94 protein-coding genes, 1 tRNA gene and 1 pseudogene (1 of these 96 running past the window's edge) are annotated in these 115,343 nt (G+C 65.4%); 47 read left to right on the top strand and 49 right to left on the bottom strand.

Annotated features, from left to right (window positions below):
- Positions 1-132 (bottom strand): annotated as a pseudogene (locus ACIBG0_RS24585) (transcription termination factor Rho, short form) (its annotated part extends 975 nt beyond the left edge of the window); the annotation flags it as partial.
- Positions 133-548: 416 nt separating this feature from the next.
- Here ACIBG0_RS24585 and ACIBG0_RS24580 point away from each other — a divergent pair.
- On the top strand, positions 549-1,406 hold the full coding sequence (locus tag ACIBG0_RS24580; RefSeq protein ID WP_397035309.1) for a cyclopropane mycolic acid synthase family methyltransferase: 858 nt from the start codon (positions 549-551) through the stop codon (positions 1,404-1,406).
- Between the two features lie 67 nt (positions 1,407-1,473).
- Here the strand turns inward: ACIBG0_RS24580 and ACIBG0_RS24575 are convergent, their stop codons facing one another.
- The 4 genes from ACIBG0_RS24575 to ACIBG0_RS24560 form a co-directional block, all read right to left on the bottom strand.
- Positions 1,474-1,875, bottom strand: coding sequence for a PaaI family thioesterase (locus ACIBG0_RS24575; protein ID WP_397035308.1), 402 nt, complete (start codon positions 1,873-1,875; stop codon positions 1,474-1,476).
- 4 nt (positions 1,876-1,879) lie between these two features.
- A complete protein-coding gene (locus tag ACIBG0_RS24570) occupies positions 1,880-3,079 on the bottom strand; it encodes an MFS transporter (RefSeq protein WP_397035307.1) in 1,200 nt (399 codons plus the stop codon).
- 145 nt (positions 3,080-3,224) lie between these two features.
- On the bottom strand, positions 3,225-3,974 hold the full coding sequence (locus ACIBG0_RS24565) for an SDR family oxidoreductase (RefSeq protein ID WP_397035306.1): 750 nt from the start codon (positions 3,972-3,974) through the stop codon (positions 3,225-3,227).
- A 55-nt stretch (positions 3,975-4,029) separates the two neighbouring features.
- Complete coding sequence (locus tag ACIBG0_RS24560; protein WP_397035305.1) at positions 4,030-4,395, bottom strand: hypothetical protein; 366 nt, start codon at positions 4,393-4,395, stop codon at positions 4,030-4,032.
- 223 nt (positions 4,396-4,618) lie between these two features.
- Here ACIBG0_RS24560 and ACIBG0_RS24555 point away from each other — a divergent pair, with 223 nt between their 5' ends.
- The 4 genes from ACIBG0_RS24555 (at position 4,619) to ACIBG0_RS24540 (ending at position 8,456) form a co-directional block, all read left to right on the top strand.
- Positions 4,619-5,140, top strand: coding sequence for a sigma-70 family RNA polymerase sigma factor (locus ACIBG0_RS24555; protein ID WP_397035304.1), 522 nt, complete (start codon positions 4,619-4,621; stop codon positions 5,138-5,140).
- A 207-nt stretch (positions 5,141-5,347) separates the two neighbouring features.
- Positions 5,348-6,742, top strand: a complete 1,395-nt coding sequence (locus ACIBG0_RS24550; RefSeq protein ID WP_397035303.1) for an N-acetylmuramoyl-L-alanine amidase — start codon at positions 5,348-5,350, stop codon at positions 6,740-6,742.
- 258 nt (positions 6,743-7,000) lie between these two features.
- Positions 7,001-8,071, top strand: coding sequence for a CobW family GTP-binding protein (locus tag ACIBG0_RS24545; protein ID WP_397035302.1), 1,071 nt, complete (start codon positions 7,001-7,003; stop codon positions 8,069-8,071).
- Between the two features lie 193 nt (positions 8,072-8,264).
- The gene (locus ACIBG0_RS24540) at positions 8,265-8,456 is read left to right on the top strand and encodes a hypothetical protein (RefSeq protein WP_397035301.1); all 192 of its coding nucleotides are present in this window, start codon (positions 8,265-8,267) and stop codon (positions 8,454-8,456) included.
- 49 nt (positions 8,457-8,505) lie between these two features.
- Here ACIBG0_RS24540 and ACIBG0_RS24535 read toward each other — a convergent pair whose 3' ends face one another.
- The 4 genes from ACIBG0_RS24535 to glp form a co-directional block, all read right to left on the bottom strand.
- Positions 8,506-9,516 carry an AraC family transcriptional regulator ligand-binding domain-containing protein gene (locus ACIBG0_RS24535; RefSeq protein ID WP_397035300.1) on the bottom strand — a complete coding sequence of 337 codons (1,011 nt, stop codon included), beginning with the start codon at positions 9,514-9,516 and terminating at the stop codon, positions 8,506-8,508.
- A 146-nt stretch (positions 9,517-9,662) separates the two neighbouring features.
- Complete coding sequence (locus ACIBG0_RS24530) at positions 9,663-10,100, bottom strand: molybdenum cofactor biosynthesis protein MoaE (protein ID WP_397035299.1); 438 nt, start codon at positions 10,098-10,100, stop codon at positions 9,663-9,665.
- On the bottom strand, positions 10,087-11,127 hold the full coding sequence (gene moaCB / locus ACIBG0_RS24525; RefSeq protein ID WP_397035298.1) for a bifunctional molybdenum cofactor biosynthesis protein MoaC/MoaB: 1,041 nt from the start codon (positions 11,125-11,127) through the stop codon (positions 10,087-10,089). The genes ACIBG0_RS24530 and moaCB overlap by 14 nt, the downstream gene beginning before the upstream one ends.
- On the bottom strand, positions 11,124-12,392 hold the full coding sequence (glp, locus tag ACIBG0_RS24520; protein WP_397035297.1) for a gephyrin-like molybdotransferase Glp: 1,269 nt from the start codon (positions 12,390-12,392) through the stop codon (positions 11,124-11,126). Before glp ends, moaCB begins: the two co-directional genes overlap by 4 nt.
- A gap of 139 nt (positions 12,393-12,531) precedes the next feature.
- On the opposite strand from glp, the gene moaA reads away from it, so the two are divergent.
- The 3 genes from moaA (at position 12,532) to ACIBG0_RS24505 (ending at position 14,107) form a co-directional block, all read left to right on the top strand.
- Positions 12,532-13,590, top strand: coding sequence for a GTP 3',8-cyclase MoaA (gene moaA, locus ACIBG0_RS24515; RefSeq protein WP_397035296.1), 1,059 nt, complete (start codon positions 12,532-12,534; stop codon positions 13,588-13,590).
- Entirely contained in the window at positions 13,583-13,825 is a 243-nt protein-coding gene (locus ACIBG0_RS24510; protein WP_397035295.1) for a MoaD/ThiS family protein, read from the top strand. The genes moaA and ACIBG0_RS24510 overlap by 8 nt, the downstream gene beginning before the upstream one ends.
- Before the next feature lie 108 nt (positions 13,826-13,933).
- Positions 13,934-14,107: a hypothetical protein gene (locus ACIBG0_RS24505; RefSeq protein WP_397035294.1), complete on the top strand. Its 174-nt coding sequence runs from the start codon at positions 13,934-13,936 to the stop codon at positions 14,105-14,107.
- A 25-nt stretch (positions 14,108-14,132) separates the two neighbouring features.
- On the opposite strand, the gene nadE is transcribed toward ACIBG0_RS24505, so the two are convergent.
- Both nadE and ACIBG0_RS24495 read right to left on the bottom strand, forming a co-directional pair.
- The gene (nadE, locus tag ACIBG0_RS24500; RefSeq protein WP_397035293.1) at positions 14,133-14,957 is read right to left on the bottom strand and encodes an ammonia-dependent NAD(+) synthetase; all 825 of its coding nucleotides are present in this window, start codon (positions 14,955-14,957) and stop codon (positions 14,133-14,135) included.
- A gap of 6 nt (positions 14,958-14,963) precedes the next feature.
- Positions 14,964-15,605 carry a TetR/AcrR family transcriptional regulator gene (locus ACIBG0_RS24495; RefSeq protein WP_397035292.1) on the bottom strand — a complete coding sequence of 214 codons (642 nt, stop codon included), beginning with the start codon at positions 15,603-15,605 and terminating at the stop codon, positions 14,964-14,966.
- Between the two features lie 116 nt (positions 15,606-15,721).
- Between ACIBG0_RS24495 and ACIBG0_RS24490 the strand changes: the two genes are divergently transcribed.
- The 4 genes from ACIBG0_RS24490 to nrdE all read left to right on the top strand — a co-directional run bounded on the left by ACIBG0_RS24490 (position 15,722) and on the right by nrdE (position 19,616).
- Entirely contained in the window at positions 15,722-16,336 is a 615-nt protein-coding gene (locus tag ACIBG0_RS24490; protein WP_397035291.1) for an NAD(P)H-dependent oxidoreductase, read from the top strand.
- A 392-nt stretch (positions 16,337-16,728) separates the two neighbouring features.
- Complete coding sequence (locus tag ACIBG0_RS24485; RefSeq protein ID WP_040693941.1) at positions 16,729-16,962, top strand: redoxin NrdH; 234 nt, start codon at positions 16,729-16,731, stop codon at positions 16,960-16,962.
- Between the two features lie 48 nt (positions 16,963-17,010).
- On the top strand, positions 17,011-17,472 hold the full coding sequence (gene nrdI / locus ACIBG0_RS24480; protein ID WP_397035290.1) for a class Ib ribonucleoside-diphosphate reductase assembly flavoprotein NrdI: 462 nt from the start codon (positions 17,011-17,013) through the stop codon (positions 17,470-17,472).
- A 38-nt stretch (positions 17,473-17,510) separates the two neighbouring features.
- Positions 17,511-19,616 carry a class 1b ribonucleoside-diphosphate reductase subunit alpha gene (nrdE, locus tag ACIBG0_RS24475; RefSeq protein WP_397035492.1) on the top strand — a complete coding sequence of 702 codons (2,106 nt, stop codon included), beginning with the start codon at positions 17,511-17,513 and terminating at the stop codon, positions 19,614-19,616.
- A 95-nt stretch (positions 19,617-19,711) separates the two neighbouring features.
- Here the strand turns inward: nrdE and ACIBG0_RS24470 are convergent, their stop codons facing one another.
- Together ACIBG0_RS24470 and ACIBG0_RS24465 are read right to left on the bottom strand one after the other, a co-directional pair.
- Entirely contained in the window at positions 19,712-20,080 is a 369-nt protein-coding gene (locus ACIBG0_RS24470; RefSeq protein WP_397035289.1) for an RDD family protein, read from the bottom strand.
- A 252-nt stretch (positions 20,081-20,332) separates the two neighbouring features.
- Positions 20,333-21,325: an LLM class F420-dependent oxidoreductase gene (locus ACIBG0_RS24465; protein WP_397035288.1), complete on the bottom strand. Its 993-nt coding sequence runs from the start codon at positions 21,323-21,325 to the stop codon at positions 20,333-20,335.
- A 521-nt stretch (positions 21,326-21,846) separates the two neighbouring features.
- On the opposite strand from ACIBG0_RS24465, the gene mgtE reads away from it, so the two are divergent.
- Both mgtE and ACIBG0_RS24455 read left to right on the top strand, forming a co-directional pair.
- Positions 21,847-23,211 carry a magnesium transporter gene (mgtE, locus tag ACIBG0_RS24460; protein WP_397035287.1) on the top strand — a complete coding sequence of 455 codons (1,365 nt, stop codon included), beginning with the start codon at positions 21,847-21,849 and terminating at the stop codon, positions 23,209-23,211.
- A 165-nt stretch (positions 23,212-23,376) separates the two neighbouring features.
- Entirely contained in the window at positions 23,377-23,778 is a 402-nt protein-coding gene (locus tag ACIBG0_RS24455) for a hypothetical protein (RefSeq protein ID WP_397035286.1), read from the top strand.
- A 61-nt stretch (positions 23,779-23,839) separates the two neighbouring features.
- Here the strand turns inward: ACIBG0_RS24455 and nrdF are convergent, their stop codons facing one another.
- Positions 23,840-24,802 (bottom strand): class 1b ribonucleoside-diphosphate reductase subunit beta, encoded by a 963-nt coding sequence (gene nrdF, locus ACIBG0_RS24450; RefSeq protein WP_387289513.1) that lies wholly within the window; start codon positions 24,800-24,802, stop codon positions 23,840-23,842.
- Positions 24,803-25,229: 427 nt separating this feature from the next.
- Between nrdF and ACIBG0_RS24445 the strand changes: the two genes are divergently transcribed.
- Both ACIBG0_RS24445 and ACIBG0_RS24440 read left to right on the top strand, forming a co-directional pair.
- On the top strand, positions 25,230-27,350 hold the full coding sequence (locus ACIBG0_RS24445) for an MMPL family transporter (RefSeq protein ID WP_397035285.1): 2,121 nt from the start codon (positions 25,230-25,232) through the stop codon (positions 27,348-27,350).
- An 89-nt stretch (positions 27,351-27,439) separates the two neighbouring features.
- A complete protein-coding gene (locus ACIBG0_RS24440) occupies positions 27,440-27,853 on the top strand; it encodes a hypothetical protein (protein ID WP_397035284.1) in 414 nt (137 codons plus the stop codon).
- A gap of 57 nt (positions 27,854-27,910) precedes the next feature.
- Here ACIBG0_RS24440 and ACIBG0_RS24435 read toward each other — a convergent pair whose 3' ends face one another.
- The 3 genes from ACIBG0_RS24435 to ACIBG0_RS24425 all read right to left on the bottom strand — a co-directional run bounded on the left by ACIBG0_RS24435 (position 27,911) and on the right by ACIBG0_RS24425 (position 43,145).
- The gene (locus ACIBG0_RS24435) at positions 27,911-28,861 is read right to left on the bottom strand and encodes a dioxygenase (RefSeq protein WP_397035283.1); all 951 of its coding nucleotides are present in this window, start codon (positions 28,859-28,861) and stop codon (positions 27,911-27,913) included.
- Positions 28,862-29,082: 221 nt separating this feature from the next.
- A complete protein-coding gene (locus ACIBG0_RS24430; RefSeq protein ID WP_397035282.1) occupies positions 29,083-42,456 on the bottom strand; it encodes an amino acid adenylation domain-containing protein in 13,374 nt (4,457 codons plus the stop codon).
- Positions 42,457-42,686: 230 nt separating this feature from the next.
- Positions 42,687-43,145: a hypothetical protein gene (locus ACIBG0_RS24425; RefSeq protein WP_397035281.1), complete on the bottom strand. Its 459-nt coding sequence runs from the start codon at positions 43,143-43,145 to the stop codon at positions 42,687-42,689.
- A 545-nt stretch (positions 43,146-43,690) separates the two neighbouring features.
- On the opposite strand from ACIBG0_RS24425, the gene ACIBG0_RS24420 reads away from it, so the two are divergent.
- The 5 genes from ACIBG0_RS24420 (at position 43,691) to ACIBG0_RS24400 (ending at position 49,774) form a co-directional block, all read left to right on the top strand.
- A complete protein-coding gene (locus tag ACIBG0_RS24420) occupies positions 43,691-44,542 on the top strand; it encodes a TIGR02569 family protein (protein ID WP_397035280.1) in 852 nt (283 codons plus the stop codon).
- A gap of 296 nt (positions 44,543-44,838) precedes the next feature.
- Positions 44,839-46,683: an SCO2524 family protein gene (locus ACIBG0_RS24415; protein WP_397035279.1), complete on the top strand. Its 1,845-nt coding sequence runs from the start codon at positions 44,839-44,841 to the stop codon at positions 46,681-46,683.
- A gap of 3 nt (positions 46,684-46,686) precedes the next feature.
- Positions 46,687-47,601 (top strand): SCO2523 family variant P-loop protein, encoded by a 915-nt coding sequence (locus ACIBG0_RS24410; RefSeq protein WP_397035278.1) that lies wholly within the window; start codon positions 46,687-46,689, stop codon positions 47,599-47,601.
- Positions 47,602-47,628: 27 nt separating this feature from the next.
- Positions 47,629-48,666: an SCO2522 family protein gene (locus ACIBG0_RS24405; protein WP_397035277.1), complete on the top strand. Its 1,038-nt coding sequence runs from the start codon at positions 47,629-47,631 to the stop codon at positions 48,664-48,666.
- A 1-nt stretch (position 48,667) separates the two neighbouring features.
- The gene (locus ACIBG0_RS24400; RefSeq protein ID WP_397035276.1) at positions 48,668-49,774 is read left to right on the top strand and encodes an SCO2521 family protein; all 1,107 of its coding nucleotides are present in this window, start codon (positions 48,668-48,670) and stop codon (positions 49,772-49,774) included.
- Between the two features lie 14 nt (positions 49,775-49,788).
- Here ACIBG0_RS24400 and ACIBG0_RS24395 read toward each other — a convergent pair whose 3' ends face one another.
- The 4 genes from ACIBG0_RS24395 to ACIBG0_RS24380 all read right to left on the bottom strand — a co-directional run bounded on the left by ACIBG0_RS24395 (position 49,789) and on the right by ACIBG0_RS24380 (position 53,830).
- Entirely contained in the window at positions 49,789-50,631 is an 843-nt protein-coding gene (locus ACIBG0_RS24395) for a hypothetical protein (protein WP_397035275.1), read from the bottom strand.
- Positions 50,632-50,698: 67 nt separating this feature from the next.
- Complete coding sequence (locus ACIBG0_RS24390) at positions 50,699-51,208, bottom strand: GNAT family N-acetyltransferase (RefSeq protein WP_397035274.1); 510 nt, start codon at positions 51,206-51,208, stop codon at positions 50,699-50,701.
- Positions 51,209-51,484: 276 nt separating this feature from the next.
- Entirely contained in the window at positions 51,485-52,969 is a 1,485-nt protein-coding gene (locus tag ACIBG0_RS24385; RefSeq protein WP_397035273.1) for an MFS transporter, read from the bottom strand.
- A 189-nt stretch (positions 52,970-53,158) separates the two neighbouring features.
- Positions 53,159-53,830, bottom strand: a complete 672-nt coding sequence (locus ACIBG0_RS24380; protein ID WP_397035272.1) for a FadR/GntR family transcriptional regulator — start codon at positions 53,828-53,830, stop codon at positions 53,159-53,161.
- 65 nt (positions 53,831-53,895) lie between these two features.
- Between ACIBG0_RS24380 and ACIBG0_RS24375 the strand changes: the two genes are divergently transcribed.
- The 6 genes from ACIBG0_RS24375 (at position 53,896) to ACIBG0_RS24350 (ending at position 62,292) form a co-directional block, all read left to right on the top strand.
- Positions 53,896-55,155: an MFS transporter gene (locus ACIBG0_RS24375; protein WP_397035271.1), complete on the top strand. Its 1,260-nt coding sequence runs from the start codon at positions 53,896-53,898 to the stop codon at positions 55,153-55,155.
- A gap of 547 nt (positions 55,156-55,702) precedes the next feature.
- Entirely contained in the window at positions 55,703-57,166 is a 1,464-nt protein-coding gene (locus ACIBG0_RS24370; protein WP_397035491.1) for a nitrate/nitrite transporter, read from the top strand.
- Positions 57,167-57,192: 26 nt separating this feature from the next.
- Complete coding sequence (gene nirB, locus ACIBG0_RS24365) at positions 57,193-59,742, top strand: nitrite reductase large subunit NirB (RefSeq protein ID WP_397035270.1); 2,550 nt, start codon at positions 57,193-57,195, stop codon at positions 59,740-59,742.
- Positions 59,743-59,806: 64 nt separating this feature from the next.
- Positions 59,807-60,238, top strand: a complete 432-nt coding sequence (nirD, locus tag ACIBG0_RS24360; RefSeq protein WP_397035269.1) for a nitrite reductase small subunit NirD — start codon at positions 59,807-59,809, stop codon at positions 60,236-60,238.
- A 3-nt stretch (positions 60,239-60,241) separates the two neighbouring features.
- The gene (locus tag ACIBG0_RS24355; protein WP_397035268.1) at positions 60,242-61,483 is read left to right on the top strand and encodes a uroporphyrinogen-III synthase; all 1,242 of its coding nucleotides are present in this window, start codon (positions 60,242-60,244) and stop codon (positions 61,481-61,483) included.
- Complete coding sequence (locus tag ACIBG0_RS24350; protein WP_397035267.1) at positions 61,480-62,292, top strand: sirohydrochlorin chelatase; 813 nt, start codon at positions 61,480-61,482, stop codon at positions 62,290-62,292. The genes ACIBG0_RS24355 and ACIBG0_RS24350 overlap by 4 nt, the downstream gene beginning before the upstream one ends.
- Positions 62,293-62,551: 259 nt before the next feature.
- Here ACIBG0_RS24350 and ACIBG0_RS24345 read toward each other — a convergent pair whose 3' ends face one another.
- A complete protein-coding gene (locus ACIBG0_RS24345; RefSeq protein WP_397035266.1) occupies positions 62,552-62,968 on the bottom strand; it encodes a hypothetical protein in 417 nt (138 codons plus the stop codon).
- Between the two features lie 168 nt (positions 62,969-63,136).
- On the opposite strand from ACIBG0_RS24345, the gene ACIBG0_RS24340 reads away from it, so the two are divergent.
- The 4 genes from ACIBG0_RS24340 (at position 63,137) to ACIBG0_RS24325 (ending at position 64,466) form a co-directional block, all read left to right on the top strand.
- Positions 63,137-63,652, top strand: a complete 516-nt coding sequence (locus ACIBG0_RS24340) for a DUF5753 domain-containing protein (RefSeq protein ID WP_397035265.1) — start codon at positions 63,137-63,139, stop codon at positions 63,650-63,652.
- The gene (locus ACIBG0_RS24335) at positions 63,649-63,855 is read left to right on the top strand and encodes a DUF397 domain-containing protein (protein WP_397035264.1); all 207 of its coding nucleotides are present in this window, start codon (positions 63,649-63,651) and stop codon (positions 63,853-63,855) included. The genes ACIBG0_RS24340 and ACIBG0_RS24335 overlap by 4 nt, the downstream gene beginning before the upstream one ends.
- Positions 63,856-63,874: 19 nt before the next feature.
- Positions 63,875-64,081, top strand: a complete 207-nt coding sequence (locus ACIBG0_RS24330; protein WP_397035263.1) for a DUF397 domain-containing protein — start codon at positions 63,875-63,877, stop codon at positions 64,079-64,081.
- 136 nt (positions 64,082-64,217) lie between these two features.
- Positions 64,218-64,466 (top strand): type II toxin-antitoxin system Phd/YefM family antitoxin, encoded by a 249-nt coding sequence (locus ACIBG0_RS24325; RefSeq protein WP_397035262.1) that lies wholly within the window; start codon positions 64,218-64,220, stop codon positions 64,464-64,466.
- Here the strand turns inward: ACIBG0_RS24325 and ACIBG0_RS24320 are convergent.
- Positions 64,424-65,383, bottom strand: coding sequence for a GlxA family transcriptional regulator (locus ACIBG0_RS24320; RefSeq protein ID WP_397035261.1), 960 nt, complete (start codon positions 65,381-65,383; stop codon positions 64,424-64,426). The genes ACIBG0_RS24325 and ACIBG0_RS24320 overlap by 43 nt on opposite strands.
- Positions 65,384-65,512: 129 nt before the next feature.
- Here ACIBG0_RS24320 and ACIBG0_RS24315 point away from each other — a divergent pair, with 129 nt between their 5' ends.
- Complete coding sequence (locus ACIBG0_RS24315) at positions 65,513-66,424, top strand: NAD-dependent epimerase/dehydratase family protein (RefSeq protein WP_397035260.1); 912 nt, start codon at positions 65,513-65,515, stop codon at positions 66,422-66,424.
- A gap of 71 nt (positions 66,425-66,495) precedes the next feature.
- On the opposite strand, the gene ACIBG0_RS24310 is transcribed toward ACIBG0_RS24315, so the two are convergent.
- The 4 genes from ACIBG0_RS24310 to ACIBG0_RS24295 all read right to left on the bottom strand — a co-directional run bounded on the left by ACIBG0_RS24310 (position 66,496) and on the right by ACIBG0_RS24295 (position 68,306).
- Positions 66,496-66,765 carry a Txe/YoeB family addiction module toxin gene (locus ACIBG0_RS24310; protein ID WP_397035259.1) on the bottom strand — a complete coding sequence of 90 codons (270 nt, stop codon included), beginning with the start codon at positions 66,763-66,765 and terminating at the stop codon, positions 66,496-66,498.
- Positions 66,766-66,769: 4 nt separating this feature from the next.
- Positions 66,770-67,033, bottom strand: coding sequence for a type II toxin-antitoxin system Phd/YefM family antitoxin (locus tag ACIBG0_RS24305; RefSeq protein ID WP_397035258.1), 264 nt, complete (start codon positions 67,031-67,033; stop codon positions 66,770-66,772).
- A gap of 293 nt (positions 67,034-67,326) precedes the next feature.
- Positions 67,327-67,779 carry a VOC family protein gene (locus tag ACIBG0_RS24300; RefSeq protein ID WP_397035257.1) on the bottom strand — a complete coding sequence of 151 codons (453 nt, stop codon included), beginning with the start codon at positions 67,777-67,779 and terminating at the stop codon, positions 67,327-67,329.
- A gap of 107 nt (positions 67,780-67,886) precedes the next feature.
- Entirely contained in the window at positions 67,887-68,306 is a 420-nt protein-coding gene (locus ACIBG0_RS24295) for a pyridoxamine 5'-phosphate oxidase family protein (protein ID WP_397035256.1), read from the bottom strand.
- A 235-nt stretch (positions 68,307-68,541) separates the two neighbouring features.
- On the opposite strand from ACIBG0_RS24295, the gene ACIBG0_RS24290 reads away from it, so the two are divergent.
- The gene (locus ACIBG0_RS24290) at positions 68,542-68,676 is read left to right on the top strand and encodes a hypothetical protein (RefSeq protein ID WP_397035255.1); all 135 of its coding nucleotides are present in this window, start codon (positions 68,542-68,544) and stop codon (positions 68,674-68,676) included.
- A 43-nt stretch (positions 68,677-68,719) separates the two neighbouring features.
- On the opposite strand, the gene ACIBG0_RS24285 is transcribed toward ACIBG0_RS24290, so the two are convergent.
- Complete coding sequence (locus tag ACIBG0_RS24285) at positions 68,720-69,166, bottom strand: cupin domain-containing protein (protein ID WP_397035254.1); 447 nt, start codon at positions 69,164-69,166, stop codon at positions 68,720-68,722.
- Positions 69,167-69,449: 283 nt separating this feature from the next.
- Between ACIBG0_RS24285 and ACIBG0_RS24280 the strand changes: the two genes are divergently transcribed.
- Positions 69,450-71,150 carry a metallophosphoesterase gene (locus tag ACIBG0_RS24280; protein ID WP_397035253.1) on the top strand — a complete coding sequence of 567 codons (1,701 nt, stop codon included), beginning with the start codon at positions 69,450-69,452 and terminating at the stop codon, positions 71,148-71,150.
- A 4-nt stretch (positions 71,151-71,154) separates the two neighbouring features.
- Here the strand turns inward: ACIBG0_RS24280 and ACIBG0_RS24275 are convergent, their stop codons facing one another.
- The 6 genes from ACIBG0_RS24275 to ACIBG0_RS24250 all read right to left on the bottom strand — a co-directional run bounded on the left by ACIBG0_RS24275 (position 71,155) and on the right by ACIBG0_RS24250 (position 79,683).
- Positions 71,155-71,493, bottom strand: coding sequence for a TfoX/Sxy family protein (locus ACIBG0_RS24275; protein ID WP_397035252.1), 339 nt, complete (start codon positions 71,491-71,493; stop codon positions 71,155-71,157).
- Between the two features lie 47 nt (positions 71,494-71,540).
- On the bottom strand, positions 71,541-72,527 hold the full coding sequence (locus tag ACIBG0_RS24270; protein WP_397035251.1) for an alpha/beta hydrolase: 987 nt from the start codon (positions 72,525-72,527) through the stop codon (positions 71,541-71,543).
- 186 nt (positions 72,528-72,713) lie between these two features.
- Positions 72,714-73,454: a respiratory nitrate reductase subunit gamma gene (gene narI / locus ACIBG0_RS24265; protein WP_397035250.1), complete on the bottom strand. Its 741-nt coding sequence runs from the start codon at positions 73,452-73,454 to the stop codon at positions 72,714-72,716.
- Positions 73,451-74,131, bottom strand: a complete 681-nt coding sequence (narJ, locus tag ACIBG0_RS24260) for a nitrate reductase molybdenum cofactor assembly chaperone (protein WP_397035249.1) — start codon at positions 74,129-74,131, stop codon at positions 73,451-73,453. The genes narI and narJ overlap by 4 nt, the downstream gene beginning before the upstream one ends.
- 25 nt (positions 74,132-74,156) lie before the next feature.
- Positions 74,157-75,902: a nitrate reductase subunit beta gene (gene narH / locus ACIBG0_RS24255; RefSeq protein WP_397035248.1), complete on the bottom strand. Its 1,746-nt coding sequence runs from the start codon at positions 75,900-75,902 to the stop codon at positions 74,157-74,159.
- A gap of 1 nt (position 75,903) precedes the next feature.
- Positions 75,904-79,683 carry a nitrate reductase subunit alpha gene (locus ACIBG0_RS24250; RefSeq protein WP_397035247.1) on the bottom strand — a complete coding sequence of 1,260 codons (3,780 nt, stop codon included), beginning with the start codon at positions 79,681-79,683 and terminating at the stop codon, positions 75,904-75,906.
- 980 nt (positions 79,684-80,663) lie between these two features.
- Here ACIBG0_RS24250 and ACIBG0_RS24245 point away from each other — a divergent pair.
- Positions 80,664-81,419: a helix-turn-helix transcriptional regulator gene (locus ACIBG0_RS24245; protein ID WP_397035246.1), complete on the top strand. Its 756-nt coding sequence runs from the start codon at positions 80,664-80,666 to the stop codon at positions 81,417-81,419.
- A gap of 55 nt (positions 81,420-81,474) precedes the next feature.
- Here ACIBG0_RS24245 and mtnC read toward each other — a convergent pair whose 3' ends face one another.
- The 8 genes from mtnC to ACIBG0_RS24205 form a co-directional block, all read right to left on the bottom strand.
- Positions 81,475-82,158, bottom strand: a complete 684-nt coding sequence (gene mtnC, locus ACIBG0_RS24240; RefSeq protein ID WP_397035245.1) for an acireductone synthase — start codon at positions 82,156-82,158, stop codon at positions 81,475-81,477.
- Positions 82,155-82,730, bottom strand: coding sequence for a 1,2-dihydroxy-3-keto-5-methylthiopentene dioxygenase (locus ACIBG0_RS24235; protein WP_397035244.1), 576 nt, complete (start codon positions 82,728-82,730; stop codon positions 82,155-82,157). The genes mtnC and ACIBG0_RS24235 overlap by 4 nt, the downstream gene beginning before the upstream one ends.
- Positions 82,727-84,394: an S-methyl-5-thioribose-1-phosphate isomerase gene (gene mtnA, locus ACIBG0_RS24230; protein ID WP_397035243.1), complete on the bottom strand. Its 1,668-nt coding sequence runs from the start codon at positions 84,392-84,394 to the stop codon at positions 82,727-82,729. Before mtnA ends, ACIBG0_RS24235 begins: the two co-directional genes overlap by 4 nt.
- Before the next feature lie 691 nt (positions 84,395-85,085).
- Complete coding sequence (locus ACIBG0_RS24225) at positions 85,086-85,277, bottom strand: hypothetical protein (protein ID WP_397035242.1); 192 nt, start codon at positions 85,275-85,277, stop codon at positions 85,086-85,088.
- Between the two features lie 92 nt (positions 85,278-85,369).
- Positions 85,370-87,145 (bottom strand): NTP transferase domain-containing protein, encoded by a 1,776-nt coding sequence (locus tag ACIBG0_RS24220; protein ID WP_397035241.1) that lies wholly within the window; start codon positions 87,143-87,145, stop codon positions 85,370-85,372.
- 96 nt (positions 87,146-87,241) lie between these two features.
- On the bottom strand, positions 87,242-87,985 hold the full coding sequence (locus ACIBG0_RS24215) for a VOC family protein (protein ID WP_397035240.1): 744 nt from the start codon (positions 87,983-87,985) through the stop codon (positions 87,242-87,244).
- Between the two features lie 39 nt (positions 87,986-88,024).
- Entirely contained in the window at positions 88,025-88,321 is a 297-nt protein-coding gene (locus tag ACIBG0_RS24210) for an MGMT family protein (RefSeq protein WP_397035239.1), read from the bottom strand.
- Positions 88,321-89,106, bottom strand: a complete 786-nt coding sequence (locus ACIBG0_RS24205; protein WP_397035238.1) for an alpha/beta fold hydrolase — start codon at positions 89,104-89,106, stop codon at positions 88,321-88,323. The genes ACIBG0_RS24210 and ACIBG0_RS24205 overlap by 1 nt, the downstream gene beginning before the upstream one ends.
- A gap of 85 nt (positions 89,107-89,191) precedes the next feature.
- Between ACIBG0_RS24205 and ACIBG0_RS24200 the strand changes: the two genes are divergently transcribed.
- The 4 genes from ACIBG0_RS24200 to nudC all read left to right on the top strand — a co-directional run bounded on the left by ACIBG0_RS24200 (position 89,192) and on the right by nudC (position 99,671).
- A complete protein-coding gene (locus ACIBG0_RS24200; RefSeq protein ID WP_397035237.1) occupies positions 89,192-93,313 on the top strand; it encodes a PD-(D/E)XK nuclease family protein in 4,122 nt (1,373 codons plus the stop codon).
- Positions 93,310-97,554 (top strand): UvrD-helicase domain-containing protein, encoded by a 4,245-nt coding sequence (locus tag ACIBG0_RS24195; RefSeq protein WP_397035236.1) that lies wholly within the window; start codon positions 93,310-93,312, stop codon positions 97,552-97,554. The genes ACIBG0_RS24200 and ACIBG0_RS24195 overlap by 4 nt, the downstream gene beginning before the upstream one ends.
- Before the next feature lie 135 nt (positions 97,555-97,689).
- Positions 97,690-98,745 (top strand): potassium channel family protein, encoded by a 1,056-nt coding sequence (locus ACIBG0_RS24190; protein ID WP_397035235.1) that lies wholly within the window; start codon positions 97,690-97,692, stop codon positions 98,743-98,745.
- 23 nt (positions 98,746-98,768) lie between these two features.
- Positions 98,769-99,671: an NAD(+) diphosphatase gene (gene nudC, locus ACIBG0_RS24185; RefSeq protein ID WP_397035234.1), complete on the top strand. Its 903-nt coding sequence runs from the start codon at positions 98,769-98,771 to the stop codon at positions 99,669-99,671.
- Between the two features lie 61 nt (positions 99,672-99,732).
- Here nudC and ACIBG0_RS24180 read toward each other — a convergent pair whose 3' ends face one another.
- On the bottom strand, positions 99,733-99,963 hold the full coding sequence (locus tag ACIBG0_RS24180; protein ID WP_364356912.1) for a mycoredoxin: 231 nt from the start codon (positions 99,961-99,963) through the stop codon (positions 99,733-99,735).
- Positions 99,964-100,080: 117 nt separating this feature from the next.
- Between ACIBG0_RS24180 and ACIBG0_RS24175 the strand changes: the two genes are divergently transcribed.
- The 5 genes from ACIBG0_RS24175 to ACIBG0_RS24155 all read left to right on the top strand — a co-directional run bounded on the left by ACIBG0_RS24175 (position 100,081) and on the right by ACIBG0_RS24155 (position 104,569).
- Positions 100,081-100,503 (top strand): hypothetical protein, encoded by a 423-nt coding sequence (locus ACIBG0_RS24175; protein ID WP_397035233.1) that lies wholly within the window; start codon positions 100,081-100,083, stop codon positions 100,501-100,503.
- Positions 100,500-100,946 carry an EVE domain-containing protein gene (locus tag ACIBG0_RS24170; protein WP_397035232.1) on the top strand — a complete coding sequence of 149 codons (447 nt, stop codon included), beginning with the start codon at positions 100,500-100,502 and terminating at the stop codon, positions 100,944-100,946. Before ACIBG0_RS24175 ends, ACIBG0_RS24170 begins: the two co-directional genes overlap by 4 nt.
- Positions 100,939-101,397, top strand: coding sequence for a MarR family winged helix-turn-helix transcriptional regulator (locus ACIBG0_RS24165; RefSeq protein ID WP_397035231.1), 459 nt, complete (start codon positions 100,939-100,941; stop codon positions 101,395-101,397). The genes ACIBG0_RS24170 and ACIBG0_RS24165 overlap by 8 nt, the downstream gene beginning before the upstream one ends.
- A gap of 83 nt (positions 101,398-101,480) precedes the next feature.
- On the top strand, positions 101,481-103,655 hold the full coding sequence (locus ACIBG0_RS24160) for an ATP-dependent DNA helicase UvrD2 (RefSeq protein ID WP_397035490.1): 2,175 nt from the start codon (positions 101,481-101,483) through the stop codon (positions 103,653-103,655).
- Between the two features lie 593 nt (positions 103,656-104,248).
- Positions 104,249-104,569: a WhiB family transcriptional regulator gene (locus ACIBG0_RS24155; protein ID WP_396958728.1), complete on the top strand. Its 321-nt coding sequence runs from the start codon at positions 104,249-104,251 to the stop codon at positions 104,567-104,569.
- Between the two features lie 154 nt (positions 104,570-104,723).
- Here ACIBG0_RS24155 and ACIBG0_RS24150 read toward each other — a convergent pair whose 3' ends face one another.
- The 3 genes from ACIBG0_RS24150 to ACIBG0_RS24140 form a co-directional block, all read right to left on the bottom strand.
- Positions 104,724-106,079 (bottom strand): ABC1 kinase family protein, encoded by a 1,356-nt coding sequence (locus tag ACIBG0_RS24150; RefSeq protein ID WP_397035230.1) that lies wholly within the window; start codon positions 106,077-106,079, stop codon positions 104,724-104,726.
- 72 nt (positions 106,080-106,151) lie between these two features.
- Positions 106,152-107,015 carry a hypothetical protein gene (locus ACIBG0_RS24145; protein WP_397035229.1) on the bottom strand — a complete coding sequence of 288 codons (864 nt, stop codon included), beginning with the start codon at positions 107,013-107,015 and terminating at the stop codon, positions 106,152-106,154.
- 88 nt (positions 107,016-107,103) lie between these two features.
- The gene (locus ACIBG0_RS24140) at positions 107,104-108,513 is read right to left on the bottom strand and encodes a zinc-dependent metalloprotease (protein WP_397035228.1); all 1,410 of its coding nucleotides are present in this window, start codon (positions 108,511-108,513) and stop codon (positions 107,104-107,106) included.
- Positions 108,514-108,640: 127 nt separating this feature from the next.
- Between ACIBG0_RS24140 and ACIBG0_RS24135 the strand changes: the two genes are divergently transcribed.
- Positions 108,641-109,666, top strand: a complete 1,026-nt coding sequence (locus tag ACIBG0_RS24135; RefSeq protein ID WP_397035227.1) for a PDZ domain-containing protein — start codon at positions 108,641-108,643, stop codon at positions 109,664-109,666.
- Here the strand turns inward: ACIBG0_RS24135 and ACIBG0_RS24130 are convergent, their stop codons facing one another.
- On the bottom strand, positions 109,667-110,248 hold the full coding sequence (locus tag ACIBG0_RS24130) for a PPA1309 family protein (protein WP_397035226.1): 582 nt from the start codon (positions 110,246-110,248) through the stop codon (positions 109,667-109,669).
- A gap of 200 nt (positions 110,249-110,448) precedes the next feature.
- Here ACIBG0_RS24130 and ACIBG0_RS24125 point away from each other — a divergent pair, with 200 nt between their 5' ends.
- Positions 110,449-113,451 (top strand): UPF0182 family protein, encoded by a 3,003-nt coding sequence (locus ACIBG0_RS24125; RefSeq protein ID WP_397035225.1) that lies wholly within the window; start codon positions 110,449-110,451, stop codon positions 113,449-113,451.
- Between the two features lie 112 nt (positions 113,452-113,563).
- Here the strand turns inward: ACIBG0_RS24125 and ACIBG0_RS24120 are convergent, their stop codons facing one another.
- Entirely contained in the window at positions 113,564-114,115 is a 552-nt protein-coding gene (locus ACIBG0_RS24120; protein WP_397035224.1) for a transglycosylase family protein, read from the bottom strand.
- A 563-nt stretch (positions 114,116-114,678) separates the two neighbouring features.
- On the opposite strand from ACIBG0_RS24120, the gene ACIBG0_RS24115 reads away from it, so the two are divergent.
- Positions 114,679-114,752, top strand: a tRNA-Met gene (locus ACIBG0_RS24115).
- Between the two features lie 41 nt (positions 114,753-114,793).
- On the opposite strand, the gene ACIBG0_RS24110 is transcribed toward ACIBG0_RS24115, so the two are convergent.
- On the bottom strand, positions 114,794-115,243 hold the full coding sequence (locus ACIBG0_RS24110) for a DUF6545 domain-containing protein (protein ID WP_397035223.1): 450 nt from the start codon (positions 115,241-115,243) through the stop codon (positions 114,794-114,796).
- Positions 115,244-115,343 lie beyond the last annotated feature (100 nt).

The following is a 115,343-nucleotide window of genomic DNA, read 5'->3' as shown; positions in this document are numbered from 1 at the left end:
ACGGCGCAAACCGAATTCGCGAATGAGTCGAGGTGGCACGTGCACGTCGTGCGGGCTGGGGAGGTAGCCGTCGACCCGGAGGGTTGCGGCGCGGTTGTCGGTGATATCGAGGATGCCACTGACGGATCGGACGGGGTGTGCAGCGGTCTCGGCCGCCGTATCCCCGTCTTGTGGTACGGGAAATGCGTTGTCTTTCATGGTTTTCCTTTGCGTGGGTACGGCGAGCGGCCGTATGAGGCAGCGGCGATCATGGTCGCTGCGGTGAAATGCCCTCTAGGCTCCGGGAACGAGGTGGACTACCATCGTGATCGGGGAGTTGAGAGATCTTGTGGGGGTCCGGCGCTGATCGGCCGGGATACCAACATCCACAAGGACAAGGACAAGGCCGAGGGTACATCGTCGAACGGCTGTTGCGCAACGGTCACAGCCCGACTATGTCAACCGGAACAGGCCACATTTTCGTATCGGTAGCCGACCATGCGAACGGCTCGGCGGTGTGTCTCGTATCAGTCCATATCCGGCCAGACCGACGGAAGGTAGGAGCTGCAATGGCCGAGTTCGAACCGTTCTACCGGCAAGTTCAATCGCACTACGACGTGTCCGACGACTTCTACCGGCTGTTCCTCGACTCGTCGATGACCTACAGTTGCGCCTACTTCGAGCGTGACGATATGACGCTGGAACAGGCTCAACTCGCCAAGATCGATCTCGCGCTCGGCAAATTGGATCTGCGGCCGGGGATGACCCTGCTCGATATCGGATGTGGTTGGGGCGCAACCATGTTCCGCGCGGTCGAGCATTATGGGGTGAAGGTTGTCGGTCTGACCTTGAGTCGAAATCAGTATGAGCACGTCCGCTCGCAGATCGATCGGCGCGGCGTGGCGGGCGTCGAGATTCGGCTGCAGGGTTGGGAGGAGTTCAACGGGAGCGCCGACCGTATCGTCAGCATCGGTGCGTTCGAACATTTCCGGCGCGAGCGGTACCCGGCATTTTTCGAGCGCTGCCACCGCATGCTCCCGCTCGACGGCCGAATGTTGCTGCATACGATCATCGGCCACACTCTCAACGACCTGCGTCGCATGAATATTCCGGTGACCAGAGAGGCGGCGCTTTTCCACATTTTCATCAAGCGCGAAATCTTCCCGGGCGGACAGCTGCCCCAACCCGCCGAGATCACCCGTCTGGCCGGGCAGGCCGAATTGGGCACCGAGCAGATCCAGCCGCTGCGCCTGCATTACGCACGCACACTGGACCAGTGGGCCCACGCGCTGGTGGACCATCACGATGAGGCGGTGCGGATCGCCTCGGAGGAGGTCTATGCCAGATACCTCGAGTACCTCACCGGATGTGCCCAGTACTTCCGCAGCGGGCACCTCTATGTCATGCAGTTCACAATGGTGAAGTGAGCCTCGAGGCTCCGGCGGTGAAGTGAGCCTCGGGGCTCGGCGGTGAAGTGAGCCTCGGGGCTCGGCGTCAGAGGACGGCCTGGGTCTGAGTCACCTTGGCGACGAGTTTGTCTGCGTCATCGTAGATTTCGGTTTCCACCACGATGAACGACCGTCCCGAGTGCAGCGGTCGCGCCGTCGCGGTCGCATAGCCGGAGCGCACGGCCCGCAGGAAATTCGTCTTGGACTCCACGGTCGTGGTGCCCTGCTTGCCTTCGGGCAGATTCAGGAACGCACACACCGCGGCGGTCCCATCGGCGAGCGACATCAGCACCCCACCGTGCATTACTCCACCCAGCGTGCATAGTGATTCGTCCCATGCGATCCGACTGCGCACCAATGCGGCACCGTGTTCGAGCACCTCGACTCCGAGGCGCTCGGTAAACGGCATGGACTGGTGAAAGAGCTTGGTGCCCACCTCATCGATCATGGAGTCAGCCTGCCCGATCGACCCGCCGCGCGTCGACTACTCCGGAGGTAATGAGCAGTACGAGCAGCACCGTCGCGCCGCCGCAGACCAGTACCGTCCCGGATGAGGTCCGATCCACGATCAGTCCGCCGACCAGCGCACCGACACAGAAGGTCGCCTGGAACGAGGCGGTGAACAGCACCGACGCCACCTGGGGGGCATCGGGCTGCGCTACGGCGAACCAGGTCTGCAGTACCACCGGCACACCGCCGTATCCGATACCCCAGACGATGAGCAGTGCCACGGCACTGAACTCCCAGCGACCCAGCGTCGGCAGCAGTAGCATCGCGGCCGCCATCGCACTCGCCGCGAAGCCGAGCGCGAGGCGGGGACGACCGAGCAGAGTGCCGCCGAGGAAGTTCCCGGCAATGCCCGCCACACCGTAGATCAGCAGCAGCACCGTGATCGTGCCCGCGCTCACCTCGGTGACCTGCTCCAGGAACGGCGTGACGTAGGTGTAGGTGCCGAACTGCGCGATCACCACGAAAAACGTTGCGAGCAAAGCAGTTTGGACTTCCGCGCGGCCTAGACTGACGCGGAGTGTAGTCAGGCGAAGAACCCGCTCGGCGGGCAGCGCGGGCAATGCGACCGCGAGCAGCACCAGCACCGCCCCGGACAGCACGCCCAAAACCACGAACGCGGCCCGCCAGCCCGCGATATTCCCGATGAAGGTGCCCGCGGGCACGCCGAGCACCGAGCCGAGTGGGACGGAGGAGAAAATCACCGCCGTCGCCCGGTGCACCGACTCCGGCGGCACCAATCGTGCGGCGAGTCCGGCCGCGATCGACCAGTAGCCGCCGATGGTGATCCCGATCAGCACGCGCGAAGCCAGCACCACCCAGAACTCAGGTGCGCTCGCGGCCACCGCATTGGCGATCACCAGCAATAGCGTGCAGCCGCACAGCAGCAATCGGCGATCGATTCCGGCGACCACGACGGTCACCATGGGCGCGGCCATCGCGGCCAGCAGCCCGGGCAGGGTCATCATCAGCCCAGCCATGCCATCGGAGATCGTGAAATCGGCTCCAATCGAGGTCAGCAGGCCGATCGGCAGAATCTCGGTGGTCACGATCGAGAAGATGCCGAGCATGACCGCGACGACGGCGAGCCACCGGATCAGCGGCGGCCGGGCGACGGTGGGGGAGGGCGCAAGGACTGTGGACATGTGCTCCAGTCCAGCAATCCCGCGCGCCGAGTTCTGGCGGGTTCCAGCCGCGAATGCCGCTGCGGTGCCAACTATTCGGCGCGAGTGCGATGCCCGGCGTGCGCCAGGAAGTCGACGGAACCGAACGCTGTCGCGTCGACGGGCTTCAGCTCATCCGGGCAACGACCGCGCGCGGCAGATGTGGCAGCACCACATCGATGAGTCGCCACGGCCACCCCGGCACGCAGGCGCGAATCCGCTCCCGCTCGATCGCCCGCACCATCGACGCCACACCCTTCGCCAGTGGCGCGACCATGCGCGCGTCACCGGCCTGCGCCGCCATATCGGTAGCGATGAAACCCGGCAGCAGCGTGGTCACCGCGATCGGTGAAGTCGCGAATTCGACCGTGAGTGCCTCGCCGAGGGCGGCCAGGCCCGCCTTGCTCGCGGAGTAGGCCGCCTTCTTGCCCGGCAGGCCGCGGACCGCGCTCATCGAGGACACCAGCACCAGGTGACCCGACTTCTGAGCGCGAAAGATCTCCAGTGCCGCCTCGATCTGGGCGAGGGCACTCACGAAATTTGTGGTAGCCGTGGCGATATTGGCATCCGCGCGACCGGTACCGAGCCGCGCGCCCTTGCCGATACCCGCATTGACGATCACCCGATCCAATCCGCCGAGTTCATCGCGCAGTTCCGCGAAAACCCGCTGGACGGCCGCATGATCATCGACGTCGAGCGCGCGGACCGCGACGGCAATGCCCGGATGCGCGGCGGTGAGTTCCTCGCGCAGGGCTTCGAGCGCGTCCAGGCGTCGGGCGCACAGGGCCAAGTTCCGGCCCTTTGCGGCGAAATCCCGCGCCATGGCCGCACCGAGTCCGGCGCTCGCGCCGGTGATCAGGATCTTGCTCCGCGTCATGATTGCGAACCATAGCGGTTACTGAACGCGAGTCAATATCGGCGCGGCGTTCGGCTCAGCCGCCGAATGAGCCGGTACTCGGTGGCAGCATGTGCCAAGCGCCGCAGTTCACGGTCTTGAACGCGACATCGGTCGGCGCGATCTCGGCGCGGACCGGACGGTTCCTGGTGAACTCGTTATTGATGATGTAGTGCTGATCGGTGTTATCGCCCTCGACCTTGCGCAGCCGCCGCCAGTCGCAGCCGACGGCCGGGTCAGAGGTGCCTTGGCCCTCCCAAACCCCGGGGAAGATATCGACGCCGACCAGATAGACACCGTCCTCGGTGATGGTGTTGCGGGGCTGGGCGGCCGCGGTGCCGGTGCCCAGCAGTGTCACGGTGGACGCCATCGCCCCCGCGATCACGAGCGTGCTTGCACGCATACTGCTGTCTCCTCGAAATTGTGCTCTGGCCGCCACTGGCGGCTGACCTGCGGAGATCCCCGTATCTCCGGGGCCAAGGTCTACCAGACCCAGTCGCCGATTTCGGTGGAATCGCCAGATTCTGCTCGGGCGTGATTCCACTCGACCGGATTTCGGCGATATCTCTTGTATGAGTGGTATTTGTCCGGTGGTCGATGTCGCGGGCAGGCGGTCGACTTGCGGGGTGGCATGTGCTGGGCTCTGTACCGACGACGGGCTCGCCGCCGTTCTAGCCGCGGATCGCGCGCTACTGCATTGGCGCGCCATGCGTGGACTCGGCGATTCCGGCATCGCCGAACACGCGGTCCAGGAGACGTTGCTGCGAGCCTGGCGCTCGTGCTCAGGGTTCGATGAACGCAAGGGCACGGTGCGCACCTGGCTGCTCGCGATCGAACGCAACGTCATGATCGATATCGCCCGTGCCCGCGCCGCCCGGCCCGCGGATACCGGCTGGGACGAGATCACCGAGCTCAGCGATGTCCGCTTCGCGAATCCGGACTTCGCCGAACGTCTCGTCGACGGTCTGCTCGTCGCCGATCTACTCGCCCGGCTGCCCGACTCGCAACGTGCGGCGGTGGTGGAGGTGATCCTGCGGGACCGGGCCTATCAAGAGGTGGCCGATGACTTCGGCGTTCCGGTCGGCACGGTCAAGACCCGGGTGCACTACGCCCTGCGGTCTTTGCGCCGTTTGCCGATAGGGGCCTGAGCCCGCATCCGGCTGGCAATCTGCTTCTCGGGGCGGGGGGAGCAGCCGTTTGGACGTCTGATCAGGGAGAATACGCGAGAATACATCGATAACATTTCGATAACTGAGCTTGCTTTGCTGATGCTGACGTTGCCAGAGTGAACCACTGGGTTTGGTGTTACTAGTGGGAAGGGAGGGGTGCCCCGTCCCGGGGCGCCGACACCGCACATGAAGCCAAGCATCATCAGTACCGGTATCTGCGGCGCCGTCACGGCCGCCGTGGTGGTCACGCTGTCGGGGCTGACGCCCGCCGCGATTGCCGATCCGGCATCGCCGGATATGTCCACGAAACTCGCGGGCAAGACGATATTCCTCGACCCGGGTCATCAGGGCCCCAACCACGCCGAGAACTTGGCGAAGCAAGTCGGCAACGGTCGTGGCGGCACCAAGGATTGCCAGACCACCGGCATGACCACGATCAACGGCGTGCCCGAGCACACCATCAACTGGAAGGTAGCCGATCTGGTTCGGGCCGCCCTGCAGGATCTAGGCGCCAAGGTGGTGCTCAGCCGTCAGGACGACTCCGGATGGGGCGGCTGCGTCGATGAACGCGCGCAGGCCGCTAATGCCTCCGGCGCCGATGTCGCGGTGAGCATCCACGCCGATAGCGCGCCGGCGCAGGACCGCGGCTTCCATCTGATCGTGCCGCAGCTGCCGATCCCGGATCCGAGGGCCGATCAGGCCCAGTCCGGGCCCGGTCTCACGGCCACCAAGGCGGTGCGTGACGCGTATCTGGAGGCCGGATTCCCGGCCGCGAATTATGCGGGCGTACAGGACGGTTTACAGACCCGCGCGGATGTAGCAGGTCCGGCGATGACCACCGTGCCCGATGTATTCATCGAGATGGGCAATGGCGCCAATGTCGAGGACGCCGCACTGCTGGAGAGTCCGGAGGGTCAAGTCAAGCACGCCCTGGCCATTACTACCGGCCTGGTCGGCTTCCTGCTCGGCGCGCAGCAGGCGATGACGGCACTGGGCACGATTCCGGCACAGACCGGGTCGGGCGATCGGCCGGCCTCGGCTCCACTATCGAATACACCGCAGGCACAGGCGGTTCCGCAGGCTCCCGCCGCAGTTCCTGGTGGAGCACAGGCTTCGGTCGTTCCCGAACCCGCAACGGCGCCGAATACCGCGGGGACGGTGCCGACCGCACCCGCATCGTTGAACCCGCCGCAGGGATATGCACAGGCACCGGGCTACGCAGAACTGCCGAGCTCGCCGGACACGCAGACACCGGGGTCGGCGCACTCCACCAGTGCTCCGCAAGCAGGCGCACCGCGGTCGCAGGGCTACGGGCTCTCGCCCAACGCGCCGCGGTCGCAGGGCTACGGGCTCCCCAACACCCCACAGTCGCCCGGTTCGAGCCAAACACCCGGTTCCCAGTTGTCGCCGGGCCAGACCGTCCCGGGCACGACCGGCACCCTGCCAGCACTCGTCGGCACGATTATCCAAATGATGCTGCCGTTGGCGAGGTCCCTCGGCCTGGACAACACCATGATCACCTCGGAACTGATCAACTTCGCCTACACCTTGGCCAGCACCCTGCTCGGCCCGACCAAGTAGCACGGCAGCCAGACTGTGGACATAGTCGCGAGCGGCCCGCATTCGGGCAACAACTGCGGAGCGAGTCTTACCGGCGACGTTCGCGGCCTGTCTCGCGTCCGAGTCATCGAAGCACATGCGCCGCAGGCGCGAGTCTCGACGGCTCGGACGCGAGGCCCCCGTCGCCCGACCACGACCCCTCATCGAATCGCATGCCATGCCGACATTCATCGGCCGCGAATACGCAGCGTCGCAGGCGCTGCCAATAGACTCGGCCGGGTGGCTCAGCGGATTCCTGTTCTCATAGTCGCCGGGTTCTTGGGCTCCGGGAAGACGACGCTGCTCAACCATCTGCTGCGCAATAACCGGGGCACCCGGATCGGGGTGGTGGTCAACGACTTCGGGGCCGTCAATATCGATTCCATGCTGGTGGCCGGGCAGGTCGACGCGATGGTTTCACTCGGCAACGGTTGCGTCTGCTGCGCGGTAGACGTCGGTGAACTCGATGACTTGTTCACCAGGCTTGCGCAGCCGCGCGCCAAGATCGACGTGATCGTGGTCGAGGCCAGCGGACTTGCCGAACCGCGCAATCTGATCCGGATGGTGGTGGGCAGCGAGAACCCGCGCATCCGCTACGGCGGTTTGGTCGAGGTGGTCGATGCCGAGCAGTTCCCGGACAGTCGTGAGCGTCATCCGGAACTCGCCACCCATCTGCGCTTGGCGGATCTGGTTGTACTCAACAAAGCCGATCGGGTGTCGTCGCAGCGGCTGGACGGGTTGCGGCAGGAGATCACCGAGCTGATCGGGCAGGTGCCGGTTTACGCGACCACCCATGGCCGGATCGAGCCGGGCCTGCTGTTCGACGAGCCGCTGCGGGAAGTTCCGCGGGTCGCCGAGCAATTGAGCTTCGATGAACTGCTCCACGACCACGATCACCACGACCATGCCGATCTTTTCGAACGACCTGCAAGCGGTCGCTACGGGCCGCATCGGCACCTGCACGATGATTACACCAGCGTGTCGTTCACCAGCGACCGGGAATTGGATCCGCGCCGGCTGGTCGAATTCCTCGAGGATCCGCCGCCCGGACTGTTCCGCGCCAAGGGATTCGCCGCCTTCGGGGTCGCGGCCGAACGCCGAAAGTTCGTGCTACACATGGTCGGTCGCCACATCGTCTTCGAACCGGACTCCTGGTCGCGCGGCGAATCGCGCACGACCCGATTGGTGCTGATCGGTGCCGGTCTGCCCGCCGATGCGGCACTCGCGCGGCTGCACGAGACCGTGCACACCGCCGCCGAACCGCTGGATCAGCAAGCCATGCTCGGCGTCTGGCGCTATACCCCGCACTGACCCTCGAAAAGTTGGCGCGTTCTGCTCGAAGCTGGCGTGTTCGGTACTTGGCGCGGCGATCGCACGGACATAGAACTGAATATTGCCCCGCCGCGCGCGGCATGTGCGCAACGGAGCGAACGTGGCGCGTGCGGTGTCGGTTCGAGAACCGTGATCGACCGTATTTTGTCTCTACGACCGATTGGAGAGTTCCGTGTCAGAGACCTGGGAGAGTGCCACCGCGTACGTGGTCGCCGCGTTGGAGGCCAAGGGCACCGCGACTCGCGACGATTTCGATGTGCCCGCCATCGTCGCCGCATCCCGAGATATCGCCGACAGCTGGGATTTTCGCGCCATTGAGGATTCGACCTTCTGGCGGATCGCGGCGACCTTTCTGAAGGTCTGATCGAGCCCGAGTGACCGTGCCCCGGATGCGGCGCGGAGGATGCGGCGGATCAGACCGGTAGTTCCGCTCGGTACCTGAGCTGGGTCATGGATCGACGGCGGGCTGCCCGCCGCATCGAACCCACATCCGAATATCCGAGCAGTTCGGCTTGACGCGATCGACTCAGGGTGACGCCATTCGCGCTCGCTTGCGCGAGGCGAGTATCACGAGCCCGCTCCAATTCCATCCGCCACGTGGTGCCCGCCTCCATCAGCCGACGCTGTAGCGTCCGCGGACTGGTGGCGAGCCGGCGGGCCACCCGATCCAGCGATACCGCACCCTCGGCCATCGCCTCGGCCAGCGCGCTCGCCACTCGATCCGGCCATGCGGTCGGCAAAGTCGGCGGTGGGGGCAGTGCGTCGGCGAGCGGCTGGAGCACGGTCGCCAGCACCGGATCGCTGGTGGTCAGCGGCAGTTCCATATCGGCGGCAAGGAAGGTCATGGCATCGACCGGTGCGTCGAATTCGATGGCGGTCGTTCCGAATACCTCGATGAAGGTATCGAGTTTGTCCGGCGCCTGCTGCCGCAACGTCACCCGCAGCGGAATCAGCGGATCGTGGAGCACGCGTCGCGCGCGGCTGAGTACCGCGGTCAGTCCCCACAGTTGGGTGAGGTCACGGCCGCGGCCATGGCCGTCGATCATGTCCAGATAGAGCGTGACCTCGTGCTCATTCTCGGTGACCAGGTCGAAGCGGTGATTGGTGGTCACCGCGGCCACATACGGGCCGCAGGTGGCCAGGCCCGCACCGAGGGTCGGCGCGGTGGCGAACAGATAGTCGTAGAGGCCGAGGCTGCTGAGTTTGTAGCGGCTGGCCACACGCAATGCGATATTCGGATCGCCGAGCCCGTGTTCGCCCAGTTCCCAGAGTCGGGAGAAGGTGTGGCTCGGCAGGTGTACGTCCTCGCCGACCATGGTCCATTCGGGTAGGCCGGTCTCTCGGATCAGCCGATCTCGATCCAGTCCCGCATCGGTCAGCTGCGAGATGACAAATCTGTGCAGCAGCACCTGATCGGTTCCCAATGCGCCCCTCCTACCGCCGATCGACCTATCTCGTGCGGGAGAACGCTATCCCGCACATATTGAATCGTCAGTGAATTCGCGTCACAGTGCTGTTTCGGGTAACAACAGCAGGTGGTTATACCTTGTTGTGCACACACAATCGGGCTTTACCCGCAGGCGTTGACCCATTCCGAGAGGCCGTCGGCGAAGAGTTGGCGCTTCCAGATCGGCACCTCGTGCTTGATCCGATCCACCAATTCCGCACAGGCGGTGAAGGCTTCGGCCCGGTGTGGGGCGGCGACCGCGACGACGATCGCGAGATCGCCGATAGTCAACTGACCGATTCGGTGGACGGCGGCGACCGGGAGTCCGGAGCGCTCGGCGAGGTCCGCACAGCAATTTCGCAGGAACCGTTCAGCTTCCGGATGCGCCGAATATTCCAAAGCGGAAACCGCTTGTCCGCCATCGTGATTGCGCACTTTGCCGGTGAAAACTACAACGGCGCCGTGTTCGGGTCCGGTCACCGCCGCCTCGACCGCCGCCGGATCGAGAGGTTCTGTGCTGATACCGGCCAGGTTTACGGTCGCGAATTCACTTGTTGTCATGGTTGCCGCCTCCGGCTACTTGCGCGAGCAGATGATCCAGCAGCGGCTCGAGCACCGCCATACCGTCTTTGACACCACCGGGGGAGCCGGGCAGATTCACCACCACCGATCGGCCCGCCAGTCCGGCCACCCCGCGACTGAGCGCGGCAAGTGGGAATTTCGCCGTGCCGCGTTGTCGAATCGCCTCGGCGATACCAGGTAATTCACGATCCAGGACGGCCAGCGTGGCCTCGGGGGTCGCATCGGTGGGGGAGGCGCCGGTGCCGCCGGTGCTGATCACCAGCGACGGTTCGAATCGCAGGGCGTCGGCCAAGCCGATATCGATTTCGGCGTCGGCGTAGATCAGCGGGCCGCGCACCGAGAAGCCGAGTCCGCCGAGCCACTCCGCGAGTACTGGACCGGTGGTGTCCACCCGGGTGCCGCATGCGGCGCCGGTGGATGCGACCAGGACGACCGCGGAGCGCTGATCGGGGTCCGAGATCTCCTCGGGCGCAATGTCTTCCGTTTCGGTCTCTGGTTCGTCGGCGATCGCCGGGATGTCCACGGCTTCCTGCTCGGCGGCCCGCTCCCAATGTCCGTGTTTGCCGCCCTCTTTGCTGAGCAGCCGCACGCCGTTGAGCGTCGCGGCCGGGTCGACCGCCTTGACCATATCGTGCAGCGTGAGTCCGGCCACCGCCACCGCGGTGAGTGCTTCCATCTCGACACCGGTGGGGCCCTTGGTCTTCGCGCTCGCCTCGATCGTGATGGTGTCCTCGGTGAAGCCGAATTCGACCCGCACCGAGGACAAGGCCAGTTGATGGCACAGCGGAATGAGTTCGGAGGTCTTCTTCGCACCGGCGATACCGGCGATTCGCGCGGTCGAGAGCACATCGGCCTTCGGCATATCGTCGGCCCGGACCAGTGCGACCACCTCGGCGGTGGTTTGCAGCTCACCGGCCGCGACGGCGATCCGAGTGGTGTCGGATTTCGCGCTCACATCGACCATGCGGGCGCGGCCTTCCCGGTCGACATGGGACAACTCACTCATAACGACCACACTCGCACAGGCGCGCCGACCGGCAGCGAGGTGACCTCGGCAGGTACGTCGATCAGGACATCCGCCCAGGCCATGCCCGCGATGAGATGCGAACCCGGGCCGGAGACGACCTCGACGGCAGTCGGCCTGCGATGCAATCCGGGCGCCGCATCGTTCTCGCGCACCAGCTGTCCGCGCAGGAATTGGCGTCGTCCCTCGGGGGAGTGCACCGCACTGCGCAGCGGCACCTCGTAGATCTCCACCTCGGGCAGGCCCGCGATGTGACGCAGTATCGGCCGTGCGAACACCTCGAATGACACCATGGTGCTCACCGGATTCCCGGGAAAACTCAGCACCGGCACGCCGTCGACGACGGTAAGTCCTTGCGGCCCACCCGGTTGCACCGCGACCGAGCCGAATTCGCCGCCCAGTGGTCGCAATACGTCCTTGACCACCTCGAAATCGCCCTTGGACACCCCACCGGAGGTGAAGACGATATCGGCGGACTTCGTTGCGGCGGAAAGCAATGCGCGAAACTTCGCGGGATTGTCGGTACTGTGCGCCACCGAGACGACACTGACGCCATTGGCGCTGAGTGCGGCCGCGAGGGCGATGCCATTGGAGTTGTAGATCTGGCCGGGGTGCAATGGTGTTCCGGCAGTGACCAATTCGTCACCGGTGGTGATGACCGCCGCCCGAATCGGCTGGAACACCGGCACATCAGGCAATCCGACCGCTGCCAGTGCGGCAATGTGACGCGGGGCCAGCGTGGTGCCCGCGCGGGCCAGCAGCTCGCCGGTGCGCACATCGGTGCCGGGTTCGCGCACGAACTCACCCGCGGTGCGGCCCCGTTCGACCGTCACCGTCGCGCCATCGCTGTGCGCATCCTCGACCGGCACCACACAATCGGCACCGGGCGGGATCGGCGCACCGGTCATCACCTTCATTGCGACGCCGTGCGGCAACGGAGTCTGCCCGGCCGCGCCCGCCGCGACCACACCGACCAGCGGCAGTGTCACCGGGGTGACCACCACCGATTCGGCACGCACCGCATATCCGTCCATCGCCGAGTTACGGAACACCGGAAGATCGACCGGCGCGTGGATGTCGTCGGCCAGTTGCCGGCCCAACGCCGCAGGCACCGGGACGGATTCGACCAGGCGGGCGGCTAGCGGGCGCAGCAGCGCCTCGATGGTGTCCCGATAGGCGTCGACGGACCGGGCGGTGGCGGGCGGGCTCGGCCGGTGGCCACCGGAGGTGTCGGCACGCGAGGTCATACGGTCAGCCTAATCGCCTACCGCAACGAGTTCTCTTGTCGTATCGCACGAACGCTCACCTGCTGAACTCGGGGTTTGTGAGCTCCAGATGGTGCGGTCCGCCCATGGCCACAGCGTGCGGACCGGTCATAATGGACTGGTGACGCTGGTCGAGATGGGGATTCCCGCCGTGCGGTCCAGGCTGCCCTCACTCGACGGGCGGCCCGACACGCCGTACCTGGTTGATCGATTCGGGCGCACCGCACGCGATCTGCGCGTGTCGATCACCGAGAAGTGTTCGCTGCGATGTACCTACTGCATGCCCGAAGAGGGTCTGCCCGCGATCCCGCAGGATGAACTGCTGACCGTCGAGGAGATTGTGCGACTCGTCACGCTCGCGGTGCGGGAGTTGGGGGTGCGTGAGGTCAGGTTCACCGGCGGTGAACCCCTACTGCGCCGCGATCTGGAGCGGATCATTGCCGGCTGTCATGAGCAGGTGCCCGAGGTCCCGCTGTCCATGACGACCAATGGCGTCGGACTCGCCCATCGGGTCCGCGGTCTCGCGGCCGCGGGGCTGAGCCGGGTGAATGTCTCGCTGGATACCGTGGATCGGCTCGGCTTCGCCCGCCTGACCCGCCGTGATCGGCTCGAGTCCGTTTTCGCGGGCATTCGTGCGGCCAGGGATGCCGGACTGGCGCCGATGAAGATCAACGCCGTCCTGATGCGCGACACTCTCGCCGGTGCGCCGGATCTGCTGCGCTGGTGTCTGGACGAGGGCTGTGAACTGCGGTTCATCGAGGAGATGCCGCTGGACGCCGATCATGAATGGGCCAGGGCGAATATGGTGACCGCGGCCGAGTTGCTCGACGTGCTCGGCACCCGGTTCACGCTGACCGAGGTCGGCCGGTCGGATCCGTCCGCTCCCGCGGAGAAATGGCTCGTCGACGGCGGCCCGGCGACGGTCGGCATCATCGCGACGGTGACCCGCAAATTCTGCGATACCTGTGACCGGACCCGGCTCACCGCCGACGGCATGCTGCGCTCGTGTCTGTTCAGCGATCAAGAATTCGATGTGCGCCAAGCGCTGCGCACGGGTGCCGACGACGATGAGATCGCTGCCATCTGGCGCGGCGCCATGTGGAACAAATGGGCGGGACACGGGATCGATGCCGAGGATTTCGTTCCGCCGGAACGCACGATGGGAGCCATCGGTGGTTGAGATCCGCTACTTCGCCGCGATTGCCGACGTCGTCGGCAAGGACCGGGAAATCCTCGACTTTCCAGCCGACGCCACCGTCGCCGACCTGCGCACCACCCTCGCCGAATCCTACGGTCCGGACCTGGACAAGATGCTCGCCGTCTGCGCCTACCTCGTCGGCGACGAACTCACCCGTGACCCGTCGGTCGCGCTGACACCGCGCGTCGACGTCCTACCCCCGTTCGCTGGCGGCTGACCCCCGCTCCTCAGTGTGGCTCCGCCGCCGACGGTAGTCATTCGGCGACTCCCAACCGCCCTCTCAACCACCATTCGACTACCCGTCGGCGTTGGTCATGCGCCGGTAGTGCGGTGGCGGCTGGCGGGAGCTCTCGGCGCGCAATTCCAGCAGATCAAGGCCGATCACGACTTCACCGAACAGGAGTTACAGCTCAAGAGCGATCTCGAGTTGACGAAGTCCATTCACGAGATGACCAAGGAACTGCACCGCAGGCTGATCGAGGAAGCGGACCGCAAGTAGGCCGTGAGTTCTGCCGGCAAGGGGCTCAGCGCCACCAGGTGTCGAGCGGGGTGACCGGGACGGTGCGCTTGTGCCGGGTATTCACGAAGATCGTTTCGAGCTTCTCGGCGACCTCGGCGGTGACGTCCTTACCCTCCAGATAGTCATCGATCTCGCTGTAGCGCAGGCCGAGCGCCTCCTCGTCCGGCAGGGCGGGGCGGTCGTCCTCGAGATCGGCGGTCGGCACCTTGGACCAGATACTCGACGGTGCGCCGAGTTCCTGCAGTAGCGCCGCGCCCTGGCGCTTGGTGAGGCCGGTGAGCGGGGTGATGTCGACGCCGCCGTCGCCGAATTTGGTGAAGAAACCGGTGACCGCCTCGGCCGCGTGATCGGTGCCGACGACGAGCATATTTTCCTGCCCGGCGATGGCGTACTGGGTCACCATGCGTTCGCGGGCCTTGATATTGCCGCGGACGAAATCGCGCAGCTTGTCGACGCTCATCGCCGAGGCCACTTCGGCGGCAACGGCATTGGCGCCGGGGCGGATATTCACCACCACGCAGCGGTCGGGCTGGATGAACCGCAGCGCGATCCGCGCATCGGCCTCATCGGCCTGCACACCGTAGGGCAGTCGCACCGCGATGAACGCGGCATCCGCGCCCTCGGCACGCAGTTCCTCGACGGCGAGCTGGCACAGTCGTCCGGTCAGCGCGCTGTCCTGACCACCGCTGATGCCGAGTACGAAACCTCGTGCGGGACTTGCGCTCAGATAGTCCTTGAGAAAATCGACCCGGCGGCGCACCTCGAGCTTCGGTTCGATATTCGATTGGACGCCCAACTCGGCGATGATCTGTTCACGCAGGTTCCCCATGACGCATCACTCTACTGGCCGCGCCGAGATCACAACCCGTCGAACGAACGCCTCCCAGTTATCGCCGATCCGACAGCGGTCGTAACCGAGGACATGCATTTGATGCATCACCAAGGCGGCGCCGAGCAGGCCCAGCAGACCATCGGCGACCAGCACCACATCGCCGTCGATGCGCGCCTGCCGCAGCAGCATCGTCACGTGCGCGCGCAGCAGTCCGTAGGGCGGGCCGGTAAATCGGTCGCCCGCCTCGCCGATCTCCGCCGCGCGATGCAGTTCGCCCGCGACCTCGATATCGAGTAGCCGGGCCCGGCCGAAGGCGACCAGTCGCTCCACCGGCGCCGCCCCCGGCCCCAGCGGTGGCGGTCCGAACATGAACTCTTCCTGGAACTTTCGCTCGGCGTGGTCCAACAGTGCGCGCAACAGCCCCGACCTGCTGCCGAACCGTCGGAAGACGGTGCCCTTGCCGACGCCCGCGCGCTTGGCGAGCGCGTCCATGGTCAGGCCGTCCACACCTTGTTCGCGCACGATCTCCTGTGCCGCGTCCAGGAGTAGCTGGCGGTTTCGCGCGGCATCGGCGCGTTCGTGATTTCCGGGCAGGGGCGCACCGATGCCGAGCAACGGGCGCTCGGGCATCGTTCCGTCCGGCATGGATGTGCTGTAGCTCACAGGCCTCTCGCGGTTCTCCCGGGAATGTAATCGGACCATGGTCCGGTTAGTGTAGGCAAAAGACCGGACACCACATTCAGTACACCAGGAGTCATTCCATGAGCGAGCGAATCAACAACACGGCGCCCTTGGCGGACGGCGAAGCCGGGGCACGGACCCGGATCCTTACCCTTGTCGGCAGCCTTCGCGCCGCCTCGATCAACCGCAGGCTCGCCGAGGCCGCGGTGCAGACCGCCCCCGACGGCGTCGAGATCTCCATTTACGAGGGCCTTGGGGATATCCCCTTCTACAACGAGGATCTCGACGTGCCCGGCTCCGTACCCGCCCCCGCGCAGGCGCTGCGTGACGCGGTCGCCGCATCCGATGGCCTGCTCCTGGTGACCCCCGAATACAACGGCAGTATTCCCGCTGTGCTGAAGAATGCCATCGACTGGGCCTCGCGCCCGTACGGCGCCGGGGCGATCAAGGATCGGCCGGTGGCGGTGGTAAGCGGCTCGATCAGCCCAAATGCGGCCAAGTGGGCGCACGGCGACGTGGTCAAGGCGCTCGGTGTCGCGGGCGCCAGGGTTGTCGAGACCGCCCACCTGCACTTCGCCGGTTTCGGTGAGCGGTTCGCCGCATCGCATCCGCGCGAGGATGCCGAGGCGCTGACGCAGCTCGGCGCGACCGTGCACGAACTGGTTCAGGCGACCGGCGAACTGGTGTCCGCCTGACCGTCGAGGTTCCGCCCGCAGGGCCGCCCCCGATTCCACTCCGTGGAGTAGGGGGCGGCCCTTTTTCGTTCGTCGAAAGAAGTTTGCTGGAAGGGCGCTACGGTACGAAATTGTGATCTGCGCCACTGTTGTGTCGGGTTGCGAATCGACCGTCCTGGTACTTACCACTTGGGAATTTCATCGTTGTGACTCGCAACATGTCGTGTTTTATGACTCTGTCGGCCACTAGGTGTAGTGTCTTCCGTACTGGAAGACGGGATGAGATCAGCTTCGGCCGCGAGCGGCTGAGCAGGGGTTTCAGCTACCGATCCAGGAGTTTGCGCAGGTACGTCGGATCAAGCACTGCATACGGATCACAGGCTATGGATCAGGCATAGGAGAGAGGGACATCAATGACCATCACCGTGTACACCAAGCCCGCTTGCGTCCAGTGCAATGCCACCTACAAGGCGCTCGACAAGGCCGGGGTGGACTACGAAGTCATCGACATCTCCGAGAACGACGAGGCGCGTGATTACGTCATGGCGCTGGGTTATCTGCAGGCGCCGGTCGTCGTCGCCGGTGAGGACCACTGGTCCGGCTTCCGGCCCGACCGCATCAAGTCGCTCGCGACCGTGGCCGCCTGATCGTATTCAGCTTTCCGGTGTATCCGTTGGAAGGGGGAGGGGGTAGCCATGTCTACAGGGACAGCGCTGGTCTACTTCTCCAGCGCCTCGGAGAATACGCACCGCTTCGTCGAGAAGCTGGGACTCCCGGCGACTCGCATACCACTGCACACCGCTGACTCGCTGCGCGTAGACGAACCATACGTGCTGGTCGTCCCCACCTACGGGGGCGGTCGGCACGTACTGGGGGGAAATAGATCCGATAAGGATTTCGTGCCGCGGCAGGTCGCCAAGTTCCTCAACGATCCGCACAACCGTGCGCTGCTGTGCGGCGTCGTCGCGGCGGGAAACACGAACTTCGGCGATACCTATTGCTATGCGGGCGAGGTGATCTCGCGCAAGTGCGGGGTGCCTTACCTGTATCGCTTCGAACTCATGGGAACCGCTGAGGACGTCGAGCGCGTCCGCGAGGGATTGGGATTGTTTTGGCAACAGCAACGACAGCACCGACCGGCAAGACAGCCCGCTTAGAGCAGGCCCCGGTCCGTACCGCCGAGACGGGTGAGGTCATGGACTACCACGCCCTCAACGCGATGCTGAACCTGTACGGCCCCGACGGCAAGATCCAGTTCGACAAGGACCGCGAGGCCGCGCACCAGTACTTCCTGCAGCACGTCAACCAGAACACCGTCTTCTTCCACAATCTGGACGAGAAGCTGGACTACCTGGTCGACGAGAACTATTACGAGGCAGAGGTTCTCGAGCAGTACAGCCGCGCGTTCATCAAGTCGCTGTTCCAACAGGCCTACGCCAAGAAGTTCCGGTTCCCGACCTTCCTCGGCGCGTTCAAGTACTACACCTCCTACACGCTCAAGACATTCGACGGTAAGCGCTACCTGGAGCGGTTCGAGGACCGGGTTTGCATGGTGGCGCTGACGTTGGCGGCCGGTGACGAGGTGCTCGCGAGCAAGCTGGTCGACGAGATCATCGACGGGCGCTTTCAGCCAGCCACCCCGACCTTCCTCAACTCGGGTAAGAAGCAGCGCGGTGAGCCGGTGTCCTGCTTCCTGCTGCGCATCGAGGACAATATGGAGTCGATCGGACGCTCCATCAACTCGGCGCTGCAGCTGTCCAAGCGCGGCGGCGGAGTTGCCCTGCTGCTCACCAATATTCGTGAGCACGGTGCGCCGATCAAGAAGATCGAGAACCAGAGCTCGGGTGTCATCCCGATCATGAAGCTGCTCGAGGATTCGTTTTCCTACGCCAACCAGCTGGGCGCTCGCCAGGGGGCGGGCGCGGTGTACTTGCACGCGCACCACCCGGACATCTACCGGTTCTTGGATACCAAGCGGGAGAACGCCGACGAGAAGATCCGGATCAAGACACTGTCTCTGGGTGTGGTGATCCCGGACATCACCTTCGAGCTGGCGAAGAAGAACGAGGATATGTACCTCTTCTCGCCCTACGACGTGGAGCGCATCTACGGCGTGCCATTCGCCGATATCAATGTCACCGAGAAGTACTACGAGATGGTCGACGACAAGCGCATCCGCAAGTCGAAGATCAAGGCGCGCGAGTTCTTCCAGACCATTGCCGAGCTGCAGTTCGAATCCGGCTACCCGTACATCATGTTCGAGGACACGGTGAACCGGGCCAATCCGATCGCGGGCAAGATCACCCACTCGAATCTGTGCTCGGAGATCCTGCAGGTATCGACGCCGTCGCTGTTCAACGACGATCTGTCCTATGCCAAGGTGGGCAAGGACATTTCCTGCAACCTCGGCTCGTTGAACATCGCCAAGACGATGGATTCACCCGATTTCGCGCGGACCATCGAGGTGGCGATCCGGGCGCTGACCGCGGTATCGGATCAGACGCACATCTACTCGGTGCCCTCGATCGAACAGGGCAATAACGAATCCCACGCTATCGGCCTCGGCCAGATGAATCTGCACGGGTACCTGGCTCGCGAGCGAGTACGTTACGGGTCCGAAGAGGGTATCGACTTCACCAATATCTACTTCTATACCGTGGTCTACCACGCGATTCGGGCCTCGAACGTGATCGCGAAGGAGCGCGGCGCCTACTTCGGTGGCTTCCCTGAATCCAAGTACGCCTCCGGTGAGTACTTCGACAAGTACACCGATCAGGTCTGGGAGCCGAAGACCGAACGGGTCGCGCAGCTGTTCGCCGATGCGGGCGTGCACATTCCCACCCAGGACGATTGGCGTGAGCTCAAGGCCTCGGTCATGGAGCACGGCATCTACAACCAGAACCTGCAGGCCGTCCCGCCGACCGGCTCGATCTCCTACATCAACCACTCCACCAGCTCGATCCACCCGGTGGCGTCGAAGATCGAGATCCGTAAGGAAGGCAAGATCGGCCGCGTTTACTACCCGGCCCCCTACCTCACCAACGACAACCTCGAGTACTACGAGGACGCCTACGAAATCGGCTACGAGAAGATCATCGACACCTACGCCGCCGCCACCCAACACGTGGACCAGGGCCTGTCACTGACCCTCTTCTTCAAAGACACCGCCACCACCCGCGACCTCAACCGCGCCCAGATCTACGCCTGGCGCAAGGGCATCAAAACCCTCTACTACATCCGCCTGCGCCAAATGGCTCTGGAGGGCACCGAGGTCGAGGGCTGCGTCTCCTGCATGCTCTGATTTTGCGGCTCTGCGGCAACGGATTCCGTTGCCGCAGGCCTATTTTCAGCTTGAAGCGACCCTGCTGACCCAGTTGCGCCCGGTCATCGTAAGGCTCAGCCGAAGAGTTGGAGGGGAGTTACTACGACGGTGAAGGTGCCTACGCACCAGAGTTTGATCAATTGCCAGAGGGTGGGGAAGGTGTTGTCGGGGTAGCGCAGGCGTAGGCCGAAGAAGGCCTTGCCGAGGGTTGTGCCGGTTATGCGCTGGATGAATGTACGGTGCGCGAAAGATGTTGCGACCGCGGCGGTTACGGCCAGCGGAATGGCCTGCTCGGGGTCTGGGGAGTATTTGGTGATCGTGAGCCAGACAGCACCGCCGATGGCCGCGTGCAGCAGCAGATCGATGGCGAAGGCGATGAGCATCGGCCATCTCGGCTCTTCGATGGTGCCGTCGGGGCGCGGCCGACCGGCGTTCAGCGACATCGAATCGTATTTTTTCGCTTCGGGTTTGCGTACCGGTTCGACAGCGCGCGGTAACCCGTTCGGGTCGTGTTCGAACCGCGACCGCGCAGCCGGAGGCGGCGTCGGCGCGTCGGCATAGCGGCCCGGATTGCCATGCGCCACAGATATCTCCCGAGTCATCGTGTCGTGAGCTGGTCGCCGATCATTGTGTCAGCGGTCCCAGTGGTGGGAAGTCCGAGGTCCGCAGGCGCGGCGGCCTGCGGACCCGGGCAGTTACCGCAGGGCTGGGGCTATTTCGCGTTCGAAGAGGTCGATTCCACTGGTGTCGTAGGCGGCTTCGGGGAAGTTGAAGATGGCGTAGCCGAGGCCGAGGTCACCGACGGCGGACAGGCGCTCGGTGAGCTGTTCCGGGGTGCCTACGGCGGGGGAGGTGCGGAGCATGCCGTCGACGAAGGATTTGGCCTGGTCGTCGCTGATCACCGTGGCCAAGCGAGCCTGCAGGGCCGAAAGGCGTTGCTCTACTTCGGCTTCGGTGGATCCAACGACCGCGTTGAAGTTCGAGGAGCGCACGATGGCATCGAAATCGGTCCCCACCTCGGCGCAGTGCGCGCGCAGGATCTCGGACTTGTGGGTGAATTCCTCGGGTGCGCCACTGAAGTTGGTGTACTGGGCGTACTTTGCCGCGATTCGCAGCGTCTTCTTCTCACCACCGCCCGCGACCCAGATCGGAATACCGCCCTCCTGCAAGGGCAGTGGCCGCACAATCGCACCATCGACCTGGTAGTACTTACCGTCCAGTGTGGCCTTGCCCTCGGTCCAGGCTTGGCGGAAGATCTGCACACCCTCGTCGAGCCGCCCGAGCCGCTCACCCGCCGACGGAAACCCGTAACCGTAAGCGCGCCACTCGTGTTCGTACCAGCCGCCGCCGATGCCCATCTCGACCCGGCCGCCGGAGATCAGATCTGTGGTCGCGGCGACTTTGGCCAGATATGCCGGATTGCGGTAGCTGATCGCGGTACACATCTGCCCCAGCCGAATGCGTGATGTGGTGGCCGCGAACGCTGCCATCAGCGTCCACGCCTCGTGCGTCGCCTCCTCCGTCGGCACCGGCACCGTGTGGAAGTGGTCGTACACCCATAGCGACTCCCAGATCTCTCCGGCATCCGCCCGCTGGGCGAGATCGCGCATCACCCCCCACTGCGCCGCCGGGTCGATATCGACCAAATCCAGCCGCCACCCCTGTGGAATGAAGATGCCGAAGCGCACAGATCTCTCCTTCGTGTTTCTACCCAAACTAACCGCCATGATCCTCGCGGGCTCGCCATGATTGCCGCAGAGTTCGACTCGGTCTGCGTCGAATCTTCCGCTGGCCGGAAGCTTCGCTGGCGGCGCGGTGCGCTCCGGGTCATGCTGATCGAGCAGGGGCTGGCAGTCGGCGCCACCTCGACATCCTGACACCGGATGTGGGTCCGGTCATATTGGAGCCAGTTATCGTCGGTCTTTACGCGATTCGAGTGTGAACACCCGCGTCGCCGCATGTATCCTTCAACCGGAAGCTGTGCGGTCGGTCCGATCCGGCGGCGCATTCGAGTAATCCGCAGTGGTGACGGCCCTGTGGCGGCGTTGAGGAGGTGGGGTTGCGATGCGCAGCGAACCTCCCAGTCGAAGGCCGCGCGGCGCCGCCCCTTCGTAAAACCGTACTGCAGTAGTCGGTCCCGGGGTTGGTGCCCGCGGTGTGACTTCGTTTTCGATTCACTCGCTTACTCGCCGTGTGCTGAGGACCTCCCATGTCGCAGACCGATCTCATCGAAGCACGTCCGACGCTGTCCGCATCCCTGCAGGACATCGTGGACACCCATCGTGTCGACGCCGCGCTCGACTGGCTCGACAATCAGCAGCCGCATGTCATAGCGGACGAACTCGCACGCATGGACGCCGTCCAGGCGGGCATCGCCTTCCGTCTGCTCGACAAGGATCTGGCGCTCGCCGTGTTCGAGGAACTCGAACCCGTTGACCAGCAACAGATTCTGGAGGGCCTGCGCGATCAGAGCTTCCGCGATCTGGTCGAGGCGATGGATCCCGACGACCGTGCCAGGATGCTGCGCGAGGCACCGGCCAAAGTGGCCAAGAAGGTGCTGGCCGGACTGAGTGCGCGCGAACGCCGGATGACCGCTTCGCTGCTCGGCTATCCAGAGGGCTCGGTCGGGCTGTACATGACGCCGGAAGTCGTTGCGCTGCCGCGCAATCTGAGCGTTCCGGACGCTCTGCAGACGGTGCGGATCAAGGGCATCAATGCCGAAACGGTATACACGCTGCCCGTCGTCGACGCCGGCCGCCGACTCACCGGCATTGTCGAATTGCGTGAGCTGGTATTGAGTCGTCCCGATGCGATGGTGTCGGATCTGGTCGTGACCGAGCCGACATTCGTGCGTGCGACCGACTCCGCCGAGAAGGCGGCGCGGCTGATGCGCGAAACCAATGTCATCAATCTGCCGGTCGTCGACAGTGAGGACCGGCTGGTCGGACTGCTCACCATCGATGACGCGGTCGAGGTCATCGAGGCCGCCGACAGTGAGGATGTCGCCAAGCAGGCGGGTTCGGCACCGTGGGAGGGCCACTATATGGCGGCCAAGGTATTCCAGCTGGCCCGCTACCGCGCACTGTGGTTGCTCCTGTTGCTGTTCGCGGCCACCCTGACGGTCAGTGTCACCGACTTCTTCGAGGGCACCCTCCAGCAGGCGGCGCACCTGGCGTTGTTCATACCGCTGCTCATCGGTGCGGGCGGGAATGCCGGTGCCCAGGCGGCAACCGCATGTGTGCGCGCACTCGCCGTCGGCGAGGTGCGCGGCTCCGACCTGTTCAAGGTGATCTGGCGCGAATGCCGCGTCGGCCTGGTCCTTGGCACCATGCTGGCCACGGCGGGTATCGCCATCGGCGCGCTATTCGTCGATCCGGGCACGGCGCTGGTTGTTGGTATCACCCTGGTCATCATCTGCGGCTGGGCCGCGACCATCGGCGGCACAATGCCCTTGCTGGCCAAGCGATTCCGCATCGATCCAGCGGTCGTCTCGGCCCCGATGGTCACCACCCTCGTCGACGCCACCGGCCTCATCATCTACTTCACCACCGCCAAACTGGTCCTCGGCATCTGAGGCGAACATCCTGATGCACAAGGCCTGTCGTCTCTCGAACCGGACGGCCCCGCGTGTCTTCCGTGTGTCGCAATAGCATTCCGATCGAACTCTGGATGTGGTGAGAGCCGAACGCTATTGTCGAACATGTTTTCGACACTGAGTGGCCAAGGGGAGGGTTCGACCATGAGTACCAGCGGGAAGTCTCTCGAGCAACGAGTATGCGAATTAGAACTGTGGCGCGATCACCAGATCACCCGGGATACTGTGACGGTGACGCAAATCCACGAGCAGTTGGCTGCGATCCACACCAGCATGGGCGACATCCGCAGCAGTATCGGTGACATCCACACCAGTATCGGTGACTTGGATGGCCGTTCGGTCGCCTCACGCTTGATTTCGATGAATGTCGACATCGGGAATATGGCGTCGCGTCAAGATGTGATGGATGGACGACTGGCATCGATAGAGGCCGATGTCGGCACGCTCAAGTCCGATGTCGGCACGCTGAAGTCGGACGTCGGCGCGCTCAAGTCGGACGTTGCTCAGATCCTGGAAATTTTGCGGAAGCCCAACGGCGGCAAGTAGTCTCAGGCAAAGAAATCTGGCTCGGTCCCTGGGGATCGAGCCAGATTTCGTTGTGGGTGGTTCAGAACTCCCAGTCTTCGTCTTCGGTGTTGACGGCCTTGCCGATGACGTAGCTGGAGCCGGAGCCGGAGAAGAAGTCGTGGTTCTCGTCGGCGTTTGGGGACAGGGCCGAGAGGATGGCTGGGTTGACGTCGGTTTCGTCCTTGGGGAACAGGCCCTCGTAGCCGAGGTTCATCAGGGCCTTGTTGGCGTTGTAGCGCAGGAACTTCTTGACGTCCTCGGTGAGACCGACCTCGTCGTAGAGGTCCTGGGTGTATTCCACCTCGTTGTCGTAGAGCTCGAACAGCAGCTCGAAGGTGTAGTTCTTGAGGTCGTCGCGTTCGGCCTGGCCGAGCAGTTCCAGACCCTTCTGGTACTTGTAGCCGATGTAGTAGCCGTGCACGGCCTCATCGCGGATGATCAGGCGGATCAGATCGGCGGTGTTGGTGAGCTTGGCCCGCGAGGACCAGTACATCGGCAGGTAGAAGCCGGAGTAGAACAGGAAGCTCTCCAGCAGGGTGGAGGCCACCTTGCGCTTGAGCGGATCGTCGCCGCGGTAGTACTCCAGCACGATCTCGGCCTTGCGCTGCAGGTTTCGGTTCTCCTCCGACCAGCGGAACGCGTCATCGATCTCGCGGGTGGAGCACAGTGTGGAGAAGATCGAGCTGTAGCTCTTGGCGTGCACCGACTCCATGAACGCGATATTGGTGAGCACCGCCTCCTCGTGCGGAGTCGCGGCGTCCGGGATGAGGCTTACCGCACCGACCGTGCCCTGGATGGTGTCCAGCAGCGTCAGGCCGGTGAAGACCCGCATCGTCAGTTGCTTCTCGTCGGCGGTGAGGGTGTTCCAGGACGGAATGTCATTGGACACCGGCACCTTCTCGGGCAGCCAGAAGTTGCCGGTCAGGCGATCCCAGACCTCGGCATCCTTCTCGTCGGGCACCCGATTCCAGTTGATGGCCGACACCCGATCGATAAGTTTCATCCTGCCTCCACACCCTTCCCGAGCACGCTGCCGTCACGGAATTGCTTCACTCAGAACACTACTCCTGGGGGATGACAGGTCCGTGCAGCACAACACCTTGTGTCGCAGCGGTGTCTTTTGTGATGGTGCAGATGCGCCGGTGACCACCGCGTGCGGCACCTATTGTGCGGCACGCAGCGCGAAATCCGTGCATCGATGCCGGGGCCGTCATCGCGGTCGCCCGCGGTTTGCGGACCGGTCGGTCGCAGGCTCGTGGCGTGGTGCTGGTGTCGCTGCCTAGATTGCTGCGATTGCCGGGCGACCACCGATGGTGCGCCGGGCCCGGTTGGCCGCATCGAAGTGGGCGCAGCGTCACATTTTCACTCACGGATGTCGGGGCTCGACAGTAACATCGGTCCGACCGAGTTGCGGCAACCGAGGGGGCCCGATGTCCGCACCGACCGATCCGGATATGTCCGGTCTGCTCGGCCGACTCGCGCGTGTGCCGAGCGGCCGCCGGAGCAAATGGGTGGTGCTCGGCGTCTGGATCATCGCCCTGCTGGCACTGGGTGCCTTCGCCGGAAAGCTCACCGGCGCACAGAAGAACGACAATGTCACCTGGCTGCCCGACAGCGCCGAATCCACCCAGGCCTTCAAGCTGGCCGAGAAATTCGGCAATAGCGACGATGTTCCTGTGGTGCTGGTCTACGAGCGACGCGACGGAATCACGGCCGCCGATCGATTGGCCGTCGGGGTCGATGCCAATCGGTTCCGGCAGGTCGAGCATGTGGTGCCCGATAAGGTGCTCGGCCCGATTCAGTCCGGCGACGGTCAGGCGCTGGAAATTCTGGTGCCGATCTCGATGGGATCGGAGGGCTGGAACCGCCTGACGAATGTGGTCGGCGCGGTCGATGACGCGGCGGGGGAGCGGCCCGACGGATTGTCCTTCTATGCCACCGGGCCCGCCGGGTACGCGGCCGAATTCGGCGAGGTATTCAAGGAGATCGACGGTCTGCTGCTCTATTCGGCCGCTGCGGTCGTCATCGCCATCCTGCTGCTCACCTATGGTCCGATGCTGTGGGTGTTTCCGCTGCTCACCGTGGGAATCGCGCTGGTGATATCACAGGCCGCGGTATTCGGCGCGACCAAGGTCGGCCTGACCGTCAACGCGCAGAGCCAGGCCATTCTCACCGTCCTTGTCTTCGGTGCGGGCACCGACTATGCGCTGCTGCTGGTCGCGCGCTATCGCGAGGAACTGCGCCGCCATCGCGACAAACATGATGCGATGGCGGTGGCACTGCACCGTGCCGGCCCGGCGGTGCTGGCCAGCGGTTGCACCGTGATCGTGTCGATGTTGGCCCTGCTGCTGGCGGAAATGAACTCCACCAAGGGCATCGGGCCGGTCTGTGCCATCGGAATCACGGTGGCGCTGCTGGCGATGTTGACGTTGCTGCCCGCGCTGCTGGTGATCGTCGGCCGGTGGATCTTCTGGCCGCGGCATCCGAATTTCGGCACCGTCAACGAGACCGAATCCGGGCTCTGGGCGCGGGTCGGATTCGCCATCGCCCGGCGGCCGCGCGCCGTCTGGATCGGCACCGCCCTGGCACTGGGCGCATTCGCACTCGGCGCCAGCGGGCTGGAGGCCGAGGGCATCGCGAATAAGGACGCCTTCGTCGGCTCCTCCGCCGCGGTCACCGGAACCGAGGTGCTGGAACGGCATTTCGAGGCAGGTACCGGTCAGCCGGTAATGGTCGTCGCCTCCTCGGCACGCATCGACGCGGTCGCCGCGGCCTTGGGATCGACACCCGGAATTACGGCGCCGTCGCGACCGATCGTCAGGGACGACCTGGCCTATCTGGAGGGCACGCTCACCGATCCGCCGGACAGTCGTGCCGCCGAGGCCACCATCGACCGGGCGCGAGCAGCCGTGCGCGCGGTGGATCCGCAGGCCAGGGTGGGCGGCCAGACCGCCGTCGTGCTGGACATCAAACGCGCTGTGGCACATGACAACCGGATCATCGCGCCGGCGGTGCTCGCCATTGTGATGGTGATCCTGATGGTGCTGCTGCGCGCGGTGGCAGCGCCAATTCTGCTCACGGCGACCGTGGTGCTGTCCTATTTCGCCGCGCTCGGGCTGAGTCGCTGGATCTTCGATCTGGCCGGTTTCCAGGGCGCCGATGCCGGACTGCCGCTGTTGACCTTCGTCTTCCTGGTGGCGCTCGGCATCGACTACAACATCTTCCTGATGTCGCGGGTGCGCGAGGAGACGATCAAGCATCGCACCAAGGCGGGCGCGCTCATCGGTCTGGCCGCAACGGGCGGGGTGATCACCTCGGCTGGACTGGTTCTGGCAGGCACATTCGCGGTATTCGCGACCATGCCGGTGGTGACCTTCGCCGAGATGGGCATTGTCATCGCCGTCGGCGTGCTGCTCGACACCGTGATCGTGCGTTCGATCCTGGTCACCGCCCTGACCCTGGATATCGGCGACCGGATCTGGTGGCCGAGTGCGCTGGCCCGGCCGCGTTCGGCGGCCGAACCCGAACCGGAGATCAGTCTCAGTAGGTGACCCGCGCCGCCGCGCTGCGGCACTTCGGGCGCGTCCGGGGTTACGTTGTGGCCGTCGGTTACCACGCGTTTCGCCAAGGAGGGTGTGTTATGACCAGTCCCGGCCCGACCAAGACCGGACCCGCGCTCAATGACATGACGATCTTCGCGGGCGTATTGATTCTGATCACCGGCCTGCTGCATCTGCTCGCCGCCATAGCGGCCATCGCCAAGCGCGACTTCTTCGTCTTGACCGAGGATCAGGTTTTCCAGGTGAATGTCTCGGCCTGGGGTTGGGTCCATCTGGTGATCGCGGTGCTGATCATTATCGCGGGTATCGGCATTGTCACCGGGCAGACCTGGGGTTATCTCGCGGGCATCGTAATGGCCTCGGTCAGCCTCCTGGACAACTTCCTGTTCGCGCCGATGTACCCGTTCTGGTCGTTGGTGATGATCGCGCTCGATGTGCTGATCATCTGGGCGCTGGCGCGGCAAATCGGCGCCGACAGCACAGTCGTCCGATAGGTTTCGCGTGAGCGGCCCCCGATCCGTCGAGTGCGGGTCGGGGGCCGAGTTGTTCGCCTACCTGATGCGCGGCGGTGGTCCGCCCTGACCGCCGGGGCCGCCTTGTCCACCGGGACCGCCCTGTCCGGGTGGTGTGCCCCCGGTGCCGGACTGGGTGTTCTGCGATTTCTCGGCGACGCCAACGGTGATCGAAACGGTCATACCCGAACTCGGCGTGCCCGTGACCATGGCCATTTCGGCATCCCAGCCGTCACCGAAGACATTGTCCGAGGCGAGTGAGATCTGGGAGAGGTTGCTGATGCTCTGTGAATATCCGGAGTCGGCGGTGAAGACGGTGCTGCACACGTCCTGCGGCAGTGCGATCTGTGAGGTGAGCCGGGCGTTATCGCCCGCGACGGCGGTACCGAGCGAGTCGTAGACCTCGAAGTGGATATGAGGCCAGCGACCGGAGTAGCAGGCGGGGAAGATCGAGGTGAAGCTCACTTCGCCGTTGGCATCCGCGACCTGCACGCCACGCAAATAGTTCTGGTCGGTAATGCTCTTGCCGTAGAGCGAATATTCACCGGAACGGTCGCAATGCCATACGTAGACGGCCATGCCCGCACCGGCGGCGCCGCTCTTGGTCAAGTCCCGCAACTTCAACTTCAGGGTCATCGGAACACCCTGTGCGACACCGGAATACGCGCCGAAGCTGGTTGTGATATCGGATCGGAGGACGCCGGATTGGATCAGCACATTGGGTCCGTTGGAGCCGTCGCCCGGATATGGGCCTGCGGTCTCCTGCGGTGCGGCGGTAACCGTGCCAGTGCTGCTGCTGGTGGTCGTGGTGGTTGTGGAGGTCGCGGTGGTGGTCGTCGCCGACGCGCAGCCTGTCGTCACGGTCGCCGCCCCGGCCGCGCCGAAGAAGAACAGGGCGCGGCGACGCGACATCACCTTCAAGTCGTGGGCGAGGCCGAGATCGTGTTCGTCGACCTCGCCGGCGCCGTCGTGCCGGGGATGTGCGCTCACTGCATTGTCCTTCCGTTGGGGAGATTGCGCTGTCCACGGTGACGTTATGAACGGGTGCTATGGGTGGTATTGGGCCCGGCTGTGCGTGCGCTGTGCGTGATGCCGCCGCCTATGTTCTTCAGATCGCGTGGGAGTCGAATGACGCCAGGCGGCCGTAGCCAACGGCACGAGGCGCCGTCCGAATTCCGTGGTCGATAATTCGGTCGATTCGAATTCGGCATTCAGTCGGTGCTGTCAGCTGTCAAATGGTCATCGAGCACACGCGCGATGATCGCGAGCGCATGCGGCGAGGTTAGTTCATTGTGGGTGACATCTATCTCGTGGTTGAGGACGCGGCCGGTGGTATACGGACGCCAGCCGTCCGGGCCGACGAGATCGGAGGTATCGACAGTGGCGCTGAAATAGAGCAGGTCGCCGTCAAAGATCGGACGGCGATATCCGGTGCGGGTGCGCGCGGACGCGTTGTAGGAATTGGCCATTCGCTCGATGATCTCGGCATCGATGACTTCCATGCCCAGCCGGGCTTTGATGAGGTCAGCTGCCTCCTGTGCGCTGGCTTCGGCGGGCACGTCCTCGATGCCGAAGATCGAGCCGAAGGTATTGACGAACGCGCCCGCCGAGAGCGGTTCGATAGTGTCGCTATCGATATCGGCGTGGTCGCTGTCCAAGAGCGCGACAACGCCGACAGTTTCGCCCGCCGCCTGCAGTTTCGCCGCCATCGCATGCGCGATGAGACCGCCGAAGGACCACCCGAGCAGGTGGTATGGCCCGTTCGGCTGGACGGCTCGGATTTCGCGAATGTACCGGTCGGCGGCCTCCTCGATGGAGCGCGCCGACGGTTCACCACCGAGATCCGGCGCCTGCAGACCGTAGATCGGGCGGCCGGGCCGGAGCCGTTCCGCGAATCCCAGATAGCTCCACGACATTCCGGACGAGGAGTGGATGCAGAACAGTGCGGGTTCGGTGCCGCCGAGTCGGATCGGCAGGAGTACATCGAGGCCGAGTCCGGTTGGCGTGGTGGCGGTTTTGCGTGCGGCCGCCTGCGCCGCCAGGGCCGCCTTTTCGTCCGCGGCGGCCTGCTGCGCCGCAGGAGTCTGCGCGAAATCGGCTGCCGCACTGAGCACATCGGACCACACGGTCGCCAGCTCGGCGACCTCGGCGCGGTTCAGCAGTGTTTCGGGGAAGCGGATATTCGCGTGCAACCGATCGTCGATGACGAACGCGGTCACATCGATCGCGACCGTGACCGGGACACCGGGGTGCTCGTCGGCGCGCGGCTCACCGAATTCGTCGGTGGGCGACCAGCCGAGCCCCTCGAGCCCGGCCGGAATGTCGTCGGCCGAGCGCAGATCCAGGAATTCGAAGCCGATCTGTCCGGGCGGCCGGGATGGAAGTTGGTCTGCCACAGCATCATTGAGGTAGCGCAGCGCGCCGAAGCCGATGCCATGGTCCGGCACACCGAGCAGCTGATGTTTAATCGCGCGCAGTGCCGCACCCATCGCGAGGCCACCTGCGCAGGCGTCATCGATATCGACCTCGGTCAGATCCAGCCGAACCGGATAGATAGGGGTGATCCAGCCGAGAGTCCGACTCAGGTCAGCGCCCGGAATCGCGTGTCCCGGTCTGTCATCGGCTCTCAGGCGCAGCAGAGCCGTCGGTTCGTCGACCTGGTGGCGTGCCCGCCAGCGATTCAGCGCCAGGGCCAGGGTAGCGAGCAAGGTATCGGTGCCGCTGCCGTGCAGTAGCCCGGGCAGGGTGGCGAGCAGCGCGTCGGTTACCTCCTCCGAAACCTCGAGTCCGACCGTGCGCAGGGTGTGCGTCTGATCGATCACCGGATCGAGTTCGCGGGAGCCGACCAGCGGATCGGGACCGCTGAGCACGTGGCGCCAATAGTCGAGTTCAGCGATACGACGGTCGGCATGCGCGTCCTCGACCAGCGCGTGCGACCACCGGCGCATCGACGTACCGGTCTCGGCTAGCACGGGTGTATTCCCCACCGTCACCTGTGCCCATGCGGCGATCGAGTCCTGCACCAGAATTCGCAACGATGGGCTGTCGATGGCGATCATGTGCACCACCACAAGCAATCGGCCCGATCTCGTCCTGGCTCCGGCGTCGCCGACCGGGTCGAGCCAGACGGATTGCAGCACAATGCCCTTCGCTGGACTGAGCCGGTCCGCCGCGGCATCCAATTCGGATACGGCATATTCGCGCAGATCGAGCGGGTCGGCGGCGGCATCGAACTCGATGCGGTGCACCAGCGCGTCGACATCGACGGATCCGGGCTCGTCGACCCGTAGCCGCCAGCCGTCCTCGGCCTGCCACAGCCGCGAGCGCAGCATGTCGTGCCGGTCGACCACGGCGGTGAGTGTGGTGACCAGTTGGCCGCGTTCGATGCCGACCGGAAGTTCCAGCACCGCGGCCCGCGCGCAGCGATCGAAGTTACCGCCCCGCTGCACCAGGGCGCGCACATTCGGGGTGAGCGGGAGCTCACCGATACCACCGCCGGGCAGTTCGTCCAGCGGGACGACCGTGGCGGCGGCGTCGACGGCGGCAGCGAGCGCGGCTACGGTGCGATGTTCGAAAAGCTGCAGCGGTGTGCACTGGATGCCGCGCAGCTTCGCGCGGGATACCAGCTGGATCGCGAGAATGCTGTCGCCGCCGAGCGCGAAGAACGAATCATCGGCGCCGACCTTGTCACGGTCGAGAAGTTCGGCGTAGATCTGTGCCAGGATCTGCTCGGTCGCGGTCGAGGGGGCGCGGTATTCGGTCTCCTCGACGACGAATTCGGGTTCCGGCAGGGCCTTTCGGTCGAGTTTGCCGACGGCGTTGAGCGGGATGGCATCCAGGACGACGAAGGCGGCGGGCACCATATACGCGGGCAGTGTATCGGCGGCGACCGCGCGTACCTGCGCGATATCGAGTTCGACACCGGGCTTACGCACGAGATACGTCGCCAGCGCGGTCGATCCGGTGGGGCCGGGAACGCCGAGCGTTACGGCGAAATCAACCCCGTCCGCGCGGCCGAGCACCGCATCGATCTCGCCCAGTTCGATGCGCTGGCCGCGCACCTTGACCTGGAAGTCGGTGCGGCCGATGTACTCGAGTTCGAGGGACTGCCCTGCGGCGCGGGTCCAGCGCACCAGGTCGCCGGTGCGGTACATGAGTTCGCCGGGTTCGCTGAAGGGGTTGGCGATGAACCGTGATGCGGTCAGGCTCGGCCGGGCGTGATAGCAGCGGGCCAGTGCGGGGCCGGCGAGGTACAACTCGCCCGCGACGCCGATGGGCACCGGGCGCAGCCGATCGTCGAGGACCAATGCGGCGGCACCGCGGATGGGCGCACCGATGGTGACGGGTGCATCCGCGACCAGGGGTGCCGAACCCGTTGCCCAGATAGTGAATTCGGTCGGACCGTACAGGTTCACCATGGTCCGGTCGGTGCACCAGCGTTCGACGAGTTCGGCACCGACCGCCTCGCCCGCCACCGCGAGCACCCGCACGCTCGAAACCTCGGTGGGATCGATCGTGGCCAAGGCCGATGGCGTGATCACCATATGCGTCACGTGTTCAGCGGCGATCAGTTCGGCGAGTGCGCTGCCGCCGAAGACCTCCGGCGGGGCGACCACCGACGCGCCGCCGGATCCGAATGCCATCAGCGCCTCGAACACCGATGCGTCGAAACTCGGTGAGGCCACTTGCAATACCCGGGATTTGGCATCGACACCGAGCGATTCTCGTTGTGCGGCAATGAGATCGGCGATGCCGCGATGCGGGACCGAGACGCCCTTCGGTGTTCCGGTCGACCCCGAGGTGTAGATCATCCAGGCCGGATTGTCGGGATGGATCGAATGCGGGGACAGGGCAGCATCACTCGCCGCCCGCCAGCGTGCGCTGAATGCGATGTCGTCGAGGACGAGCCATTCGGTGCTGTCGGGCAGTAGTGGCCGATAGGCAGCGCGGGTGAGCCCGATCCGCGCACCGGAATCGGTGAGCATGTGATCGATGCGGTCCACCGGATGTTTCGGATCGACCGGCAGGAAGGCCGCGCCGACTTTCGCGGCGGCCCACATGCCGGTGAGCAGTTCGGCCGAGCGCGGGAGACCGAGCGCCACTACGGTTTCCGGTCCGATATCCGCTTCGAGGAGCAGCCGGGCCAGCTGATTCGACTGAGCGTCGAGCTCTCGGTAGGTCGTCGTATGACCGCCGGCGACCACGGCCGGGTGGTCCGGATACGACGTGGCGGATACGGCGAGTGCCTCGGCCAGCGTCATCGTGCCCGCAGTCCGCGGACCACGTACCGGAACCAGCTGTGTGCGTTCGGATTCGTCGAGGATATCGATATCGGCCAGACGTACATCGATATCGGAGACGACCGTGGCGAGTACGCGACGCCACCGCGCGGCGAAGGTCGCGATCGTGCTCGGATCGAAAAGATCTCTCGCATAGGTCATTACGCCCTCGACACCGTCCGGGCCAGCGGCGCCGAAACGTTCGCGCAAATCGAGGGTCAGGTCGAATTGTGAAGCAGCCCGATCGAAATCCTCTACCTCGAATCGCAACCCTGGCAGTTCCAGGACCGGTTCGACGAAGTTCTGCAGTGACAGCGACACCTGGAATACCGGGTGGTGTGCGGTCGATCGGGTTGGGTTCAGTACCTGGACGAGTCGCTCGAAGGGCACATCGGTATTGCTGAACGCATCCAGATCGGCGGCTCGCACGGTGGCGAGGAACTGGCGGAATCCGGTCCCCGGATCGACCGGCGTGCGCAGCGCGAGCGTATTGACGAACATGCCGACGAGTTGGTCGAGTGCCTCCGCGCCACGACCGGCGACCGGTGTTCCGATCACCACGTCGTCGGTGCCGCCGAGCCGCGCGAGCAGAGCCGCGAGTGCGGCGTGTACGACCATGAATACGCTGACATTGTTCGCGGCCGCGAATTCGACAATGGCACGGTGCAATGGCGCGTCGAGGGTGAAACCGAGGTCGGCGCTGCGCATGGATTGCACGGCGGGGCGCGGGCGGTCCGCGGGCAGTTCCAGCAGATCCGGCGCACCGGCGAGGGTGTCGATCCAGAACCGGATCTGGCGGGCCGCCAGCGATTCCGGATCCGACTCGCTGCCGAGCAGTTCCCGATGCCAGAGGGCGAAGTCGGCGTATTGCACCGTGAGCGGCACTCTGGGGGTTTCGGCCCCGCTGGCCCGCTCGGAGTAGGCGGCGACCAGATCGGCCGCCAGCGGCGCCATCGATGCGCCATCGGCGCTGATGTGATGTACGACGAGCACAACGACGTGCACATCGGCCGATCCGTCACCGACGGAATCCGCTACCGCGGTCTCCGTCGCGGTGTAGCTCGAAGACACCGGAGCCAGGCCTGCGGAGGCACCCGATGACACCGGTGGGACGCCCGCGGACGGGCTCGAGCTGACCGGCGCGACGGTGGCGGATTGCTCCGCCGCTCCCGGCGCGTCGCTGGCGGAATAACTCGATACGGCAGCGACCGGCTCCACGATCCGGAACAGCCCCACCCGCACCGGCGGCTCGATAGCGAGATCGAATCCGGTACCGGCCAGCTCATTGATGCGCGCACGCAGCGGGGCGCCGTCTTCGGTATCGAGCAGCGGCATGGGCGGCGCGGCCACCTGCACGCTGACGACCACCTGACGTGGTCCCTCTGCGTCGACGGGATACAGCGTGCGCAAACTCTCGTGCCTGCCGATCACATCGGCCATGGCCCGGCGCATCGCGTCGGTATCCAGGTGGCCGGTGAGCCGCAGCGCGACCGCGATGTTGTACGCCGACGAGGTGGGATCGAGCCGATTGAGCACCCACATGCGTTGCTGAGCCGGGGACAAGGGAACTCGGTCCGGCCTGATCCGCGGTGCGAGGACGAACCGGCCCGGTTTGCCGTCGGTCGCCGGGATCACCCGCGCGGACAGTTGCGCGACGGTCGGCGCGTCGAACAGATCGCGCAGCGCGATGGTCGAGCCGAGGGTCGAATTGATCCGTGAGACGACCTTGGTAGCGCTGAGGGAGTTGCCGCCGAGTTCGAAGAACGAGTGGTCGACGCTCACCTGTTCAGTGCCGAGTACATCGCCGAATACCTGGGCGACGGCCTGTTCGACGGGTGTGCGCGGGGCCAGATACGGCCGTTGCGCTACCGAGAAGTCCGGCATCGGAAGGGCTTTGCGATCCAGCTTGCCGACCGGGGTGAGCGGGATCTCGTCGAGCACCACGACGTGGCTGGGCACCATATAGCCGGGCAGTTCGGCCGCGACTCGGTCACGCAGCCGCTCGGGGTCCAATTCGGTGCCCGCCGTGGGCAGCACATAGGAGACCAGTACCGTCGCCCCCGCCGGTCCCGGCTGGCCGATGGTCACCGCGTATTCGACCTGTTCGTCACGGGAGAGCACGGCATCGATCTCGCCGAGTTCGATGCGCAACCCGCGGATCTTGACCTGGAAGTCGCTGCGGCCCAAGTACTCCAGTTCCAGCGCGTCGTCGGCTCCGACGACCCATCGGACCATATCGCCGGTTCGATACATCCTTTCCCCGGCCGCGCCATACGGATTCGCGATGAAGCGCGCCGCGGTCATTGCGAACCGATTGAAGTAACCACGGGCCAGCGCGGGACCGGCCAGGTACAGCTCACCCACGATGCCAACGGGTACCGGTCGCAGCCAGGTATCGAGCACCAGATTGGACGCGCCGCGGATCGGGCCGCCGATGGTGATCGGCTTCCCCGGCAGCAGCTCGGCGGGGTTGGTCGCACAGACGCTGAATTCCGTTGGGCCATAGAGATTCACCATCCGCCGCCCGACCGCCCAACGGTCGATCAGTTCGGGTGCGCCGGCCTCGCCCCCGATCCCGAGCACCTGTAGGTCGGGCAGATCGTTCGGCTCCATGGTGGACAGCGCCGACGGCGTGACCGCGGCATGGGTGACCCGTTCGGTGCGCAGCAGATGTTCGAGATCGCTGCCGCCGTAGACATCCGGTGGCGCTACCACCAAGCGGCCACCCGTCGAATGCGCCATCAGCAGTTCCATGACCGATGCGTCGAAACTCGGCGAAGCGACCTGGAGCGAACTGGTAGAGGGACCGAGTTCGAGGGCCTCTTGTTGTGCGGTGGCCATATTCGCCAGGCCACGATGGCTGACCAGGACCGCCTTGGGCTTACCGGTGGAGCCCGAGGTGTAGATCAGGTAGGCGGTCTGGTCGATATTGATGGGGCCGCCGCGCTCTTCGTCGGTGATGGGTGCGTCGGAGACGAGCATGACTCGTCGAATCGTGTTCAGGTCGTCGAGCAGCAGCCAGTCGATGGTGCCGGGCAATGTCTCACCGGTCGCCGTGACGGTCACTCCGATCGGGGCCTTCGAATCAGTGAGCATGTGCTCGATCCGCTCCACCGGGTAGCTCGGATCCAGCGGTAGGAAGGCCGCTCCGGACTTGGCGAGCGCCCAGACGGCCACCACGGATTCCAGTGATCGGGTGAGTGCGAGTATGACGAAGATCTCCCGGCCGACACCGCGGCCGAGCAGTACCCGGGCGAAGCGGTTGGACCAGGCGTCGAGTTCGCCATAGCTCATGCTGAGATCGCCCGCGGTGATCGCGATGGCATCGGGATCGACGCGCGCGCCCGCCGACAGGATCTCCGGAAGTGTCTGCGGCGGAACCGATTCCGATCCGCGCACCGGCAGCAGGGTGGCCAGTTCGGCGTCGTCGCAGTATCGCAGTTGGGAGACGAGGGCATTCGGGCTGTCGGCGAGTTGGGTCAGTAGCCGGATGAAGCGATCCAACAGTGGTTGTGCCGCAGTGATATCGAGCTGGTCGGCCATGAATTTCAGGCTGATGCGCAGTGTGTCGTGCCCGTCTTCACCGTGCACCGGAATGACCATGAGGCCCAACGGGTAGGGCGTCGCGTCGGTGCCCTCGATATCGAGCACCCGCATACCCGCGATATCGAGCGCCTGCGACAGTGCCTCCCGGTCGATCGGATACGACTCGAATACGGTCAGCGTGTCGAAGAGTTCGGCAAGACCGACGGCACGGTGGATGGCGGCCAGTCCCACATGCTGGTGGTCCAGCAGGCGCGCCTGCTCGGCCTGGATGCGGGTCAGTAGCTCGGCGACCTTCTCCGCAGGATCGAGTTGGACCCGTACCGGGAGCGTATTGATGAACAGCCCGACCATCTCTTCGACACCGGGCAGCTCTGGTGGCCTACCGGATACGGTGCCGCCGAACACGACATCCGTGCGTCCGGTCATCATGGCGAGCAGCATTGCCCATGCGGCCTGCACCATCGTATTCACCGTCGCGCCGGATTCGCGTGCGGTGGTCTCGAGCCGCTCGACCGTGGTGCGGGTCAGGTCGCGAGAGATCATTCCGGTCTCGGTCGATTCGATCCCGGCCAGTGTCGGGACCGCGCGCGTCGGCGTATCCACGCCGGCCAGCGCTTGCGTCCAAGCCGCGAGCGAGGCCTCGTTGTCCTGCTCATCGAGCCACGTCAGGAACTCCCGGTAGGAGTGCGCGGGCGGCAGTGTGGACGTGTCGCCCGTCATGACGTAGAGCGTCAGCAGCTCGCGCACCAGTAGCGGCGTCGACCAGCCGTCCAACAGCAGATGATGATTGGTCATGACCAGCCGATAGATATCGGCCCCGGTGCGGATGAGGGTGAAGCGGATCAGGGGTGGGCGATCGAGTTCGAATCGGGTGCGGGCGTCGACGGCAATGAGGCGGTCGACTTCGCGGTCACGTTCGTCGGCGTCGGCGATATCGGTGAGATCGATATCGTGCCAGCGGATTTCGGCATCGGCGAGCACCAGCTGGCGCGGACCGTCGTCGGTTTCGGTGAAGGCGACGCGCAGGTTCTCGTGCCGTTCCAGCAGGGCCTGCGCCGCATCGCGCAAGCGGGCGGAATCCACGGTGCCCGCCAGGGTGAGCATGGATTGGACTGTGTAGTCGTCGGCGGTATCGGTGTCGTAGAGCGCGTGGAAGAGCAGACCGTACTGCAGCGGCGACAGAGGCCAGACGTCGACGAGATTCGGGTAGGTGCGCTCCCAGCTCTCGATCTGCTGTTGGCGCACCGGGACCAATTCGAAGTCGGATGGGGTGCGTCCGCCCGCGTCCGGCGAGTCGGCGTGCACCGCGAGCGCACGCAGCGCCTGCGACCACAGCTCGGCGAGTCGACCGACATCCGCCTCGTCGAGCAGCCGCGAGGCGTAGGCCCAGGTGACCTCCAGACCGGCATCGGTGAACACCGCGTTGATATCGACGACCGCGGCCAGTGGCGCCGATTCGTTGTGCGTCGCCGCGAAACGCTGTGGCAGCCACGCTCCCGCGTGCCCGCCGGTGAGCGCACGGCCGAGATAGTTGAAGCTGAGCTGCGGGATCGGCGCGTCCGCGAGCGCGGCAGCGGACTCCGGATGCTGATAGCGCAGCATGCCGTAGCCGATGCCCTTATCCGGTACCGCGCGCAGCTGTTCCTTGACCGCCTTGATCGCGGTGCCCGCCGCGCCGCCACCAGCGAACGCGTCGTCGAGATCGATACCGGTCACATCGATGGCCACCGGGTAGATGTTGGTGAACCAGCCGACCGTGCGGGCGATATCGGCGCCGGGCAGCAGCGTCTCGGATCGGCCGTGGCCTTCCAGGGTGAGCAGCGCGGTAGTGCGATCGCGCCAGCGGCTCACCGCGAGGGCGAGTCCGGCGAGCAGCACATCGTCCGCACCGCAATGGAATTGGTCGGGCAACGTGGCCACCACGGTGTTCGCGATATCCGGGTCGACGGTGGTCCGGCACTGGCCCATGGTGGCCACGACGTCGACCGCGGGATCCAGTGTCGCCGAGCCGATGGCCGGATCCGGGGTAGCCAGCATCTCTTGCCACAGTGGTAGTTCGGCCACCCGCTCGGGCGCCTGTTCGGCTTGACCGTATGCCCACCGTCGGAAGGAGGTGCCGACGGGCGCGAGTGCGCCGCCCGCCGCCGCGATCGCCAGATCCGGCAGCAGGATTCGCCAGGAGACACCGTCGGTCACCAGATGGTGCAGCACCAGCCAGCACAGTGGATCGGCGCCCGTCCGCTCGATCAGCACGAAGCGCGCAACGATACCCGCCTCGGGGTCGAGCAGATCCGCCGCGTGTTGTAACTCGCGTTCGTAGCTGTCGTCGGATTCCGCGTCGGCCGCGACTACCTCGATCAAGTCATCGGCGGTTATCGAATCACGCTCGGTGACAACCCATTCCCAGCCTTGTTCGGTGTGCCGCAGTGAAGAGCGAAGCACATCGTGATGGTCGATGAGAGCTCGGACCGCCGCGCTGAGCTGGTCGCGACCGAGACCCTCGGGTAGACCGATCAAGACGGCCTGACCGAAGCGGTTCCAGGTCGGTCCCTGCTCCACCATGGCGTGCACGATCGGCGTGAGCTCCACGGTGCCGACCCCGCCGCCGGGCAGTTCGGTGATCGTCTGCGCGCGCACGTCGGTCGCGATCGCGGCCAGCGCGGCAACGGTCTTGCGCTCGAACACATCTCGTGCGCTGAAGCCGATCCCAGCCGCCTTCGCGCGCGATACCAACTGGATGGAGACGATACTGTCGCCGCCGAGTGCGAAGAAACTCTCGTCGACACCGACCGTCTCCAGTCCGAGCACATCAGCGAACAAATCGGCCAGTGCGGCTTCGCGCGGCGTCGAGGGCGCCCGGCTCGCAACCGCTCGGACGCTGAAATCGGGTGCGGGCAGTGCCCTGCGGTCCACCTTGCCGAGCGGTGTCAACGGAATGCTGTCGAGCACCATGATGACCGAGGGGACCATATAGGCCGGAAGCGTCTCACCGGCAGCGGCTTTCAGCGCCTCGGGGTGAATCTCGGTGCCTGGCTTGCCGAGCACGTATGCCACCAGCGCGGTCGCTCCGGCGGGAGTCTCGGCACCGATGGTGAGTGCGAAGTCGACATCGGGCTGCCGTTGCAGCGCGGCATCGATCTCGCCGAGTTCGATGCGGAACCCGCGCACCTTGACCTGGAAGTCGCTGCGGCCCTGGTACTCCAGCTCGTCGTGCTCGGTCCACCGCACGAGATCGCCGGTGCGGTACATCCGCTCACCCGGCGTGTACGGGTTGGCGACGAAACGGCTGGCGGTCAGCCCATTGCGCTGGTGGTAGCCGCGCGCAACGCCCGCACCGGCCAGATACAGCTCACCGACCGTGCCGCGCGCCACCGGTCGCAACCACGGGTCGAGCACGACAGCGGTGACACCGAGAACGATGCCGCCGATGGTGACCGGCGCGCCGGGGCGCAATGGTCCGCTCAAGGTCACGGTTACGGTGGTTTCGGTGGGCCCGTAGCCGTTCAACAGCGTCCGCCCGGCCCAGGCGGTCACCAGCTCCGGCGGACACGCGTCACCACCGACGACGATCGTGTGCAGATCCGGCAGCGTCGCCGGGGCCAGCGAGCCCACCACCGTCGGGGTGACATTGAGATGGGTGACCCGGTGCGCGCGCAGGACCTCGGCCATTTCCTCGCCCGCATACGCCGACGGCGGCACTACCGCGAGCGTCGCACCCGCGGCGAGGGTCACCAGGATCTCCTCGACGGAAATATCGAAACTCGGCGAAACCGCGTGTGCCACTACCGAATCGGCGCCGACGCCGAATCCGGCGCCGGAACCGGTGACCAAATTCGCCAGGCCGCGATGCGACACCAGCACACCCTTGGGCAGTCCCGTCGATCCGGAGGTGTAGATGATGTAGGCGATCTGATCCAGGTGTACCGGCGCGCGGCGGTCGGCATCGGTGATCGCCGCCGAATCCTGTGCTTCCACCGTTTCGGCCGTCGCTTCATCGTCCAGCGGCAGCCAATTCACACGGTCCGGCAGGGACTTTCGCGCCGCGTGCACGGTCAGGCCCGCGACGACACCGCTGTCGCCGACCATATGCTCGATCCGGTCGGCGGGATAGGTCGGGTCGATGGGCACGAATGCCGCACCGGATTTCGCCACCGCGAGCGTGGCGAGGACGGATTCGGCCGAGCGCGGAATCGAAATCGCAACGGTGCGTTCGGGTCCGGCGCCCGCCGCGATCAGGACGCGGGCCAGGCGGTTGGTGTACTCGTCGACCTGTCGGTAGGTCATGCTGGTATCGCCGCTGCGCAGCGCCACAGCCTCCGGGGCGAGCGCGGCACCGGCCGCGATGATTTCGGGGAGGGTGCGCGGTGCGACGGCCTCGGGTCCGCGCGCGGGCACCAGCTGATCCCGCTCGTCCGGGGAAACGACTTGGACGGTACACAGCGGCGCATCCGGTCCGGCGGCCAGGAACGCGTGCAGGAACATCGAGAAGCGGGCATGGTGTGCCGCCAATTCATCGGTGCTGTACAGGTTCCCGTTGCCCTGCAGATCGATGTGGGTGCTCTCGCCGCCGACGCCCGGATACAGGTTGAAAAACACGTCATCGATCAACCCGGATGTCAGCACGTGCAGTCGTCCGGTGACCGAGCCGAGCTGAATCCTGGTGTCTACCATCATCAGATTTACGGCCGGGCCGAACGACGACGCCTCGTCCATCGACCAGCCGAGATCACGGACGATGTCCTCCTGCCGATAACGCTGCCTGCGCAGCGCCCCGGTCAGCTCACTCTGCGCTGCCCGGATCACGTCACCGACCGTGGTGGTCGGTGCCAACCTCAGGCGCATCGGAACGACATTGGCGATCATGCCGCCGGAGCGGCGCAGCGCCGCCGTGGTGCGTCCCGAAACCGGAAGGCTCAGTACTACTTCGGGCGCGCCGGTCATCGCGGCGAGATAGGCGCCGAAGGCGGCGACGATCGTCGGCGCTGTGTTCGAGCCCGCCGCCTTCGCCACGGTATCGAGCAATTCGGCCGTCGCGGCGGGCAGTGCGCCCGAGACCCGGCTCGGCGGCGCGTCGACATCGGCCTCGCGACCCGCGAGATTGACCGGGTCGGCCATCCCCGCCAGATGCTCGCGCCAGTACTCGCGGTCGGCCTCGAATCGGTCCGAGTCGCGGTAGGCCAGATCGGCCTCGACGATCTTCTGCAGTGGTTCGGCCTTGGCGGGCGGCGCCTCGCGGCCCTCGATGGCGGCGTTGTAGATCTCACCGGTGCGCTGTACCAGTGCGAGCGCACCCATACCGTCGAGCACGATGTGGTGCATGCGCGAGTACCAGAACCAGCGATCGTCGGCGACCTGGAGCATGGCCATCGCCACCAGTCGATCGCGCATGAGATCCAGTGGGGCGGCGTACTCCGCGCGCATCCAGGCCTGTGCCGCCGCCTCGGGATCGGGCTCGTCCCGCAGATCGATGACGATGGGCTCGTCTTGCAAGGTCGTGTCGATGTACTGATACGGCTGACCCTCGACATCGAGCAGCCGGATATATCCGGTGCCGAATTCCCGTCCGGTCCGGCGCGCGGCCTCCGCCAGCGCGTCGAGGTCGAGTTCGCCGACCAATTCGACGTACTGTGCGATCGAAATGGGCGTATCACCCGCGATGTGCTGGGCGAACCAGATGCCGCGCTGGGCTGCCGACAGCGGAAACGCGCTGTTGGGCGGTGCGGTGCCTATTTTTCCGTTCGAGGACGATGGCTGTTGCATAAAAGCACACCTGCGTTCTGACGTCTGGAGCGGTGGTACACCGCTGGTCCCGACCGTCGCGTAGTAGCAAGTTCATTTTGGACCGGTGCCGAGCCGACCGAAGGCGTATTGACAACACTGTGTTCGATCGGCGGCGTATGTGGTTGCGCGCGGTGCCGCCCCCGAGACCGGCATACGCGCCGCAGCGCGCCCGAACTCCGTGGGTTCGGGCGCGCAGGCTGCGTAACGGGTCAGGCGGACTTCCGCTCGGTCAGCCGATCGGCGGCGGTGATCGGGGCGTCGGAGCTGACCAGGTAGCGCTGCAGTGTCGAGCGGTCGTCCAGGAGCAGCCAGTCGATGTCATCGCTGAGCTCGGGACGGCGGTCCTTGGTGGTGATGCCGAGGCGAGCACCGGGGGCGACGGTCGCGTTCTGAGCCACCGATGCCGGAGTCGCGCCGAGCTTGACGACCGCGGATGTGGCAACCGTGGCTTCGATCTGCGGGTCGATCGCCAGCGCGATCCGGGCGTGCCCTGCGGCGCCACGGGCGATCAGCACTCGGGCCAGCCGGTTCGCCCAACGATCCAGCTCGACGTTGGCGAGCGTCCCCGAGTTGCCCAGGACCGCGGCCTGCTCGAGCTCGGCTGCGTTGCGCAGGCGCGGCTGCAGCTGGATGACGTTAGTGGCGGGCGTTTCGACCAGAGTGCTCATTGCGATCCCCTCAAAGGTTCCGTCTTGTTTCTCGGTGTACCTCTAATCTCCCTGCTGGGAGGGGCTGGCGACAGCTACCCAAGCGCTGGTAGGCGCACTCCAAGGGTGTGCGAATCCATACCCAAGGTGTGCGAGGAAGACCGGCCGATCAAGCCATTCGCAATGACAACGGAGTGAGTTTTGCGAGCAAGGAGTGCGTGGCCTGTTTTCGCGTCCGAGTTGTTGATGTGCATGTGGCGCGGGCACGAGTCTCGCCCTTCCGGCACGCGTACATCAGGTGCCGAACGCCCCGCCCTCACCAACCCCAACGGAGCGAGTCTTACGAGCGAGGAGTTCGCGGCCCGTCTCGCGTCCGAGTCGTCGAAGCGCATGCGACGAAGTCGCGAGTCTCGACGGCTCGGACGCGAGACACCAGGGGGCCGCGAACACGCCGCGGCGGAGCCGCGGCCATTAAACAGAGCCCGCGAACACGCCGCGCCCGCGCGGCCGAAAACTCAGACGGCGCGCCGCGGGCGTGCCAAATTCAACACAGGTACCGTACGGCCGTGACTTCTGTGGAACCCCCCGAGCACGTGCGCGCCACGTTCGGTCTGCGCGAAGTGACCCCGGTTTCGCTGGGAGACTGGGACGGCGGCTGGCGGCTCGGTGACGTGGTGCTGAGCCCGATCGCCGATCATGCCAGGGCGGCATGGTCGGCGAAGGTCCGCGAAACCCTCAAAGTTGACGGTCTACGCCTGGCCCGCCCCGTGCGCGCCACCGACGGCCGCTACGTGGTATCCGGTTGGCGCGCCGATACCTATCTGGAAGGTGTGCCCGAGCCACGCTATGACGAGGTCGTTTCGGTATCGCTGCGGCTACATCAGGCCACGGCGGAGCTGGAACGACCACGGTTCCTGGTGCAACCGCCGGTCGCCCCCTGGGTCGATGTCGACGTCTTCGTCGCCGCCGATCGTGCCGCCTGGGAGGCGGTGCCGCTGCGGAGTCTGCGCTCCGGTGGCATCACTCCGGCAACTTCTCCCGACGGCCAGCGCAGTATGGAACTGATCGGCCAGCTGGCCACCCTGCGCAAGCCGGTTCAAACCCCCGCGCAACTGGTGCACGGTGACTTGTTCGGCACGGTTCTTTTCGCCGGAGTCTTCACGCCCGGTCTCACCGACATCACGCCGTACTGGCGCCCGGCAGCATGGGCCGCCGGTGTCATCGTCGTCGACGCACTCGCCTGGGGCGGCGCCGACGACGGCCTGCTCGACCGGTGGTCCGATCTACCCGAATGGCCGCAGATGTTGTTGCGCGCGGTCATGTTTCGGCTTGCTGTGCATGCGCTACATCCCCGCTCGACGCCCGATGCGTTCCCCGGACTGGCGCGGACCGCGGATATGGTTCGCCTGATGCTCTGAGTTTCGTCTCGACCGCGCGATCGCCCGGTTATCCGATCTGCGTCGTGTGCTGCAACGGTTGCTTTATGCTCGGACAATCGCCACCAGGCGGCGTTGTGCTACCTGCTTTGCGGGCCACCGGGATGCTGTGTGGTTGCCCGTGTTCGGACGGCTCTGCGACCGGTTCGGGTGATGCCGGAATGGAACCAGATCGGACCCTCGTGGAGCCAGCGTAAGCGTTGTGCCCGTGCTAATTTGACGTTCGTGGACGCGGTGTGGACCGGCGCGCCTGCGACATGGGGTGAGGACGGCAGCAGGTGAGAATCCAACCGAGGCAACAGATTCTGGATGTATGGCGCGCCATGCTCGCCGCGTGCTGGGATGGCAGGGATTGGCGTTGGGGCGGTCGGACGGACGCCAACTCTATCAGCGATTCCGAGCAGTTGCTCTGCCTGCTGTATCCGGCCACCGAGATCGATATCTTCGCGCTGGACAATCCGGATCGGATGGAAGACGACGTCAGTTCGGTTCTGGAACCGCTCGGCGGTCCGAAGCAGATCGGCAGTTTCGTTGTGTGGCTGCTCGAGCGTTATATCGAGCAGAACACCCGTGACGACGGACAGCCGGACTTCTCCGCGGGCAGCTATCTGCGTTCCGCCGATGAGCGCGAACCCAATGCGGCACAGCGCCGCATCGAGGTTGTCGACTCGTACTCGATGTCGCTGACCGTCTGTATGGCGGGTCTGCGCTTCCTGCGCGCCTTCCGCGGTTGGGCGCGACCGGGGGAGCTGACGCAGCGGATCGATATTCTCTCCGGGCAGCTCAGCGCGCGGCTCACCGCGGCGATGACCGGACTGGTCCGCAGCTTCGTCGTCAATACGGTGAAACCGAAATCCCCTGAGGGACAGGCCATTCTGGGGATGTTGAACCAGACCGGTGAGCCCGAGCAGGCCATGGTCGACGGTGTGCGGCGCAGTCTGGAACGGGTGCGGGCGCGGTTGCGCAGTGATGTCACCCTGGGCCAGGAGGAATCGGTCAGGGAGCTCGAGGACGAGAATCTGCTGTTCGAATGCGGCTGGAGTTGGGGTATAGCGCGCGACGCCACCGAGGTCGACTTCGTCGAGGCGCAGATCGCGAGTGAGAAGGGTATCGCCGATCCGCGCCCGTATCTGTATTTCACGGTCGTCGCGTTGGACGGCATCAACGACCTGGTCTCCCCACGCACCGGTGAGCTGGGTCTGCTCGACGAGAAACAGCACCGACTGGCGCAGGCCCTGCGTACCCGCTGGGAGTTGACCCAGCGCTACTGGTCGACGGTCGCGCGCTTCGGCTCGGGCAGTTGGCCGCTGGAGGATATTCCGTGGCGCACCTCCGACGGCGAGCAGTCGGACTACTTCAGTCTCATCGTATCCGCCGTACTGATCCAGGATCTGGTCGCGCGTACCGCCTCCGATGACGACTTGACGAGGGCGGTGGCCATTTTCGACGAGTTGGCCGGCCGCGGCCGGATCATTCGCCGCACCATGCACGATGACCCGGCGGTCGCGCTGCACACTCCCGGCGTGCGACTGACCCTGCGGGGCAGTGAGGTCGTCGATGCCGGACCGACACTGCAGTGGGAGGTTTCGGACTTCTCGGCGGTACTGCTCAAGCGAATGCTGCAGGCGGCCAGGCTGTCCAACAATGTCGCGGCCCGCGACAAGCTGATGGAATTGGCCAAATCGGTGATGGAGCATCTGGATCGCCGCATGCTGCGGGCCGGAGCGCCCGGACTGTGGGACGATCCGGCGGGCGCGTTCGGTGAGAACGGCGATGCCGAGGTCACAAAACCGTCCTGGTACATGACCGAACGCGTCATCGAATGTCTGGTTGCCGCGGACCGGACCTACCGTGAACCGCCGCCCAATTGGCCGGATCTGCAGGACGTCGCGCGGGTCATGCTGAATACCGCCGAGCATCGGTTCGATCAGGAGATGCTCGGTGTCAGCATCGATGACACCTCGGGCAACCGCGCCGCGCTCGATCGGGTGGAGGACCATATCGATCAGGCCAGGCGGTTGGTGCGCGAGGATTCCGCGACCACCTTCGTGCACGCCCTCGACGCGCTGCGTGAACTCGACCGACTGGCCGCCGCCCGCCGTGATGCGACAAGGAACCCCTAGCGCATGATCGTATTCGCGACCTCTGACAAGGGCGGCACCGGCCGCTCGGTGACCAGCTGCAATCTCGCCTATCGGATGTGTGTGCGGGGTAAGCGGGTCGCCTATCTGGATTTCGATTTCGGTTCCCCGACCGCGGGTGCGCTTTTCGAGATCAGCGGTGTGGAGCGCGGTATTTCCAGTGGCGACGGCCTCCATTCCTATTTGCTGGGCAAAGTGGGCGTCGCCGCGCGAATCGATGTGCGGGATAACACCGATCGCCGTGAATTGCGCAAGATGCGCACGCGAACCGGCAAGCTGTTCCTATTGCCCGGCGATGCGGGTGGCGCGGAGTTCACCAAGATCGATGACCTTACCCTGGAAAACTGCGCCAAGTTGCTGCTCGAACTCGACCAGGACTTCGATGTCTGCATTGTCGATCTCAGCGCGGGCCGCTCGGTGGCGATGGAAATCGCGCTCAAGGCAACGGCTTTGCCGCAGCTGGCCACCCGCACGGTGCGCTGGTTGGTGTTTCACCGCTGGACCCGTCAGCACATCATCGCCGCACACGGTTTAGTGCGCGGGCAGTACGGAATTCTCGATTGCGGTGCGGGCGCGGGGCACGATCCCGAGGTGCTGCTGGACAACATCAGGTACGTGCGTACCGCAGTGCCGCAATTGAACGAGGCCACCGAATCTCCTGGGCCGCAGGCGGCTTGGTTGCATCAGCAGGACTCCATGTTGAAACGGCTGGCATCGACGAACAAGGTCGGTGCGAGCGCGATGCTCGGCGAGACCCCGGTCGAGCCGGTATTGCAATGGCGCGAACAGCTGATTCTGGATATCGACGTGCAGAAGGAGATTGCCAACAAGGCAACCGTCGAGGCCTTCGATACGCTCGCCGATCGTGTGCTCGATCCAGCCACCTGGCGCCGAATCTGAATCGACCGAACTCGAGCACACCGTCGGATGAAAGGGGATATCGAGTACATGGAGCATGCCGCAGGCTACAGCGAGGCCACCGAGCACCCGCGCGTCGCCAAGGTGCCGCTTTCTCATGTGTCGATCGAAGTCGGACATTTCTATATGCATGATCTGGCCAATGGGGAGGAGAAGATTCGCGCGCAGTTCCGCCGGATCGTGCCGCTGGTCACGGCATTCACCGAGGCCGCGAAAATCGAATTCGGTCCACGAGCCAGGGTGAGCACCTGCTTTCTGGTCGATGACTATTTCCGGTCCGATACCAATCCCGGCGAAATCCTCGACAAATTGCTGCGCAATGCCGACGAATGTGGTTTGACTATCGACTATTTGGCGCGCGAGGCGGGATGCTGGGAGGTTCCGGCCGCCGAATACGGCGCGGTGAGCGCACCGCGTATCGAGCTGGCCGAATTGGTCCGCGCCCGCATCGTGGCCGAACCGCCGGAGGGCGCGAACGGTCGCAGGCCACCCACCGCGGAATCCGGCTGGCTGTGCAATGGCCGACGTGCCTCCGATGATCCCTCGGAGCAGGCGATGCACGACGAGCCGTACGAACCGGCCGAGGAGTTCGGGCGGCGCGAGCATTCGATTTTCCTCGATGTCGAAATGTGGAGTAAGCAGACCCGAAAGGTGAACGGACGCAAGGAAGTATTCACCAAGTGGTCCTGCCCGTATCTGGCCTCCATCTGGCAGTTGCTGCGACTCGGCATGCTGCGATTCGACGGTATGCCGGTGGTCGAGCCACAACCGTGGGAGCCGGGTGTGCCGTGGCCGGGCAGTTGGTGGGAGATGCCAGCGGTGGTCCAACTGAATCCGCGGGCCAAACCATTTGCCGCATATCGGTCACTTTCGCTGCTGCCGCAGCGATATCTGGGTATCGAGCACGCGGTACGGGTAATACTCGATCACATCCAACTCGACGACGAAGTGGTGGATCAGATCGTCGCCAGGGGCAACGAGGAGGGTATCGACGTATCGCGCAAGGTGACCGAACGCCTCACCCATTTCCTGCTGGACGGATCCTGACGTGAACGAACCGAACGATTCGGCCGCGCGCCGGATGCGCACGGCTCGGTCGACGCCGCACCTGCGGCAGCTGCGTCGCGGCCGAGCCGTGCGCCTGCTGGTGCGTGCCGGTGCGGCACAGAACAGGACACCCGTCGGCCCCCTGGTCGTATTCGGTGAGGTGGACACCTGTCTGCTGCCCGCTGCGACGCCGCTGACGCGCGGTGATCTCGAGGAACTGCTCGAGCTGGTGCCGGGCCGTCCGATGCTGTGGCGGGAGCGGCCGATGTCGCTCGCGGTTTCGCCGACCACTGCCGAGGGTGTGGATTGTCGGTTGGCGGCCCCGTCGCATCCCGACGTGCGGGCGATCGGCACCGTGGCAACGCATGCGGTCGTCGTCGGCGGACGAGTGCTGCAGAGTTCGGCACGTACCAGGGTCGTTCGAGCCGCTGGCGATCAGCGCCGGACGTGGTCGCACTATCTGAGCCAGGTCGGCGTATCCGAGGTGATCACCAAGGTCACCGCGGAAACCGGCGCCCGGCTGGCCGAGGGCTTTCTGGCCGCGGGGCCGCCGCCGGGGGGCACCCTCGATCTCGCGTCGATCGCCAATCGGCTGCTCGGCCGCATCCGGATGGATCACCGCCTGGACCAGAACACGCCGGTGCAATCCGGAACGACTCGGCTGCGTTGGGCGGCGCGAATCGGCGATCCGGCGCAGCCGGTGGTGTGGTTCCGGTTGCGCGACGATACGGTCCGCACCGCGTTGATCACCGTGCGCAGCGAGGCGGAACTGGCCGATGTGCAGCGGTTCTGTGAGGATCTCGCGGTGCACGATTGGTTGCTGTCGGTCACCGCCGCGGCGCTGGAGCAGTCCGATCTGTACCTGCCGGGCAGTGCGGAGTCGGTGGAGGTGCTGGCTCCGGTGCTGCACCACCTGGCACATCTGTGGGTGCCCGGCGCGCATACGCCCCCGGCGCTGCGCGGACTGTGGACGCAGCTGAACACCGATCCGGACTTCACCGCGGGACGGCGGGCATTGATCGATCAGCTGCACAATCGGTTGCTGGTGGCGACCCTGGATGCGGTGCGGCACACCAGGATCGGCACCGAGGACTACAGTGCGGATTAGCAGATACCGCGGCGTCAGATTCGGAACCATCGCCGGACCAGCAGCGCGAAGAACAGCGAATTGAGCACGAGTCCGGCGTAGGCCTCGATGACCAGCAGCGTGCGTCCGGCGCCCCTGATGTCCTCGAGATCGCCGAGCCCGAGTGGATTCAGATAGTTGATCAGGCACATGTGCAGTGCGGTCGGGATGGGCTGGCCGTCAGTCGCCCACAGCACGAAGGTGCCGATGAGTAGGACGGCCGCGATCCAGCCGAGCAGCCGGAATGGCCGAAAACCATAGCCGCACAGCCATTCCAGGGTCCAGTGCGGGATCCGCTTCCAGACCGGATCGATGGCGCGGCAGCGAGCCTGCGCCAAGGCATGCCCGCAGCGGTCCTGGGCGTCGAAGTCCTCCTCGACCCGGTGCAGGCCCACCGCGCGTTTGAAGGCCAGTACGGCATGTTGGGGCAGGTCGGCGGCGATCAGCGCGCGGCCGAGATGCTCATAGGTTTCGGCGATCCGGATGTTCTGGGTGCGGCTCAGTCGGCGTGGTCCGCGGAATTCGACTTCGGCGGCGAGCAGCGCCGTCAATGCGGGCAGTGGTCCGTCGCCGTCCGCGGCGGGTTCCTGGGCCACCTCGTAGATATGGGAGAAGACCAGGCTGTCGCCGGGCTGGGAGATCTTCGCCGGGTCGTAGTCGAGCTCCAATGTCTCGACGTGGGTGTTGAAGGAGTCGAGTAGCCGCTGTTCGGACTCGGCTCCGGCCTGTTGGAAGTAGTCGGCGATCTCGCCGGCGTAGCGGTCGGCATGCCGGCCGATCAGCATGGTCATCGAATTGACAGCAGGTGACAGTTGGGATAGGCCCGCATATTCGGTCATCGTGTATTCCCCCGGGTGCAGCCGTCACGTTGGACGTGATACCCACCATACCAATGACATTCGACTATCAATCCGGTGCGCGAGTGCCCTTGAGCCAGTGCTTGTCATTCGGTCCGGGGAACTGCGCGGTGGTCGGCCATGGATCGATGCGATGCACCAGCACATCTCGCGGTTCGTTTGCGCCGAAGTAGCGCTGTTCGTGTCCGGCCCAACGGAATCCAGCGTTCTTGTACAGCTTGGCCGTGCGTTGGTCGGTGGGTCGCACCGTGAGATACACCGAATCCGCCTGTGCGGTGCGGCAACTCGATACGGCATGGTCCAGCAGCGCACGGCCGAGGCCGCGGTTGCGGTAGTTCGGTGCGACCGCGAGACCCATGACCCAGCCGCGTCGGCGGGTGCCGACGCCGACGAGTGCGTAACCGCGCACTCTGCCGCCGATTTCGGCCACCACCCAATCGGGTCCGTGCAGGTCGAACAGTTGCCGCAGCGTCACATACGGGTAGCACAGCTCGCCGAAGTGTTCCCGCTCCAGTGCGGCGATGTCGTCGAGATCGGCCAATCGCGCGGTCCGGAACACCGGTTCCCCCTCGGATCTATCCAATGCTCACCCTCCCGATGTGAGTCTGCTTTCCAGCGTAAAGTGCTGGCGCACTTGACGGACCGGGACCGCCGAAAACGATCCCTACTCAGTCGCGGATAGTGATGCGGATGGTTGCCATCTCGCCGGAGCCCCCTCGTGCTGCCTACTGATTCGGCGTGATATCCACCATAGCAATGTGATTCGACGAAGACAGCCGAATGCCGCGCTGGGGACCTCTTCCAGCGCGGCATTCGGGTCTAGCGGGGGATGTGGTTATACGTTGGCGTAGGCCAGGGAGGGGACGCGCGCCACGGCGAACGAGGAGCGCAGGTAGCAGAACCAGGTGACCGCGGCCATCACCAAGAAGGCGCCGGCGTAGGCCCAGAAGGCCGGGTTCATGCTGTGGAAGTTGATATTGGACAGGCGAAGTGCCTGCTGGAGCAGGTAGCCGCCGGAGGCGCCGATCGCGCCGATGACACCGATCGCGGCACCGGCCTGACGCTTGGCCGAGGCCGCCGCGTCGACGAGGTCGAGTCCGTGTTCGGCGGCGTACTTCTTGGCTTCGGCGTTGAAGATGGACGGGATCATCCGGTAGGTCGAACCGTTGCCGATACCGCTCAGCACGAACAGCAGCAGGAATGCGATCAGGTAGAGCGGGAAGCTCTTCGCCTTCAGCCCGGCCATGATCAGTACACACGCGATCGCCATGCCACCGAAGACATAGATGGTCATCTTGGCGCCGCCGACTTTATCGGAGATCCAGCCGCCGAACGGACGACTGAACGAGCCGACCAGCGCGCCGAGGAAGGCGAGGTTGCCGAGGGTCGTAATCCAGCCGATCTTTGCCAGATCCGGGAAGTTGGCCTTGATCAGCGTCGGGAAGGCGAAGGAGAACCCGATGAACGAACCGAAGGTGCCGATGTAGAGGAACGACATCACCCAGGTGTGCTTATTGGTCAGCGCCAGTTTGTAGGACTTGCCGTCGGCCTTGGCGGTGCCGATGCTGTCCATGTACCGCAGCGCGCCGAATATGGCGATCAGGATGAACGGCACCCAGACCAGCACCGACAGCGTGATGCCGAAGCGGTAGCCCGCCGCGTCCTTGGCCATGATGTGCGTGCCGAGGGTGATCAGCAGTGGCAGCACCAACTGGGTCTGCGCCACACCGAGATTGCCGCCCGCGGCGTTGATGCCCAGGGCCGCACCCTTCTTCCCCTCCGGGAAGAAGAACGAGATGTTGGCCATCGACGACGAGAAGTTACCGCCGCCGAAACCGGCCAGCGCGGCCAGGATCATGAATACCCACATGGGGGTGCCGGGGTGGTTGACGAAGTAGGCCAGGCCAAGTGTCGGGATGAGCAGCATGGCCGCACTGAATGCCGTGAACGCGCGTCCGCCGAACTTCGGAATGGCGAAGGTGTACGGAATGCGCAGTGCGGCACCCACGAGCGTCGGGGTCGAGGTCAGCAGCAGGGCGTTGCTCACCGCGGTCGGGTTGCCCTTGCCGAGCCCGGCCAGGAAGTCGAAGCCCGCCAGGCCCATGCTGGTCACCACGGTGCCCCAGATGACCCAGATGCTGAAGCCGAGATTCTCGGCGAAGACGGAAAAGATCAGATTCTTGCGGGCGGTGAGTTTGCCGCCCGATTCCCAGAATTCGGTGTTGTCGGGCTCCCAGTGATCCAGCCAGCGCCCCTTTTTCTGGTGCGTGAATACTGGGGTGTCCGACTGCTGGCCGGTGGCAGCTACTGCGGCAGTCATCGGCTTCCTCTCGATCTGGCTCGGTGGGTTCGCCGAGCTGCGGTCGAGACAAAGGTAGGAGCTGGTTGTTGCGTGTGAATGGCCCCGAGTGACGTTCCAGGCAAATCCGACTCACACGGCCGCGTGCCGCTCGGTGACCAGTTGGTTACCTCATCGGAAGCAACGGTTTCGGTCGGTCGACCAGAAGTTTTAGCGGTCCGGATATTCGGCGATCAGCGAAGCGAGGAAACATTGCGCGGCCTGCGCCGCTCGATCCGGATCGCCATCGATAACGGCCTGCACCAATTCATTGTGCTCCGCGTCGTAGGCGTCGTCGGATTTCGCGGACCGCGCCCGGATCACCTGTTCGATAATCGGCAGCAGCGAATCGTAGAACTCGAGATATATCGCGTTGTGGCTGGCGACGACGATCGCGCGATGCAGTTCCACATCGGCCTCGATCGCCGCGACGTTCTGTTCGTCCCAGTGCTGCTGGCTGCGTTCCTCCAGCAGCCGCCGCAGATTCGCGATATCGGTCTCATCGCGCCGGCGCGCGGCCAGTGCCGCGGCATTGGTGTCCAGCGCCATGCGCAGCTCCAGCACATCGCGCTCCTCCGCATCGGCAAAGTACTTCGCGAGGGTGCCGCCGACCTCCGAGGCCGCGATGACATAGGTGCCCGAGCCTTGGCGACGCTCCAGCATCCCGGCGTGGACGAGGGCCTGCACCGCCTCGCGCACTGTATTCCGCCCGGTTCCGGTGAGCTCGGTGAGCTCCGGTTCGGTGGGGATTCGGGAGCCGATAGGCCAACGGCCGGAACGAATTTCGGCACGCAGCTGCTCGGTTACCTGGGCAATGAGGCTGGTCCGCCGGACGGGTTGCACGGCATCAGAGTACCGCCCATCACAAATCCTTGCCTCCTATCATGGGGTCATCCTATGATTTCGCGGTGACTGCAACTCTCCCGGAAACTACGACTCGCCCGGATTATCTCCGGGTCGAGCGGCGCAAACGTGCACTGACGGAAGGCCGACTGCTCGTCCTCGCCGCCATTGTGACGTCCGCGCTCACCCTCCGGGTCGCCGTCACCGCATTCTCGCCACTGGCCGAGCGCATCGGCGCCGATATCGGTTACTCGACGGCCGTCGTCGGTGTCTTCGGCATGATCCCGACGCTGATGTTCGCGGTTTCTGGTTTGCTCACCCCGCTTTTCGTGCGCCGGATGGGACTGGAGCGCACCGCACTGGTCGCGATGCTGATGGCTGGACTCGGCATGCTGATTCGGGCGGTAGTCGGCGGCACGGCCGAACTACTGATCTTCTCCGCGTTGGCCCTCGGCGGCATGGGCATCGGCAATGTGGTGATTCCGCCGCTGGTCAAACGTTACTTCCCGGACCGGCTCGCGGTGGTCAGCTCGCTGTACATCACCATGGTCCAGCTCGGCACCGTGGTGCCCGCGCTGATCGCGGTGCCGGTCGCCGACGCACACGGTTGGCGGATCTCCTTGGGGCTGTGGGCAATTCTCGGCTTCGCCGCCGCGCTGCCGTGGCTCGGTGTGCTGCGTGATCGCCGCGGCCACGACCAGGTCGACAGCACCGCGCTGCCGCAGCGGACCCAGGGCCGCAAGGGAAAGGTATGGCGTTCGCCGGTGGCCTGGGGCATGGCGGGCATGTTCGGCATGACCTCGCTGACCACCTACGCCATGTTCACCTGGCTGCCCAAGATCCTGTCCGAGGCGGGTGCGAGTGCCGCATTCGGCGGGACCATGGTCGGTGTGTTCGCGCTGGTCGGCCTGGTGTCGGCATTCACCGCACCGACGGTGGTCGCGCGGTTCCGCAATCCGTTCGGGTTCGTAGTTGGCTGTGTCGTCTTCTTTTTCACCGCATTCGCCGGACTGCTGCTCGCGCCGATGAGTGCGCCGCTGCTGTGGGTCGTGCTGTTGGGCCTCGGTCCGAGCACCTTCCCGATGGCGCTGACGCTGATCAATATGCGCACCAGAACCCCGCAGGGTTCGGCCGCGCTGTCGGGCTTCACCCAGGGCGTCGGATACGCGGTGGCCTGCGTCGGTCCGGTGCTGTTCGGGATGCTGCACAGCGCGACCGAGGGCTGGGCCGCACCGTTCGCGATGCTCGTCGTCGCGGTGCTGGTGCTGCTCATCGGCGCATGGCAGGCCTGCAAGCCGCGCATGCTCGAAGACACCTGGGGCTGACGCCGCGTCCAGACGACTTCTGCCGTATCGAGCGGTGGCGAATCTGTCCGGCACCCTCGGTGAGGATCTCATCGGCCAGCACCGCGACCGGCAGTTCCGAGCGAAATTACTTATCGCCGATCCCGAACTGCTGGCGAAGATGACGCCGGATGTGGAGGGTTTCCGTCGAACGCAGTCGAACGGTGGTCGCGCACGCCGCATCCGACCGCCATATGACTACGCCCGGCGAGCGGGTGGCGTGGGTGGACGAGGCACTGCGAGCTCACAACTCGAGTTGCGAGGTTGTGCGGGGGCGGCCATGCTGTGCGTGGCGGATCACATCGTGACAATGCGAGGGAGCGCGTGCGTCACACCTCACGCGCCGGTAATTCGAAGATCGGCTGTTTGTGACGTGCGGAAACCGGTGTGTCACATGGCCGAAACATTTCGTTGAAACTCACCCGGCTTTCCCGGTAATCGTGAGCAACCGTTGATTTGACGGTCATTTGGGGCAGCATTTCGGCAATACCCGTTTCCTACCGTGGGGCTAACCGATTTTGGGAGGCCCCTGTTGAGCACGCTGACGCGTAACCACAACATCGAGCATTGGGATGCCGAGGATGTCGCGGCCTGGGAGGCCGGTGGCAAAGACGTCGCCAGGCGCAATCTGATCTGGTCGGTCTTCGCCGAGCATGTCGGGTTCTCGGTGTGGTCCATCTGGTCGGTCATGGTGCTGTTCATGCCAACCGACAAGTTCGGCATCGATCCGGCTGGCAAGTTCTTCCTGGTCGCCATGCCGACGCTGGTCGGTGCGTTCCTGCGCATTCCCTACACCGTGGCCACGGCGCGCTTCGGCGGTCGCAACTGGACCATCTTCAGTGCCACGCTGCTGCTCATTCCGACGCTGCTCACGCTGTACTTCATCAATCAGCCGGGCACCTCGTACACGACCTTCCTGGTGGTGGCCGCATTCGCCGGATTCGGCGGCGGCAATTTCGCCTCCTCGATGACCAATATCAATGCCTTCTACCCACAGCGGCTGAAGGGCTGGGCGCTCGGGCTGAACGCGGGCGGTGGAAATATCGGCGTGCCCGTCATCCAGCTGGTCGGTCTGCTGGTCATCGCCACCCTCGGCAACGGCTACGCCTCGCTGATCTGCGCGATCTACCTCGTGCTCGTCGCGCTGGCCGGTGTCGGCGCGGCGCTGTTCATGGACAACCTGAAAAACCAGAAGGCCGATCTGTCCTACATGATCACGGCGCTCAAGGTGCCGCAGTCCTGGGCGATCGCCTTCCTCTACATCGGCACCTTCGGTTCGTTCATCGGCTACAGCTTCGCCTTCGGTCAAGTGCTGCAGATCAGCTTCAAGGCCGGTGGTGACACCGTCGCGCAGGCCACACTGCACGCCGCGCAGATCGCGTTCATCGGTCCGCTGCTCGGTTCACTGGCCCGGCCGTACGGCGGCAAGTTGGCCGACCGGATCGGCGGTAGCCGAGTCAGCATGTACACCTTCGCCGTGATGACCGCGGCCGCTGTCCTGGTGGCCGTGGCGAGCGCTGCGGGTGACCGCAGCGGCGGAGTACCGAGCGGCGCCGCGATGACCGCGCTGGTGGCCGGATTCATCGCGCTGTTCGTGGTGTCCGGTATCGGCAACGGCGCGGTCACCAAGATCATCCCGTCGGTCTTCGACGCCAAATCCAAGAGCCTGGACGCGAGTCCGGCCGCCCAGGCCTCCTGGTCACAGAACACATCCGGTGCGCTCATCGGTTTCGTCGGCGCGATCGGTGCGCTCGGCGGCGTCGCGATCAACCTCGTGCTGCGCTCCTCCTACGCCTCGACCAAATCGGCGACCACCGCGTTCTGGGTCTTCATGGCCTTCTACGTGGCCTGCGCCGCGGTGACCTATCTGGTGTTCCTGCGCCGCCCGCGCGGCGGCGTCGACTCCGAGGTCGTCACGGAGGCCGAGGCGCTCGTCCTCGAAGCCGAGGCAGGCAACTCGTCCCAGTCCACCAGCACGTCGGCCCGAGCCTGACGCCCTATCACCATCGGAGGACAGTCATGAACTCGACAGTCGACCCCACCCAGCGCAAGACCGTCGTGGTCGTCGGCCACGGCATGGTCGGGCACCGCTTCGTCGAGGCGCTGCGGTCCCGGGACGAGGCAGGCCAGTGGCAGGTCGTCATCCTCAGCGAGGAGCAGCTGCCCGCCTACGACCGCGTCGGACTCTCGTCGTACGTCGGCAACTGGGAGGCCGCCGCGCTGGCGCTGCCCGGTAACGAATACGTCGGTGACGAGCTGGTCGAGCTGCGCCTTGGCCAGTCCGCGCAGTCCATCGACCGCGAGGCGCGCAAGGTCACCACCTCGGCGGGCGACACCATCGCCTACGACGCGCTGGTGCTGGCGACCGGTTCGTACCCGTTCGTACCGCCGGTCCCTGGCCACGATCTGCCGGAGTGCTTCGTCTACCGGACAATCGATGACCTGGACGGCATCCGCGCGGCAGCCGCCGCGGCCGGACCCGGCGCGGCCGGTGTGGTCGTCGGTGGTGGTCTGCTCGGTCTGGAGGCGGCCAACGCGCTGCGTCTGCTCGGTATGACGCCGCATGTGGTGGAGTTCAACCCCCGTCTGATGCCCGCCCAGGTCGACGAGGGTGGTGGCGCCATCCTGGAGAAGCTGGTCGTCGATCTGGGGCTACAGGTGCACACCGGTGTCGGCACCGCATCAATCGAGACCGTCGCGGACGCGGAAACGGCTGAGCGCCTGAAGGTTACGCTCTCCGACGAGACGGTGATCGAGGCCGGACTGGTGGTCTTCTCCGCCGGTGTCCGCCCGCGCGACCAGATCGCCCGCGACAGCGGCATCGAGGTCGGCCCGCGCGGTGGCATCATCACCGACCTGGGTCTGCAGACCTCCGATCCTAATATCTACGCGATCGGCGAATGCGCTGCGGTGGAAGGCGTTTGCTACGGCCTCGTCGCCCCCGGCTACACCACCGCCGAGATCGTCGCGGACCGATTGCTCGGTGGCGCGGGCGAATTCCCCGGCGCGGACATGTCGACCAAGCTCAAGCTGCTCGGCGTCGATGTGGCCAGCTTCGGTGATGCGCACGGCACCACCGAGGGCGCGCTGTCGGTCGTGCTGCACGACGCCGCCAAGGGCACCTACGCGAAACTCGTCGTCTCCGACGACGCACAGATCCTGCTGGGCGGCATCCTGGTCGGTGACGCGACCGCGTACTCGGCGCTGCGTCCGCTGGTCGGGCGTCCGCTGCCCGCCGAACCGGCAGCGCTGATCTCACCCGCCGGTGCCGAACTCGGCGCCGACTCGCTGCCCGACGATGCCCAGATCTGTTCCTGCAACAACGTTTCCAAGGGTGCGATCTGCGGGGCCATCGAAGAGGGCGCCTGCGATATCGCGGGTATCAAGAAGTGCACGTCCGCGGGAACCTCTTGCGGCGGTTGCGTTCCGATGCTCAAGAAGCTGCTCGAGCAGTCCGGCGTGGAGATGTCCAAGGCGCTGTGCGAGCACTTCTCGCAGTCGCGGGCCGAGCTGTTCCAGATCGTCCAGGTCACCGGCATCCGCACCTTCTCCGCCCTGATCGCCAAGCACGGCACGGGCACCGGCTGCGATATCTGCAAGCCGACGGTCGCCTCCATCCTGGCCTCCACCTCGAGCGATCACATCCTCGACGGCGAACAGGCCGCGCTGCAGGACACCAACGACCACTTCCTGGCGAATTTGCAGAAGAACGGCACCTACTCGGTGGTGCCGCGGATGCCCGGCGGTGAGGTCACCCCGGATCAGCTGATCACCATCGGTCAGATCGCCAAGGAATTCGACCTCTACGTCAAGGTCACCGGTGGTCAGCGCATCGACCTGTTCGGCGCCCGTGTCGAACAGCTGCCGCAGATCTGGCAGCGCCTGGTCGATGTCGGCATGGAATCCGGGCACGCGTACGGCAAGTCGCTGCGCACCGTGAAGAGCTGCGTCGGCTCCACCTGGTGCCGCTACGGCCAGCAGGATTCGGTCGGCATGGCCGTACTGCTCGAGAAGCGCTACCGCGGCCTGCGCTCGCCGCACAAGCTGAAGCTGGCCGTCTCCGGTTGCGCCCGGGAATGTGCCGAGGCGCGCGGTAAGGACGTCGGTGTGATCGCCACCGAGCAGGGCTGGAACCTGTATGTCGGTGGTAACGGCGGTCTGACCCCGAAGCATGCGGTCCTGCTGGCCGGTGAACTCGACGACGAGACGCTGATCAAGTACATCGACCGGTACCTGATGTTCTACATTCGCACCGCCGACCGGCTGCAGCGCACCGCGCCGTGGCAGGAGGCGCTGGAGGGTGGCATCGAGTACCTCAAGCAGGTCGTGTGCGAGGACAGCCTCGGTATCGCCGCGGATCTGGAGGCGGCCATGGCCCAGCATGTCGCCGGTTACCGCGACGAATGGGCCGCGGTGCTCGAGGACGAGGAGAAACTGTCGCGTTTCGTGTCCTTTGTCAATGCTCCGGAAGAGGCAGATCCGACCATTTCGTTCGATGAGACCGGGGAGCGGAAGGTGCCTGTGTTGCTCGGCATACCGGAAATCCCGGTCGCCACACACGGGAAATAGCCGCTTAACCCCGAAGAAACAGGACGCCGGTACCAATGGGTAAGGCGTTTGGAGGATGACACCGATGACCGTGATGGATACCCCCGGCATTGCCACAGCTACCACTGTGTTGACCCATGACTTGCCATCCCCTTCGGGTTGGACGCAGGCGTGCCGACTCGACTACCTGATTCCCGGCCGCGGCGTCGCGGTGTTGCTGAAGGGCGGCCGTCAGGCCGCTCTATTCCTGATGACCGACGGCACCCTCGCCGCCGTCGGCAATATCGATCCGATCGGTCGCGCGGCAGTCATGTCGCGCGGGATCGTCGGTGACCGCGGCGGTATTCCGGTCGTGGCCTCACCGCTGCTGAAGCAGGCGTTCTCGCTGCTGGACGGGCGCTGCTTGGACGACGACTCGGCGACGCTGCCGGTATACGCGGTGCGCGTCGAGGACGGCATCGTTTCGGTTTCCAATGAGCCGGTTGATGCCGGTCTTGTCGCCGCGGACGGTGGATAAAGCATGACGACAATCGATACGGGCGCCTGTCTGGCCGGTTTCACAGTCGGCGTCACGGCCGCCAGGCGGGCCGATGAGTTCGCCACGCTGCTCACCCGACGGGGTGCCGGTATCGTCGCCGCTCCCGCTATCCGCATCATCCCGCTGTCCGACGACACCGAACTGGAGCGGGTGACCCGCGAGATCGTTGCCGATCCCCCGCAGATCGTGGTGGCCACCACCGGCATCGGATTTCGCGGCTGGATGGAAGCGGCCGAGGGCTGGGGCATCGCCGAAGATCTGCGGCTGACGCTGTCGTCCACCAGGATGCTGGCGCGTGGACCGAAAGCCAAGGGCGCCATCCGCGCCGCGGAATTGCGTGAGGAATGGTCGCCCGCATCCGAATCCTCGGCCGAGGTGCTCGATCACCTGCTCGCCGAGGGTGTGGAGGGTGTGCGGATCGCGGTCCAATTGCACGGCGCGACAACCGAATGGGAGCCGGTACCGGACTTCTGTGAGGTATTGCGTTGTGCCGGTGCGGATGTCGTGCCGGTGCCGGTGTATCGATGGGTGCCGCCGGATGATCAGGGCCCGATGGACAACCTGATCGAGGCCATCATCACCTCCAGCCTGGACTGCGTGACCTTCACCAGCGCGCCCGCCGTGGCGTCGACGTTGATGCGCGCCAAGGAAACCGGGCTGCTGGAGGGTGTGCTGCACGCGCTGCGCGGACGGGTGCTACCCGCCTGCGTCGGACCGATCACCGCGGCTCCGCTGGAGGAATTGGGTGTGGCGACCTCGATGCCCGGGCGGGCGCGCCTGGGTGCGCTGGCCCGCCACGTCGCCGAGGAATTGCCGCGGCGCGCCAATCGGATTCAGGCTGCTGGACACACCATCAGCGTGCGCGGGGCGTGCGTGGTGGTGGACGGTTCGGTGCGCCAACTCGCGCCCGCGCCGATGGCGTTGATGCGGTCGCTGGCGCGACAGCCCGGCCGGGTGGTGTCCCGGGAAGATCTGCTCGCGGCGCTGCCCGGTGGTGGTGACGATACCCATGCCGTGGAGACCGCGATCGCGCGGCTGCGCGCTGGGCTCGGTACGCCGAAAGCCATTCAGACCGTGGTCAAGCGGGGCTACCGGCTGGCGCTGGATGCCGCGGATTGCGCCGATGACTTTCCGCGCGCGGTAGCTACCGGTCGTGCGCCGGTAGCGGGTATCGGTACCCCGGCCCGCGCGCCGAGGTACGCACAACCTGCGGGGAGCTGGTGACCGCTCCGGCCCTGGTCCTGGTCGCACACGGCACCAGGAGTACCAGGGGTGTGCAGATGATCGCCGCGCTCGCGGAGGCGGTAGTGCAGGAGTTCAGGGGGACGGCAGCCGGCGGAGCCGGCGGGGTGGGTGAGCTCGGCGCCGCGGTTTCGGGGCGCGACGCCGAACTACCTTGGGTGCGTACCGCTTTCGTGGATGTGCTCGGTCCGTCGCCGGCCGAGGTGCTGCGCGATCTGACCGATTCCGCGGGGGAAGCCGTTCCCGCCGTGGTGGTTCCGGCCTTCCTCGCCTCCGGATACCACGTCTATCAAGATGTGCCGCGCGAGGTGGCCGAGAGCGGTCATCACGAAGTCACGGTGACACCCGCGATGGGTCCGGACCCGGCGTTGGCCCGCATCATGGCCATGCGGTTGCGTGCCGCAGGCTGGCGTCCCGGTGACGCGGTGGTCTTCGCGGCGGCCGGCTCCTCGGATGCCCGTGCGCGCCAAGACGTTCGGCGCGCGGCAGGCATGCTGGCCGAACATCTGGATGTCCCGGTTCGCATCGGCTACGTCGCCACCGGAGCTCCGCGCGTGCCGGAAGTCGTCGCCGAACTCCGCGAGTCGGGTGCCCGGCGCGTCTTCATCGCCTCCTACCTGCTGGCACATGGCCTGTTCCAGCAGCGTTTGCACGAGGCAGGTGCTGATGGTGTTGCTGAACCGATCGGCGTTCACCCCGCCGTGGTCCGCCTGATCGCCGACCGCTACCGTGCCGCTGCCCGAGAACTGATGCGGGCCAACACATTCCCTGTGGAAGTCAGCGGGGCGTAGCGCGTAAGCCACGCAGTACGGGCGCTGATATTTGTGGCGAACGCGCTCTAACCGGTTCGATCAGGTTAGGGCGCCTTCGCTGTCACAGGGACTGGTAGTCGTTGGCTGGTTCCGGAGAATGTCATTGGATCTGAATACCAGCGGTGCTCTGGGCGTTCTGCTGCTCCTGCTCGCTGATCCGTTGGACCGACACTTTGATCGTGTCACGGATCAGCTTCACCACCTCGATATGCTCGGCGAGTGCGGAGTCGATATCCCGTCACCGCCAATGGCTTTCTCGCCCAGCATTTTCGCCAGTTGGTCCGCGCATTCGTATTTGCCCAGCCCCGTGACGTGGTTCGTCTGGCTCGCACCTGCACCCGTCCATTTGGCATCCACGGGCCGCATCACAGTGTAGGTCGGGCTCATGGCACCCGGAATGTTCGACAAGCGCAGACGCATACGGCACGGCGCTGGTCAGGTTGAGATCGATAACATCGGATTCGTCCAGGTCGTCATACTCGATGAGCCAGCCGTCCGCGCCCACCACACACAATGAGCCGTCCGCGAGCTGGCACAGCGTGACGCTATCGGTGGGAGCCAGTTCGAGCTTGCGTCGCGTGTCTTCGTGGAAGGCGGTGAGCAGTGCCTTTACAGCGGGGGCGATTTCATCTCGGTGGGTCTCGATATCATTCATCTGCATTGTGCCCCAATGGGTTTGGGAGGCCTGCGGCGCACAGCAGCGCGGTCCAATAGTCGTTGCGTAGCACGTCCCAGAGGTCGTCGTGCGCGGGCAGCAACTCGCGCGCATCGGCCAGATCTGGATTTACGTCGAACAGGATGGTTCCGGGCTGCGCATCCGGAAGTGGTGTTGATCCCTGGCCTGTTGCAAATCCCCGATTATGCCCGCGCACTCATGCGCAGCGCGCTTCCGCTTGATGCGACAGAGGAAATCGAACGCCGTGTTCAGTTGAAGATGCGACGGCAGCTTCTCATCACCCGCAAGGTCAACCCGGTCGCCTTCCAGGTTGTCATCCACGAGGGCGCGATTCGACGCGTCGTTGGTGGTGGCAAGGTGATGGCTGCCCAATTACGCCATCTCGCCGACATGAGCACCGGTACTAACATCACTGTCCGAGTGCTTCCCTTCGCTGCGGGCATCCCGCTCGGCGATCCCGTCGGATCATTCGTCATCCTGCGGTTTGGCGCGGGCGTGCGCACCGTGGTCTATGCCGAGATCTTCACTGGTGACCTCTACCTGGAGAAATCCGCTAGCCTGCGCCGGTACGCTGGCGCTTATGAGGCCATTCAGCAAGCTGCGCTGGATGAGCCCAGAAGCAGGAGCCTGCTCCGGCAGGTCGCGAAGGAGTATCGAGGGTGAACGCTGATCTATCCGGTGCCAAGTGGTTCAAGAGCAGCCGAAGCACCGCGACCAAGGAATGTGTGGAGGTTACGTTCCTCGATGGCGGCATGGTTGGTGTCCGCGACTCCAAGAACCCAACCGGTCCGGCGCTCGTATTCACCCCGGGCGAATGGTCGGCCTTCACCGCTAGCGTGAACGATGGTGAGTTCGAGCGCCGCTGACCCGACAGGAGTACATGGCGTGAATGTTGATCTGTCAGGGGTGCGCTGGAAGAAGAGTAGCTACAGCGAGACCAGCGGTCAGTGCGTGGAGGTCGCGTTCCTCGACGGGGACATGATCGGAGTGCGCGACAGCAAGAACCCCAGCGACCCGGCGCTCGTTTTCACGCCATCCGAATGGGATGCCTTCACTGCTGGCGTGAATGATAGTGAGTTCGAGCGCCCCTAACCCCATTCGAGATATGCGCCCCGCCCGAGGCAGTGCTCAGGCGGGGCGTTCCTTATGTATCGCCCGAGAGTTGGTTCGTGCACACGCTATTCGATTGTGGACCAACAATCTGAAGCGAAATCGCTACGCTGAATTCATGTCTCAGCCTGCGCGGATTTCGATGCGTGAACTGCGTAATCACGTCGATGACGTGCTGCGGCGAGTCGAGGCCGGGGAAACCTTCGAAGTCACCGTGAACGCGCGGCCGGTCGCCTTGCTGGTGCCTCGCCGCGAGCGTCCGTCCACTGTGCCGACGCGGGCCTTCTTCGCGGATCTGCCACTCGCTGATGCTGGATTGCGGGATCAGCTTGCCGATGACGGGGTGCGGGTGAAGGAGGCGCGGTAGGCGCTCGGGGGTAGGCCCACGTGGCGGATCATGTGCTGGCGCAGGGATTCTGCGGAACCGATGCCGCTGTGGCGGGCCACTTGGTCCATCGGCAGGGTGGTGGATTCGAGGAGTTCGCGGGCGCGCTGAATGCGTTGGTGCAGTAGCCATTTCTGGGGGCTCAGGCCGGTTTCCTCGTGGAAGCGACGGGTGAGGGTGCGCACGCTGGTGCGGGCGTGGGTGGCCAGATCGTCCAGGGATAGGGGAGTGTCGAGTCGTTCCAAGGCCCATGTGCGGGTGGCCGAGAGTGTCAGTCCGTTCTTGGGCGGCAGTGGCGAGTCGACGAATTGGGCTTGGCCGCCTGGTCGCACCGGTGTCACCACGGCGGCGCGGGCTGCGGCATTGGCGACCGTCGCACCGTAGTCGGTGCGGATCAGGTGCAGGCACAGATCTATTCCAGCGGCGGCACCGGCGGCGGTGGTCACCGGTCCGTCCTCGATGAACAGTGCGTCGGTGCGCACGTTCACGTCCGGGAACATCGCGGCGAGTTCGTCGGCCAGTCCCCAGTGCGTGGTTGCGGTGCGTCCGGTCAGTAATCCGGCTTGTGCCAGTACGAAAGCGCCGCTGCAGATCGAGGTGACCCGCTTGCCTTGGTCGACGGCCCTGCGCAGTGCCGCGAGGGTGGCCGCATCGGCGGTGCCACGACTGCCGGTGCTCGGCACGATGACGGTATCCGCCTCGTCGAGCGCATCCAGTCCGCGCGGCACCACGACATCGAAGCCGCCCAGCGCGCCGGGAACCACGCCGGGTTCGGCGGTGCACACCACCATCCGATAACACGGCTCACCGTCCACCGTCACCGTGCCGAGCATGGTTCCGGGCATGGCGAGTTCGAAGGGCTTCACCGGCGCGACGGCGACAACGGCCACGGTCTTCATGGCTGGATCCTTGGGATAGATGGCTAACCGGCCACTAGTCTAGCGCTCGCGCGCCCGGCAATGTTGATGGCACGCGATCGGCAGATTGTCTCGGTTGCGTGAATCATCTTGTCTCAGAAGGGAAGTCGCATGCCTTCGCATGTCATCATCGGCCGGGGCGCCACCGCCTCGGCAACCGCGGTCCGGTTGGCCGAATCCGGTGACCAGGTGCGGATGATCAGCCGCAGTGGGACCGGCCCGCAGCATCCCGATATCGAGCTGATCGCCACCGATGCCGTGGACGCGGCCGCGCTCACCGATCTCGTCAAGGGGGCGGACACCGTATTCAATACCGCGATGCCCGCCTATCACACCTGGCCGGAGGCGGTACCGCCACTGTTCGGGGCCATCCTGTCCGCCACAGAGCAGTCCGGTGCGGATTACGTGATGCTCGGCAACTTGTACGGCTACGGTCCGGTGGAAGGTGTGGTCACCGACGACACACCGCTGGCGGCCACCGGACCCAAGGGACGGGTGCGCGCACGGATGTGGCTCGATGCCAAGGCGGCGCACGATGCGGGCCGGGTGCGCGTCACCGAGGTCAGGGCGGGCCAATTCCTCGGCCGCGGTGCGGTATCGCTGTTCTCGCTGCTGGTGCAGCCGAAAGTGATTGCGGGCCAACTCGCTCTGGTACCGCAGGACCTGGACCTGCCGCACTCCTACACCGCGATCGGTGACGCGGCCGCCGCACTCGTAGCGGTCGCGCGTAGCAAAACCGCTTGGGGACGTGCCTGGCTTGCGCCGACGATCACCAGCACCCTGCGTGCCGCCGCCGAGCGCTTCGCCACCGCAGCGGATGCCCCGAATCCGCGACTCGAGGTGATGAACGACCGCGAATTGACCCTGCTCGGCTACACCGACCCGTTCTGGGCCGAATTGTTCGAGACCTACCACATGTCGCACCGCGAGTTCACCGTCGACGACACAACCACCCGGGAGACTTTCGGACTCACCGCGAGCAACCTCGACGAGGTCTTTGCGGAGGTGGTCGCGACATCCTGATCTGGCGCTACGACCGCGGCATTCCGGAGGGCGTTGAATGCCGCAGTCTCGAGGGCCTTGTCGTTCATCCGTCAGTCTTCGTAGTGTGAACCGACTTGCACCACAACGATTTCGGTGTCTGTCACGTAGTAGACCAACCGATGCTCCAGGGTGATGCGCCGTGACCAGTGCCCGGCAAGGTGGTGGCGTAGCGGCTCAGGTTTACCGATCCCCTCGAACGGGTCGCGCAGTGCCGCGCCGATCATTTTGTTCGCGCCTTTCAGTACGGCCCGATTGGTGGTCAGCCAGTCCGTGTAGGACTTCCCGCCTTGCGCGGTGAACGTGAGTTTCCGGTCGGCCACGGGCTCAGTCTTGGTCGGGGTCGATGAGCTCGTGTGCCTCGGTGCGTCCCGCGCGGGCGTCCTCGGCGGACTGGAGTAGCTTCACCCCGCCATGTGTGCGCAGCACGTACAGCGTTTCAATGAGCGAGTTGTAATCGCTTTCGGCCATGAGTACGGCGTTCTCGCCGCTCTTGGACACGATAGTCACGGTGTCGTGGTCGTCGTTGACCTGCTGCACCAGTCCGAACAGGTTCTGGCGCACGGTCGATATCGGTAGAGCTTTGGCCATCTCTCACACCTCGCACGTAGTGGTACGACTTATTGTACGACACGTGCGAGGTGTGGAGCTTGGCGGCGCGACGCTCTGAGCGCGTGACGGTGGCGCGGACCGGGCGAGTCCGTAGTGGGTAGATCCGCCGCATTCACTGGAATCCGTGCTGGCGCTTGCAGATTCTTGCCAAAACCGGAGTTCGTCGACCATCACGGCCGTGCACCGGCGCTGCGCCGACACGGCCGGGCACCTCTTGTCGTAGCCGAGCACCGGTGTGTTGGGGTGCCGGACAACAGACGAGTTGTCCAGTCTCAGGCGTTGTCGTAGGCGTCCTGCAGAACCTTGATATCGAGCTTGGACATGGACTGCAGCGCCGCGGCGACGGCGGCGGTCTTGGTGGGGTTCGCACTGTCCATGAGGGTGGGCAGGGTCGCGGGGACGACCTGCCAGGACAGGCCGTAGCGGTCGGTGAGCCAGCCGCACGGCCCTGGCTCGCCGCCGTCGACAAGGTCGTCCCACAGGCGATCGACCTCGGCCTGGGTATCCACGATCACCTGGATCGATGCGGCATCCGTGAACGGATGTCCGGGACCGCCGTTCATCAGGGTGTACGGGTGGCCGTCGAGTTCGATCGAGACGATGAATGCCGAGCCATCCGGGCGGCGATTGACATCCGAGATGCGAGAGTTGGGGATCAGTGCGGTGTAGCGGGTGGCGGCTTCCTCGGCGTTGCTGTCGAACCAGAGGAATGTGTTGACCGACATGGTGGGCTCCTTGGATTGATTATGACCTGCTGTCACCTGTCGGTCGAAGCTGCTCTTACGCCTTCGACATATCTCCGCGAAATTTCTGAAGAAATTTTTCGCGCAGGTCAGACGCTCGCGACGGCGATGAAGCGGTCTGGAGTGATCGTGATCAGCACCCGCGCGCGCTCCACCTCGCCCAGCACCGGCCCACTGCCGTACTTCTCCCAGATGCGCTGGGTCCACACACCATCCGCGTCGAGGGTCAGTTCGGCGTCCCCGATCACCCGAACCTGCCGATTCGGCCGCTGCCCGCCGTCGCGCGAACCCACAACCTCCCGGTCGATCACAAGTCCGACTCGCGGATTCGCCAGGATCCGCCGCAAATGTGGCCGCCCAGCCCAACTCGTCAGCCGAAACGTCTGCTGATCCCACAGGAACCATATCGGTGTGACGTGCGGATATCCGGCCGCGTCGATGGTGGCCAGGTGCGCGACGATATCGCTGGCCAGCAACCCGGCAATCTCGGCTCGACGTAACGCCCGCATCCAGATCCCCTCGATTCGAACTTATGTTCGATTCTACCTCGTTTTGGCGCGTCGGACTCGCTGGTGCTGGTTCTCGCGGTGGAAGGCGCCCGCTGTGCGGGGCATGATGGGGCCATGACGAGACCGGCGACGTTCCGTGCTGCGGCGAACGCGCGACGGCCGTCACATAGACGGTTTCCGCGCCGGGACTGATCCTCGGTTCTGGGGGAGTGGTTGTTACGACGGTGGCGGCGGGGTGCCCCGCGGTCACGTCGTGACGGTACTGCTCGGCTGGAGCGCCGAGCCGCGTATCGAAGGGAGCCAGGACGCGGTTGTCGAGCCTGGTGGTGAGATCCGCGTTCCGATGAAGATGGTGCTGGATATGCGGTAGCCGGGAATTGGGCACACCATCGGTGAAAAGGGTGTCGAGGCGGCTACGCGCAGTCGGGGGCGTCGGCGTCTTCGAACAGCGGCTTACCGGTGGGCGGTGCGTAGACGACGTCGAGGACGAGGGGGTCGGGGCCGAGGTTGCGGCCTATGTGCACGTTCCAGGCGCCCTCGGGCTCGTAGATGAAATCGCCGGTGTGAAATACCGGAGCCACGCAGTCGGGGCCCGGATGGGTGAGGGTGCCCGAGCGGACGAAGCCGAAGACCGGTCCGTAGTGATAGTGCCAGCCGGTGGAACCGCCTGGGGCAATGGTGATTTCGCGGACGACGAGGTCGGTGCGCGCCGCGAACGGCAGCAGGCCCGCGGGGATTTGCGTCTGGGCAAGGGTGACCGCGGTGATATCGGTGCCTGGCGTCGCATGTGCGGTCGCGGCACCGAATACGGAACCACCCAGGACGATCGCCGCGGTCGCCGCACACGTGAAGGGCGTCATCGCCGCAGCGTAGCCCGAAGACGCTGTGCGGGAAAGGGGAGATCGCCTCTGTTGCTGGAGTACCCGTGAGTTTTGGGCGATTTGCTCGCGCGGGCCAAGGCCGGACCGGCGCTGCGCCGACACATGCGGACACCCCATGTCGTCGCCGGACACGCCAGTCTCGGGTGCCCGGCTATCTGGCTGCTCTCGGCGTGTCGTACTCCAGACCAGAGTTCGGGAACTGTTCGTGCGTGGGAAGCGGTGTCGGGTTGCGTGATATGCCGCGGCCGTAGAGCATCGTGCCGTGCCGTCGAATCCGATGAACCCCGCTGGCGATCTGCCGGATACCGGAATTCCCGCTGCCAAGGCCGCCCATATGACCATGGACGAGCAGCACGAGTGGCATCGGAATTATCTACGGCGACACGCGGTTTCGCGACGTAACGTGCTGCGCGGTGCGGCAGCGGCCGCCGCGGTGGCGGCCGTGGGAACCTCACCGTTCGGTAGGCGCGCCTACGCCGAGGACGTGCAGCTCGCGGTCGGCGGTCGACGGGTCGGATACGGGCCGGATGCGACGAGTCAGCTCCGGTTCGCCGGTCAGCTCTCTCGACCACCGGCCGGCACCAAGGTCTTCCTGGACCACGGCCCGACGCCCGCCCTCGGCGGCACCATCGAGGCCGAGGTGCGCAATCTACTGACCCAGGTTCCCGCCGCCGACAGCGGTGTCCTCGCGGCCGAACAGTTCTATGTGCACGCTCCGGTGGACGGCCTACCCGGACGTGTGCCGCATTTCTATCGCTGGCGTACCTCCGACGGGTTCACCGGCGATATCCGCGCCGCCGCACCCGCGATGCCGAGTGCGCGCAGTGCGATCCTGCCTTTCCGGTTCACCATGATGGGCGATCAGGGCACCGACGAAACGCCGGCGTTGCCGCAGGGCACCGTGCCCGGCGACTACGACGACAAGTACTACAAACCCGATAACGATCCGAACGCACCGCACGCGAGCAATGTGCTGCGCCAAATCGCCGCCGCCGAACCGGATTTCCACATTCTCGCCGGTGATATCGCCTACGCCGACCCATCCGGCGGCGGCCGGCCGAACGAATTCGTCGCCAACGGCGCGAAGCTCGAAACCGGTTTCGACAAGTACAACCCCTACGTCTGGGATGTCTACTTCGGGGCCATCGAACGCAGTGCCGCCGAGACGCCGTGGATGTTCGCCACCGGCAACCACGATATGGAAGCGACCTACGGCCAGCACGGCTACGGCGGCCATCTGGCACGGCTGGACTTCCCGGGCAACGGTCCGGCGGGCTGCCCATCGGCGTACTCGTTCACCTACGGCAATGTCGCGGTGCTCTCGCTCGACGCGAATGATGTCACCTATGAGATCAAGGCCAATACCGGGTATTCCGGTGGGGCGCAGACGAGTTGGGTGGAGAGCACTCTCGCCGCCTACCGCGCGGACCCGAATATCGACTTCCTGGTCTGCTTCTTCCACCACTGCGCGTACTCGACCACCGACTCCCATGCCAGCGACGGCGGCGTACGCGATGCGTGGGCCGGACTGTTCGACCGATATCAGGTGGATCTGGTGCTGCAGGGCCACAATCATGTCTACGAGCGCACCGATCCGATCCGCGGTGGCGCCGCGACCAGGATCGCCGCGGACAATTCGATCGTCTACCCCGACACCGACGGCACGGTCTACTACACCGTCGGCGGTGGCGGTCGCCCGCGCTACGACTTCCAGCCCGGTTCGCAGGAAACCTTCCGCGGCCACGAATTACCGGACACGACGGTCCCGAACAGCTATGTGTGGACAGCGTCCGGCGGCAAACAGGACGAAGCGGCCCCTTGGTCGCGGGTGCGCTTCCGCAACTACTCGTTCCTGCGCGTCGATGTCCGCCCCGGCATCTTCGCCAGCGAAATGGATGTGGTCGCGGTCGACGAATACGGTCGAGAATTCGACAAACTCACCTTCCGCCGCCTGGTCCACTGAACCGCTACTTCTCCTTCGGCGGAAGCGAACGCGCATAGCTGACGCCGCGGTCGACCCATTCATCGAGCGCCGCGTCATCGGCGACGGCCGCGCCGTCGACCCGCAGCCAGTTGTTCATTTCGCGACCGCCCATGACCATCGTGCCGACGTGTTCGCGGGCGAGCAGGGTGGTGCTCTCCTCCGGGTCGACGCGGACGAGCAGACCACCCTTCGAACTCGCCGCGACCGCCATATTGCCGTTGATCAGGAAGGCGAGACCGCCGAACATCTTCTTCTCGCTCACCTCGGGCGTCGGGTCGATCAGCTCCCGTATCCGATCGGCGAGCACCTTGTCATATGCCATACCGCATTGTCGAACAGGGCACCGACAAGTTCGTCACGAAGCGTTCGCTACGCACCCAGAGCGGCGGCGAACAGCGGCCAGGACTGGTGCACGTCGTCCTGCCAGTACGCCCAAGCGTGTGTGCCACCCGGACGCATATTCACGGTGGCGGGGATACCCGCCGCGGCCAGCCGGTCCACGAAGGGACGGGTGCAGCCATCGATGACGGTCTCCATGACACCGCCGACCATCATGCGATCGAGCAGGCGGATCGGATTACCGTCGATGCCGCCATCGCCGAGGTTTTCGTGCGGTCCGGGTGCACCAGTGCCCGACGAGACGTAGAGCGCCGAGCCGCGCAGGCGGTCGACGTGCAGCATGGGATCGTTTTCGGCCCAGGCCGGATTGTCCGGGGCGCCCCACATGTTGTCCGCATTCGCGCCGAAGACCGCGAGTTCGGCGTGCACATAGGCATTGCTGGCGGGATCGCTGGTGCGTGGGCAGCCACTGTAGGCGCCCACCGCCTGATACCGGCCGGGTGCGTTGATGGCCAGATTCAGCGCCGAGGTCGCCGACATCGATACGCCCGCGATGGCGTTGCGTCCGGTCATACCGAACCGTGAATCCAGCAGCGGCGGCAGTTCCTGGGTCAGGAAGGTCGTCCATTTATTGCGGCCGAGCACCGGATCGTCGTTGAGCCAATCGGTGTAGTAGCTCGCGCGCCCACCCATCGGCACGATCACATTGACGTTCTTATCCGCGAAGAAATCCGCGATATCCGTGCGGCGCGTCCATGGGCCGCCGTCCTCGCCGCCGTCGACCGCATTGAGCAGATAGAACGCGGGCGCACCCGAACCGGGGTGCGACATCCACAGCGCGATGGGCCGATTCATCGCCGCCGAATGGACCACCACCTCGAACTGCCGCCCGCCCAGCGGCCGGACATCGAGAATGTGGGGGCCGGGATCGGCTCCGGCGGTTACGGGGACGGACGCGGCGCAGACCGCCAATAGGGACACCAGGCACCGCGTAAGGGAGCGCAGTGAGCGAATCATCGACACAGTAGAGCGTGGCGAGCGAACCATTGGCACAGGCCGGTACATGGGTCGAATTCCTATCACAGCAGCTCGAGCGTCCTCGGCATTCGCCGGGCGTGTTTGCTCACAAATAACACGGCCCCGCCCTCCCGATGAGAGAGGACGGGGCCGCGGGGCATCGGGTGAGAGGACCCGAACTCGGGGTCAGCGCCAGGTTTCGGGCGTGACGGGGGCATCCCAGGCGCGCGCGTAGCGGCGCTTGTCGGGGGCGTTGGATTCCTTGGCGCGGTACACGATGTACGGCCGGGTCAGGTAGCCGAGCGGCGCGCTGAACATGTGGACCAGCCGGGTGTAGGGCCAGATGGCGATGAGGGTCAGCACGACGAGACCGTGCAATTGGAAGGTCCACGGCGTGCCGACCATCAGCTCGGGCTCGGGATGGACGGTGAAAAGGCTGCGGAACCACGGGGATACGGTCTCGCGATAGTTGTACGTACCCCACAGCAGATTGCTACCCCAGGTGTTCAGCAGACCGGTGACCAGCGCGGCGGCCAGCAGTACATACATGAGCTGGTCATTGCGGGTGGTGGCCTTGCGCACGGCCGCAACGGTGATTCGGCGGTAGAGCAGGATGCCGACACCGAGAATGACCGCGAGTCCGGCGACCGAACCCGCCGCGACCGCGACCACGTGGTAGGTGTGCTCGGAGATGCCAACAGCGTTGGTCCAGGATTCCGGAATCAGCACACCGAGTACATGGCCACCGATGACACCGAGCATGCCGAAGTGGAACAGCGGGCTGCCCAGCCGCAGCAGTCGGCTCTCATAGATCTGGGACGACCGTGTGGTCCAGCCGAATTGGTCATTGCGGTAACGCCACAGGTGGCCGAGCACGAACGAGGTGAAGGCCACGTAGGGCAGCGTCATCCAGAAGGCGGTGGTCATCGGCGGGCTTCCGATCCGTCGAACAGCGATGGGTCCATGGCGAAGGGGTCGAGGCCGACCTCTTCCTCGGGCGGTCCCTGGGCGGCGAGTTCGGCGATGCGACGCCGGTCGGCAGTGGTCAGCGGCGGCAGGGTGGCAACGACGGCCGCCAGCACCGCGGCGTACGGGGATCCGTTGTCCACCAGGGAGAGTCGCAGTAGTTCGATCACCGGAACGTGTTCGCCGAGTAGGCGTTCACCGCCGATCGGGTCGACGGTCGCGGCGAACTCCAGTAGCACCGGCAGGTGGTCGGGCAGCTCCTCGTCACCGAGTTCGACACCGGCGTGCCGGTAGGCGTGTTTGAACCGCAACAGCGCCATACCGCGTTTGCGGGTGTCGCCATAGGCATAGAACGTCAGGTGCATGCTGGAGCGGCGGCGCAGGTCGAAGGTCTCGACGTACTGCTGGGCCAGCGCAATCGGCGGGGTAGCGCGTAGATGGTGGATGAATTCCAACAGCGGCGCGCCCACCACATCGGGCAATTGCGTTGCGGCATCATCGATCTGATCCACGGTCGCCAACATCTGCTCGCTCGGATAGTCGAGCAGCAGCGCGGCGATTCGCCATACCAGGCGGCACTCGCGCTCGGATAGCTGAGCGACGGGCTCGGGCCTGCGGCGCACCTTCAGCAGTGCCATCATGCGCCTCCGGGTGTCAGCGGATTCATTTGCTCGCTCCGGTCGGCGTCGGCGTGACGGAACCGTTTGTAGCGCCATTCGTAGTCGGTCCCGAACCATTGGTGGCCGAACCATTGGTGGCCGCAGCGTTTTTCGCCGAACCATTGTTGTCGTGCCCATTGGCCCCATTGCCATTGTGCGCGCTGGGCAGCAGACCCTCGGTGCTGCGCCCATCCCAGTTCAACAGATTGATCCGGTTCGACTTCGCCTCCGGCGCAGCGCCATTGGTGTCGGTCAGATGGAACTTCTCCACCATTGTGTCGAATGCCGTCATACCCGGCCCGCCGTCGGTATCCAGGCTGCATCCGGTCGCCAGCGAATCCAGTTCGTGCGCCTGTGAAGTAGCGCCGTGCGGAATCACGTACCGGTGTTCATATTTCGCGATGGCAAGCAGTCGGTACATCGCCTCGATCTCCTCCGGCTCCAACCGCACCGACGGCGCGATCGACGGATCCGGCTCGACACCGAGATTCACCGACCGCATGAACGACCGCATGGCCGCCAGCCGTTGCAGCGACGCTCGCACGGGCCCGATCTCACCGGCGGTGAACAATTCGGCCAGGTATTCGACCGGAATGCGCAATGCGTCGATGGCGCCGAACAGATTCGAAGCATCTTCGGCATCATGGCCGGTTTCGGCGAGCACATCCACCACCGGCGACAGCGGCGGCACGTACCAAACCATCGGCATGGTCCGGTATTCCGGATGTAGCGGCAGCGCGATCTGGTAATCGACGATCAACTTGTAGACCGGCGAATTCTGCGCGGCCTCGATCCACTCCGGCGATATCCCGGCCCGTTCGGCCTCCGCGATCACCCGTGGATCATGCGGATTGAGGAACACCCCGAGCTGCGAGGGATACAGATCCTTGGTTTCGGTGACCGAGGCCGCCGCCTCCACGGCGTCCGCGTCGTACAGCATGACGCCGATATAGCGCAGCCGACCGACGCAGGTCTCCGAACACACCGTCGGAATACCGACTTCCACGCGCGGATAGCAGAACGTGCATTTTTCCGCCTTGCCCGTTTTGTGGTTGAAGTAGATCTTCTTGTACGGGCAGCCGCTGACGCACTGTCGCCAGCCACGGCATTTGTCCTGGTCGACCAGCACAATGCCATCCTCGGACCGCTTATAGATCGCACCCGACGGGCACGAGGCCACACAGGACGGATTGAGGCAGTGCTCGCAGATCCGCGGCAGGTAGAACATGAAGGTCTGTTCGAACTCCAGCTTCACCTGATCCGACAGCTTGGCCAGCAGTGGGTCCTTACCGACCTGTTCCGGTCCCGAGCCGAGGTCGTCGTCCCAGTTGGCGCCCCAGGTGATCTTCGTGTCCTGGCCGGTGATCAGCGATTTCGGCCGCGCGACCGGACTGGTGTCCATGGCGGGCGCGGACAGCAGGTTGTCGTAGTCGTAGCTCCACGGCTCGTAGTAGTCCGAAACCGTGGGCAGATCCGGATTGGCGAAGATATTGAGCAGGCGCTTCAGCCGCGACCCCGACTTCAGGGTCAGCTTGCCGCGCTTATTGAGCGTCCAGCCGCCCTTCCACTTCTCCTGGTCCTGGTACTGCCGTGGATAACCCTGTCCCGGCCGGGTTTCCACATTGTTGAACCACATGTATTCGGTGCCACCGCGGTTGGTCCACGCCTGCTTGCAGGTGACGCTGCAGGTGTGACACCCGATGCACTTGTCCAGGTTCATCACCATGGCCATTTGTGCCATGACACGCATGTCAGTACTCCACTTCCTGCGAGCGCCGCCGAATGGTGGTCACTTCGTCGCGCTGATTTCCGGTGGGGCCGTGGTAATTCAGCGCGAAGGACTGCTGCGCATAACCGCCGATGAGATGCGATGGCTTGATCATGATGCGGGTCAGCGCATTGTGGATGCCGCCACGCTTACCCTTGCCCGGCTGCTTATCCGGTGCGCCCCAATCGAATCCGCCGGGAGCGCCCTCGATGCGCGGCACGTCCACCGCCCGGTCCTGGGCGTGGTACATGAATACCGTGCCCTCTGGCATCCGGTGGCTGACGATGGCTCGCGCGACAACCACACCGTTCCGGTTGACCGCCTCGATCCAATCGTTGTCCGACACACCGATTTTCGCGGCGTCTCTATCCGACATCCAGATCGACTGCCCACCGCGCGAGAGCGTCAGCATGTGCAGGTTGTCCTGGTACGCCGAGTGGATGGACCACTTGGAATGCGGGGTCAGGTACCGAACGGTGACGCCGTTGTCACCGACGGACCCCACCCCTGGCTCACTGAACAGCGCGCTCATATCGAGCGGCGGCCGGAAGACCGGCAGCTGCTCGCCGAGTTCGGCCATCCAGTCGTGATCGAGGTAGAAGTGCTGGCGCCCGGTCAGGGTGTGCCATGGCTTGAGTCGTTCGGTATTGATGGTGAACGGCGAATACCGCCGACCACCGGTCTCGCTACCCGACCATTCCGGTGAGGTGATCACCGGTACCGGCCGGGATTGGGTGTCGGCGAACGTGATTCGCTTACCCTCGTGCTCGGCGGCGAGGTCTGCCAACTCGGTGCCGGTGCGCCGCTCCAGCGCCTGGAAACCCTCGACGGCGAGCCTGCCGTTGGTGGTTCCCGACAGCGCGAGAATCGCCTCGGCCGCATGCGTGTCCTTGGCCAGCGACGGACGTCCCTGGGCCACACCGGAAACCGCGGTGCCGTTCACCCCGGCTAGGTAGGCCACCTCTTCATTCGGATGCGTGGTGACGCCCTTGGTGGTGACGCCGAGCGTATCGATCAGGGGTCCGAGCGCGGCCATCTTCTCCGCGAGCTTCGGATAGTCCCGCTCGACCACGACCAGCTTCGGCATGGTCTTACCCGGAATCGGCTCGCACTCATCGGCTTTCCAGTCCAGTACGCGTCCACCGGCCTGCGCCAGCGCATCCGGCGAATCGTGCTGCAGCGGTACCGCGACGATATCTTTGCGCTTGCCCAGATGCTTCTCGGCCATCCAGGAGAATCCGCGCGCGATCCGATGGAACGCGTCGAAGTCCGTCTTGGCCTCCCACGGCGGGGAGATGGCGGGGGAGAAGGCGTGCACGAACGGGTGCATATCGGTGGAGGACAGATCGTGCTTCTCGTACCAGGTGGCGGCGGGCAGCACGATATCGGAGAACAGTGTGGTGCTGGTCATCCGGAAGTCCAGCGACAAAAGCAGATCCAGTTTTCCGCTCGGTGCTTCCTCGCGCCAGACCAGCTCCTGCGGCCGCACACCCGCGGTATCGGTGGTCTGCAGATTGGAGTCCGCGCCGAGCAGGTGCTTGTGGAAGTATTCGTTGCCCTTACCGGAGGAGCCGAGCAGATTCGCCCGCCACACGGTCAGGCAGCGCGGAAAGTTCTCCGGCGCATCGGGATCCTCACAGGCGAAGCGGAGATCACCGGATTTCAGCCCGTCCACCACATGTTCGGGTGCGGTCTTGCCAGCGGCCTCGGCCTCGTCCACCAGATCCAGCGGGTTGCGGTCGAAGGTCGGATAACTCGGCATCCAGCCGAGACGGCTGGCCAGCGCAATATTGTCCGCGGCGGTACGGCCCGCGAATTTTCCGGTGCTCAGCGGGGAGGCGAAGGACTGCGCGGTGAACGGGTCGTAGCGCCACTGGTCATTGCTGAGGTACCAGAACACCGTGCCCTGCATCTGCCGCGGCGGTCGCTGCCAGTCCAATCCGAATGCCAGGGTGGACCAACCGGTTACCGGACGGCACTTCTCCTGGCCGACGTAATGCGCCCAACCGCCGCCATTGACGCCCTGACAGCCGGTGAGCAGCGTCAGTGTGAAGAAGGAACGGTAGATCTGGTCGGAGTGGAACCAGTGATTGGTGCCCGCACCCATCAGGATCATCGACCGTCCGCCGGATTTATCGGCGTTATCGGCGAATTCACGGGCGATCCGCTGTGCCTGTGCCGCTGGTACGCCGGTAATTGCTTCCTGCCAGGCCGGGGTGTATGGCTCCGCTGCATCGTCGTAGCCGGTCGGCCACGTGCCGGGCAGTCCGTCGCGTCCGACGCCGTACTGCGCGAGCAGCAGATCGAACACCGTAGTGACTCGCTTACCCGCGACGGTGATCGTCGGAACACCGCGCACGAGCACGCCCGCGGTATCGGTATCGAAGCGCGGCAGCTGCACCGCGACCGGGCGCTGATCGGCGCGGTCGTGCAGGGTCAGCAGCGGATCGACGCCCTCGAGATCCAGATTCCACTTGCCAGCATCACCCTCGGTGAAGCGATGTCCGAGTGAACCATTGGGCACCACCGGATTGCCCTGCGCATCGAGCAGCACCATCTTGTGCTCGGCGGTTTCGTCGGTGTGACCGAGATCGGCGGCGGTGAGGAATTTGCCGGGCAGCGCACCGTCGTGGTGGTAGTTGCCATTGGCGTCCCAACCCTCCGGATCGTCGAGGCACACCAGGAACGGCAGGTCGGTGTAGCGCTTGATGTAGTCGAGGAATCGGGGCGTGCTGCGCTCGACGAAGAATTCCTTGAGGATCACGTGGCCCATCGACATGGCAAGGGCCGCATCGGTTCCCGGCCGCGCGGGCACCCATTCATCGGCGAACTTGGTGTTGTCGGCGTAGTCGGGCGAGACCACCACGACCTTCTGCCCGCGGTAGCGCGCCTCGGTCATGTAGTGCGCATCCGGGGTTCGGGTCACCGGAACATTCGAACCCCACATGATGAGGTAGCCCGCGTCGAACCAGTCGGCTGATTCCGGCACATCGGTCTGATCGCCGAATACCTGCGGGGAGGCCACCGGGAGGTCGGCGTACCAGTCGTAGAACGACAGCATCGAGCCGCCGAGCAGCGAAATGAACCGTGCGCCGACGGCATGGCTCACCATCGACATGGCCGGAATCGGAGAGAATCCGGCCACTCGGTCGGGCCCGTACTTCTTGATCGTGTGTACGTGTGCGGCGGCCGCGATTTCGGCGGCCTCCCACCATTCCGCGCGCACGAATCCGCCCTTACCGCGAGCGGACTTGTAGCTCTTGGCCTTCTCCGGATCCTCGACGATCGCTTCCCAGGCCAGCACCGGATCCTTGAGCCGCTCCTTCGCCTCGCGGTACAGCTCGAGCAGCACACCGCGCACATACGGATAGCGCACCCGCGCGGGGGAGTAGGTGTACCAGGAGAAGGACGCGCCACGCGGGCAGCCCCGCGGTTCGTATTCAGGCTTATCCGCGCCGACCGAGGGATAGTCCGTCTGCTGGGACTCCCAGGTGATCACGCCGTCCTTGACGTAGATCTTCCAGGAACAGGACCCGGTGCAGTTGACCCCGTGCGTGGAGCGCACCACTTTGTCGTGCGACCAGCGATCCCGATAGAACTCATCGGCACTGCGTCCACCCACCTGGTGCAGGCTGCGCTGATCCGCCGAGACCTCGCCCCGGTGGAAATATTTGCCGAGACGCAGCAGTGCGTCACTTACGTCGCTGGATTGCCGATCGACCGAATCGGAGGACGCGGAAGCCTGAGTGCGCGAATTAACCACGACGCCCCCTTCGAGCTGTGAAATCGGGCTGTTGCACCGACTGTAAGGAGGTCGCGACGCACGTCCAAACGAATCTCTCACAGCCCGCAGCGGTTGATCGTGAGGTGTGAGGTCGACGCAACGTGGCGGTCACCGCGCGATTGCCGTGAAATGCCGAAGACATCGATGTGACCAGGGCGGATCCGCTCTGACCGGCCGAAACGCGGCTTGCGGATAGTGTTTCGGGGACTAGCCGGTGATGCTTTGGAAACCACCGGTTCTCAGGCGGTTTACATTTGTTAACACATCCGGCGGGGGCTCGTGAGGCCGATTCCACACCCACGCACGGTGTTCGAATCGGTCCGCGCGCAGCCATTCTTCGCCCTGCTGATCCATTCGCTGTCGGTTTGCCAACAGTTTCGGCGATGGATACCTCGCCAAATTATTATTCGACGCATGGCGTGATTCGAGGGCGCCATCGAGTGCCGCAGAGGTGGCGATGCGTAAGTCGCGGTGCCCCCGCGGCGCTCAGGGTGGTCGTCGCATCCCGCTTCGCCTGAGTCCCTCCCGGCCAGGCATCCCGCTCGGTGTGCCCCATCGAAAGCGGCCGAGCCAGCGCCGTGTGCAGGTAACCGGCCCCGTCCCCTCCCGCTGCTCGCCGAGCGTAGTCATATGGCGGTCGAATGGGGGTGGGGGCGATCAGCATCCGACTGCGTTCGGCGGAACCCTCCGAACCAAGGCTCGATACGCCAGAAGCTCTCTGGACGCGGTATCAGCGCTTTGTGGCTTCGGCGTGAATGTTATTGGCGCCCTTGAGCATTCGCGCTTGCGTGTGTCGACAGACACGGGGAGGCCGGTCGGGAAATTGGAGCAAACACGTCGTTTAATATTGGATCGGCTCGCCTTCTGTGCAGACTGCCAACTTTGTTGATACATCTACAGTTTCATGGGAGTGTATTGCTGTGCCAAGCAGGTCGACCGATGGCGGCGACGGGGCTCGAGTGCGCCCGCCAACGTTCGGGGGCGAGTTGCGCAGACTGCGCGACGATCGACGCATTTCTCGGGAAAAGTTGGCATTCGCCGCGGGCGTGAGCACCAGCTATATCACCCACCTGGAGGGCGGCGACCGGGAACATCCGACCAGGACGGTGGTGAATGCGCTGGTCGGATATCTGGATCGGATCGCGCCGCTCACCGATGCCGAACGCAGACTGTTCTTCGATCTGGCCGGATTGGGCGTGGACCGCTTCCCCTCCGTAGTCGAACTGCGCAATGAGATCGGCGCGGATATGCGCGATGGATTGCGCCTGCACGAGCCGAATGCGGCGGGCTATGTCGATACCCGGTGGAATGTCCTGTCCTGTAATGACTCCTACGCGGCCGCCTTTCCCGGTCTGGTCGACGATGTGAATGTACTGCGCTGGTTCTTCGGCAATGAGCTGTCCAAACAGGTGATGGTCGAATGGGAGCGTGAGGCCGCGCTCACCGTCGACTGGCTGCGCGGACTGATCGGTCAGTCCGGCGATACCGCCTGGTCCATCGAATTCCTCGACGAACTCGGCGCGTATCCGGACTTCCGCAGAATGTGGGCCGCGGGCGGCACCACCTACGGTCGGGATCGGCCCATGCATCTGCGCGATCTGGGATCCGGGGAGTGCCATCGCCTCGATGTTCAACTGTTCCGGGTGGATTCGGGCAATCATCCCGGGAGGATCCAATTCTTCCTCGGCATTCCGAGCCGTTGCACCAGTCACTGACCGGCACGGCCGCAGAGGCATGGCCCACCCCTGACTCGCACGGCAGGCGAATAGCTCAGGGCAGCGTCAGTTCCGCGAATGAGGAGATCCAATGATGCGGCGGACGTGCGGGATTCGGTTCACCGGGCCGGTGGACACCGGTCACCGACCAGCCCGCGGTGACAGCGGCATCGAGTTCGTCAGGATGGTCGGACAGGAACCGGATGCGATCGGCGGGAGTGCCGATGGCGCTGGCGATCTTTTCGTAGGAGGCGGGTTCGCGTTTCGGTCCCGCGCTGGCCAAGTCGAAGTAGCCGCTGATCAGTGCGGCAAGATCGCCGCCACGGGCGAAGGTGAACCAATCCTGTTGGTTGCGTACCGATCCCGAGGAGTAGACGAACAGGCGAAGACCAGCGGCGTGCCAGGCGGCGAGGGCGGGCGCGACATCCGGGAAGAACTGCCCGTGCAGCGCGCCGTTGCGGAACCCCTCGGCGCAGATGATGCCCTGCGCAGCCTTGAGCGGTTCGGCCTTCACATCGGAGCCGAGCCAGTCGCGCAGGATCGCGGCGACCTCGTCGGTATCGGCATCGGGGCGGTCGGCGAGTTCGCGGGTCGCCGCGATAATGGGAGCAGCCGCAGCCGTGCGGTTTTCGGCCAGCCATTCGGGCAGGCGGGCGCGTGTGTAGCCATAGAGGTCCTCGCGCACCGAACTGGTTGGGCTGGTGGTGCCCTCGATATCGATGACGACGGTGGCGATCACGGGGCCGTCAGCAGCTGATCGAGGGTTGGGAAACCCGAGCTGATCGGGTCACCGGTGAAATCGCCGACCCAGCCGTCTTCCTCCTCGAAGAAGCGGATGGCGATGAAATCGGGCCGAGTGCCCATATCGAACCAGTGCAGGGTGCCCGCCGGGACCGAAAGCAGATCCCCGCCTTCGCATACCGCCGCCACGACCTCGGCACCGAGATGCAGATAAAAGCAGCCGCGTCCGGCCGCGAAGAACCGCACCTCGTCCTCGGCGTGCCGATGCTCGTTCAGGAACTTCGCCCGCGCGCCCTCGGCGATCTGCGGCCATTCCGGATTCGCGTCGTCCGGATGGATGCGAGCGATATCGATATGCTTGTAGCGGCCGGAGGCATTCAGTTCGGCCACCCGGTCCTCGTATTCGGCGAGCAATTCCTCCGACGCGGTCTCGACGGCATTGACCAGCACCGGCCAGCGGTCGAAAGTGATACCGCGGGCGGCCAATTCGGCTCCGATCACCGCATCATCGGTGGTGCGCAGCAGTACCCTGTCGGCATCGTCGGCGGCCATAACCTGCAACAGCGTCATGATGTCAGTCCAATCTCGAGGATCTCGTTCGGATTGCGCGCGGCAAAGGGCTGCCGACGGCCGGTGCGGGTTACCAGCTCGCACAGGGCCTCGAGGCATTCGGCGCGGTCGCGTGCCTGGGAAAGATTGTCTCCCCATGTCGTGATCCCATGACCAGCGATCGCCAATACCGGTGCGGCGGTGGGGTTTTCGAGCAGGTAAGCCTCGATATCCGCGCCGATGCGCGCGACGTCGGGCCAGTTCGGGAAGACGGGCAGGTCGAGGACGGTCGGAGAGGTGCCGTCCGGCTGCTTGGCCACCAGGCCTTTGATGAGTTCGTAGTCGGTGATCCGCAGGGTGGTCAGTGCGTCGGAGGAGCCGAACCGCGTCGCGGTGGTAGTCGCGTAGGGCGGATGAATGTGGACGACGGCGGTGGCACCGGTTGTCCGGTACACCGCGGTGTGAATTGTGGTCTCCGCCGAAGGCTTACGCTGCTGATTCGGCGTCGGCATGGAATCGGCGATGCGGACGGTCACCATATCCGCACTGGTCAATTCGCCCTTGGAGAAACCGCTGCCGGTGATCACCGCGGTATCGCCGGTGCGCACCGAGATATTGCCCGCCGTGCCCGGCATCCAGCCCCGCTCGTACAACTCGCGGGCGACATCGGCGATGGCCGCACCTTGGGTATCGGCGCCGTACACGACACCCAGCTCGGTGACGACCGCTGTCACCAACTCCGCGGGTGTCACATCGAAGGCCGGGTTGAAAACCTCGGTACCGACCGGAGCCGTTGTGACACCGCCGAATCCGGTGACCTCGGCCGCGGCCCGCTGTTCGACGACGATATCCGCACCGGTCGCCATCTTCGGATCACGCGTCGACTCCGGCGCGACCACGATGAACGGAATGCCATGGTGGTTGGCCGCGATAGCGAGCCCGTAGGTGCCGATCTTGTTCGCGACATCGCCATTGGCGGTCACCCGGTCCGCGCCGACCAGCACGCAGTCGACCTGACCGGTCGCCATCGCCCAGGCGGCGGCGGAATCGATGGTGAGCCGATGCGGTATGCCCGCCTCGGCCAGCTCCCAGGCCGTCAGCCGGGCACCCTGCAATAGCGGCCGGGTCTCATCGACCAGGACGTTCTCGATCGCACCGCGCTCGGACAGCACCCGCATCGCCCCGATCGCGGTGCCGAAGGCGCTGGTTGCCAGTCGCCCAGTGTTGCAATGTGTGAGCACCCGCAGCGGTCGGTCCGGACACAGCCGCTGCACGAGATCGGCGGCGTGGGTGGCGGCCGCCCGATTGACCCGCCCATCCTCGGCCAGCATGGCCAGGGTTTCGGCGAGTACCGCATCCGCACCGAGCGGCACCTTGGTCAGCACCCGGTGCACCGCCCAAGCCAGATTGACGGCAGTGGGCCGGGCGTCGGCGATCCGCGCGGCGTCCGCCTCGGCACGCACCACATCGACGACACCATCGGTGGTATGCGCGGCGGTGGCGATGACCACCCCGAAGGCACCGGCGATACCGATCGCGGGGGCACCGCGGATGGCCAGTGTCTTGATCGCATCGATTACCTGGTCGACCGTGCTGAGCCGCAGCTCGCGCACCTCATGCGGCAGTTCGCGCTGGTCGATGGTGACCAGCGCACCATCGTCCCAAATCAGGGAACTGTCGTTCATCAGGTGCATCCTTCGCTTCGTGCGGAGTCGGGTGTTGCCCCTGGTCAACGGTATCGGACGGGCGTTGCCGCCGAAAATCCGCGTCGTCATTACATCCGGGTCATTCCGCGACGAACTCCGCCTCGCGTTCCACCGCCTCGATCCCTCGATCGTCTGGTCCTGAACGCTGACCGCACGGTGGGTCGGCAGTCAATCTCGCCAGTATCGAGGACACCGGTCACGACCACGCGGTGGTCCGCCAGTTCGCCGACCCCATGGTGGTCCTACGCGCGGGTGCCGTCGTCGAAACCGGACCCGTCGCCGAGGTATTCGCATCCCCTCGGGCCGACTACACACGCCGCCTCCTCCGAAGCAGTCGCCCGGCGCATCCCCGACGGCCGGCGCCACTGCGTCTCGGCGCCTGACATCCGGCTCAACGGGCGAGTCGAAAATGATTGCTTATGTGCTGGAATCGTCATTCGACGAATAGCACGCATAATTTCCGCGTGCAAAAGGCAACCCGCCGGGGCATGCCCATCGGCGGAAAAATTCGAACCAGGCGTGACGCGTTCGAAAGGATAAAGATCGACCGGCCGGAACATATTGCCGTGAATAGTTTTCCAACGGCTCCGAACCCGACACCGGGAAACGAGACGAGCCACGCACAACCGGGCCGCCGGCTCACGCTGAGGAACCGGCGGCCCGTTTCAGATCAGTGCTGTCCGGTTCGGCGCTGGTCAGCGCCTCGCCGCTCTGAACCCTGGCCTCGCTGATCGCCTTCCATGCGATCGCGATCGCTGGTCTGGCCGGATCGGTTCATGCCCTGGTCCTGGCGCTGCTGTTGCTGCTGCCGTTCCATCTGCTTGGGCATTTTCTTAGGCGTTTTCTTCGACTTTTCAGCCATCTCCACTCGGTCCTTTCCGAAGTGATGTTGTATTCGCCTAACCATCACACAATAGCGAGCGGACATCAGCAGTGGAAGAAGAAATCGATTCTTTACACCCGGAGCGGGAGGAATTCGACGAGGTCGTCGTCGGTGGCCGCGGCGGGGACGACGACCAGGCCGTCACGGTCGATAAGGCCGCCCAGATGGGTGGTGCGGATCTGCGGATCGCCCAGCCAACCGCCGTAGGGGGCGAGTCGTGCCGGGACGATGCGGGTGGCGGGCCCGGAGATCGCGCTCGCATTGCGCAGCGGCCCGATCAACGGCCGCGAGGGGTGGCTTCCGGTTCGGCCCTCGACGAGCGCGGGTGAGAGCGCCATCAGCACGGCAACAGCCGCGAAGGGATTTCCGGGCAGACCGAGAATGGTTGTACCGCTGGATAATTCGGCGACTACAGTGGAGCCGCCCGGACGCAATTTCAAGCGGTGCACCAGGATTCGGGCCTCGGCGCGGGCGATCGCCCCGCGCAACTGGTCCGCCGCGCCACCGCCGGTCGCGCCGACGATCACCAGCAGATCGCAATCGTGCGCCGCACCGAGCACCTCGTCGAAGCCGCGCGGAGTATCGCGCAGGTGCACCCGATCGATCGCCCGAATTCCATACCAGGACAGCACATCCGGCAGAATCGGCCCGATCGAGTCGCGGGTCTGGCCGGTCTGCAGCGGGCCGGTGCTGCGGATCTCGTCGCCGGTCATGATGATGCGGGCCCGCACCGGGCCGCGTACCACCGCATCGGTCACCTCCACACTGGCGGCGGCGGAAATCAGCCCAGCCGTGACCGGTGTGCCGGCTGGAGCGACGAGATCGCCGGGGGCGCGGTCCTCGCCGCGGCGGCGGATATCGTCGCGCAGCGGGGAATCCTCATGTTGGTACAGCATTTCGTCATGCTCGATCCGCGCGAATTCGTCACGCAGCACCCGCGTGGTGCCGTCGGGCACATGTGCTCCGGTGGCGATCCGCACCGCTTCACCGGGCAGCAGCCCGACCGGCCGCCGACCGCCCGCGAAGCCGATATCGCGCCGCAAACGCCACGGTCCGTCACCGGCTACCGCGTAGCCGTCCATCGCGGAGACATCGAAGCGCGGCAGTGATGCGACCGCTGTCAGCGGCGCGGCGAGCGCGGCGCCGCGCACCGAACCCAATTCGGCACGATACTCGGTGAGTCGAGAGATATTGGCGCGCAGGACATCCCGTGCCTCGTCGAGTGGCAGCGGTGTTGCCGAAACCGCAGCTTGCGGTGCGGGTCGAGTCGCACCGGTGTCCCAAGCCATCCTGGCCCTTTGCACCTGCTCCTCGGTATCGCAATCGGCGATACCCGCCATGGTGACGGTAGCCGTATCCGGCGGGATCAGCGCCTTCATCGGCTGATTGATCAGCGAATCCAGCCGGTCCAACGCAGCCGCCAGCGCCGTCCGCCGCCACACGCCGATCAGATACTGCGGTCGACCGGATTCGTCGGCCGCGAAGACCGCATCAGCGCCGGATTCGGAGCCGTGCCGAATCAACTCGGTCACTGTCGCCTGCGACAGGAACGGCAGATCCGCCGCGAGCACCACCACCAGCGGGGCGGGGGCCGGGCCGAGCGCGCGCAATCCGGCTCCCACCGCGGCGACCGGACCCGAACCCGGCGGCACCTCCCGCACCTGCACGATCCGCGCGTCCAATTCCGGCCGATGCGGTCCGACCACCACAGTCCGCGCACACCGTGCCACCGCAGCCAGGGCCGCATCGAGCATGGATCGACCGCCGATCACGATGGCGGGCTTATCGACGCCCCCCATGCGGCTGGCGCGTCCGCCCGCGAGCACGATCGCGTCGGCGGCGGTCACCGGTCAGTGCCTGGCGCGAGAGAGGGCATGGCCGACATGCTAATTCGTCGGGTGTACAGATCCGGGGAGGGCGGCCGGGTTCCAGCGGTCGAAGGACTACACCGTCGAATAATCCTGGGCCGGTCGGCGCAGGCAGAACTCATTCGTCTCCGGATCGGCGAGCACCACCCCGGGCGCACCATCCGCATCGTCGACCGGGGTCGCGCCCGCCGCACGTAATCGGGCGACCTCGGTGGCCGGATCGTCGGTGGGGAAGGACGCCAGGTCCAGGCGCAGTCGATTGCGGCCGCACTTCACATCAGGCGTATGGACGAACTCCAGCCAGGAACCGAGCCCCGTCGCCGAGCGCAGCCCGGCCACCCGCGCGCCGCCGTAGGCGATGGGCCAGCCGGAGGCGGTGCACCAGAACTCGGCCAGCCGCGCCGGATCGTGCGTATCGATCACGATGGCGGCGACCGCACCGGTATCCACATACTCCTCGCGCGGCTCCAGCACACAGAACTCGTTGCCCTCCGGATCGGTGAGCACCACCCACGGCACCGCGCCCTGCCCGATATCGACGTGACGTGCGCCGAGCGCCAATGCGCGGTCCACTTGCACCCGCTGATGGTCGAGCGAGCGACTGGCCAGATCCAAATGCATCCGGTTCTTGCTGTCCTTCGCGCGCGCCGCCGGCAGGAAGGTCAGGGCTAGGTCGAGGCCGTCCGGATCGGGTGCCGCCACATCGACCTCGTCGGGGCGGTCGAGGGTCACCGTCCAGCCGAGCAACTCGGCCCAGAAGTCCGCGACGAACCGGGGCCGGTCGGCATCGAAGACGACACACACCAGGCGGGTGGACATATTTCAACGTTAACCGCCGATCGAGGGCGGCGGGGCCGTTTACGGGAGCCGGAAACGCGCGGCGCGCAGGTCCACTCGGCCCTCGCGGATCGGCACACCCTCGGCGGCCAGCAGGCGCAACTGACGATCGGCCAGGTGCGCGGCGGGCTTACCGCCCGCACCGATCACCCGATGCCATGGCAGATCGGCGGAGTCGGTGCGCATGATCCAGCCGACCGTGCGCGGGGTGGACAATCCCGCCGCCGCGGCGATATCACCGTAGGTGACGACCCGGCCCGGCGGCACGGTCGCAACTAGCGCGCGCACCCGCTCGACCTCGGCGTCGGTGGTGGGCACTACAGAACCGATCGGATCAGCGCCGCGGTCTCGGCCGGACGAGCCTGGGCGACCATATGGTCGCAGTCCCATTCGAGCACGGTCAGATCCGCGCCCATATGCGCGGTGAGGGCGGCGCGGAACTCCGGGGTGACGAAGGGTGGCATCACCTTCATGGCCTGCACCAGAATCGTCGGCAGGTCACTGGGTGGCAGCACATAGTGCCTGGCCAGCTGACCCCAGTAGGAGTTGATGGCGGGCAGGCTGATCCGCCAGCCGACCCGGCCGTCCGCGGTTGGCATCAGATGTTCGGTGAGTTCGGTATCGAGCAGGCGCGGCTCCACCTCGCCCCAGCCGGTCGCGATCTTGTCCTGGCGGGCATGCTCGACCGTGTCGTAGTCCGGTGAGGCCAGGCTGGACAGTGCGATATCCATCAGGCGCTCGGCCTCCAGCGCGATCGCCGAATCGAGCAGGATCAGCTTGCGCACCAGATGCGGATGGTGATGCACCAGATGCAGGGCACAGGCGCCGCCGAAGGAGTGCGCGACGACGACCACCGGTTCGTCGGTCTCCGCGTTGAGCAGTTCGACCAGATCCTCGACGATGGTCTCGAAGTTCCACGGCGGCAACGCGGTCGAGCGACCGTGTCCGCGCAGGTCGGGAGCGATCAGCCGGACATCGGGCAGGTATCGGGTGGCGAGATCCTCCCAGCGTTTGCCGTGGCCGGTGACACCGTGCAGGGCCAGGACTTTCGGGCCGTCGTCAGGCCCGAACCGGTACACATTGAGAGGCGACACAGGTCTCATAGTGGCGCATCTGGGAATCCGCCGCAGATCCAGGCGCTGTGTCCGACCTCACCGATCGGTGAATCGCCCGCGTGGCGTGTCGGAGGTGTCTGTTGCAATAGCCCGCGTGGTGCGATCGGATAGCGCGGTGCGACTTGTTCGCCGGAATGTGGCGGCACCCCCGGCTCGGACCTGGGGTGCCGATGTCCGCGCGCTATTCGATGCAGCGGCCACGGTCGGCCCGATTCGGCCGGACTGGCGGCCGTGGCAGGTGCTCGGCGGACCGGGAACCGGCAAGACAGCACTGCTGATCGATCTGGCCGCCGACCGCATCGCCGCGGGCGCCGACCCGGAATCGGTGCTGCTACTGACCCATTCGAAGCAGGCGGCGAGCATGGTGCGCGACGCCATTACCGCTCGGCTGACCGATCCCGGCTCCGCCGAGGGCGGGGTCCCCGGCGCAACCAGGGAACCGCTGGTGCGCACACTGCATTCCTACGCGTTCTCGGTGTTGCGCAGACATGCCAGCGCGCACGGCAATCCGCCGCCGCGTTTGCTGACCGGTGCCGAGCAGGATGCCGTACTGCGCGAAATGCTGCGCGGCGATCTGATCGATATCGCGGCTGGAGCCAGCGGTCTGTGGCCGGAGCGGCTACAGCCCGCACTGGGCCTCGGCGGATTCGCCGAACAGTTGCGCGATCTCATGCTGCGGGCCACCGAACGCGGACTCGGACCCGAGGATCTGGTGCGGCTCGGCCGCGAGCACGGTCGGCCGGAATGGGTGGCGGCGGGCAAATTCGCGGTCCGCTACGAGCAGTCGATGCTGCTGCGCTGGTCGGTCGGGGTGGAAGCGCCCGAGGCGACCGCGCCCGCGCTGGACGCGGCCGAACTCATCGGGGCCGCGCTGGATGCGCTGGCCGGCGATGCCGATCTGCTTGCCGCCGAACGGAATCGGATCCGATACCTGCTGGTCGACGATGCCCAGCATCTGGATCCGCAGGCCGCGCTGCTGGTGCGGGTAATGGGTACGGCCGCGCATACCTCGGTCGTGGCGGGCGATCCGGACCAGGGCATATTCGCCTTCCGCGGTGCGGATTCGCGCTTCCTCGCGGAGCTGGCCGCACCGGATGGACAGCGAATCATCCTGCGGGACAATCACCGATCGGGTGGCGCGGTGGAACTGGCCGTCGCGCGGATCGCGGCCAAGTTGCCAGGCAGTGCGCCACAACGCTTTTCGGCATCTGATCACGCGGCCGTAGCGAAGGACGACGACACCGAGGTGCGCGTGCGGGTACTCGCCACTCCCGCGAAGGAAGCGGCCCTGATCGCCGACCATTTGCGCCGCGCCCACCTCACCGATGGTGTGCCGTGGTCGCGCATGGCGGTGATCGTCCGCTCGGTGCCGTTGTCATTGGCTCCGCTGCGCCGCGCCCTATTGGCGGCCGGAGTGCCCGTACAACAGCCCGCACTCGACGCGCCATTGGCGCGCCGCCGCGGCGCGGCCTGGATGCTGCTCGCATTGCGCGCGGTGCTCGCGGAGGATGCGCGGCAGCGTGGTCGTCGACGTGCGGCCGATACGATGTTCTCGGCCGAAGACGCCTTGGATCTGCTGGCCGGACCACTCGGCGGCGCCGATCAGATCAGTCTGCGCCGGTTGCGTCGCGGTATTCGACGCAGTGTGCTGGAGTCCGCACGCAGCGAAATCAAGGCCGCACGAGCATATGCGAGTTCCGCGTCGGGTGATGAACCCGATTGGGCCGCTCAGAGTTTCCCATCGGATGAGGAAGCGTTCCCGCCGGACGAGGAAAGCTTCGCCGCTGGGGCGGACGGCTCCGAACGGAATGTCACGACAGCTGAACGGAACATCAGCCAAGTCGAGCGGATCGCCGACGATGCCGATTGGTATGGCATCGAGCCGGAATTCCGTAGCCGAGATTTGGAATGGCAGAGTGCCCAGTCCGGATCGGACATCGACGATTCCGCTCCGGATAGTGATGACCCTGAACACGGTAGCGCGGTACATCGAGGTGCAGATGTCTCCGAACGGGGGCGGGGCGAGTCCGAGCTGGCCGCAGCGGGCGCTGGGCGTGGCGTGGATGACCGCGCCGATCGAGGCGCTGATGACGCTGAACGGAGCACGAACCAGGCTGAACTGGGCGCACATGCCGCGGACCGGGGCATCGACCAGACCCGGCGGAGCATGGATGGTGCCGAGTGGGACATCGACGAGGCGGGGCGGAGTACGGATGGCGCTGAGTTGGGTGCGGGCGAGGCCGAACGGAACTCACTGCGAACCGATCAGGCAGACGCAGTCGCTTCCGCACGGAGCAGCGGCGACCCGGAAGGGGACTCTTCGGCACCTGAACCGGACGACAGCGATTCGCAATGGCGTGGGTATGTCGACAAATCCTCGGCGGAGGTGCTGCGTGATCTGCTGATCGGCCGCGCCGATCGTCGGATCATGGCGCGGCTGACCGATGTCGAGGCGGGGCCCCTGAAGCGGGTGTTCGATGCACTCGATCGGGCAATCAAGACTCGGCGCCGCGGTGCCGGTCTCGAGGATGTGCTGTGGGCGCTGTGGACCGGGTCGCGGTTGGAGCGTCGATGGGTGGCGCAGTCCGAACGCGGTGGGGCAGCGGGTATGCAGGCCGATCGCGATCTGGATGCCGCCGTCGGACTATTCGATGCCGCAGCCGCGTACGTGGATCGACTGCCGCGCGCGAGCATCGAGGGTTTCGTCGAATTCCTTGTGCAGCAGGAGATTCCGCACGACACCAGGTCGCTGACCGCGGCGGGAAATGCGGTCGCGCTACTCAGCGCGCATGCCTGCGCTGGCCGGGAGTGGGATGTGGTCGCGGTCGCCGCTGTGCAGGAAGGTATTTGGCCGAATCCACGCCCGCGCGGCACCCTGCTGCAGACCGAGGATCTGGTCGATCTCACCGCGGGCATTATCGACGCGGGGGAGGTGGTGAGTCGTGCTGCTCCGATCATGGCCGAGGAGCGCAGATTGCTGCTGGTCGCGTGCAGTCGGGCCAGGCGCTCGCTGCTGGTGACGGCCGTGGAATCGGTCTCGGGTGAACGCGATCTCGTACCCTCTCGGTTTCTGGCTGAACTCCTCGGCCACGACGATGACAGTGAACCCGGCGCGCTTCCGGTCGCCGATCCGGGGCGCGCTCTGGTCATGCATGCGCTGGTGGCCGAATTGCGCGGGGTGGTCTGCGATTCCGAGGCCGAACCAGAGCGCAGACGGCGCGCCGCCCATCAACTCGCCCGGCTGGCCCACGCCGGGGTGCCGGGTACGCATCCCGACCAGTGGTACGGCACAGCCGATCTCAGTTCGTCGCGTTCACTTTGGGATGACGACGAGACCGCGGTTGCCCTGTCCCCCTCCACCGTCGAGCTGTTGCGCACTTGCCCGCTGCGCTGGGCACTGGAACGTCACGGCGGCACCGACGGCGATAACCCGCACGCCGTCAAAGGCAATCTGGTGCACACCCTCGTCCAGGCGCTGGCGGGCAAGGTGCCCGAATCACAGGTCCGTGCCGCATTGGACAAGGCATGGCAGGCCATCGATCCCGGCACCGGCTGGCATTCCCGCCAGGAACTGCGCCGCACCGAGGCCATGCTGGAGACCTTCATGGCCTGGGTGCGCAATACCCGGGGTGAATTGACCCAGGCCGGTGTGGAGGTCCCGGTCGACTGCGTACTGCCACCGCGCACGGAAGACGAACCCGCCGTGCGGATCCGCGGCCGAGTCGACCGACTGGAGCGCGATGCCTTCGGCCGGTTCGTCATCGTCGATGTGAAGACCGGGAAGTCGCCGGTCACCAAACAGGCCGCCGCCGACCACGCCCAGCTCGCCACTTATCAGGTGGCGGCCGCCGCTGGCGCACTCGACATCACCATTGCTGAGTCCGACCGCGCGCAGGACGAATCTGCCGCAGGCGATTCGGGTCCGTACACCAGCGAGACCGGCTCCACAGGCGAACCCGGCGGCGCGCGGCTCGTCTACGTCGCCAAGCCCAGCAGCAAGGAGGGCGCAACGCAGCGCATGCAACCTCCGCTGGATGCCGAAGCGCTCGACAAATGGCGTGGCACGATTCATGATGCCGCTGCCGCAACCCAGGGCCCGAGCTACCTCGCCATGCGCAACGACGGCTGCAGGCACTGTTCGGTCGCGGGCAGCTGTCCCGTCCAGGACACCGGAAGGCAGGTGACCGACGAATGAACGGCACCGTATCGCCGAACCGGCTCGCGGAGGCGCTCGGCCTGCCGCCACCCACCGAGGAGCAGGCCGCGGTGATCGCGGCCCCACCAGGACCGACCCTGGTGGTGGCCGGTGCGGGCGCGGGTAAAACCGAGACCATGGCCGCCCGCGTGGTGTGGATGGTCGCGAATCGCCTGGTGCTGCCCGACGAGGTGCTCGGTCTGACCTTTACTCGAAAAGCGGCCCAGCAGTTGACCTCCCGCATCCGCACCCGGCTGGCCCGGCTGGCGGGTTCACCGCTGCTGCGCGACCTCGACACCGACGGTGAGCTGCGCGCCCAACTCTCCGGCGCCGAACCCGAGATCAGCACCTACCACTCATATGCGGGCCGCCTGCTCACCCAGCACGGCCTGCTGCTGCCGGTGGAACCCGCCGCGACACTGCTCACCGAAACCCAGCTGTGGCAGCTCGCCCACCAGGTGGTTCGCAACTGGGACGGCGACCTCGACACCGAGCGCACTCCGGTCTCGGTGACCGAGGCGGTGCTCGCGCTATCCGGTCAACTCGCCGAACATCTGGTGGAACCCGAACAACTCGCCGAGGCCCATACCGAACTCGAAAAACTGGTGCACACTTTGCCTGCGGGCCCACGCCAACGCGGCGGACCGAGCCAGGCCCTGCAGAATATCGTCCAGGTGCAGCGCGAACGGGTCGCCCTGCTGCCCCTGGTCAAGCAGTTGGCCGAGGCGTTACGCCGCCGCGGCGCATTGGATTTCGGCGCGCAGATGTCCCTGGCCGCGCGCCTCGCTGCCGAACATCCCGAAGTCGCCGCCGCCGAATGCGCCCGGTTCCGCCTGGTCCTACTCGACGAATACCAGGACACCGGCCACGCCCAACGCATCCTGCTCGCCTCGCTTTTCGGCGGATTGCCTGCGCAACCGCAGGCAAGGCGCTCACGCAAGGCCACCGCCCCATCGAAGTCCACTGCTGACACCGGGGTCGACCAGCCCCCGTCGTCCCCTACGCCGATCGACCCCGACGTTCGCCGGGCCGAACCTCGCTCCGACGGCGGTGAGTTCGATGCCGGTGGGGGCGACTTCGGCTCCGACCGCGGTGCGTTCAAGCCTGACGGAAGCGACCCCGGCTCTTATCGGAGTGTGCCCGACGCTGGCGGAAGCGGCTCCGGCTCGCATCGGGCCGACTCCGCGGTTCGCCGGAGTGACGGCGATGCGACGCTCGGGCGTCGGTCCGATGCTGAGCAAAGGGCAACCAGTCGTGGCGAACAGCGACTGGCGGTGACCGCGGTCGGCGATCCGATGCAGTCCATTTACGGCTGGCGCGGCGCGTCGGCAGCCAACCTGCCCAGGTTCGCCACCGATTTCCCGAGCGCTCCAGGCGTTCCCGCGCCGATCCTGCCGCTACTGACCAGCTGGCGGAACCCGCCGGAGGCATTGGCTTTGGCGAATCTGGTCGCCGAACCATTGCGCCGAAATGCTATCGACAGCGGCGGCGTAACCGTCGACGCACTGCGCGCGAAGCCCGATGCCGAGCCGGGCGTTGTTGCTCTGGCTCTCACCGAAACCATTGCCGACGAACGGAATTGGGTGGCGGTCCGGATCGCCGCGGAATGGGCGGTCAAACGCGAGGCAGGGGTGCCGCCGCCGACTTCGGCAGTACTGGTGCGTCGCAATGCCGATGCCGCCCCGCTTGCCGAAGCTCTACGCGAACAAGGCCTTCCGGTGGAAATCGTCGGCCTCGGCGGTCTGCTCGCCACCCCTGAGGTCGCCGATATCGTCGCGACGCTGCGGCTGATCGCCGAACCGGGTGCGGGCAGCGCGGCCATGCGGATACTCACCGGCGCTCGCTGGCGCATCGGCGTCGCGGACCTCGCCGCGCTGGCCCGCCGCGCCAGAGATCTGTCGATCGGCCGTCTGCACGGCAATGAAGTCAACGAGATCACCGATTCGACCGCACTGGCCGAGGCATTGCGCGAGGTGGCCCCCGAACCGGCCGAAGAGGCGGGCCTGGCCGATGCGATCGCCGACCCCGGTCCACCGGAACAGTATTCGGAGTCCGGATTCCAACGCATCGTCGCATTGGGCCGAGAACTCGCCGCATTGCGTGAGCGCAGCGGTCAGCCGCTCGCTGAACTGGTCTCGGATGTGGAGCGCACCATCGGCGTCGGCGTGGAAACCCAGGCTCGTCGCGCCATGCTCGGCGCCGGTGCCGGACGCGAACATCTGGACGCCTTCGCCGAGGTGGTCGCCGGTTACGCCAGCGATTCGGGCGCCTCGCTCGGCGGCCTGCTCGCTTTCCTCGCCGCCGCCGAATCCGTTGAAAACGGCCTCGAGCCGGGCGAAGTCGAGGTCGCACGGGATCGCGTCCAGGTGCTGACCGTGCACGCGGCCAAGGGGCTGGAATGGGAGATCGTCGCGGTACCGCACGTGACGCGCGGCGTCTTTCCCTCCGGCGCGGCCTCGGGCACCTGGCTCGGCGCGCTGGCCGAGCTCCCCACTTCCCTGCGCGGTGACCGCAGACAGGACGATGCCGCCGAGGGCGTGCCCGTACTCGACCTCGCCGATCTCTACGATCGCGCTGATCTGGAACGAGCGATCAAGTCCCACAAGGAGTCCCTGGACCGCCGCCGCATCGACGAAGACCGGCGCCTGTTCTACGTCGCCCTCACCAGAACCGAACGCGTCCTGTTCGTCTCCGCCCACCACTGGGCCGAAACCGGCACCGCACCGAAGGGCCCATCGGATTTTCTGCTGGAACTCAAACACGCCAGCGAGGCCCCTGACAGCCCGGCCAATGGCGCGGTCACCATCGACCGCTGGGACGATGCCCCCGACGTCGATGCCGTCAACCCCTTCACCGACAACCCCGCAACCGCCGAATGGCCCCGCGACCCCCTCGGCAAGCGCCGCGACCCGATCGAACAGGGTGCGTCCCTCGTCCGCGCCGCCCTCGCCGAACTCGCGGCGCAACCCACAGACGTCACCAACCGTACGGCCCAAGCTACTACCCGTGACAAAGCAACTGCCTCAGTCGATTTCGCGGACCTCGCTCCCCATGACATCGACATGGCACCGACTGTAGACCCTGCCACCGACAACTTTGCCGCCCCGATGACAACGGCTGCTCGCGCCGATGATTCCGCCGCGGCCGCACTGTCGGTCGATCCGTATGCCGATGTTCCGCCGCCCGACTTTCCCGATGCGCCCGCAGTGCTCGATGACTCCTACGAACCGTCCGCGAACACCCTTGGTGCGCCGGATCCACACCGGGAGGACGAATCCCAGCTGCCCACACCCGAACTCGAACCATATCCCGACGAGTTCGGGCCTTCCCCCAGCGACTTCGAACCATATCCCGACAAGCTCGAACCACCCCTCAGCGACTTCGAACCGAGTCCCGACGAGTTCGGGCCTACCCTCGACGACTTAGTGCCGCCCTTCGACGACTTCGAGCCGCCCCCGGACGAATTCACACCATCGACCTCTGAACCCGCACCACCCCGAAGCCATTCGCTCGACCCCGCCGACCCCGATGGCTGGGCCGCCGACGTCGACGCCCTCCTCGCCGAATTCGAAGCCGACCAAGCCATCGCCCAGGAAGTCGAACTCCCCGGCCAGATCGCCGCGACCGCCCTGGTCGAAATGCGTGCCGACCCAGCCGAACTCGCCGCCCGCCTGCGTCGCCCACTGCCCTTCCCGCCGAACCCGCTGGCCCGCCGCGGCACAGCCTTCCACGCCTGGGTGCAGCGCTGGTTCGCCGCCGACCGCCTGCTCGCCTTCGACGAACTTCCCGGTGCTGCCGACAACACCGCCGCTGACGCGGGCCTGGACACCGAGTTGGTCACCATGCAGGAGTCCTTCCTCAACTCGCCATGGGCCCATCGCAGCCCGCTCGAAGTAGAGATCCCCTTCGAAACCTCCATCGCCGGCACGGTGATCCGCGGCCGGATGGACGCGGTCTTCGCCGAACCCGGTGGCGGCTGGATCGTGGTCGACTGGAAAACCGGCGCCGAACCCGCACCCGCCGACGAGCCCGCGGTCGCCATGCAGCTGGCCGTCTACCGATTGGCCTGGGCCAGGCTGATGGCGGCGCGCGACCACGGCACTGAGACGGAAATGCTCGAACGCGTCGGCGCCGCATTCCATTACGTGCGGACCGGGCGCACCATCGCACCCGACGAGCTTCCCGGCCCGGCCGAACTGGCCGAGCTGATCCGGAATGCGGCGCCGACGCCCCCGGAATGATTCAGAGATTCACCCACCGTTCGCGTCGGCGCCAGGCATGGGTGCCAGGACCCGGTAGGCTGCCGTGCGTGCCGGAGGGACAAGCAACGCCGGAGACGGCCGAGACCGTGGCGAGTACAGGGGCGGGTGCGTCCGGTGTTCGGTGATCGCGCACGCAGTGTCGGACTGTCCAGTCGTCCGGATTTCGCACTGGTCGGGGTGTTGCGCATCCCCGAAATCCAGACCAGCCCATGGGCTTCACTGGTGCGCAGGGTGCTCTTCGCGATCGGCCTGCTGTTCGCCGCGGCGCTGGTGGTGTATTTCGGTCGCGCTGGGTACCACGACAATTCCGGTGACGAGCTGTCGTTCCTCGACGCCTTCTACTACGCGACGGTATCGCTGTCGACCACCGGTTACGGCGATATCGCGCCGGTGACTCCCGAGGCCAGGTTGGCCAATATCGTCATCATCACCCCGTTGCGCGTGCTCTTCCTCATCGTGCTCGTCGGTACCACCATCGGCGTGCTCACCGAGCGCTCCCGGCAGGCATTCAAGATTCAGCGTTGGAGGCGCAGCATGCGTAATCACACCGTGGTCGTCGGATACGGGACGAAGGGTCGCACCGCGATCGACGCCATGCTCGGCGACGGCGTACAGCCCGCCGATATCGTTGTGGTCGATACCGATGCGGTCGCGCTGGAAGCGGCGGCGAATGTGGGCTTGGTGACGGTGCACGGTTCGGCCACCCAGTCCGATGTGCTCCGGTTGGCGGGTGCGCAGCGGGCGGCCTCGGTGGTGGTCGCCGCCAACCGGGACGACACCGCCGTTCTGGTGAGTCTCACGGCGCGCGAACTCAATAAGAGCGCCAAGATCGTGGTCGCCATCCGGGAGGCCGAGAACACCCACCTGCTGCGCCAGTCCGGTGCGGATTCGGTGGTCGTTTCCTCCGAGACCGCGGGCCGGTTGCTCGGCATCGCCACCACCACCCCCACCGTGGTGGAGATGATCGAGGATCTGCTGACTCCCGAACAGGGCTTCGCGGTCGCCGAACGCGATGTGGAACCGTCCGAGGTCGGCGGCTCCCCGCGCCATCTCAGCGATATCGTGCTCGGCGTGGTGCGTGGCGGCGAGCTGATCCGAGTGGGCGAAGCCGAGGTGGATGCGCTGGAAGCGACCGACAAGCTGCTCTACATCCGGCACGCACGCCGGTAATACCGGCACGATAGTCTCGAACCGTGGCCTCTGGATTTCAGCTCAATGGTGTTCCACTGCTTTCGCGTTCAGTGCTCGACCGTGCCGAGGAGATCCGGGCCGACGAACAGGCGCTGAAGGAGGGCTGGGCCGATGCCGAGTTGCTCCGGATCAATAAGCGCGGGCAGTTCCGCTTCGACGATGGTGCGCTGGTACTGGAACCGGCGATCGAACTGGCCGCCGAGCCGAGTCCGGCCGCGGTATTCCTCGGCATTCACGGCGGCAAACATGTGTGGGCCGTACGTGATGCCGAACTACACGGCACGCTGACCGATCTGCGCGCCATGGCGGGCGGCCTCGACGATCTCACCGCCGACCTGCTCACCTCCGCCATGGCCCTGCTGAACTGGCATGACAAGGCCGGATTCCATGCCGCCGACGGCACCGCGTCCACCGCGACCAAGGGCGGTTGGTCGCGGGTCACCGAGAGCGGCCACGAGGAGTTTCCGCGGATCGATCCGGCCGTCATCTGCTTGATCCACGACGGCGGCGAGCGGGTTCTGCTGGCCCGCCAGCACACCTGGCCGAAGACGCTGTTCTCGCTGCTCGCCGGATTCGTGGAGGCGGGGGAGTCGTTGGAGCGATGCGTCGAGCGCGAGATGCGCGAGGAAGTCGGACTCGACGTGCGCGATATCACCTACCTGGGCAGTCAGCCGTGGCCTTTCCCGCGCTCGCTCATGCTCGGCTTCGCCGCCATCGCCGATCCCGATCAGCCGCTGATTTTTTCGGATGGCGAGATCGCCGAGGCCTACTGGTTCACGAGGGCCGAGGTGCGCGAGGCGCTGGCCGTCGGTGACTGGTCCGCCCAAAACCAGGGCGCACGATTACTGCTGCCGGGCTCGATTTCCATCGCACGCACGATCGTGGAGTCCTGGGCCGCGCTCTGATCGAAGACATACGAAAGTTCCGTGCGGGCTACTCGGTCCGCACGGAACGATGGCAGCCTGATCAGGCCAGCGCGGCCAATGCCTGTTTGACCGCGGCCAGCGACGGATTCGTCGCCGTTGACCCGTCCGCGAACTTCACCGTCGGCACCACATGGTTGCCGCCGTTCACACTGCCGACGAATTCGGCCGATGCGGGATCGTCTTCGATATCGATCTCGACATAGCTGATACCGGACTCGTCCAACTGCTTCTTCAGCCGTCGGCAGTAGCCGCACCAGGTGGTCGAGTACATCGTCAGAGCGGGAGTCACGTCAGTCACGGACGGTTCAACATTTGACGGCCCGATCCTGTTCCACCGGACTCCGAATCCTGACTTGCGCGGGATTTAGTAAGCGCGCATACTAAATCCATGACAACGATCGCCACCGCACAGGCCACGTCGACCGCGGCGCCCGCCGCCTTCTTTGCCAAATGGGCGGATATGGCCACCTGGCCGGAATGGAACAACGACACCGAATGGGTCCGTCTGGACGGCCCGTTCGCCCAGGGTGCCGCCGGCGCTTTGAAGCCGAAGGGCGGTCCCGAGGTGCCGTTCATCGTCGAGCGGCTTTCCGAGACCGAGTTCGTCGATGTCTCCAAGCTCATCGGCGCCCGCCTGATCTTCGACCACCAGATCGCCACCGGCCCCGAGCGAACAACGGTGACGGTGACCGTCTCGATCGAGGGACCGCTGAGCTGGTTCTGGACCAAGGTGATGGGCGCGGACCTCGCCGATTCGGTGGAGCCCGATCTGCGTGCGCTCGTCGCCGCGGCCGAGGCGGTGCTCGTATGAAGTACTGGCTGGGGGTGGTCTCCCGGGATCATGTGCGCCGCGGTGTCGAACTCGGCATCGTCCAGGTCAACCATGGCAAGCGGACGCCGCTCGAACGCATGCGTCCCGGCGACGCATTCCTCTATTACTCGCCGCGCGAGGGTATGCGCAGCGGTGCGCAGATCCGATCCTTCACCGCTATCGGCACCATCGACGACCGGCCGGTCTGGCAGGCGGATCCGCAGGAAGGTGGCTGCTTCCAGCCGTGGCGGCGCGCAGTGCACTATCGGACCGATGCTCGCGAGATACCGATCGACGAACTGCGCGGTGAACTGGATCTCACGAGTACGCCGAATTGGGGCATGGTGCTGCGCCGTGGACTGGTCGAACTGACCGCGCACGATTTCGCGGTGATCGCACAGGCGATGATCGATGAACCAGTGGTAAAGGAGGCAGATGAGTGAGGACCGCGGCCTGCGCAGCCGATTCGCCGAGGCAGATGAAAGTCCCGGCCTCTTGCTCTGGCAGGTGACCAACCGGTGGCAGGCCGCTCAGCGCGCGGCCCTCGCCTGCTACGACCTCACCCACGTGCAGTTCGTCCTACTGGCCGCGCTGACCTACCTCGCCGCGGGACGCGACGAACCGGTCATGCAGCGCGATCTGGCCGCCCACGCCGCCACCGACCCGATGATGACCTCCCAGGTGTTGCGCGCACTCGAGCAGAAGGGGCTGCTCGAGCGCCGTGACCATCCGCACGACCGCAGGGCCAAGGCCCTCGTGCCCACCGAAGCCGGTGTGGCACTGGCGAATCGGGCGATAATCGCGGTCGAGAACTGCGACCACGAATTCTTCGCCCCGCTCGACGGCGATACGAGCGCGTTCGCGAGTGCGCTGCGTCGCCTACGCGATCGCTAGCCGCGCGACCGAGCACGCGAAACGGCGGAGTCCGATCCGGACCGGATCCCTTGCGCGACCACTTGTCGGCGGGCACTGCCATGATGTGTGTCGTGTCGGCAACCAGTACTAGCGAGCCCACTCGCCCGGAGTTGGACTCGCTGGACCCCGAACAAGCCGCGGCCGTCCGCGCGCCCCGGGGTCCGGTCTGTGTGCTCGCCGGTGCCGGTACCGGCAAAACCAGAACCATCACCCACCGCATCGCGCATCTGGTTTCCGCCGGACACGTCAAGGCCGACCAGGTGCTCGCGGTGACATTCACCGCGCGCGCGGCGGGGGAGATGCGCAACCGTCTGCGTGCGCTCGGTCTCGGCGGCGAGGCCAATCAGGTGCAGGCGCGCACCTTTCACGCGGCCGCGCTACGCCAGCTCAAATACTTCTGGCCGCAGATCGTCGGCGATGTGCCGTGGCAGTTGCTCGATCGCAAATTTCCGGTCGTGGCACAGGCCGCGCACCAGGCCGGATTGTCCTCGCACACCGAAGCCGTGCGCGATCTGCTCACCGAAATCGAATGGGCGAAGGCCACTCTTATCGCGCCGGAGGACTATCCGGCGGCCGTGGCCAAACACCGCCGCGAGCCGCCGTATGACCCGATGCGGGTCGCGGCCGCCTACAGCGGCTACGAGAAGTTGAAGACAACACCGGACGGACTACTGCTCGACTTCGACGATCTGCTGCTGCACACCGCCGCCGCGCTGGAGGACTACGCGTCGGTGGCCGACGAATTCCGCGGGCGCTACCGCAGTTTCGTGGTCGACGAATATCAGGACGTCACGCCATTGCAGCAGCGGGTGCTCGACGCCTGGCTCGGCGACCGCGACGATTTGACCGTGGTCGGCGACGCGAACCAGACGATCTACTCCTTCACCGGTGCCACCCCGAGTTATCTGCTCGACTTCTCCCGCCGCTTTCCGGAGGCGACGGTGGTCCGGCTGGAACGCGACTATCGCTCGACGCCGCAGGTGGTCTCACTGGCCAACCGGGTGATCGGCGCCGCGCGCGGTCGCATCGCGGGCACCCGGCTGCAACTGGTCGGCCAGCGCGACGACGGCCCGGAACCGGTATTCGCCGAATTCGATGACGGCCCGGCCGAGGCCCATGCGGTCGCGCGGTCTATCAAGAAACTGGTCGCCGCGGGCACGCCCCCCGCCGAAATCGCCGTGCTCTATCGGATCAACGCGCAGTCCGAGGCCTATGAACAGGCGCTGACCGAACTCGGCATTCCGTACCAGGTCCGCGGTGGCGAGGGGTTTTTCGCCCGAAATGAGGTCAGGCAAGCCATATCTGCACTGCGCCAGGTAGCCGCTCGCGAGGATCTCCCCGACCAGTCCCGCAGTGGTAAGGCCTTGGTTACCTTGGTGCGCGCCGCACTCGCGCCCGTCGGACTTACCGCGACCGAACCCGCGGGAGCCCAGGCGCGCGAGCGTTGGGAAGCGTTGATGGCGCTGGTGCGCCTGACCGAAGAGTTGGTCGACCACGACGAAGCACTCGACTTGATCGGCTTGCTGCGCGAGTTGGCCGCACGCGCCGAGGCCAGGCACCCACCCACCGTCCAGGGCGTAACCCTCGCATCGTTGCATGCGGCGAAGGGCTTGGAGTGGGACGCGGTATTCCTGGTCGGCGTCGCCGACGGCACGCTGCCGATCGCGCATGTGCTCGGCGACGACGGCTCGGTCGCCGATCAGGCGGCGCTCGAAGAGGAAAGGCGACTGCTCTACGTCGGCGTGACCAGGGCACGCGAGTATCTGCAATTGTCCTGGGCGCTCTCGCGCGGCGGGGGCAGTAGGCGTACGCGGCGGCGCTCGCGATTCCTCAACGGCCTGGTGCCCGACGACTCGCCGGCCTCGCGAATCGCCGCACCTGTTGCCGACACTGCCTCGAATGGTGTGCGCCCGACCTGTCGGGTATGTGCCAAACCATTGATCGGCACCTACGCCACCATGCTCGGCCGCTGCCGCCGCTGCCCGGCCGAACTCGACGCCGAGCTACTCGCGGCGCTACAGGCGTGGCGCGAGGAGAAAGCGCAGGATCTGCGGGTGCGCGAGTTCGTGATCTTCACCGACACCACACTCACCGCGATCGCCGAGCAACTGCCCGCCGATGACACCGCACTCGCCGCCATACCCGGAATCGGGGCGAAGAAGCTCGAGCAGTACGGGGCCGAGGTGTTGTCGATAGTGGCATCGCGGCTGCGGTCAAGCCCACAAAACCGCAGGTAGAAAATAGGTTGTCGCAATGAGCGGCAACACATATGGTGGATTTCACGCACCGGGAGGTCATCTCGGCGCGCAGAGTTACCGACACGAGTACAGGAGGGAGGCAGACCGATGAATGGCAATACGAACTTCAGCGCCACTGGCGTTGCGGTGAATGCTGCGCCCGTCATGTCGGCCTCCCGGGGGATCCTCGCTGCTTTGCAGGGGATCGGTCTGTCCGGTGTCGGCGTATTCGGGGATCAAGGCAAAGCCATGAGCATGCATTCCCCGAGTCGCGTCGTCATTCAGGACAAGCCAAGCGCGGGCTGGCACCCGGCCTTTGCCATTACGGCAAAAGCCGGTGTCTTCGCAGTTGAGGCCGGATATGCACCGGCAGATCTGCGGGCAGCACGCCTCCGCCGCACCGCACACCCAGCGACCGTGATCAGGATTCGACAGAGATGTCGAACTAGGTAGGGAACACCCCCCGACCTCCTGGCCACGGATCGCCCGAAGCGAAACCGTGGCCAGTATTTTTACCGGCCCTTCAGCCAACCGGCCTCGGTTTCGCGGAACGAACGAAACGTACCGCTGCAAACGAGCTGAAGGAGAACGACGTGTTCACCGCAGAGAGGCCACAAGCCACTACTGACGTGACATGCCGAACCGTGGCACGGCCCACCCGCCCCCGGGAGGTCACAAAGGTCCTGCCTTGTCGAGCCGGAGACCCCGATCTCTGGTTCGCCGAGAGCCCGGTCCAGTTGGAGCAGGCCAAGGCGCTGTGCGCGTCCTGCCCCATCCGAAAGGGCTGCCTGACCGCGGCCATGGATCGGGGCGAGCCGTGGGGTGTCTGGGGCGGTGAGATCTTCGACCAGGGTGTCGTGATCGCCCGCAAGCGCCCGCGTGGACGTCCACGCAAGGTCGCGATCTCGGCATGAGATCTGTGATTCCCCTCCCTCCGGTCGCTGAGGCCTATCCGGAAACGGCCGAATCCGTTCCGGGTAGGGCCCAGGAACGAGAAAGCAAACAAGCCGCTCACCGTGAGATCCGGTGGGCGGCTCGTTTGCGTTCTCGGCCAATCTCTTTCGAGCTTCAGCTAGCGGAGCGCTCCTCGCGGAAGCCAGGCATCCAGGCCCGCACCAGTTGCATGAACGGCAGCTCCGCATCGAGCTGGGCCAGAATGCCGACCGAACCGCCGAGCACGCGGAAGATCATCACGTACTGCGCGGGCAACTGTAGTGCCCGCGCGGTCTTCATATCCGGACTGCCGATATCGGAGGCCTTACCCGCCACCCGCTGCATCCACTTGCGGGTGAAGTGGAACGAGTCGGTCTGGATCGGATCGGTGAACGGCCGCAGATAGTCCGCGATCTCCTTATCGGTAACGGTCCGGCCCGGAATCACCCAGCCGTTGTCGTACATGAGCTCGACCAGTTCATCGAAGCGTTCGTCGAGTGCGAGGGCCAGCATCCGGCCGAGGGCCTCTGGGAAGCCGTCGGGCATGGGCGCGCAGGCGCCGAAATCGATGACGGCCAGTTTGCCGTCGGACAGCATCATGAAGTTGCCGGGATGCGGATCGGCGTGCAGCAGACCGACGGTCTCCGGCGAGGAGAAGTGCAATTTGCCCATCAATCCGGCGACGCGATTGCGCAGCGCACGGGTGCCTTCCGGATCCTCGACCCCCTGCTTGATGATCTGTGAGACCGGCGTGCCGTCCAGCCATTCGGTCACGATCACCTTCGGCGCGCTGGCCACCACCTTCGGCACCACGATCTCCGGGTGTCCGTCGAAGGCCTTGGCGAAGGCGCGCTGATTGGCGGCCTCGTTGCGGTAATCGAGTTCCTCCTCGGTGCGTTCGGTGATCTCGGCGAGCAGCGGCTTCACATCCGCGCCCGGAATCACCGAAGCGATCAGACCGGTCATCCGCGACAGTGTCTTGAGATCGGCGCGCAGCGCCTCGTCGGCGCCGGGATACTGCACCTTCACCGCGACGGCTCGGCCGTCCGACCACACCGCCTTGTGCACCTGGCCGATGCTCGCCGATGCGGCCGGGGCGTCGTCGAAGGATGTGAAGCGCTGCCGCCACTGGGTGCCGAGCTGCTGGTCCAGGACCCGGTGCACGGTCTCGGCGGGCATCGGCGGCGCGGCGGCCTGCAGTTTGGTGAGTGCCTCGCGATAGTGCTCGCCGAATTCCTCGGGCACCGCGGCCTCCATGACGCTCAGCGCCTGACCGAACTTCATCGCACCGCCCTTGAGCTCACCGAGCACGGTGAACAACTGCTGGGCGGCCTTCTGGTTCAACTGGGCGTTGATCTCCCCCTTGTCGCCACCGGCCAGCTTCTTACCGAATCCGACGGCGGCTCGTCCGGCGATACCCAGCGGAATCTTGGCTAACTTGGCATTGCGGGACGAGCGACGGCGCACGATCTCAGACACGTAACCCATCATGGCGGACGGACCCGTGCGATCGCCACGACAATCTTGATGTCGTTGCCTAGCGGACTGTAAGAATCGACACTCTCATCCGGTCGGAGCAGAGAAAATACGGCGGCATCCGCAGCCGTCGTGCTGCGGCCATTCCCGCCGCGAGATCCGATGTGTATCGAGTTCGAGTTCGATCGTGGTGTTCATCGTGTCGAGCTGACGCTCAGGAGAACAGTCCATGATCGCCTCGAGTTCGCCGAGCAGCAATGCCGCCGTCGCCAGGATTCCGGCCGGTGAGGCGTGCCCGACTCGGCCGAGTAATTGGCTCGCCAGCTGCGGCCACTCCGGGTCGTACTCACAGCGGGTCAGATCGAGGCAGCGCAGACAGCTCGTCAAGCCGGGAAAGACCAGCGGTCCAACTACGCCTTTGCCATCGCGAATGCGCACCTGCACATGTGGAATCCCGTGCAGCACAAGATCATTGGCCAGGCGCGGCTCAATCACGAGCGCATCGGTAAGCACCACGAGCTCACCGTGCCAATCCAGCACCGAACTATCGGGGCGGTACCCGCGCGAGCGCATCGGCCGCAGCCCGAGCCGCCGCAATCCGGTCGCGACCGCATCCGAGAGCGGGCCGAGCCCGTGCACCCGCACCGAACGCAGCCGTCCCAGTCGCGGATCCGGATGCAGCAGCAGACCCGCGTCATCGATGCGATTCAGCAGCTCCGCCGCGTCCTCGGGTTCGATCCCACATTGCCCGGCCCGCCAGATGACCTGCGGGCGACTGTGCATACCGTCGAGCAGCCGAAGGAATGCCAGCACGGCTTCGGTATCCAATGCGGTCCGATCCAGTAGCAGCGCCCGCTCCGGATCCCACCCCAATTGCACGACCCCGGACGACCGAACCAATACGGTCACCCGCGGCGCCAGCATCGGCCCGCACATCCGCCTCGTCGTCATGGCAGCAGTATGCGGAGCGGGTCATCGACGGATCAGCGCGAATCCTGTAGTAATCCACAGGAATTCGCGCCTATCAACAGGACACGTCTCAGGACGCGTCGGTGTCCTTGCCGAGGTCCGGGCCGGATTCGCCGTCACCCTTGGCGGCCTCGCGTTCGGCCTTTTCGCGTGCCTCGGTTTCGGCCAATTGGGCCAGCGGATCGTCGAAGGCGTCCACGCCGCCGCCGATCACCGAATCGATGAAACCCGCGGGGGAGTCCAGATCATTGGAGTCCGGCAGTAGATCCGGATGCGCCCAGACGGCGTCCCTGGCATCGATGCCCGCATCAGCGGTCAGCCGCCGCCACAGCGCCGCCGCCTCACGTAGCTTGCGGGGCCGCAGCTCGAGTCCGACCAGCGTCGCGAAGGTCTGCTCGGCCGGACCGCCGGTGGCGCGGCGGCGGATCAGCGTTTCGGCGAGTGCGCCCGCGCCGGGCAGGCGGTCACCGATCGCCTCGGTGACCACGACCTGCACCCAGCCTTCGATCAGGGCCAGCAGCGTCTCCAGCCGCTCCAGCGCCTGCTTCTGCTCCGGGGTGGTCTGCGGTTCGAACGCGCCCTGGGACAGGATCTCCTCGAGTTTCGAGGGATCGGTCAGCGACATCGGATCGATATTCTGGGCCGCCGATTCCAGCGCGGAGAAGTCCATCTTGATGCCGCGCGCATAGCCCTCGACCGCGCCGAGCACCTGCTGACGCAGCCACGGCACATGTCCGAACAGGCGCTGATGGGCGGCTTCGCGGGCCGCGAGGAAGACCAGGATCTCGCTTTCGGGCTGCTCGAGTCCCGCGCTGAACTCCGAGATGGCCGCTGGCAGCAGTGCCGCGGTGCCGGTCGGGCCGAGCGGCAGTCCGATATCGGTGGAGGTCAGCACCTCCTTGGCGAGTTGGCCGAGCGCCTGCCCGAGTTGCGAGCCGAAGGCGAGTCCGCCCATCTGACCGAGCATGCCGACCATCGGACCGGCGAATTCGCGTGCCTCCTCGGGCAATTGCGCGGTCCACATGCCGGAGATCTGTTCGGCCACCGGATCGCACAGCCGCTTCCAGGTCGGCAGCGTTTCCTCGATCCAATCGTTGGCGGTCCAAGCCGCGGTTCTGCTGGTGCCCGCGGGCAGTGTGGTAGCGCCGTCGAGCCACAGTTCGGCCAGACGCGCGGCATCGGCAACGGCCTTGACCGTGCTCTCGGAGACCGGCGTCACACTCGTGCCGAGCTGCTGGCGGGCCAATCGCTTGGCCACGTCGTAATTGACCGGGCCGGATTGCGCCGAACCGGGCTGCCCCATCCCGCTGAGCATCTGGCCGAGTGAGGTGAGCATCTGACCGAGCTGGGCCGGATCGAAACCGCCCGCGCCCGCTCCGCCGAAACCGAACGGATCGTTCGCCCCGGCACCGCTCGGCTCGTCGCCGCGGTTCCGGTCGTCATCATCGCGGTTCGAGAATCCGAAGGGGAGGTCACTCATACTCCAAACCTTACGCGCGCGGTGTAGGGGGTCGATGTTCGCGCGGCGCGAAATCCCCGGCGCGCGTACGCCGGTAAATATGCGCCTCGCACGACCGGGCGCGATGGCGATCACTACTGTGGTCCAGGTGAATCGTCGGATCCTGACCCTGGTGGCCGCCCTGATCCCGGTGCTCGTCCTCGGTGTGGTGGGCAGTCTGCTCACTGTGCCCTTTGTCGCACTCGGGCCGGGACCCACGTTCAATACCCTCGGCTCGGTCGATGGCAAGCAGGTCGTCGACGTCCGCGGCGCCGAACTCGACCCGGTGACCGGTCATCTGAATATGACAACGGTCTCGGTCCGTGACGGACTCAATATCTTCGAGGCGTTCGGCTTCTGGGTCAGCGGCGAGCACGGACTGGTCCCGCGCGCCGAGGTATACCCACCCGGTGTCCCGCGCGAGGAGATCGATAAGTCCAACCAGCAGGACTTCAAGGATTCCGAGAGCAATGCCGAAGTGGCGGCGCTGCACTTGCTGAACCTGCCGACGGTGGTTCTGGTGCGCAAGGTCTCCGACGACGGTCCGGCCAAGGAGACGCTGAAGGCGGGCGACGAACTGGTCAGCGTCAACGGCGCACCGATCGCCACGCCCAAGGATGTCGTCACCGCGGTGTCCTCGCAGGTGCCGGGCAGTCAGATCACCGTGACCTACCGGCGCGAGAACACCGAACAAACCGCGACCATCACTCTGGCCGCGCGCCCCGACGACGCGAACAAGGGCTATCTCGGCCTGACCCCGACCGAGGGGGCGCGCCCGCCCATGGAGGTCTCGTTCAACCTCGCCGATATCGGCGGACCGTCGGCCGGTCTCATGTTCAGCCTCGCGCTGATCGACAAGCTCACGCCCGGTGAACTCGACGGCGGCAAGTTCGTCGCCGGTACCGGAACCATCGATCAGGACGGCAAGGTCGGCCCGATCGGCGGCATCCAGTACAAGATGATGGCCGCGCGCGATGCCGGTGCGGAGACCTTCCTGGTCCCGGCCGCCAACTGTAATGAGGCCAAACAGCGCACACCCGACGGCCTGCGCCTGGTGAAGGTCGAAAACCTCACCGGCGCGGTGCAATCCCTCAACGACATCAACGCCGGTCGCCAGACCGTCTCCTGCGGCTGATCACTCCATGGTGTGGTGCAGTGCCTCGATGAGGTTGGGCGCCAGATTCGGATAGGTGCGCAGGTCGAGATCGCCGAAGTCGTCGACGTCGTCCTCGGGCTTGACCTGCAGCAGGCACAGATCCGCGCCGGTGCGCAGTACCGCGGCGAACAGCCGGGCGGTGCGTCGCCCCGGATGCGTCTCGGCGGCGGCGCGCGCTGCGGCGTCGGCGGCCTCATGATCGGCGAGTAGCGGGGTGAGCGCGTCGTCGAGGGTGGTCTCGGCATCCGGCGGCAGCACGACGATCTCTTGGACGAGCACGCAGCCGCTCACGGCATCGGGCCAGCTGGTGGTGGCGAGGAATTCGTCGAGCGCCATCGATCCGCCGGTGATGTCCGCCGGGAAGGACTCCTGGGCAATGGGAGTCAATTCGCTGCCCTGATCCAGCTGATCGAGCAATCCGGGCTCAGCCGCGACCAGATCGACAGTCGGCACCAGCGCGAACATCTGCGGCGGTCTGCCCCAGCCCTCGCCATCGACGAATTCCGCCACTTCACGGACGGAACGGGCGAGGACGAGTTCGGCGTGCAGGTCTGCGGTCACATCGATATCCAATCAAACACCCGGAATCGATAGGTCGGTGCGTGCGTAATCGCAGACCAATCGCAACCCAGCGGTCTGTACCCTCTCAGATTCCGTAGAGTGGGCCGAAACGGTCCGCTTTGGACCACCTGCAACATCGGACTGCGGTGTCACGGCTGAGAAATCGGTGCGCGCGCCGCCGGACCTTGGAGAGTGGCATCGTGGGCATGCGGCCCCCCACCGGCTTACCTTCGTTGTCCCGACGCAGCCGAGTGCTGCTGGTGGCGGCCATCATTCTGGCGGCGCTGCTGCTGCTGGGACCGCGGCTGACCGACACCTATACGAACTGGTTGTGGTTCGGCGAGGTCGGTTTCCGCAATGTCTATCTCACCGTGCTGCGTACGCGGATCCTGTTGTTCATCGTCGTCGCGCTGTTCGTCGGTCTCGTCGTGTGGTTGGCGTTGCTGCTGGCCTACCGGACCAGGCCGGTATTCGTGCCCGTGGCCGGGCCGAACGATCCGATCGCGCGCTACCGCACCACCGTGATGAGTCGGCTCAAGCTGTTCGGGATCGGCATCCCGCTGGTGCTCGGTGTGCTCTCCGGCCTGGTGGCGCAGTCGAATTGGGTCACCGTGCAACTGTTCCTCAATGGCGATTCTTTCGGCCAGAAGGATCCGCAGTTCGGCCTCGATGTCGGCTTCTACGCCTTCGACCTGCCGTTCTACCGGATGGTGCTGAACTGGCTGTTTGTCGCGGTCGTCATCGCCTTCTTCGCCAGTCTGGTGACGCACTACGTCTTCGGTGGCCTGCGCCTGACCGGGCGCGAGGGCACGCTCACCAGGCCCGCGCGCATCCAGCTCGCGGTCATCGCCGGAATCTTCGTGCTGCTCAAGGCGATTGCCTACTGGTTCGACCGCTACGAGCTGCTGTCGAGCAGTCGTAAGGAGCCGACCTTCACCGGTGGTTCCTACACCGATATCAACGCCGTACTGCCCGCGAAGCTGATCCTGCTGTCCATCGCGGTGATCTGCGCGATCGCCTTCTTCGCCGGTATCGTGCTGCGCGATCTGCGGGTGCCCGCCATGGCGGCCGCGCTGCTCGTGCTCTCCTCGGTCTTGGTCGGCGCGGTATGGCCGCTGGTGGTCGAGCAGTTCTCGGTGCGTCCGAATGCCGCCGACAAAGAGAGCGAGTACATCGAACGCAATATCGCCGCCACCAGGCAGGCGTTCGGCATCACCTCGGACAAGATCGAGTACAAGGACTACAAGGGCGATAGTTCGAAGAGTCCGCTGGAAGTTCCGGTGGATGCGGCGACGATCGGCAACGCCCGCCTGCTCGACCCGAATATCTTGTCGCCTACCTTCACTCAGCTCAAGCAGCTGAAGAACTTCTATGGCTTCCCGGAGTCGCTGGATATCGACCGCTACAACCTCAACGGTGATATCCAGGACTACATCGTGGCCGCCCGCGAACTGCATCCCTCGGCGCTGAGCGGTAACCAGACCGACTGGATCAACAAGCACACCGTCTACACCCACGGCAACGGCTTCGTCGCGGCGCCCGCCAACCGGGTGAACCGGCCGCAGTACGAGGACCCCAATGCCAACACCGGCGGCAGCAGCGACAGCGGCTACCCCATCTTCCTGGTCAGCGACCTGTTCAACTCGACCGACCAGCAGCAGATCAAGGTCGACCAGCCGCGCGTCTATTACGGCGAGCTGATCTCACAGTCCAATCCGGACTACGCGATCGTAGGTGCCTCCAACGGTCAGCATCCGCGCGAATACGATTCCGACACAGCGCAATTCACCTACAACGGCAAGGGTGGCGTCTCAATCGGGAACTGGTTCAACCGGTTGGCCTTCGCGGCCAAGTACACCGAGCGCAATCTGCTGTTCTCCTCGGCCATCGGCGACAACTCCAAGATCATCTTCAACCGCAGCCCGCGTGAGCGGGTGCAGAAGGTGGCACCATGGCTGACCACCGACGGCAATGCCTATCCCGCGGTGGTCAACGGCCGGATCCAGTGGATCGTCGATGCGTACACCACGCTGGACAACTATCCGTACGCGCAGACCACCTCGCTGGAGGGCGCGGTCGAGGACAGCATCGATAAGAAGACCGGAAGGCTGTTGCCGCGCAAGGAGGTCAGCTACATCCGCAATTCGGTGAAGGCCACCGTCGATGCCTACGACGGCACGGTGACCCTCTACGAGGTGGACTCGACCGACCCGGTGCTCAAGGCTTGGCGCGGTGTGTTCCCGGGCGCGGTCAAGCCGGAGAGCGACATCTCACCGGAACTGCGCGCGCACTTCCGCTATCCGGAGGATCTGTTCAAGGTGCAGCGCGAAATGCTGACCAAATACCACGTGGACAATCCGCGAGAGTTCTTCACCAACAACGCTTTCTGGTCGGTGCCGAGCGACCCGACCACCGAGGGTGGGACCTTCAATCAGCCGCCGTACTACGTGCTGCTGGGTGATGCGTCGGCGAACAATAAGCCGGTATTCAATCTGACCAGCGCCATGGTCGGCTACAACCGGCAGTTCCTGTCCGCCTATATTTCGGTGCGTTCGGATCCGGACGGATACGGCAAATTCACGATCTTGCAATTGCCGACTGATACGCAGACGCAAGGTCCGCAGCAAACGCAGAACAGTATGACGACGGCCCCGGAAGTCTCCAGTCAGAAAACACTGCTGTCGAACTCGAACAAGATCAGATATGGCAATCTGCTGACACTGCCGATCGCCGACGGCGGGATCCTTTATGTGGAGCCGTTTTACAACGAGCGAAATACCGGTGCGGGCAGCTCCACCTTCCCGCAGTTGCTGCGGGTACTGGTGAGCTATCGCGATGTGGCGGGCAGTGTGAAGGTCGGCTTCGCCTCCACCCTGGCCGATGCGCTGAATCAGGTGCTGCCCGGAACGGGTTCGCTGGCCACGCCATTCGGCGGTGATCCGGCGAGCAGACCGAAACCGGGTACCGCGCCACCGACGGATCACGGCGCAACGCCGCCGACGCAAGGCACGACACCGCCGGCGCAGGGCACCACGCCCCCGCCCGCGACCGGATCCGGCGCCAAGGACGCCGCTGCCGCGGAGCTGAGCAAGAAGATCGAGACTGTGCGAAATGCCATGAAGTCCGGGAACTTCCAGGACTTCGGCAAGGCGCTGGAGGAACTGGACGCCGCTGTGAAGGCATATCAGGACGCCGGTCGCTGATCCAACGAGAACGGCCCTGTCACCCGAAGGAATCGGGTGACAGGGCCGTTCTCATTGACGTCGAACCGACGTCCGCCTCGGCGCCGTTGCCGAGTGACGTCGAATTCTTACGTCAGCGACCGAACGAGTCGATCAGTGCGCCGTGCTGGTCCAGCAGCTGCTGGTACTGGCCATCCAGGCCGTTCTGCTTGGCCAGCTGGTAGCCAGCGGACTTGGCCTGCTCGATGGCGCCCTTGACGCTGGAGACCGGGGCGGGGGCGGCCTCAGGAGCGGCGGGCTCCGGCTCGACGACGGCCGGGGCCGGGCTCGGCTCGGACTCACCGGCGCGCAGGTACTGACCGCAGACCGGCCAGGCGCCCGCACCCTGGGTGGCGAGCACATTCTCGGCCACCCGGATCTGCTCTTCCTTGCTTGCGCTATTGGCGGAACCGTGGCCACCGTTGGCCGCCCAGGTGCTCTGCGAGAACTGCAGACCGCCGTAGTAGCCATTTCCGGTGTTGATACCCCAGTTGCCACCGCTTTCGCACTGCGCGACGCCATCCCAATTGTGCGCCGGGGCGGCGGCTGCGGTGCCGGTGGAAAGACCGAACGGGACGGCAACGATTGCGCCGGTGACAGCGGCATAGCCGAGGGCGCGGGTGCTGAGCTTTCGGTGCTTCGACATGTTGTATTCCCTCCCTGCGCCCACCGCCCCCGGTAATGCAAAATGCCGAGTCCCTGCCCCCAGGTGTGTCGGGGATCCTCGAACCGCGGGACAGGGTCGCCGGTGTTCGGCGGTTCGAGTTCGAGCCCATCACGTCTGATCCGGGCCGTGGCTCGACGGTAACGAAGAAATCTCGGTAGATCACATCTTGATAACTTCGCCATTGCGTGAAGCGCATAACGTGTATACCGGTGTTTGCGCAGGTCGCAAATGCCATAAGAATGGATTCCGGTCGGTCGGTTATAGCACCGTTATGTGTTCGAGATCACTACGAAATAGTGACTCAGGTCACGTTTGAAACCATTTGGCGACAGGCCTTTTCCTTTGAAACGACTTTCGCGGCTGTGTTCGCCGGGTTCGGTGGATGGATTCGGTAGGCGTCCACCGCCGCTCGGAGCCGTCTGTGCGCCACGTCCCCCGGCTTCCCGTGGCCCGTCTCCGCTGCTCCCTGACCAGGGCAAACCACCTGGAAGATAAGCGATTTGCCTTCCGTGCGTAGACGTGTGTAATGTTGTGTTTACCGACGCGGGGTGGAGCAGCTCGGTAGCTCGCTGGGCTCATAACCCAGAGGTCGCAGGTTCAAATCCTGTCCCCGCTACTAGGGAAACGGCCCGGAACTCAAATGTTCCGGGCCGTTTTTCATTGGTGCTCGAGCGCGCGTTGGGAATCGTTGCAGGGCTCCTTATCCAGGGCCGATGACCGAGCCGAGGTCGGGGAGGATGCCGCACCGCGTCCGTGTGCTGGCGGATACACGTACGTACGCGATGGCGACTTCGTCAGGCCGCGGACATGCCGCCATGCCTTGGCAAGTACGAGTAGCTGGCGCAGCTCCGCGGTGAGGTCCCGTGCCCCCGGTTGGACTTGGTGCCGGGGCGTGAACCGGCTCGCGCTCGGGGGGTGCCCGGCAGCTTTGGTGGCAATGGCCTCGGCGATGCGGCGGGCATAGATATGTGGGTCAGCGCCGGTGGCGGCCAGATCGTCGGGGCTGTCGCTGTAGCGCTCGAGATGCAGCAGGCTGTCGCGGATCTCGACCATCATGCGGTGCAGGCGGATGGCCGGGTCTGTTCGGCCGTTATGGTCGCGCCGCATCTCTAAGCTTGTCTTTTAACCTCCACCGGCTGTGCCGGTGGAGGTTGTGGGGGTTTTGCCGACGGGTTGATGTGGGGCTGGTTGTTTGTTTTTGGTGCCG

The organism is Nocardia sp. NPDC050630, assembly GCF_044457245.1.
Classification (GTDB): Bacteria; Actinomycetota; Actinomycetes; order Mycobacteriales; family Mycobacteriaceae; genus Nocardia.
This window is presented reverse-complemented; position numbering and strand designations above follow the sequence as displayed.

Coding starts and splice junctions, on each gene's coding strand:
- ACIBG0_RS24580 (WP_397035309.1), top strand. CDS start 549: ATGGCCGAGTTCGAACCGTTCTACCGGCAAGTTCAATCGCACTACGAC.
- ACIBG0_RS24575 (WP_397035308.1), bottom strand. CDS start 1,875: ATGATCGATGAGGTGGGCACCAAGCTCTTTCACCAGTCCATGCCGTTT.
- ACIBG0_RS24570 (WP_397035307.1), bottom strand. CDS start 3,079: ATGTCCACAGTCCTTGCGCCCTCCCCCACCGTCGCCCGGCCGCCGCTG.
- ACIBG0_RS24565 (WP_397035306.1), bottom strand. CDS start 3,974: ATGACGCGGAGCAAGATCCTGATCACCGGCGCGAGCGCCGGACTCGGT.
- ACIBG0_RS24560 (WP_397035305.1), bottom strand. CDS start 4,395: ATGCGTGCAAGCACGCTCGTGATCGCGGGGGCGATGGCGTCCACCGTG.
- ACIBG0_RS24550 (WP_397035303.1), top strand. CDS start 5,348: ATGAAGCCAAGCATCATCAGTACCGGTATCTGCGGCGCCGTCACGGCC.
- ACIBG0_RS24530 (WP_397035299.1), bottom strand. CDS start 10,100: ATGACAACAAGTGAATTCGCGACCGTAAACCTGGCCGGTATCAGCACA.
- moaCB (WP_397035298.1), bottom strand. CDS start 11,127: ATGAGTGAGTTGTCCCATGTCGACCGGGAAGGCCGCGCCCGCATGGTC.
- glp (WP_397035297.1), bottom strand. CDS start 12,392: ATGACCTCGCGTGCCGACACCTCCGGTGGCCACCGGCCGAGCCCGCCC.
- nadE (WP_397035293.1), bottom strand. CDS start 14,957: ATGGGGAACCTGCGTGAACAGATCATCGCCGAGTTGGGCGTCCAATCG.
- ACIBG0_RS24495 (WP_397035292.1), bottom strand. CDS start 15,605: ATGCCGGACGGAACGATGCCCGAGCGCCCGTTGCTCGGCATCGGTGCG.
- ACIBG0_RS24490 (WP_397035291.1), top strand. CDS start 15,722: ATGAGCGAGCGAATCAACAACACGGCGCCCTTGGCGGACGGCGAAGCC.
- ACIBG0_RS24485 (WP_040693941.1), top strand. CDS start 16,729: ATGACCATCACCGTGTACACCAAGCCCGCTTGCGTCCAGTGCAATGCC.
- nrdI (WP_397035290.1), top strand. CDS start 17,011: ATGTCTACAGGGACAGCGCTGGTCTACTTCTCCAGCGCCTCGGAGAAT.
- nrdE (WP_397035492.1), top strand. CDS start 17,511: ATGGACTACCACGCCCTCAACGCGATGCTGAACCTGTACGGCCCCGAC.
- ACIBG0_RS24470 (WP_397035289.1), bottom strand. CDS start 20,080: ATGTCGCTGAACGCCGGTCGGCCGCGCCCCGACGGCACCATCGAAGAG.
- mgtE (WP_397035287.1), top strand. CDS start 21,847: ATGTCGCAGACCGATCTCATCGAAGCACGTCCGACGCTGTCCGCATCC.
- ACIBG0_RS24455 (WP_397035286.1), top strand. CDS start 23,377: ATGAGTACCAGCGGGAAGTCTCTCGAGCAACGAGTATGCGAATTAGAA.
- nrdF (WP_387289513.1), bottom strand. CDS start 24,802: ATGAAACTTATCGATCGGGTGTCGGCCATCAACTGGAATCGGGTGCCC.
- ACIBG0_RS24445 (WP_397035285.1), top strand. CDS start 25,230: ATGTCCGCACCGACCGATCCGGATATGTCCGGTCTGCTCGGCCGACTC.
- ACIBG0_RS24440 (WP_397035284.1), top strand. CDS start 27,440: ATGACCAGTCCCGGCCCGACCAAGACCGGACCCGCGCTCAATGACATG.
- ACIBG0_RS24430 (WP_397035282.1), bottom strand. CDS start 42,456: ATGCAACAGCCATCGTCCTCGAACGGAAAAATAGGCACCGCACCGCCC.
- ACIBG0_RS24425 (WP_397035281.1), bottom strand. CDS start 43,145: ATGAGCACTCTGGTCGAAACGCCCGCCACTAACGTCATCCAGCTGCAG.
- ACIBG0_RS24410 (WP_397035278.1), top strand. CDS start 46,687: ATGATCGTATTCGCGACCTCTGACAAGGGCGGCACCGGCCGCTCGGTG.
- ACIBG0_RS24405 (WP_397035277.1), top strand. CDS start 47,629: ATGAAAGGGGATATCGAGTACATGGAGCATGCCGCAGGCTACAGCGAG.
- ACIBG0_RS24395 (WP_397035275.1), bottom strand. CDS start 50,631: ATGACCGAATATGCGGGCCTATCCCAACTGTCACCTGCTGTCAATTCG.
- ACIBG0_RS24385 (WP_397035273.1), bottom strand. CDS start 52,969: ATGACTGCCGCAGTAGCTGCCACCGGCCAGCAGTCGGACACCCCAGTA.
- nirB (WP_397035270.1), top strand. CDS start 57,193: ATGAACTCGACAGTCGACCCCACCCAGCGCAAGACCGTCGTGGTCGTC.
- nirD (WP_397035269.1), top strand. CDS start 59,807: ATGACCGTGATGGATACCCCCGGCATTGCCACAGCTACCACTGTGTTG.
- ACIBG0_RS24355 (WP_397035268.1), top strand. CDS start 60,242: ATGACGACAATCGATACGGGCGCCTGTCTGGCCGGTTTCACAGTCGGC.
- ACIBG0_RS24345 (WP_397035266.1), bottom strand. CDS start 62,968: ATGAATGATATCGAGACCCACCGAGATGAAATCGCCCCCGCTGTAAAG.
- ACIBG0_RS24325 (WP_397035262.1), top strand. CDS start 64,218: ATGTCTCAGCCTGCGCGGATTTCGATGCGTGAACTGCGTAATCACGTC.
- ACIBG0_RS24320 (WP_397035261.1), bottom strand. CDS start 65,383: ATGAAGACCGTGGCCGTTGTCGCCGTCGCGCCGGTGAAGCCCTTCGAA.
- ACIBG0_RS24315 (WP_397035260.1), top strand. CDS start 65,513: ATGCCTTCGCATGTCATCATCGGCCGGGGCGCCACCGCCTCGGCAACC.
- ACIBG0_RS24305 (WP_397035258.1), bottom strand. CDS start 67,033: ATGGCCAAAGCTCTACCGATATCGACCGTGCGCCAGAACCTGTTCGGA.
- ACIBG0_RS24300 (WP_397035257.1), bottom strand. CDS start 67,779: ATGTCGGTCAACACATTCCTCTGGTTCGACAGCAACGCCGAGGAAGCC.
- ACIBG0_RS24295 (WP_397035256.1), bottom strand. CDS start 68,306: ATGCGGGCGTTACGTCGAGCCGAGATTGCCGGGTTGCTGGCCAGCGAT.
- ACIBG0_RS24285 (WP_397035254.1), bottom strand. CDS start 69,166: ATGACGCCCTTCACGTGTGCGGCGACCGCGGCGATCGTCCTGGGTGGT.
- ACIBG0_RS24275 (WP_397035252.1), bottom strand. CDS start 71,493: ATGGCATATGACAAGGTGCTCGCCGATCGGATACGGGAGCTGATCGAC.
- ACIBG0_RS24270 (WP_397035251.1), bottom strand. CDS start 72,527: ATGATTCGCTCACTGCGCTCCCTTACGCGGTGCCTGGTGTCCCTATTG.
- narI (WP_397035250.1), bottom strand. CDS start 73,454: ATGACCACCGCCTTCTGGATGACGCTGCCCTACGTGGCCTTCACCTCG.
- narJ (WP_397035249.1), bottom strand. CDS start 74,131: ATGGCACTGCTGAAGGTGCGCCGCAGGCCCGAGCCCGTCGCTCAGCTA.
- narH (WP_397035248.1), bottom strand. CDS start 75,902: ATGCGTGTCATGGCACAAATGGCCATGGTGATGAACCTGGACAAGTGC.
- ACIBG0_RS24235 (WP_397035244.1), bottom strand. CDS start 82,730: ATGACGCTGTTGCAGGTTATGGCCGCCGACGATGCCGACAGGGTACTG.
- mtnA (WP_397035243.1), bottom strand. CDS start 84,394: ATGAACGACAGTTCCCTGATTTGGGACGATGGTGCGCTGGTCACCATC.
- ACIBG0_RS24225 (WP_397035242.1), bottom strand. CDS start 85,277: ATGGCTGAAAAGTCGAAGAAAACGCCTAAGAAAATGCCCAAGCAGATG.
- ACIBG0_RS24215 (WP_397035240.1), bottom strand. CDS start 87,985: ATGTCCACCCGCCTGGTGTGTGTCGTCTTCGATGCCGACCGGCCCCGG.
- ACIBG0_RS24205 (WP_397035238.1), bottom strand. CDS start 89,106: ATGAGACCTGTGTCGCCTCTCAATGTGTACCGGTTCGGGCCTGACGAC.
- ACIBG0_RS24195 (WP_397035236.1), top strand. CDS start 93,310: ATGAACGGCACCGTATCGCCGAACCGGCTCGCGGAGGCGCTCGGCCTG.
- ACIBG0_RS24180 (WP_364356912.1), bottom strand. CDS start 99,963: ATGTACTCGACCACCTGGTGCGGCTACTGCCGACGGCTGAAGAAGCAG.
- ACIBG0_RS24175 (WP_397035233.1), top strand. CDS start 100,081: ATGACAACGATCGCCACCGCACAGGCCACGTCGACCGCGGCGCCCGCC.
- ACIBG0_RS24170 (WP_397035232.1), top strand. CDS start 100,500: ATGAAGTACTGGCTGGGGGTGGTCTCCCGGGATCATGTGCGCCGCGGT.
- ACIBG0_RS24165 (WP_397035231.1), top strand. CDS start 100,939: ATGAGTGAGGACCGCGGCCTGCGCAGCCGATTCGCCGAGGCAGATGAA.
- ACIBG0_RS24160 (WP_397035490.1), top strand. CDS start 101,481: ATGTGTGTCGTGTCGGCAACCAGTACTAGCGAGCCCACTCGCCCGGAG.
- ACIBG0_RS24150 (WP_397035230.1), bottom strand. CDS start 106,079: ATGATGGGTTACGTGTCTGAGATCGTGCGCCGTCGCTCGTCCCGCAAT.
- ACIBG0_RS24145 (WP_397035229.1), bottom strand. CDS start 107,015: ATGACGACGAGGCGGATGTGCGGGCCGATGCTGGCGCCGCGGGTGACC.
- ACIBG0_RS24140 (WP_397035228.1), bottom strand. CDS start 108,513: ATGAGTGACCTCCCCTTCGGATTCTCGAACCGCGATGATGACGACCGG.
- ACIBG0_RS24120 (WP_397035224.1), bottom strand. CDS start 114,115: ATGTCGAAGCACCGAAAGCTCAGCACCCGCGCCCTCGGCTATGCCGCT.
- ACIBG0_RS24110 (WP_397035223.1), bottom strand. CDS start 115,243: ATGCGGCGCGACCATAACGGCCGAACAGACCCGGCCATCCGCCTGCAC.